This is a genomic window from Bradyrhizobium sp. USDA 376 (genome assembly GCF_054063675.1).
In genome coordinates this window covers 1-115,343 of sequence record NZ_JBSSGN010000001.1, presented here as the reverse complement: position 1 = coordinate 115,343, position 115,343 = coordinate 1, and the positions used below count along the sequence as shown (strand labels likewise).

The window sequence follows — 115,343 nt, the reverse complement described above, 5'->3', positions numbered from 1 at the left end:
CTTGTAACCCGCAACGCCTATGACTTTCGTGGGCCAGAATCCGCACCGGGAACGCGCGGCCAGTATCAGCGAGCTGACATACATGCAGGCCTAATTTGCCTCAACGGCCCAGAGGGAATGGATCTCGATATGCAGCGCGAACTGTTTGACGCCGCGCTCGATGAAATCGACAGAGACGGTGATCTCGTCAGCATGGTTCTAGAACTGACCTTGGAGACGGCTCGCTCCGATGAGATCGTCGTCGACCGCTATGCGCTTCCGACGGATTCGGACGAGTAAGTGCGGCGTCATTCCTTCTTGAAAGCAGCGAGCGAAGTCTGGGGCGCCTCCGGCAAAGCCGGGCCGGCTCTCGTGTTGGGGTGGACGGCCCCCTTCCGCCGGTTTGCGTGGCAAGATGGGTCATCGATGACCTGAAACGAGGGAGCCGCCCGTGGAAACGATTGTTCGCATTGGTTTGGATACGTCAAAGAGCGAGGCGGTTCTCGGCAAGCTCCTGCGGCGGCTCCGGATCTCCTGATGAGCGAGACAGGTCCGAGCATGGCGATGCTGATGGCGATGACTGACCTGTGGCGCCTGCGTCCGCCCGGGCCCGACAATATTCTTGGGCACCCTGCCTTCATGCGGCTGCGCGAGACCTGCCGCGACGACTATCCAAACGCCGGCAAGAAGGGGCCGAACTTCGCGCTCTCGACGGCATTGCGAGCCTTGGGCCTTCCGTGTCACCTGCAGCAAGATACGGCCTATCTTGCCTTGTCTGTGGAGGAAGCGGCGAAGAGACTGGACGCGGCGCTGCGCGCCACCCGGGCCAGGCGCATTCATCTTGCGCCGCTCGATCTTGCCGCCGACCTGCCGCCGCTCGCATTCGGTTCGGCCAGGGTGTGCCGGTTGAGCGCGGACGAGCTGCGCGGCGTGATCGATGCGCCCAGGCTCAGGCGGCTTTATCCGCGTCAGGACTTCGATGCCGAGCGCTTCTCCGAATTCCACTGGCTGATCGTCGAGGAGGTCGTGGTGCTCGAGCAGGAGCCGGAGGAGCGCGCGGTCCCGGTCCTGTTCATGGACCTGAGCCAGGATCTGGGGCGGATCGAACCGCATAAAGGGCGGTTCCCGACCGCCTTGGAGGAAGCGCTGTTCTTCCTCCTGCTGGCTCCCAAGGAGAGCTGGTCGACCATGCAGGAAGTCGATTGGCGCGGCTTTCGTGTGCCATGGGTCTACACGATCGACAGCGACATCTTCGTTCGTCCCAATTCGCCGCCGTCCCCCGACACGCTGAGCTGGGAGGACCGAGTCTACGACGATGGCCATGGCGGGACATACGAAGAAGAGCGCCCGGTCGAGCTGCACCTGGAGGAGGTTGCAAAGACCGAGCTGACGGCGTGGGACCAGAGCCGATGGGCGACCGTCGAGCAGGCGAAGCAATCGGTTTTGTTCGAGACGCCGATCCCTCACTTCCTCGTCCGCGCGTTCCTGTCCGAGGGCGTTGATGAATTCCTTGCGCACATCACGACGATCGAGGCGGCGCTTGGCTTGCGCGCGGACTATCAGAAGAACTTTCGCATCGCGCCTGATCGCCACAAAGGGATGCGCGCCACGAATAGAATGCGGGGACGGGTGGCCGGCCTTCTGGGCGATCGACGCTTCGCCGACCAGTATGAGCAACTCTTCAACGTGCGGAGCGCCTTCCTGCACGGGCGCGCCATGACCGCCATCTCGACGAAAGAGCGGGTGATGGCGCGGTCCTTGGCCCGCCAGGTCGTCGAGGCGCTGATCCTTGCGACGCTCGCGGGGCCGATCGGCTCGCGGGAGGACTTCCTGGACGGTCTGCTCGATAGGGGCGCGCCCTTGATCTAGCCGGAATGGAAGGCTCCCGGGCAGGTCCGCCGGCTTGAAAACTGTCAGAAAGCCGCGTATATTTCTGACAGGAGAACGGTCATGCAACGGTTAACCGAACAGATTCTCGCGCATGCCGAAGGGGTGCCGGAAGGCACGCCTGTGGCGGCTAAGAGCTTGCTCCACCTCGGTAATCGAGCCGCGGTGGATCAGGCCTTGTCGCGTCTGACCGAGCGGGGCCAACTGATCCGGGCCGGTCGCGGCGTCTATCTTCGTCCCGTCACGAGCCGGTTCGGCACGAGGGCTCCCTCCGTCCAACAGGCGGTCGCGGCGCTCGCCAACCAGCGCGGCGAGGTCATCGTTCCGAGCGGCGCTGCGGCCGCCAACACCCTCGGCCTCACGACACAGGTGCCGGTCCGATCGGTCTATCTGACCTCCGGCCGCAGCCGAACGATGAATCTCGGCAAGCAGGTCGTCGAACTTCGTCACGCTCCGCGGTGGCAACTCGCCCTTGCTCACAAGCCGGCGGGCGAGGCGGTGAGAGCGCTGGCTTGGCTTGGGCCGGAGAAGGCGGAAGCCGCCCTGAAAACATTGAAGCGGAAGCTCCCGCCGTCCACTTTCAGCGAACTGGTCGCGGCAGCGCCGCAGCTTCCGACCTGGCTCGCGCGCAGCGTGGGAAAGGCGGCGCATGGCTGACGCCTTTCTCCTCCTTCGGGTCGCCGACCGCCGCGAGGCGCTAAGCGTCGCGGCCGATCAGTCGGGACGACCAGCGCACCTGCTTGAGAAGGATGTATGGGTGGTGTGGGCGCTCGCCACGCTCTACGGATCGGCGCTCGGCGAGCATCTGGTATTCAAGGGCGGCACGTCACTGTCGAAGGCCTATGGGGTCATCCGGCGGTTTTCCGAAGACGTCGACCTGACCTACGACATCCGGGCGATCGCGCCCGATCTGGTGGACGGTAACGGCGAGGCGTTGCCGAAAACACGCAGCGAAGAGAAGCGCTGGTCGAGCGAGGTGCGCAAGCGCTTGCCGGAGTGGGTGGCGGGGGCCGCACAGCCGGTCATCGCGGACGCGCTGGCCGCGCAGGCGTTGGTTGCCACGATCCGCGTCGAGGGCGAGAAGCTGTTCATCGACTATGAGGCGACTGCGGCAGGCTCCGGCTACGTGGCGCCAAGCGTGATGCTGGAGTTTGGCGCGCGATCGACGGGCGAGCCGGCAAGTCTGCGGGATATCGCCTGCGACGCATCGGGCCTGGTCGAAGGCGTGGCGTTCCCGACGGCACGGCCCCGCGTGATGCACGCCGAGCGAACCTTGTGGGAAAAGGCGACGGCGATCCACGTCTTCTGCCGGCAGGAGCGGCTCCGCGGCGATCGCTTCGCGCGACACTGGCACGACGTCGTGCGGCTCGATGAGGCCGGGCTTGCGGAAGCGGCTTTCGCGGATCACCGAGGCGCATCACATCTATCCGCTCGCGCTTCAGTTCGACGCCGGTGAACCAGAGCCGATACAGGAGTCGTGCTGGCTCTGTCCGACGCACCACCGCCTCATGCACGAAATCATTGAAGCGCTCATCGAGATACGGCAGCCGAGGCTCGAGGGTGTTCCGTTCGAGGAGCGGGACAGGCTGGACAAGATCGGCGTGCGGTTCGTTCATCTCTGGCGACGCGCACAGCTTCAAGACCGCTCCCTCCTGAAATCGGCATAGACTTCGCCTCTCGCGGTATTGACTTTGTGTTCATGATTTGTTCTTATGCTGCCTGTCCAGCAGGGAGACAAGCTATGGACAATCGCATCAATGAAATCCGGCGGGTCATCAGGGCTTTGCGCGTCAGCATGAAGGAGGCCGAAGCCATCATGCATGAGCAAATCAACCGGGATGAGGACTGCTCCTTCGTGGCATCCGAGATTTTGAAGATGCGCACGGTGATGAGCGGGCTGGTCAAGGAGCGAAGCATGCTTGGCGACAACGAGCCCATTCTCGTGCACCACCTGTTCATTCCCCGCCGGCCGCCGACGCCGTCGCGCGTTTCTGTCGCGAAGCGCCGCCTCGTGCCGCGGGAGGTGGCTCTGGCATGACCACAAGCCGCGCGGTCTACTTCTCCGACATGCAGGACCCGCCGGAATTTCTGGTGGCGCTCAACCACGCGCGCAAGCTTTCCTGCCATGAGGGATGGTGCCGGATGCATATCGAGGCGATCCAGGTCGCGATCGGTCAGTATGCCGAGGCCGCGCTCGGCAATCGCGAGTTCTTTCTTAACAAGCCGCATAGCATTGGGTGAGGGTGCCGGAGCGGCGATATTCCGTGAGTTCGAGGGCCGTTTGGGCGGTGGATTTCCTGCTCAATCCAGAACAAAGATCCCGCAAATCTCGCTACTCTCGCCTTTATGAGCATCGACCCAACTCAAATACTAGAAGAGCTCATCGCTCTGGGGGCCCCACAGGCAACGGAGACTGGCAGCGCTGCGCTTAAACGAATTGGGATGCTGATCGACCTTGCCGGCGATCTCGGTCGCGATGATACAACCGTGCTTGCGCTCGAATGGTGCGATCTTCTGAATCACAGCAAGCTCACGAAGCAGCAGCGGGTCTTGCTCGACTACTTCCGTGCCAACGCTTGGGCCAACCGCAAACGGCTGAAGCATCGCGACCCGGATGCGGCATGGCAATGGGAGCAGCCGGAACTACAGAATGAGATATTCCATCTCAGAAGCGCCGCGAACGCGCCAGGATTTGAAAAGCTGTCGGCGTTGCGTCGCTGCCAGATACTCACCAATCTGGGTAACCAGCTCAATACGCTCGGCCGTTACGTGGAAGCTGTAGCCGTATGGAAGCGTGCGCTCTCGATTGATCCCAAATTCGGAATGGCTCGAGGAAATCGCGGTTCTGGCCTCACACGATATGCTTCAAGTCTGTATGACGACGAGCATCGCGGCCTGTTTTTTCTTCGGGCCTACGAAGATCTGTCTGGCGCTCTTTCACCGAAGACCAGATATGCAGGTCCTGAAGGTGTCGGCGCCACCAAATTCTTTGCCAGTGTTAAGGAGCGGATCGAGGCCGCCATCCATCTCGACCACGCAAAAAGCGTCAAGTGGGACCGTGAACGGATTGGACGATCGGCGAGCAAACGTCGATACCGCCGTTGGGCACTACATCAAGGGTTATTCCTGAATCCCCTTAATGATCTCGGCCCTCACAGCATTGCCGCGATCGATCTGCTTTCTCTTCCAAGCTTCACAAGCAATCTGGGAGAACGTCCATCGCTCATCGCCTTCTTCGATCAAATGAAGCAAGAGTTCGTCTCGGGTCGGTGGCTGCTCTTCGAGGGCCTTCATTCCGACACGGTACACTTTTCCGACCGCGATGTTGTGCTTTACAACACGCTCGACTATCCCAGCTATTCGCTTGCGGTTGAAAAGGTAAAGGCTGCCTTCCGCATCGCCTATTCGGTTCTCGACAAGATAGCGTTCTTCCTGAACGACTGCGCCAAACTCGGCATTCCGGCCCGGCGCGTTTACTTCAAAACCATCTGGTACGAGAGATGCGATCCAGCCCGACCCGTCCGTCCGGAATTCCTGCAATCCAAGAACTTGCCGTTCCGCGCCCTTTACTGGCTCGCCAAGGATCTATTCGATCCCGTGTTGCAGGACGCCATGGAGCCCGACGCAAAGGAGCTCTACACGATCCGCAATCACCTCGAACATAGCTATCTCCGGGTGCACGAAATCCTGATACGCAAAAAGCCGAGCGCAACGCCCGATCCCTGGACTGACCGGCTGGCCTACTCAGTTGCCCGGAGCGAACTAAACGCCAAGACCATCCAACTCTATCGTCTTGCCCGCGCCGGTCTGATCTATCTGGCACTCGGCATGCACCAGGAAGAGAACAAGCGTGATCGGGCTGGACCGAAGGGCCTGAAAATGCCGATGGCCTCGATCGTTGGTCCGACAGGTGGAAGGTCTGAGAGCAGTCCGAGCGCTGCTTCGGAGCGCCGAGCGGCATCACCCGATCCGTCGGGCTTGTTCATGCAACTTTAACGGGCTACTGTTCGAAAAAAGCGCAAAGCGGGGCGAGGGGGAAAGCAGTGCCCGTTCAGCATATTCATACCTATTTGGTTCATCCAGGGAAAAGTTCGGAAATTCGACAGATAAACGGCGCGTCGGTCCCATTAACGGGCAGTATGTTCGATCTGCTCGACGGGATTTAGACCCGTGCCGACCAGGAATGCGACATCGACATCATCTTCAAATCCACTGGCGGGGCGCAGCAGAATCCCTGCCGCGATCTCATTTGCGCTCATCTCGACAGTCCAACGCTGCCGAGCGGACGTGCCATCGCCGAGCGCTTGCAGGTCCATACCGATCGGCGGGCCGGAATCGGTCTGCTGTTCTTGATCATCGGCAAGGACGGACGTGAGCACAAGATCGTACTCTCCCGACTTCCGACCGATAGCGCGATCCTCGTCGAGGAGGATCCTCGAAGTCTCGAGGTTGCGTTCCTTGAGCGCGTGTTCATGAAGAACAAGACATCCTACAAAGCTGTCCTTTATCGGGATGCTTCTTTGCGCGCCGGCTTTTGGGATGGCAAAGCGATCGATAAGCAAACCAACCCTGCCGGCGAGAGCGCCGACTATTGGATTGCCGACTTCCTCGCCTCCGATTTTCGCGTAACCCCGAAACAGGGCACCTCCCGCCTCGCGACCACTCTACAAGACGCCATCAAAACAGCCGATATCGCGGTGAAACAGGAAATCGTTGCGGCTGCGACGCTCGCGAGGACACTTCCTCGAATATCGATGAGCATCAACGAATTTGCCAATCGCTTTAATCTATCCGCGGCAGCGCGCGAGTCCGTTTCGCAACAACTCAGGAAGCCGAAGTATCAGGAGCCCTTAGCCGAGATTCAGGATCAGGTCGGCGCGCGCATCATCACATATTACCAATCAGATGTTGCTCGGCTTGATCCACTGATCCAGCAATGGTTCAGACCGATAGAGTATCGGGACCATGTGCCTGAGTCCCACTGGGAGTTTGGATATTTCGGACGGCACTACATCCTCGCGATACCGTCCGACGTCATCAGCGCCGGATGGCCCAAAGAAATGATCCCGCGGTTTTTTGAATTGCAGGTGAAAACTTTGTTCGAGCACGCTTGGTCCGAAGCCGAACATGATCTCGGCTACAAACCGGGCGAAGCTCCTCTTACACCGCAGCAAACGCGCAGTCTCGCCTACACGTCTGCCCAAGCGTGGGGCGCGGATAAGATGTTCGACGACCTGTTCCGGGAATGCGCCGGAACTACGGGCGGCGCCACCCACTGACCCGCGCCGGCAATGTCACGGAACGCCTATGACGAGAAAGCTGCCGCTTACTGACTTCCGCGCTGTCAGGCATCAACTTGAACCAGATGATTTTGCCATTAGTGATGGGGACGAAATTGCGCCGACCGACCTGATTGACGAACAAACATGGGACGGCATTACTCATCTTACCGACGACGTGGCCATTCGCACGTCAGACCACAATGGCATCCGGCTGAAGTTGCTCTACAGCCTGTGGAGCGACTGGATTGTTGCCATAGGTGACCCCGATCATCCCGATGAGCTCTACAACTGCATGCTGGACGCCGCCGATGCGTTTCAGTGCGTCAATTTTCTCCTGCTGCACGGCTACTACCGAGCCGCCATGGCAGAACTTCGTGTGGCGCTCGAATTGGTCATGATCGGTTCGTATGGCAACCTAAAGCCTACCGACGCCGATTATGTCACATGGAAAACCAGCGGCTCAGAACTGGGTTTCTCGCGCATCAGAAAGCGACTGCATGGGATGCTAACTCAGGAACAGTGCAGCTGCCTGTTCGCTGACGGCGAGATTCTCAACAACATTTTTCGTCAGTTATGCAATTTCACACATTCGCGTCCCGATTCAAGCGATGGCGCTCTCTGGGAGAGCAACGGTCCAGTGTACGTGCATGAAGTCTTGATGCGCACGTTCTTTACAGCTCTGAGCGTGTACGCGATTTGCTACTTGCTCGTGCGTATCGCCCGCCCGGCCTTTACCCTCCCGGAAGACAGCCGAATACTTTTCGAGGAAGATTGGGTGCCGGGCCGCGAAGCTATCACCAAGGCTTTCGAACAACTTTTCAAAGAACGAGCGAGTCATGGCTGATCTGCCGGGACTGGTAAATCAACTGGGCAGTCTAACGGTGCTTGAAGCGGCGGAGCTTTCGAAGATGCTTCGCGAGCGGCTCGAGAGGCCGCTCAAGAGAAAGCATCTCAGCTTCAATGAGGGTAAGGTCTGTGATGCAGTTGTGCGCCGTCTCGAAGCGCGCGAACAGCAGGTACGTGCAAACCTCCGATGGCCCGAGCAGGAAAATCACCAGCACCCGGTCGAGGTGGTCTTTGATCTGGGCAGCCAGCTTTATGCGCTCGAGCATACCGGCATCGAGCGGTTCGATGGCCACATACGCATGGAGGCGCAGACCGAGAAGCTCTTCGCACCGATCACCACCGCGCCCAAAGATGCGCTCGGAACGGATGCTCTGTTCGAACTATACCTGCCGGTCAATTCGCTTAATGGGCGCAAAGCGGCTCAACTCTCGGCGATTCAGCAGGCGATCATCGACTGGGTCAAGACGACCGCGCCGACGATCCCCAAGCGTCCTTACCCGGACTACAAAGGAAACGGCGTCGGCCTTTCGCGGCGGCCAAATGTGCCATTTGATGTAGCCCTTTGCCGCTTCGAGCCGCCAATCGTTCCTGGCAAGCATTTCCAGATCAGGCATACGGTGGATGATGTCGAAAAGCTGCGCAGGGACCGGATGAAGGCTGCGATCGACAAGAAATTTCCGAAGCTTGCCGCGTGGAAAGCGAACGAGGGGGCCAAATCGATTCTCGTGCTGGAGCAGAACGACATCCAGCTCACCAATCCCTCCATTGTAGCTGACGTCTATCTGCCGTTGGCCAAGGCGCGCGAGGACAGGCCCGATGAAACCTATCTGGTCGCATCATGCATGAGCCCGAATTGGTGGATGTGGCCAATCTTGATCGGCGATCGCTCGTACGACGATTATGCCAAGAGCGATGATCCGAGCTTCTGGGAGTTTGAGCCGTCCAAGCTTGCTTCGCTGACGAAGCGATAGTCAGGGGGAAGGGCCAATTTGATTCCCAGAGGCTTCAAGACAATATCCAGAACCGCTTCGCTGTGTTCCCAGCCACCACAATATTCGGGTGAGAGCGCGATCGTCAGCACGCTGATTTTGCCGCTACTCAAATGAGCGCCGACGGTCTTCATCAAATTCGAGATGTAAGCTTCAGACATCATGCACTGAGGTCGTTCGGCGTCGATTCCATGCCAAAAGAAGTAATCCAGATCGAGGTTGAAGATCCAAGGGGCATGGGATTCGTTCAACCAATGATCGAGGTTAGACGGCACATCCCAGAGATCGCAATTCATATGGGGGCAGTTTGGCGTCGTGCCCTCGCCATGGGTCGCGAAGTAGGCGGCGTCCATCGCGTTTCCGAACACGGCCAAAAAAATCGATAGATAATTGTCCCAACCAAACAGAGGGAGCGGCTGCGGAATATCCTGGTGTTTGACCTTGCGCGCCAGATACTCATCGATGCCGAGGCCCCAGTCGGCCGGCAGATTGTCCAGCCAGGTAGTCATCCGGCTGGCGAGCGTGTCGTAATGCTGATCCACGTGAAAGAGAGAGTACCGCTGTTTGGGATCGATATGTTGCAGCCAGCACCACAGCGCTGCGCGATGGTTGTCCATCACGTAGACGTTCTGGCGCTTCCACAAGAAGTTTTGGCTAAAGGCACCTGAGTAGTTCCTCCCGCGAAACGGGACCAGCCATTCGCCCCCGGATGCTTCCGACATCAACGTGCCTCAAGCTTGAAGGAGCCGCGGAGCAGGGCAATTCAGGCGCGGCGCTCCGATCGCGCGTCTAAACCCGTCTGCCTCGCAAAGCATGATGTGAGGGCCGGAAACGGCGACGAACGGCATGGCGGGCGGGTTAGCTCTTGTCTTCAAATTCCTCGACTGCGGAGACGTATCCCTGGACATAGATCTCCGTCTCGCATGCGCCCGTGCTTGACATGAAATCCATGCATATCTGATCCGGCGTATTGATGGCCAACTGAAACTTCCCGCGGTCGCTATTCCGCTGGAGATCAACCACATTGCCGGAGCCCGGAACAAGCTTTCCCCCGTGTTGCGGAAGCACGCATCCCCGGACCGTTCGCGGCTGGCAGAAGGGACTGTGGCCATCAGACGTGCCTCCCGATGTTATTCGAAAAAGCTGAGAACTTTGCACGCGGGCCTGTATTGTCTTTTTCGGCTTTGGCACCACGATGAGGGTCAGAACGGCATCATCCGGTATCGGGTAAGCGGATTTCGGCTCCTTGAGTATGAAGAATTTCGAGTCGAGACTGACGCCGATAGGCGTCTTTCGAAAGCGGAATGGGATGATCTGAATCTCTCCGACCGCATCGCCGTTGAGCTTGACGGGTTGAGTGAGCGGGCCAAGGTCAATCAACAACGACGAGTTTGCGATCGCATCCTTGCCAAACTTTCCCTCCATAGTCTGTTGGTCATCCGTGCGCAGCTTGATCGTCAATGGGAAATCGGTCTGCTTTCCCTTGAATAGAAAACCGCCCGCAAGAATGACAAACACAAATAGCGCCGCCGGTCCGCCAAATTCGAACGCTGCGCCGAACAGTTGCCCTTGGGCCGATCCTATCGAACGCAACACGCCGAACAGGACGACGGCACAGACGAGCGCCAAGAAGAGCAGCAGCAGGTAGTACGCCTGGTCTCCGAAGGCGTTCGCCACCAGCGCGTCCAGATGAGTGAATAGATAGCTCCCCACGAAGAATGCCAACAGGGCCGCGACCAATGCGACCACCGCGTAAAAGGTCGGAGTGGCCGGTTGCCGTAAAACGGGCGGTTTAGGATGCGCGGACATCATTGCTCCCCCTCGGGATGGGCAGGGGCATTTTGCCTCTTGCTTGGCTCATCGCAAGACATATAAAGGGCCTCAACCCCAAATTGTTTGCGCCGCCGATACCTCGTACCCAGGCAAACCGTGTGGGAAGCCGCGATTTGGAAGCCGCGGACCTGTAGCCCGAACGCGCCCGCTATGCGGACCGGGCTCTATGGGCTGCGCCCACCGAGTCCCCTGAAAAAAGTAGGGGCCTCGGCCTTCGGTAACGATCCCATCGCGCAAGGGCTGATGTGCGCCTTGCCGGGGGCACTCGGAAAAGCGGCTCGCCTGCGGCGAACGCTATCACTGCCGCGTTCCCGGGTGCCCCTTTTAACCGGTCGCGTCGCTGCACTCGGACCCGCGTGCCGGCTTTGCCGTCGCTATGCTCACGCTCTCCGGGTGCCATTTCAGTGGGCGATGCGCGTTGCGCACGCCGGTTAATCGATTGTACCGGTCGATCGTTTAGGGAGTGACCCGCTTTCGTTCCATCTTTGCCATCCTGTCTTCCTTCTTCACGGGCGACTCGCTCTTCTTGGGTTCGAAGGGCACCGCGATGGCGTTCGATCATGCAAGGTTCATCAGGAGGCGGCGGTTGTGGACTTCAATGGCATTTTTTCAATGCGGCGCCAGATCTCATCCGCGATCTCGCGAAGGACTGGATCTGAGATCCGCTCCTTATTGCCAGTGACGAACTGTCGTCGATTATCGAGCGTTGGAAAATGGTTGGCATAGACTAGCGCCTGGAAAACGGCGTCCAACTTGTCAAAATCGCGAGCCAAGCTCGCGCACCGATCGGCCCCTGTCTCAAACCTTTGAAAGTGACTGAACGAGGCGGCTAGGCCAGGTAAATGCTGATAGGTAGCTAGCGCGGCGATGCGATGCATCGTTGGTATCTCCTTTGACTTCGTCTCGCCGTCGGTAGGGCGGTAGTCGCCGATGTAGGCCTCTGCGATATCGTGATACAGAAGTATTCGGATGATCTGAGTTGTTTCTCTTGGATCGAGTTTCGGCGTCAGTCGTTCGCTCAGAAGGTCGACGAGAAGCATCGCGCCATAGGCATGCGAAGCGACACTTTCCACGACCTGCTTTTCGGCCGTCATCTGGCGATCAACCCACCCGATCCGCGGTATTGCTTTCGTGGCAAATAGCTCAACCACCGCATCAAGGCTTGAGTAGAGTTCGCGCGAAAGTGCGTGTTCAACCATGATTAGAAAGGCTGAAAGCTCTGGGCCCAACGTCACGTTGCTGGCCATGAGCCTCTTTATGAGACCCGCCTCTTGTTCGCGTTGTTCTGTTGATAATTTCGCGAGTTCATGACGATACCGAACCAGCGAAAAATACGTCAGAATGCAGATTCGATCGTATTCGCCCGTCGTTCCGCTGCTTATCGCGGCCTCTATCCGTCGTCCAAGCAACTGGCGAGTACGACGCCAATTACCTCCTCTGTCTTCATGGTCGAGCGCCACTGTGACGCCTGTGGCATTGTGATCACGGTAGTATTCGAGATGAAAGCTCCGGTTCAAGCGATCTTCATAGGGATCGCTGATGACGGCGGCGATGTAAGAGTCGGTTGCTTTCTTGTCGCCATTTAGCGAGCGGCTGATAAAGAGCGAGCGTCTTGCGAGCCGCCAGAACTTGGTCTGTTCGCTCGGCGATATTGTGCCTGGATCCAGCAACACTTGAGCGGCTGTGTCGAAAGCTTTTTCGGCCCGAAGCCTGCCCCGTTCGGAGCGCGCACGTCCGAAAAGATACAAAGCATAGGAAAGTGAAGCGGGCTCAAGGGTGTCCGAGATCTTGTGCGCTGCGGAGAGCACTGCGTCCTCGACGCGCTGGTCGGCCATGAGATCCTTGACAGCGCTGTTGACGTCGTTGCCAAACACCAATGATAGAAAAAGCTCCTCGTTAATACCCGTAGACTTGAAGATCGCGCTGCTACTCTTGGGATTGTTGAATTCACCGAGGATATAGACGACAGCCTTGGCGATCAGTGCGGTTTGGACAATGCGTGGAAAAAGCGCGAAGTCGCTCTCGTATCGGTCATGCGCGGTCGCAAGCTCTGGAGATCCGGCACTTTTCACCAGGATCCGGCAGTAAGACCGCAGAGCTGCTACGCAAAGCAGATTGAACTGCCGGCTCGTGAAGCGGCCGTAGAGGTCGCCGTAGAGGTTTTGCATCGATTGGATCACAAAGGCCGAGCTGTTCTTGCCTTCGAACGCCATCTTCCCGGCATTGTGTAGATATATGGATACCACGAAATGATTGAGATAAAGAAACCCGAGCGTTCGAAGCGCAGCAATGATCGCCTCGGGTGACTCGCTCGTGCTCGTTCCGCTCGTTCGGACGATACCGCCAATAACCGCCGTTGCTAAAGCGTCATCGTTTACTGAGATCGCTTTCAAGTCGACCGTACGGTCGTGCTTTCTGTTGTGAAGGTAAGGCGTCGGAGGGTAATCATTTGAGTCCGCTTGGAGTTCATAATGATCAATTCCGAACGCGAGCACCAGCGTTGGCTCGTTGCGCGCGAGCAGCTGGGAAAGCGCCTCGATGATCGGGCGCTCGCTGTCCGTTCCGATCAACCCATCCAGAAAAACGATAACGTTGTCCTTCGTGTCGATCAGGCCGGGAGCATCCCGATCGACACGTCTTCGAAGAACCGAAACGGCATCGGCCGATCCGGCTTCCTTGATTATTTTGCGGGCGTCGAGGAACACTGTTTTGGGTGCTTCGTGCGCATCATTAACTGAAAGCTGGAGGGCTCGCAGGAGTGCCGTCTTTCCGCCGCCGCCGCGCCCCTGGACCAGGAACGACCCGGCTCTGGGCTTTTCCAATATTTCGCTCAAGAGCTTCGAAAACCGAATTGGAAGAACGGTCTCACCATGATCTCTTTTCGAGACGGTAATGCGCATATTCGAAAAACGATCGTCGAAATCTGAAGTGGAGGGGGCGCCTAGTATTCGCTGTCCTGGATACTCTGGACTGTAGTCTTCCGGGACGCCACTAACTCCGCTCAGCTTTCGCTCGTCTCCAAAGAGACTAGGCTCAGCGATGAGTAATTTGACCGTATCCAGTGCATTCGACATCGCCCAGCGGCGGATAAGTCCGTTGCCGATCGCATCGTATTCCGGCTTCTGTGTTGTGGCCGGGTCACTGATAGCTCTGACTGCATAAAATGGCGGCGCCGGTGTCAATGTAAGTAGCCCATCCGCAATAAGCCCGCTTTCCATATCGGCGGCAACATAGTTGCGATCCGCGTTCTTCAATACGTGTTCTTTGAAGCGCGCTGATTTGATCAGCAGATTGCTGACTGCAAAAGGCCCGCTCACCACGGTCGGCGTCTTGGCGAGGTCCTTGACACCCTCCCATTCTTTCAGCTTCCGTCGCTCATTTGGGGTGAGGGTGTAACCCATTCGTTTGGCGAAATTGTCAATGCTGGGAAGCTTGTTCTTCTTCTTGAATGGGACAGAATTTACGACGTATCCGGCACTGATGCTCACGGGAGCCGGTTTGCCGCCGGGAAGTATTTCATACCCATTCTTTTCGTCGTCCTGCGCAGCCGCTCGGTAATCAATGACATTGATGTGAGTGGGGACGACGACGTCACCAACCCGAGCGTCCTTTATTCGGCCCGAAATGCCGACGTTCAACACCAGCTTGGGTGAGAATTTCTCCGAAAAGCGAAGCGCCGCATCCCGGATTCGCAGGCCGATTTCGCCCACGCTCACCAACGCGCCCCGCCGGGAGGTGCCGTTCGCGTCTTCGTATTCAAAGGAGTGATACTGAAAAATGCCCAGTCGAGGCGCCTCCTTCAGCTTATGAAACGGCAAATCGTGAAACGTCTCTGCTTCTTCCGTCAGCGCGATTAGAATCAGTACGTCTAGGGCTTCTGGTGAAGTCATGAAAAGGTCTCGACGGGAAATTGGGCAGGGGATCGCCGATTGAAGGCGCCACCTCGGCTATGAGTATTGAAAACTATTGGCGATGACTATTTGCAGCTTGAGAGCTTACGTGTGTTGATTGGTTCAATCAACTGGAACGACGCAATCGTCTTTCGAAAATTGGCGCAACTCTCTAGGGTTAGGAAGACCGCCGCACAGCCCATCATCCGATCTCACCTGGACAGGAGTGGTCGCCGCGTACCGGATGGCTCCACGTGCCGAAAATGCAGACCAACCCCACTGCCGATGGGTTACATTCTCTGCAATCCAGACATCCCTAATGCGGTGACACAGCTGCACGGCGGCCCATCGGCCACTTTCTTCCCTCTGAGGCCGAGAAGATTATTTCCCAGGTACGCCGAACTTTCGCCGAGCTAGCTGCAGCGGCGTCGCAATGTTCGCCGGATTTCGGCGTGCTGCCAGGGAAGGGTGCGGAAAAAATGCGGCCTCCTCACAAATTCGGGAAAATGGCGCGCCGTGTCCTACTATTTTGCTTATGAGTGATCGCCGCCCATCTTTGGAAGTATCCTCCTGAGGGGCGCCGCCCGCGGCCTATAGGAGTTTGGATGATGAAGTCGCCCGAGCGGCGCTGTTCGATGTGAAGCAAACGACCCCCGCAAAAGCTCTCGGCTGCGCACAAGAGATGCTACGAGCTTTTGTGATCTTCGCCAGCATCCGCGTGATCACCTTCCCCGTTAATGGCTGGGTACCTGCAAATTGCTAATGAGGGGGGCTGATTGGTCGTGCTCGACGTGATCTTTCAACAATCTCTGCTTCTTGGCTTGCACCCGGATCTGAGACGATCTTCAAAGGGAAGCGACCGACCGGCCTTGCGAATTCCATAGTAACATTCCCGCCTGCTTCTGCGACCAACGCCTTTAGGCGATCGAACTCGCCGCACCAGATCGTTTCCATGTCGTGGTCACGACTTGCATCGCGAGCTTCGGCCGAGCTGCCGATACCTACGGCACGCACCTGAAGGAGATCCGATCTGGGTCCGCCCAAGAGCTCGACTCCGTAGCCAGGATTGGCCGCCTTACGAATGACGATCTGGCCGTTCTGGACCCAGGCGGTCGCCATACCCTCGAATACCTCGTATCCCAGGCCGGCAAGACCTTCGAGCACCGCACGCCTGCGCTCCTCGGCCGCCATCGCCTTGAATTCTTCCTCGACGAGCAGGTCTGCGCGCTCGACGAGTTCTTGTCCCTTGCTGGGCAATGGGGAGGCGAGGGCGTCCTCGATTTCGGTCACCAGCGAAGTAGCCTCCGCTGACTTCATCATGGAAAGCTCGGCGCGTCGCGCCCGAAGCTCGTCGGCTATCCGAGGCGCACTGGCGCTCATCAACGGACTGTGCGAGCTTAACGGTATTCTCTCGATTGGACGGGCGAGAAGATCCTGCATGATGGTTTGTGATGTGTCCACGAATTTGAGCAACTGCTCGGCGCCTGATGGTGTGGGATCGCCTTTCAGGGCTGGTGGGCCGGGGTGAGGAGTTGTCACATCGCGATCGACCGGAAAGCATGCCGACGCTGAAGGAAGTGGACAGGGCGCGGGCGTGGAGTGAGAAACCAACCAGACCTTAGGAAGATAACAGTGAAGAAGGAGATGCGGAAGCGGCCATTTCGCACTTGGTTGATAAGTGGGTGGAGCAGGCAAAGGAGCCGTGGCCGCCCGATGGCCTGCATCACTACAGCTTCGGCACGTTCTGGACTTGGCTCCAAGACAACTACCATCAGTATACGAAATTTCGGGTTGTACCGAACGCTCGCTATGTCGCAGAGATGTGGTTCGATAGGCTTACGAAGCAGACATGGCGCAAATAGCCGGTGCCTAAGAGCGAAAAAGGCCGGTGTTCAAGGACGTTGATCCGACCTGCTGCCAATTCTTGGACTCACAGATCTAACCGTTCAGTCCCTGAGCCCAATTGCTCAGGTAGACACGGCTTCGCGCCGCATGCCGGACACAAAGTTAGGGGTAAGGCGGGAAAGATAGCATCAGCATCAGGCTCGCAAATCCCGCCTGCTTTAGGTCAACCCTTCACAGTCAGCGCGAGCCTCGCTCCGAAGCCTCCAGCCAAAGCGTCGAGTGGGGCGCATTCGGCTGAAGCTTCGAACGCTTCCTAGGCTGTCGAGGCGGACATCTCTGTGACGGGCTCGGTCCAGCCTGCGGGGCAGCTCCTGTCGGTCCCCGAAACAGGGCCGACGACTAGTCCGCGTGGGGCAGTCCTCGAAGTTCGCGGCGGAACGGCTGTGCTCGAAGGGCCCGGTGGGATTCCGAATCGCAGCACAGGGCGATGTGGTCCCCGGCATCGGGCGAATCGACTCTATCGTGCGCTGAGGCCAGCCGACTTCGTCCGGCCGCAATCTCGTTTCGCAGGAGAGCTGGATCGACGACTCGGCAGCCTACGACCGGCACGTCAAGAACAGTCTCGAACGTTCAGTCGCGCAGTTGCCGAGACATATCCGACATCTGGCACTGCTGGTGTGCTGATGTCGCCGCCACGAACGAGACGAGCCGAGATCACATGTCGCCAGTGGCTGGATAAGCAGGTTGCAGATCGGCGAGCTCGACCGGCGTGAGTCGCAAAGCGAGCTGCGGGCACGGCTTTATTGCGCTCTAAGCGAATGAGTGAAGAAAAAGTGCGCAAGGTTGCGGATGGAGGTAGGTTACGTTCTCAATTTTCAACGCGGTACCCGATAGGGGATCTCTCGTCAATTTGTTGCGGGCCGCCCGCTATCTCAGGTTTTTGAAAAGGATCTTTGTTGCGGCGATGCGCATCTTGCATGATGGCTCGGTCGCGTGGGCGCGTTGTTGCGCAGAAGGTGCATTCTTTCATCGTCTTCTCTGAAATCCCGCACTTTTGGTGCGTGTGTGATCATGTTCACGCGCCTTAAGGTTATTAGGCAAGGAACAGGGCGATCTCAGGAAGATGGATCCGGGCTCATGATCTTAGATCGGACGCTGCCTTCAGCCTCGTGCTGCCAATAGGAGGCGAAAATAGCCTGCCAGAATTTGCGGCTAGCAATGTGAGGGCGCCAAGTCGCTGCATTGTCTCGGGGTCGCACGGTATTCCTGCGGGGGCCGCGCTCTGTCTCTATTTTGTGCGGTCAACTGCGCTAAAACAGCCGAGCTTCGTAAGGAAAATCTACGCCTCCGGACAGAGCCAAGAACGTAGGTCGCAGCCCTGAAGACCTGCATTCGGCGACGAGCGCAGATTTCGCAAATCGAGGGATTGAGTCCGTTGTTTAGCTGCAATGGGAGTTGCAGCCTTCGAACTTTGCGCGGCTTTCCTGCTCGGCAAGAAGAACAACACAATAAATCAGCCGACGAAAGACGATCCGCATTGGACAACTCCAAGTCGCGAGGAAGTGATTGCAGATCGTGCAGGTAGCTGTAGATACAATGTACAGCTTAAGATAGAGTCAGCTGAAGCGAGGCGTCCTGTCACATCCGCTTCGCGAGCGCAGGCCGCTAACGAGTTCGTTTCTTGTCGTGCGGATGAGGCCACGCCAGTCGCATGCGGTGACGATGCAATCGTTGTTCGAGGATTTTCCAAGAACGAGTTCGCAGACGAGGCGAACGTTACTCGAGATCGAAAAGAAAGCTGGTTTCGTTTCATGGACTGGACATAGACGGGCTCTATAATTTGTACTGTTGATCAGGCTGCAGATCGATCTGTTCGCGTTATACGCGAGTTGATTCGAACCGCTCTGGCTGTGCCCGCACCGCAGAGGGAGTCAGATCTAAGATGATGGTGGTCTGTATGAATCAGTCGGCGAATTGTGCGGTGTGGTCACCGGTCAGACAATTCGGATGCGTGTCATCAAGACGGCCTTGTCGCGTTCGTTGCCACGCGTCACCACAAATCGCGGAGCTTTGTTTAGACATTCACAGAGAGAGGCACCGTCATGAGTGGCACAATGATCATTGATAACGTCATCCCGCGTGCAGACATCGTCGAACATGCGGACCGGCTTGGTGTCGAAATCAAGAACATTACGCTGTCGGACGATTTGTCTGACGAGGTCATCATAGCCATTAACCGGCTGCTGCTAGAGCGTAAGGTCATCCTCTTCCGTGATCAGGGACATCTCGATGATGCCCAGCAACAGCGTTTGGTGCTCCGGCTCGGCTCGCTGATACCGAATCCCACAATGCTGGACACAATGGGAGACCTAACAATCCGGAAGACGCTCCCTGATCGCGCCTGCGGCCATGTCGACCAGATGACCGATGATGACGTCGTCAGTGCCCGCCGCCCAACAATTTCAGTGCTGCGGGAGGCCGCGCTCCCGCGTTTTGGCGCGGACATCGCTTGGTCGAACACGGCGGCCGCTTATCTTGATCTTCCCGATCCCCTGCGCATGCTCGCCGATCACCTCTGGGCTGTGCGCTGCGCCGCATTCGATCACATTGCGACGGAGGGGGCCACGGAAGCCGACAAGAGAGCATTGGACGACGTATCCACTGGAGCGATCTACGAAACGACACATCCGATCGTTCGTGTTCATCCCGAGACTGGCGAACGCATGCTCTGGCTCGGTCGTTCTGTGCAGAACTTTGTCGGCCTGCAGCGCTATCCCAGCCAAAAACTGTTCGGACTACTGCAATCCTATCTCACCGCGCCGCAGAACACCCTGTGCTGGAACTGGAAGTCAGGCGACGTCGCAATCTGGGACAATCGCGCGACCGAGGCGTACCCCATGAACAAAATTGGCAGTCCTCATTTGGCCATGGACCAGCGTGCGATTGACGCCGGCGTACCGCACATGAGGAGGCTGAAATCACGGGCCGCTGAGGCTGCCTAGCAGTGTCGGCACGTCGGGTTTTCGTAAGACGCTGGCGGTTCAAGGCTAAGTTGTGGCTCTGCGATGTCGAGCGGAGCCGGGCCTTCGAGCTTATCCCTCCAGGACCGGCTAACCGGCGCCGGCAACCTGCATCTTTTCTTGTCCATAAGAATTGCTGAGAAGCGCGAGCAGGCGGTGTCATTCTCGGGTGAGAGCCGGGTAGAATGCGAGCCGGCTCTTGGCTATCGGGGCCCGGCATTGAAAAGCTGGAGCGGATCGAGCTCGGCGATGGTCGAGGCGCTATTCAACTTAAAAGCGGCCTCGCGCACTGCGGAAATAACTCATGAATGTGGGCCCGGGCACACCAGGGTCCTGATCATCGATGAAGGCCTTTCAAGAGTGTCCTTCGCAATTGGGGATGGCGCTCACGCTCGCTTATGAGGAGGCGGGGTCGCGTGTTTGTTCGGACAGAAAGGCGTGGGCGCGCTTGTCGCATACCTTGGGCATGCTGGGCGGTTCGCTGGAGCCGGTCGCGATCAAAGCGGTTTCTATCCACAATGACTGACGTAGTTGGCACATTCTTCAGGGGTGAACATGTTCAGTGTGCGTCCCATGAGATCCCAGAGGCGCCGACGGTTCGGGGCTCGCCGCAACAGTTCTTTGGCTTTGGCGAATTCCATCTCGAGCGGCTTGAGATCGGGGCTGTAGGGCTGCAGGAATGGTAGGCGCGCGCCTGCGCCTCCGATGAGGCAGACGGCCTCTTCGTTCTTCTGGCCTGTGAGGATCACCGAAGATGCTCGTCTTTTTTAACGGGCCGCTCTGGGCGTTCGTTAAGCCGAATCGTGCTGGCGCAACATCCGATGGAGCAGGAGATCGGATTCGGCCGCCACAGATTCGAAGGGAGCACGGGCGCCGCTCCGGCTCGTTTCGCTCCCGTGGTTAGCTACAAACATAGCTCTCTCCATAATTACGTCCTGTTCCGACACGGGCGTGCCGGCTTGCGTCCTCTGGACATCGGCTTTGGTGGCACCGCGCCCTTCGCCGGCTCAGCGAACAATTCGGACAAGTGAATACGCAAGGTCGCGGCGATACGATCCAGGAGATCAATGGTCGGGTTCTCTTTCTTCTGCTCAATGCGCCCCATATACGAGCGGTCGATCCCGGCATCATAGGCCAATTGCTCTTGCGGAATGCCGCGCTCTACGCGGATCCGGCGCACATTCCAGGCCACAAGCGCACGAGCGTTCATGCGCAAAGGCAGCCATTCCGACGATTATGAAACCACTGGTTATAGCCAGAGTATTACGATAAGCTCACGCCTAAGCAGTTGGCTGCCCTCGCCCAATTGCTTCAAGGAGGCAGGTCAACGGTGAGACGCAGACGCCGTAACCCTTGTCAATGTCGTCGATCATCACAAGCGTTCTCGCGGTGCGATAGCCCGCTTCTCGCCGGAGAGCAGTAATGGTGGCTCAGAGGTATTGCGGCGTTTTCCGGGCACCGCGACCAGATAGGACAATCGTCGAACTGGAGCTCGAAAAGGGAAACGAATTTTCTCCAGGCGCTGGGTCTGGCCAGGGCATTTCACCAGTGCGCGCGGGCCGGTCACCACGGGCACCCTCCCGGCATGAAAGAGCAAGAACAGCCTAGTTACAAGGCAAATCTCCGATCAGTTCCGGTATGTACTGCGATGAAAGAGGAAATGCGCAGGATGGAGCCACCAGGTCATTGTGAGCCGATATGCGATCGCGGTCTTGGTGCGATATGAGTTTGGCGCTGCGACGATTCGGGCGGTACCACTACGCCCCCAATTTGGTTATCGTTGCACGGAATTCGATAGATTTTTCAGTTCGGTAGGAGTTTCAGTCAGTGCCGGCCGACCCGAAGATCGCAGAATTGGCGCCCAGCGCGCACGAGCTCACGTCATATGACAAGGAGCACGCTGTCACCTACATGCGACTTCTCGATGCCGACGCTGACAAGGCAGATTGGCGCGAAATCGCGCGCGTTGTGCTTGGGCTTGACCCGACAGTTGAACCCGATCGTGCGCGACGCACGTTCGAAAGTCATCTGACGCGGGCCAAGTGGCTAGCGGGCCGCGGCTATCGTGATCTGCTGCGGGGCGGTTGGCCAAAGCAATGAACGCGGCGGATGTCAGGATCCGCGGAATTCCTCGCAATCGCAAAAGACGATTATTCCATCGATTAAGTGCGTGCGAGGCTCGCACGCGTAAGCACATAACCGGAAACGGCCACAATCTTCAGCTGCATTTCGCCTCGTGTGAAAGCCTGCGGGGAAATGGTGCGATGCCGGGTACTGACTGGAGATCTGAGGAAGCATACAGCGACCTCAAGAAGGCAGAAGCTGCCGACGTGGCCTGGGAGTGGCTGCGCCGGGATCCCGATTACCAAGAGGATTATAGGCGGTTGTCTCGCCGCCAACGATCCAGCGCAACAACGAGCCACTTGCGACGGAAGTGGGGGCTTTCGTTTTCCAGCTGATCCGCAAAAGACATTCGACAAGCAAGCAGTCTTCTGGGCACCCGAAGTGCTGTCGACCGTACTGCCTATGCGGGCGGCCAATTGCGTGGCGCCCAAAAGCTACCAGCTCGATTTCACCAATCTGCCTGGCAGCGAGGTTCGTCGCGCGCCGGATGGCTGGCATGCCATCGTGCCGCTCGGAGGCGCGAAGCATCGCCTTTGGCTGAAGAGCCTTCCGGCGAGCGGGTCTGCTGTCGTGCTCGACCTGCCGCTCGACGCGAATTTCGAGCTTCGCTTGCAGGCCGCACGTCGATTTTGGCTCGCCCTTGAGCATCGGCCGCTCGGAACGCCTCCTCTTGCTTTGCCAGCTTTGAAGCGGCGTCGGCTTATCCTCGCGCTGCGCGCACTGGATGGATGGCAGCAAGGAAATAGCTATCGCCAAATCGCGCAAGGTCTGTTTGGAAGCCATCGTATTGGCGAGCGGGGCTGGAAAACAGACGACTTGCGCAGCCGAACCATTCGGCTTGTTAAGCTGGGGCGGCGTCTCATGCGCCTTCGCTGCCGCGCATTGCTCGACAAAGGCAAGGATGACAGTTCATGAGCTCTCGGGCGTTAAATGGCATGGCCTCGATTCCGTGCAACCAATTCATTTGCTGGCGTCGCTCGATCGGCGATAAGATGAGGTCTTTGCGTTCCGATCTCTCGCACCGTCCTTTGTTTTCAGGACTGCTGCAAAAGAAACGAATCTTCGTCGGACGAAGACACCGGCGGTCTTGTTCGGATTGTCTCTGAAGTTGAGTGCCCTGGACGTGAATGGGGCGGTACATCGATCTCCCGCAGAGTCATTGAGGAGACCTCGAGAGGCATTTCAGGTAGCCTGCGCTAGCGTCGCCCTCTTGCAAAGACGAGCGACCCACCGGCAAAAAGAACGAGCGATTTCGGGGTGCTCGCTGCGATCCACCGCAAAGGCGCGATATTGCATGCCACTTGGAGCGCGTGAGCCGGGGATGATTTGCAAGGCGCCCCCTCGCACTAGATCACTGACGATGATTTCCGGTGCGACAAGAAGGCATTTTCCTGTCATGACTGCCGGCAGAGCAAGATAATTATGATCGTACCGAGCGCCCGCTCGTATGTCGTTTGAGGACAGGTTCATGGCCCTCAGCCATGTTGGCAGGATGTCGGGTCGTGATGTGATGTTCAGTATCGGGATTGAGCGAACGATGGAGAGCTCTCTGCCCGCGACCAGGTTTGGCGGCCCGACGCATACCAGCTCCTCATTGTAGATCTCCCAACTGTCAGCGGGTTCGATGACGGAAAGGTCACGTGTAATCAATATGTCGAAGTCATCCGAAGATGAAGGCAGCGATAGCGAGCTGATGACGTCCACGATAACGCCGCCAGCTTCAGCAGAGAACGCTTGCAGATTTGGAATCAGAAGCGAGGAAGCAAAAGTCGATAGTGATGTGCGGACGACGATCCGATTGGTGCCGGCGGCCGTCCGCCGCCGCATTCTCTTGGCGGTGAAGCCCACTGTCTCGAGCGGTTCAGAGACTGCGTTAGCAAATAGTCTTCCGAACTCAGTCAAATCACTGCGCCGGCCGCGCCGCGCGATGAGGTCCGCACCGAGATAGTCCCGCAGGACGGATAAATAGCGGCTGACCGAGCTCTGCGTCGTTCCCAAGCTGCTGGCGGCGCGCGTGACGCTGCCTTCGCGTGCGACGGTCACAAAAGCGCGGATGGCATTTAAAGGAACTTCGTCGTCTTGAGCCGCCATTTGCCCGCTCCGGCGCCAGATTGAACGTTTCATCACATTATTCGATGTCCATCGCGGGATTGCCGCGAATCAGGGGGCGGCCGCGCACAAAATCCGCCTCGGAGCGCATTGATGCTTGGTCACCGCACAAGATCGGCGTCAATGGCTCGGTGCTGTCAGGGGGCTAGGTCCTTTTGCGGCGTGCCGGCTTCGGCTTGCGACCTTTACGTAAGGTAGCAGGTGGCGGCGCCCCCTTGGATGGCCGAACAAACAGCTCGGAGACAGCAACGCCGAGCGTCCCGGCAAGGCGATCGAGAAGATCAATTGTCGGGTTTGCCTGTTGGCGCTCAAGTCCGCTCATATAGGAGCGATCAATACCTGCATCGTAGGCCAATTGCTCTTGCGGAATACCGCGCTCGACGCGGATCCGGCGCACATTGTATGCCACAAGCGCACGAGCTCTCATGCGCGAAGGCAGCCATTTCGATGGTCATCAAACCACTGGCTATAACCGACATAAAAACATCACAAAACTGCGCGGGTTTTGCCGGCGCTGACCCGAGCGCCGTCGTTCCGCCGGCTCGGCAGCCGTTCGATTCCGCTGCCCATTTGCGCTAACAGCCTCGAGCCAAACGCAAAAGATGCTGACTGACAGGGCCCGATAGTCTTCCATTCAACGAAATGGAGTCGTAGCCCGACGAACGTGCCGCCCCAACCCGTCGAGATTGCAGCGACAGCCGTTCAGGCGAGATTAGAGTCGGCCTGCAGCACTGCATCAGCGCAGGAAGCGCGTTTCAGCTGCCTCAATCTCGTCCATTCTCTGCAGTCTGAAGAGTTCCTCTATCGTACAATATCCTTGTGGACGTTCTGGACGCCGCCATCAGCGATGACACGGCGGAAGGTGTCCCTCAAGGCTGTGCTTGAGGCCCGGATCCGAAATTGCCATAAATCATCATCCGGACGTTCCGCAGCAAGGCTCGTAACCTTGGGAAATGTCTTGTCCTCGATGACAACGGAGCTGGCGCCGGTCCTTTCATACTCGCCAATGGCATGGATGACATTGATCGCATTGCCATAGCCTGTGTCGATGTCGGCCACATCGCATATTGCAGGGTTTTCCGTCTACTTATCTCGATACCTGTCATCCAGCTGTGAAACGATGGGTCTTGCAGGCCCGCAGCTTCCCAAAGAGTTTCAAGCCGGCAAGGAAGTGATGCGTGCCGCCAGCCGGTGGTGCCAGCCGGCCTCCCGGTCAGCAACCTGGAGGTGAACGCCTGTGCTCCATCGAGGCGATCGGCGGCGTCTGTTTCGATACGAGGGAAACGGTTTTCGAAGTGGATGGGGCATCATGGACGCCTGGTACACGCGCCTGGACAGCAAATCGAAGTACCAGTCATTAGTGCAGGAACCGCTTGGAGCGATGGCGAGCACTCACAGTTTCAGAGCCTCCCTGATCCGCGGCACCGTCCGCAGGTTCAGGCGAATGGTTCCATCGTCATCGACCAGAACACGTGTCCCCGGTCAACGGGCTTTGGCTCGTTCGAGTCCAATCTAAATCGTCGCTCGCCTCTAATCCTGTTTGCTAGGGGACAGGGATCACCAAGTTTCCGTTCGGCGGCTCACAACATCAAATCAGTTATCTGGCGGCGCGAAGTGCGCAATTCTTGTCCAAATTCCGACACCGGCACAAAGCCCGTCGGGTTCAAAACACTGGTCGCCGTGAACTGCGGTTGAGCTATTCATGCGCAATTAGGCACTTAATGCGCGCAGACGATGCTGGCACGGACGTTGCTACTAAGATGCAGCAGTACTGAAAGTGCTGAGCACACCCAGATGCGAGTCGAGCAATGCTCTCCTTCCTTGAACCGGTGTGGCCTGCTTGTGAGAGGACGAGCTCGTTCTTTGTAACTTTGTGTGTCGGCGTGCTTAGCGCTGTGACACCGACATTCGCTACGGCTCTCGTTCGGCAGCCCGTCCACACCACGGCACCCCACTTCTCGGTCGCGGTCGCGATCGGAGATCAGCGAGCACAAAACGTCGCGCAGTCTCTGACAATAACTTTGGAGCGTAACATGGCGCTGGGCTTAGAATCCCCAGCTCCCCCGATCAAGGTGGAGAACTGGCTGCGTGGTCAGCCCCTCACGAGCTTCCAGCTCGGGAAAGTGTACATCGTCGAATTTTGGGCAACTTGGTGCGCACCGTGTGTGGCGGCGCTGTCCGATCTGGTACAGCTGCAAGAGAAATACAGAGATAGCGGAGTTGAGGTCCTCGGAATAGCAGCTGGTGAGCGCGCTCAAACAGCGGAAAAGGCCCGAAGCAAGTTGGACGCATGGTTGACCGAAAAGTTGCCGAATCTCAACTATCGGGTCGGGCTCGACTACACACGCGAAATGGACGAGCTTTGGATGGATTCCAGCTTTTCTATCGGGATTCCCACCTCGTTCGTCGTCGACCGTGATGGCCACATCGCCTTTATCGGTTCCCCGACGCAACTCGAAGAGGTTTTGCCGAAGATTCTGACTGGCAGCTGGCGCATCAGCGATGAAGCGAAAGCCGCCGATGCTGAGCGGATCGCCAAGGGCGAACGCACAATGCCGATCTTCGCGAAACTGACGCCGGCGATGAAGGCGCAGGATTGGGCGAAGGCGCTTTCGGTGGTCGAAGAAGCCGTCGCTGTTCTGCCGGATGACGTGAACTTCCGCGTGCTCCAGGCGGATCTGTTGCTTCACAAAATGCGCGACTTGCAGGCCGGCCTGCCGGTGATGCGCCAATTGGTTCGTGACGCGATCAACAAAAAATCCGCGATGTGGATGGCCGGGGCGCTACGCCAAATCTTTGATCCGGCGATTGACAACTCTCATTTGCCGCAGGCCCAGCGCTTTGCGATGGGCAATGAGTTATCCGGACACATTCTGGCAATAAATCCTGCGCAACGCGGCGAGGCCCCTAAGTTCGTGTCCTATCCGGCGGTCGCTCAGTACTATTACGAGAGCGGCAACAAGGATCGCGCGAGCGAGTTGATCGAGGCGGCGCTGAAGTCGCTGGACGGCCCCGCACCTATCCCGGACAACCTGAAACAGGAGGTTATGTCGGAATCGGTCCAAACGCTCGCCAACTACAAGGGTCAGAAGGCTTGCTATGGGTCTGTTTGTGCGACTCCGCAACCCGGAGTCTCGCAAAGTACCAAAGCGCAAGCGCCCGAGGAGAGAAGATGAAAAAGGGTAACGATCTGAGCTGCTCACTGGTTAATTCGTCCATTTGTCCAGTGGGCCATCGGCAATTAACGATCAGCGAGCACGGCGGTGGATCGTTTGTGGCACGTTGGAAGTTCGGATTGCTATGACCTCCCACCCGGATCGACGCCGAGGTGATCTTCCAGGTGAAGTCGCGCCGCGATCCGATAACGCAAAGTCTCTGGCGGCCATATGCTGAACACTTCCTTCATCGAAATGCACCTTTGCGTACAGCCATGGCCGAGGCCGGACTAGCTGGACACCTCCATGCTTCTGCAGGCGGGCAAAGATGAGTGACGCCGATCCCGCCTACCTGGCTCACACAAGCTCGGATCGCGCAAGCCTGGCTGTTGTCTCAAATCGATGCTCTCAGCTACGAGGAGCTCGCAAAGCGTGAGGCGCTTCGGCTAAGCGCTTACGCGACGAGTGGGTGAAATGGGTAGAAGATTTCGGCCGCAACCCCCAGACTCCGGGCATTTATCGCATCCCTCGTACGGCGCGCCAAGCATTGGGCACATCGGGTCTGGATCGACCGTTTTTTACACCGCGTGCGCCACAAACCCCTAGCGCCATGACCAGTCAAGATGACAAACGACCCGCCGCAATCGGCTTGGTTCTCCCGTTTGCGTTGGAGCACTGGCTGAAGCAGCCAGTCCGTGCCGCGATCATCCTCGTTGGCTTCTTAGGGGCGACGGTCGCCGACCTGTTCATGCCGGTCTATTCCGGCCGTCTGGTGGATGCATTGACGTCGGGCCCCTCCGACCAAGCGGCGCGACATGCGGCACTGATTGCGTTCGCTGGTATCCTCGCCCTTGGTCTGCTCTCGATTATGTTGCGGTTTACGGGCTTGCAGGCGATCGTGCCGTTCACGCTGAAGACCATGTCGGATGTGGCCCGTGGGGCCTTCATGCGCGTGCAGCGCTTCTCAACCGACTGGCACGCTAACTCGTTCGCCGGCTCGACCGTGCGCAAGGTCACCCGCGGCATGTGGGCGCTTGACCTGCTTAACCATACGATCCTGATGGCGTTGTTGCCGTCGCTCGCGGTGCTCGTGGGCTCGACAATCCTGCTCGGCCTGCATTGGCCCGAGCTCGGCGCCGTGATCGGCCTCGGCGCAGTGATCTATGTTGCCATCACGACGGCATTGACGATCGGCTACATCGCGCCGGCGGCGCGGGTCTCCAACGCCTGGGACAGCAAAGTCAGCGGCACGCTAGCGGACGCGCTCACTTGCAATACTGTGGCGAAATCTTTCGGTGCTGAGGCGCGTGAGGATGCGCGGCTTGACGGTGTCGTCAGACGCTGGCGGGCGAGGGTGCAGCGCACCTGGCTGCGGTCCAACGGCACGAGTACGGTGCAGTTCGTGATGCTCTTGTGCTTTCGTGCTTCGGTGATCGGCGGCGCCATCCTGCTGTGGATAGCGGGGCGCGCCTCTCCGGGCGACGTTACCTATGTGTTGACAAGCTATTACGTCATCCACGCCTATTTGCGTGAAGTAGGGATGCACATCAACAATCTGCAGCGCTCGGTCAACGACATGGAGGAACTGGTTGCCATCTATGGCGAGCCGATCGGAATTGTCGATGCCCCCGACGCCAAGCCGATCGACATTCACGGTGGGATGATCACGTTCGAGGACGTCACCTTCCGTTATGACAGCGATCGCGTGCCGCTCTACGACGGATTGTCGATCAACATCCGCGCCGGCGAGCGGATCGGTCTGGTCGGCCGCTCCGGCTCCGGCAAGACCACGTTCGTCAAGCTGCTTCAGCGGCTCTACGACGTCTCCGGCGGCCGGATCCTGATCGACGGGCAGGACATCGCGCTGGCCACGCAACGATCGTTGCGCAGCCAGATCGCGACCGTGGAGCAGGAGCCGATCCTGTTTCACCGCTCGCTGGCTGAAAACATCGCCTATGGCCGACCCGGCGCCAGCATAGCGGCGATCAAACAGGCGGCGAGGCTCGCCAATGCGCATGACTTCATCATACGATCGCCGAAGGGCTACGGCACACTGGTGGGTGAGCGCGGCGTAAATCTGTCGGGCGGCGAGCGGCAGCGCGTTGCGCTGGCGCGCGCGTTCCTTGCCGATGCGCCAGTGTTGATCCTGGACGAGGCGACGTCGAGCCTGGATTCGGAATCGGAAGCGCTGATCCAAGAGGCGATGGAACGGCTGATGAAGGACCGCACCTCGATCGTAATCGCGCACCGCCTGTCGACGGTGCGCGGCCTCGACCGCATCCTGGTGTTCGATCGCGGCGAGATCGTCGAGCAGGGCACGCATCCGGCACTCATCGTGCAACCCGGTGGCATCTATCGCAGTTTGTTCGAGCGGCAGGCCATCGAGTTCGGTCCGCTCCCGGCGGAAAGGGAGCCTAAAACACCGCTGGCCGCATCTCCGTAGGCCTAGTGCTATTTGGCCGTGCTGGAGGGACATGAGCATAGCCTGATAATCCCACATCCCTTTTGCAATGTGGTGACAGAGGCGCGCGTGAGCGTTGATGCAAAGGCGCATGAGGAGTTCTTCCGGACGTGGCTCGCAGATATGGTTGAGCCGGGCCGGCCGTTCGGCTTAAGCGAGGTCCGACGGCGACGGCAGCGGGATCACGGAGGGACGGCGGACGCTGCCGCAGGATGCGCGGGGTGCGCGGCCGGGCGCGGCGGCTTGATGTGACCCTGGCTAGCCTCTGCCACCTGGTGTGGGGGAGGTGGTGGCGCGCAGCAGCGGCCGTGAGCAGGTGGTGTTCGCACGGTGCTGTTCGGCCGCATGCATGGCGGCGCCGGTGCCGCCGCACGATGGGCCTGTTCATCAACATTATGCCGCTGCGGCTCGATCTTGACCGCACCGCCGTCGAGGCAAGCCTGCACATCAGACATGCTCGCCTGCCCGAGCTGGTCGCGCATGAGCATGCCTCACTGGCACTAGGAGTTCTTCAGTCAAGTTCGCATCTGATTTCTGCCGAGGCGCAGAGGACCCTAACGACTTCCCCCAACGTGGTCAGAACAGGTAAGGGGGGCGCTAGAAGTCGAATGTCGGCGGGTTTTGCCTATGGCAGAGAACCGCCGCGGCCGGAGGAAAGCCTTACGCGCTTTGCTCATTCGAGTGAGTTTTCAAATCCATGTCGAACATCTGGTGGGGACAGCTGCATCCTCTTCGGCAGGCGGACTAAGAACGATCGCACACCAAGAATCTCGAAGCGCCGGCGCCAATCGATTGTCTCAGCGGGATTAAATCCAGAATTACGCGAGAGCATGGGCACCTGACCGACCGCATTCACAAATGCCGCCGCTTTTAACAGAAAAAGAAACATCGCGACGATTTTCGACACGTGAATGCTTGATGTCGCGCGCGGTGGAAAACTGTCCCCTCGACGTCACGAGGAATTGCCATCGCATGTTTAGTCTAGCGCATAAAACTCGCGCGCTTGTGGCACTGCACGGGGACCTTGCACAAGCTCTCGGACTGGCGCTGATCGCGGCGACCCATGCACTCGATCATGCCATTCCAGAGTCTCCTGCTACACATGGTGGTCGGCACCAGTAACGCCAAGCGGGTCCGCAAAAGAGGGGTCCCTAGATAGCCACACCGTGTCTGATGTACGACGATGTGTAAAGATACGGACAGAGTGCTTCGGGTGACCACGCTGTAATTTAAACAGTTTCTTCTTTGGTACGACTGATGCTTTTGGGTAGCCACCGACACGCCGGCCGATGGTATTCCCCTGGAGCAAGCGCGATCTGTCGATTGATAGCCAAAAGCATGGAGCATCCTGTAGATGACTTCGATGATGACCTCATTCCTCATCCAGACCGAAATGCAATGTAGCTTGCAAAAAGCCGTCCCGATCCCGCAGCTGACGAACGATATTGATAATGATGCCGCGTCCAATCGGCCGCACGATCGGTCTTTCCTTTCGAAAATTCGACAGCGACTGCTGTCAATGCTGCCGACGTCCTCACCTCGAACGGTCGTTTGCGTTCTAGCACTGGTGCTGATGCGCGCCTTCTTAATAGATGGCGCCTCAGCCGAGACTCTTGCGAAGTCCATGCCCCTCACCAGCTTTACGCTTGGCAACGGCCTGCAGGTGGTCGTAATCCCTGACCATCGGACACCGGTGGTGACGCAGATGATCTGGTACAAAGTGGGCTCCGCAGATGAGGAGCCGGGCAAATCCGGGCTCGCCCATTTTCTCGAACACCTGATGTTTAAGGGCACGGAGAAGCACCCGCTCGGCGAATTCTCCCAGACCGTGCTTCGCGTCGGCGGCAACGAGAACGCCTTCACCTCAGCTGATTTCACCTCCTACTTTCAGCGCGTCCCGCGCGAACAACTGCCGACCATGATGAGCCTCGAGGCCGATCGGATGACTGGCCTGGTTCTGAAAGACGAGAACGTGCTACCGGAACGCGACGTCGTGCTCGAAGAGTACAACATGCGGGTCGCCAACAGCCCCGGAGCGCGGTTGAACGAACAGATCGAGAGAGCGCTCTATCTCAATCACCCCTATGGACGGCCGATCATCGGTTGGCGGCAAGAGATCGAGAAGCTCGATCGCGAGGACGCGCTGGCCTTCTACCGCCGCTTCTACGCGCCGAACAACGCGATCCTGGTGATCGCCGGCGACGTGGAAGCCGCCGACATCCGTCCGCTGGTCGAGCGCAATTTCGGCGCCATTCCGGCCCAGCCCGCGATACCGGCGCGCCGCGTGCGCCCGCAGGAGCCCGAGCCCGCCGCCCCGCGCACCGTCACGCTGGCCGACCCGCTCGTGGAGCAGCCGAGCCTGCGCCGCTACTATCTGGCACCTTCCGCAACGACGGCCGCAGCCGGCGAGAGCGCAGCCCTCGACGTGCTGGCGCAGCTGATGGGCAGCGGCAGCAATTCCTATCTCTACCGCGCCCTCGTGGTCGACAAGCCGCTCGCGGTCTCCGCCAGCGCCAGCTATTCGAGCATCTCGCTCGACCCGACCCAGTTCGCAATCTCGGCCTCGCCGAAGCCCGGCGTCAGCTTTGCCGAGGTCGAGCAGGTGATCGACGGCGTCATCGCAGACATCGCGCAGAACCCGATCCGCGCCGAGGACCTGGAGCGGGTGAAGACCCAGCTCATTGCGGAAGCGATCTACGCCCAGGACGATCAGGCCGTGCTGGCGAGCTGGTATGGCGGCGCCCTGACCACAGGCCTGTCGATCGAGGACATCAGGAGCTGGCCCGACCGCATTCGCGCGGTCACCGCCGAGCAGGTTCGCACCGTCGCGCAGAAATGGCTCGAGAAGAAGCGCTCGGTGACGGGTTATCTGATCAAGGACACCAGTGCCGCCAAGCGCGAGGAGAAGCGTTCGTGACCTATCCCTTCCTTCGACGCGTTGCATTCTCGCTTGCCACCGGCGCCGCACTCGCGCTGGCTACGGTCTCGCCGTCACAGGCGGCCGCAAAGATCCAGCACCTGACTTCGCCGGGCGGCATCGAAGCCTGGTTCGTACAGGATGCGACCGTGCCGCTGATCGCCATGGAATATTCCTTTGCCGGCGGCTCGGCGCAGGATCCCAAGGACAAATCCGGCGTCGCCAATCTGGTCGGCGACCTCCTCGACGAGGGCTCCGGCGATCTCGACTCCAAGACCTTCCATGAGCGGCTCGACCGCCGCGCCATCGAGCTCTCCTTCAGCGCCACCCGCGATACGTTCCGCGGCAGCCTGCGGATGCTGCGCGACAACAAGGACGAGGCCTTCGACCTGCTCAGGAGCGCGCTGACCTCGCCGCATTTCGACACCGCCGACGTCGAGCGCATCCGCTCACAGGTGATCTCGGGCCTGCGCCGCGAGACCACCAATCCGTCGTCGCTGGCGAGCCGCAAATTCCTGGAGGTCGCGTTCGGCGACCATCCCTATGGCCGGCAGACCAATGGCACGCTGGACAGCGTGCCGACCCTCACGGTCGCCGACATGAAGGATTATGTCGGCCGCGTGCTCGCCAAGGATGGGCTGAAGATCGCGGTGGTCGGCGACGTCGATCCCGAGACCCTCGGCAAGCTGCTCGACCACACTTTTGGCAGCCTGCCCGCAAAAGCCAAACTCACGCCGGTTCCCGACATCGAGGCGGCCAAGCCGCCACAGCGCGCCTTCGTTCCACTGGACGTGCCGCAGACCGTCATCACCTTCGGTGGCCCCGGCGTGAAGCGCAGCGATCCCAACTTCATGGCGGCCGATGTCGTCAACCACATCCTCGGCGGCGGCGGACTGTCGTCGCGGCTCTATCGCGAGGTGCGCGAGAAGCGTGGCCTCGCCTATTCGGTGTTCGAATCGCTGCTCTGGATGGAGCATTCGGCGGTCTTCATCGGCAACACCGGCACCCGCGCCGACCGTGCCGGCGACACCATCGATGCCATCGAGAAGGAGGTGCGCCGCATCGCCGAGGAGGGCCCGACGCAGAAGGAGCTCGACGAGGCCAAGTCCTACCTCAAGGGCTCGCAGATGCTGGCGCTCGACACCTCCTCCAAGCTCGCCCAGGCGATGCAGCAATACCAGCAGGACAAGTTGCCGATCGACTATATCGAGAAGCGCAACGCCATCGTCGACGCGGTAACGCTGGACGACGCCAAGGCCGCCGCCAAGCGCCTCTGGGGCCAGGGCCTGCTGACCGTCGTGGTCGGCCGCACCCCGCAGGCCGCCGCGCAACCGGCGGGAGCGACGCCGAAATCGAACTGAACTGCCGTAGTAGCGATGCGCTCCTCGCTAACACACGGCACGTTGCGCTCTGGGCTACTCGATTCACACATCGCTTCGGTCTTTCAGTGATGCATCATGAGGTTGGTGCCGCGCATGGCTTCGAACTCGATCCATCCCTGAAGCATGGATCGGACCCGGCTTGCCGTAATAGCCGGTCCATCCACCGAGACGCGCGCAGACCCAGGCTGCATGAGCGAGCGACCCGTTCGGATGAGGGTTCTTTTGCCGCCCCGTCTTGCCTTCGAGCTGAGCACAGCAGGCTTCGAGCAGCCGAATGTCCTCAGTTTCGAACGCATCGCTCGGAGGCCGCAGAGGTCCCGGACCACCATCACGGCGTGCACCGGCTGCTGGATACACAAAGCCGCGATCAACGTCGCATTATCAGTCGGTTACGGGGCGCTTTATCCTCGATTTGCACGGCTTCGATGTCGAAGCCTTAATCCAGAGCCAATACGGTATGCAGATACTCACCCCTGCCGCGTTCCGAGCGCAGCGCAGTCGTGTCCTGGATCGCCAGCACATGTCGGCCCACGCAACGTTCTGCTGTCCGTCCGGCGCGGCGCAGCGGCTTGAGCGAGACGGCGATTAACATGGCGCTGGCTTTCATTGTCCGCGGCATACTTTCTGGGGAGCCATTGCTGGGCTTCTCTATTTGCTGTGGAAGTTGCCATTCTGAAGCCCCGACGATCAGGGCGTCGGGCCGGCCCCCGGTAATCCCCGATTATCGTGGGCCACCGGCCGCGCTAAAAGGCCTTCTCGCTGCCCTTCCGAGTGGCCATTTGCCGTCCGGCATACTAGTTCGCGTATAATGACCGGCCTAAAGCGCAAACAGGAACAGTTCTGCGATCTCTATCCCGGGCAGACGCCGCCCGATAGCGAAGCCGCACTCGATATCGCGGTCGCCGAGGCGATGCGCGAACGCTACGATCGGCGGCCCGGGGAACAGCAACCCGAGGACCCGGGAGGCTTGCCAGGATTCAAGCGCTAGGACCGCCGAGAGCAGCCCGTGCCACGGTGAGCGGCTGAGCTGTCAGGGGCTGCGCGTCATGACGGACCGTTTCCGAAACTCGCTGGTGTCCTTTTGTTCGCGATGCTCTTGGTAACCCGGCCGTTGGATATCTAGGCGATACAGCCGGTCCCCGCAGAGCTCCGCGCGTGCGGGGCCCCCATGATGTAAGCGGACGCGTCTCCATGGGAACGAACTGGCACCCTTTGAAGCTGGCGAGGCATCCAGCCCAGCGAGCAATCCAAGAAGTCGCGCACAAGAGAAGCATCACCAAACCGTCTGCCGCGGCATAGGCTGGGGCTTCATGCCGTAGCCGCCACAGAAAAGAGCGGCCGGGACGTGTTCGCCCTGCAACCCCAATCGTCTGGGTGGGTAAATGTGTGGGTAGGATCGATGATCGCGGAAAAATCTTCGAGAAAATTACCGCATTGTGCGGACGCCGTCGAATCGAAAGCTCTATCCGACTTGGTATCTTCTTGGAGGGGCCGACATCGAATCGCGCGAGAGAGAAAGGGCAGCACGGTCCTCCAGATTTGCCTTCGACTGCGACCTGCTCTTGGGAATTAAGGCGTGCAGCAGAGTCCAGCGGACTTCGTCCGGCCGCGATCTCCTTCCGCAGGAGTGCTGGACCGACGACTTGGCAGCCTACGACGGGCAGGTCAAGAACAGTCTCGAACGTCAGTCGGGCAGTGGCCGAGACATATCCGACATCTGGCACTGCTGTGTGTGCTGATGGCGCCGGCACGAACGCAGACGAGCCGAGATCACATGTCCCCAGTGGCTGGATAAGCAGGCTGCAGATCGGCGAGCTCGACCGGCGTGAGGTCGCAAAGCTTCAATAAAGTAGTCGTCCGTTCTTTAATCGCGGGCACGGTGTCAACCCAATAGACAAAAATGATCCACTGCCGGGTTCATGGTTCTTTCCGCGGTCGTCTCTATCAGGAGCGCCGCATGATGGCGTTCAAGAGGTGCGGCATCTCGATTTGAAGAGCGCGGTGCGTAACGCCCGCAGGGACGACTTCGAGATTGCCAACACCTTCGTCCCGGCAGGGACGCTTGTTCCGCCGAGGCGGATCTGTGTTCGTTTAAGACTGGTTCATGCAGTGCGCGCCTCTGCCTGGAACTCGGTGCCATCGGTCCAGATGGCATGGAGGATGACAGCCATTTTGCGAGCGACCGCAACCTTAGCCTTCTTTGCGCCGATGCGTTTGGCCAGCTTGCTGCCCCAGCGCTTGAGCGCAGAACCTCGCCTGACAACGGTCAGCAGGACGTTCGCGGCTTCGAACAAATAAGTTCGAACCTGGTGGTTGCCGCGCTTGGAGATGCGGCCAGTGCGATCGATCTCACCGGATTGATAACGTCTTGGTGTTAGGCCGAGATAGGCGCCAACGTCGGCGGAATGTCTAAAGCGAGTGGGGTCATCGACGGTAACGACGAAGGACAGGGCAGTCAGGGGACCGATACCGGGAACGGTCATCATTCGCCGAACAGTTTGGTCGCCTTTTGCCACTGCCAGGAGCTGTCGATCAAATTTTTCAATTTGCTCGGTCAAGCAGGACTGGGCAAGGAGCAGCGGCGCGAAAATATCTTGTAAGTCCGGTGCTTCAACGAGCACGGCGTCGACTTTGCGAGCCAGGTTGGTCGAACCGGCCTTTGCCGAGCACTATTCCCAACCCCTTACACAGACCGCGCATTTGGTTGTCGATATCTCGCCGCAGATTCACCAGCTTGGTTCGAGCCGCCAGCATCGAACGCGTTTTCCAGCTCTCCGCCCCCTTCACGACAGCTTCCCGGTACCATCCCATGCGCGCCATTTCGGCTAGCCCTTTGGCATCGTTTGGGTCCGACTTGTTGATGCGCATCGATAACGCTGCGTTGGCATGACGCGCATCAAGGCAAATCACCGGAAAGCCCAGGGCCCTGAGTTGATGCCAAAGCCAATTGGATAGCGAGCCCGTTTCAAAAACGATCCGCTCAGCACTGCCGGCATGCCGCCGCAAGAGTTTAGCGATAGCCTCCGGATTGGTGGGCACGCAACCTTCGAATGTCACGCTGCCGGTCTGGTCCAAAACGCAAATGCTGGTTTCTTCCATAGAGATGTCCAAACCAACGTACTGCTTCTTCATAGAGCTGCTCCCTTTTGATAACCCGCTGAGGAAGATCCTACCGAACCTCATGTCTTCGAGAAGCCGTCAGCCGCGATTACGCCATGTTGAGAAGCCGAATTGAGCGGGGCTGGACAGGCGAGCATGCACCATAGCTGGAACAGGAGAGGCACAAGAGTTCTCTGAGCCAGGCAAGCATGCGGCGGAACTTGTGGCCCACGGCCGAGAGGATGACGTTGGCGGCATCTCCTGCGCGGCCATTTGCGGATTTCACGGATCGTGAGCATCGATTTCGCGCGATCGTGAGCACTGAATTCAGACGATCGTGAGCAGCCCGCTACGGCCGATGGGAGATAGAGTCAGTGTTCTGGTTGGCCGTCAAGGGTGATGGTTTTGGCGCTGCGTTTTCGCATGCTTTCTCCGGTGAGCTGGAGGCGGTGGGCGTTGTGGACGAGGCGATCGAGAATGGCGTCGGCGACCGTGGGGTCCCCAATGGCTCCATGCCAGGTGTCCACGGGGAGCTGACTTGTGACGATGGTGGATGCGCGGCCATGGCGGTCCTCGAGGATTTCGAGCAGATCGCGGCGTTCCGCGGCGGTGAGCACCGATAGTCCCCAATCATCCAAAATCAGAAGCTGAGCGCGGCCGAGGCTTTTGAGGAGCCGAGCGTAACGTCCGTCTCCGCGCGCGAGCGCGAGCGCCTCGAACAGCCTTGGAACGCGATGATAGAGGACTGATCGGTTGTCGCGGCAGGCCTTGTGGCCGAGCGCGCAGGCTAACCAACTTTTGCCCAGGCCGGTTGCCCCGGTGACGAGCAAATTCTCGTGGCGATCGATCCAGCGACCTTCGACGAGTTTGGCGAAAACGGCGCGGTCGATGCCCCGCGGGGTGCGCAGATCGACGTCCTCGACGCAAGCAGTCTGGCGCAGTGCGGCGATCTTGAGGCGCGTGGTGAGCCGCCTGGTGTCGCGTTCGGCGGCTTCGCGGTCGACCAACAGGCCGATGCGATCTTCGAACGGCAGGGCTTCGAGATCGGGCGATCGGCGCTGCTCCTCGAAGGCCTTGGCCATTCCGGTCAGGCCAAGCTCGATCAGCCGTTCGTGGGTTGGGTGGTTAAGCATGCCGGGTCTCTCCTTGCTTCAGTGGAAGTAGTCGCGTCCGCGGATGTTGCCGTGGCGCAGGGGCTGGTGCTCGAAAGATTCGTCGAAGAACGTGCGATCGAGGCCGTTCTGGAGGATCGATCTAATCGAGGCGACGGAGCGCGCCTTGATGAGGATGCCCCTCCGGCAGGCTGCGTCGAGGCGTTCGGCGCCGTAGCTTTTGACGAGCGCCAGAATGCCAAGGCAGGTTCGAAAGCCTTGTTCTGGATGGGGCCGGGCGTCGATCACGGCCTGGAAAAACGCTGCTGTCGAAGGACCGATCCGCTCGCCGGCGGCGATCACCGCGGCGGGGGTCCATTTGCCGTAGCGGCGATGGGCGCTGGGCATGTGGTCGGCGATGGTGGTGTGTCCGCGTCGGTTGGGCGCGCGGGCATGGCTGGCGATCCGCTGGCCCTTGTGGAAGATCTCGACCGTCCGATCGTCGATACGGGCATCGACCAGCTCGCCAATCAGACGATACGGCGCGGAGTACCAATGGCCGTCGACCTCGACATGATAATCGGGAGCGAGGCGGCAGCGCTTCCAGCGTGCGAAGGCATAAGGCTGATCTGGCAGCGGGGTTAGCTTGGGTTTGTCGAGTTCGGCAAACAGTTCGGCGCGGCTTGAGCCGAAGCCACGCATTTGACGAGCATTGAGTTCGTCGACGAGTGTCTTGATGGCGGCGTTGAGCTCGGCCCGGGAAAAGAAGCGCTGATTGCGCAGCCGGGCCAGAATCCAGCGCTGGGCGATTTGCACCGCGACCTCGACCTTCGCCTTGTCTTTTGGGCGCCGCGGCCGTGCGGCGAGAATGGCCGTGCCGTAATGGCTCGCCATCTCGGCATAAGTGCGATTGAGGCCGGGATCGTAGCGGTCGGGGTTGCTGACGGCGGCTTTGAGGTTGTCGCAGACCACGAACGTCGGCGTTCCGCTCAAAAACGTGAACAAGTTGACGTGGGCCCGGATCCAGTCGGCCAAGCTCTCGCTGGGGCAGGCCTCGGCGTAGGTGTAGTTCGAAGCGCCCATCGCCGCGACGAACAGCTTCATCGGCTGCACTTCCCCGGTCAGGGGATCGACGATGTCGATGGTGTCGCCGGCGAAATCCACGAACACCTTCTCGCCGCCCAGATGAATCTGCCGCATCGAAGGTCGGACCCGCCCCTTCCAGGCCTCGTAGGTAGTGCAGAACCACGTGTACCCGAAACCGTCGGGATTAACGGCGCGATACTCCTCCCAGAGCAGGCGACGGGTTACGTTGCGCCGGCGGAGCTCTTTATCGATGTAGCTCCAGTCGGGCACCGGCCGCTGCGGGCTCTGAGACGCTGGTCGTGGGGCCGGGAAAAGCAAAAGCTCCAGGTCTTCATCGGTCATTCCCTCCGGAAGCGGCCAGCTCAACCCAGCAGAGCGGGCGCGGCTCAGGTAGCTGTGCACAACGCCGTTGCTGACGCCCACGCTCCGCGCGATGGCCCGCTCTGGCAGGCCTTGAAAATGTTTTAACCGAAGGACTTCCTTGATCCGGCGCATCGACAATCTCTGGGTAGGCATTGGACTTCCTCGTTAACCACGAGGTCATCCCTAAGCCGGTTGAGTTGTCGGCCGAAGCGCTGCAAGGCTCCGAAAGCCTTGCTCACGATCCCGCGAAATCGTTGCTCACGATCGTCTGAAATCTCTGCTCACGATCCCCTGAAATCCGCGCTCACGATCCCGCGAAACGCGCAGCCATTGAGGTAACAGCGTCCGAGGTGACCTTCGCTCTTCAGGTGTCCGATGATGGGCTCGATGGCGGAGGGGCGGCGCAGCTCGCGCTTGATGACACCGAAGACGTCGCGCTTCTGGCCGGAGATCAAGACGCGACGGGGATTTTGTGCGTCGTGGCCGCAGTATCCCTTGTCGACATGGGCCCGCTCGATCGAACAGCCGGTGAGCGTCTCCGTGCGGTCAAGAGGACATCCCGCAAGGTGTGACCATCGTACGGGTTATCGGGCATCGCCCTGGCTTGCAGCACGAACAGGCCACCAGGAGCCCGGCGGCTGTTGGTGACGATGGAGGCCTTCACGCCGAATTCGTAAGGTGCGCTGGCCTTGCCCTTGCCGATGCACTCGACCTCCGGAGCATGGAAGGAATACAGCTTGCAGCCACGCTGGCGCTGCTGCTGCGAGCGGATCTGGGTGGCTCGGCTCAGTGGGAGGGCGAACGCTCACGAGCGCGCGCAGGTTCATCATGTTGTCGGTCATCGGTTGATCCTCGAATCAGGCTGGTGTCGCAACCCAAACCTTACCGACCAATCATCGGTGACCACCCGCAAAGCCGCTCGCTCGGTACGGCGCTATGTGGGGGCGCGCGTCGCGAGCGGCTTCGCTCCAGCTACACCACCAGCTGGGACACGACCCTCAAACATGCACCGCGTTGGCAGCTTGCCATGGCGAACCCGCGTGCAGGTGAGATAGTGCGTGCGCTTGCCTGGGCGGGCCCACAGACGGCAGAACGAGCATTGAGGTCCGTCAGTCAGAAATTGACCCCGACCGAAGTGAAGGAGCTGAAGTCCGCGGCTTCTTCCTTTCCGACTTGGCTTGCCAAGCCGGTAAGCGACCTCCGTGTCAGATAGATTTCTAAATCTGGCTGACGCCGAGCGCCAAGAGACGCTCGGCGTTGCCGCGTCCAACTCAGGTCGTCCGGCACATCTTCTCGAAAAGGATGTCTGGGTCGTCTGGTGCCAGAACGCACTCTTTTCCTCGCCTTTGGGCGAACATCTTGTCTTCATTTTCGTAAGGTACGATCCATTGGAGACCGGCAGTGGCTATGTAAGTTCCGCTGTTATGCTCAAGTTCGGAGCACGATCGACGGGGGAGCCGAGCGAGCTTGATGTGGTTTGCGACGCAACCGAATATCTTTAGACCCTCGAGTTTCCCACCGCCAAGCCAAAAACCATGAAGGCGGAGCGCAGTTTTTGGAAAAAAGGCCACGGCGATCCACGTCTTTTGCGTCCAAGGCAAACTGAAAGGCGAGCGCTTCGCCCGCCATTGGTACGACATGAAAAGGATCCCCAAGGGGGCGGTCATCGACTATCATGCAGCCGTCCAAGGATCTTTGAAGCTTGCCCCCGAGGAACAATCGCGAACGGTCTGGAGCAAGACTACAAGCGCATGATCGAAGACGGACTTATGCTCGATGAGCCAGAAACATTCGATAAGTCGATGACCGGTGCCTGCAGTCGAGAATAGAGCGGACAAGCCGACCTAATACGTTCGCGGTCTTCGGGTAAACGAGCTAGATCGACAGCCATGCGGAGCCGACCTGCTTGCTCGGATAGCTGTCGAGCGGAAGTGATCGACGAAAACCGGATTCGGCCCGGACGAGTTAGTATCTGCAGAGCGAAATCCGTGACGCCAGGGGAGCTTTCCAACAGCCTCATATCGAGCCTTGGGATATCTGGCTTGCCCTTGAGACCATGCCAACGGTGGTCTTGATCACGGGCTGGATGTCTCCCGTTTGGCCCACTGGCCATGAACTTGCGTTCCTCGTCGAGGTCCTCGCGCATGTCAGGATTGGCCGCCTTACGAATGACGATCTGGCCGTTCTGGACCCAGGCGGTCGCCATTCCCTTCGATACCTCGTATCCCAGGCCCGCAAGACCTTCGAGCACCGCACGCCTGCGCTCCTCGGCCGCCATCGCCTTGAATTCTTCCTCGATGAGCAGGTCTGCGCGCTTGACGAGTTCTTGCCCCTTGCTGGGCAATGGGAGGCGAGGGCTTCCTCGATTTCGGACACCAGCGAGATAGCCTCCGCTGAGTTCATAACGAAAAGCTCAGCGCGTCGCGCCCGAAGCTCGTCCGCTAGCCGCGCGCTGGCGCGGCCATCCTTCACGGCCGCGGACAGGTCCAACAGAAGGCTATCAGCGATAAGTGATCTTCGAGCCGTCGGCTCTGCATCCAAGAGCGCGACACGGTCCGAGAATGGGGAGGGATCGATGCCAATCCGGCAAGACACCCGGCCACCAGAGATCATGCCTGCACCAACGAGGTCAAAAGTTTCAGCTCCGCTCTGCAACCCTACTTGGTCCGTCCCTGTATCGTAGCGCGTTGTGTGCGCGCAATGGCACGTTGCGAATTTTGCTATTGGATGCTTTACAACAAGCGTAGTCGATTAGGGTCTGTACCTAAATAGCGCCACGTGATTCTCTTGCCTACGTGTTGATTCGGGGGCGAGAGAATGCGCGCTGGTTTGTTTTGGCTGAACGACAGGCAATGGGCGCGTATCGAACCGCATCTGCCGAGGGGACTGACGGGGCCGGATCGGGACGACGACCGACGCATCGTCAGCGGCATCATTCACATGCTGCAATCGGGTGCACGATGGCGTGATTGTCCACGTGAATACGGCCCTTACACGACGATCTACAATCGCTTCAATCGCTGGGCCAAGCGAGGACGATGGTGCGCAATCTTCGAAGCGCTGGCCAAGCCTGGCGAAGACGGCGTCGTACTGTCGCTCGACTCGACCTCGATTAAAGCTCACCGGTGTGCCTCCGGCGGAAAAGGGGGGAGCACAATCAAGCAATCGGCCGCTCGCGCGGAGGCCGCACGACAAAAATCCATGCGCTGAGCGATCCGCTCTGCCGGCCGGTCGTCCTGCATCTGACTCCAGGCCAGGATGCCGATATCGCTGCGGCTCCCGATGTCCTGGCGCTCGCGCCACCCATGAGCGTGCTCCTCGCCGACAAAGGGTATGATGGCGACAAGCTTCGCGGCGAAATCATTCGTCGTGGCGCCAAGCCCGTAATCCCCAATAAATCTAACCGTGTCGTCATCCATCGCTTCAACAAACGCGCCTACAAAGGACGAAATGTCATCGAACGCTGCTTTTGCAGGCTCAAGGACTTCCGGCGCATCGCCACGCGATATGACAAGCTCGCCCGTAATTTTTTGGCCGCTGTTCATCTCGTCGCATATTGGCTCAATTGAGTCTGGACCCTAGTCTGGCTTGAAGCAGATCGATTTTGCCACGGCCGTACATTTGGCGTCTGACGAGCTTGAGGCGCGTGATCTGCCCCTCAGTCTGTCCGTTGGACCAGGGCGAGGTGATCGCCGCCCGAACCGCCGCTTCATCGTTCGTTACGCCGCGGGCGAACGATGCAACAAGACTGGCGCGAGCGCGCTCGATCCATGGGACGAGGCCCGCCTCGGTCTTGCGTCGGATCATCAGGTGGAATTCGGCGATGATCTCGCGTGCCTCGACCAGGGGTGGCACGCCAGCTTCTACCGCAGCGACGGTCACCGTCTCTGCCTTCGATAGCGTATCCCGTCCGACGGTCATGAGACGAGCGATCGTTCTGGCCGATGGAATCCGATGAAGGGTTTCGACATCAGTCTTTTCGGCCCGCCGTCTACGAGTCGTCCACTCGCCGACAACACGAAGGGAGCCTCGGAAACCGCGCGCCCGTAAGCGGCGCCAAAGTTCAGCGCCGTTTCGGCAACCGGCTGCCCATTGGTCGTCGAGCCATGGCAGGTGCTGATCGAGAGAGCTCTCCCGGGTCCGGAAGACATCATGGCGTTCGCCGCGGATCACCTGTCGCACCAGCCCCCTGCTGTGGCCCGTCTGGCGCACTATCTGCTTGATCGGCGTCCCACCTTTCGACAGGCTCAAGATGGTCGCGTTAGCCTCCTCGCGCCGGAGATAGCCCTCATATTGGAGACGCTCCGCAGCTGTTAGCAGCTCGGGATTGATCGTAGTTGCTCCGATTGCGCTGCGGATCTGGCGCATCGATTTTCGGACGGCATCGAGGTAGGCCCGGCTGGCGTTCTCCATCAAATGCCAACGATCTGCGACCTGTACCGCGTGCGGCAGGGCCTTTGCTGCGGCTTCGCCATATCCTCCGCCGCGGTCGCGGGCGACGATCGCGATCGTGGGATGGGCGGCGAGCCAGGCTTGGGCGGTCGAGGGCTCACGGTCCGGCAGCAGGGTGACCACCCGGCGCCTTTCCAGGTTGCAGATGATGCTGGCGTATCGGTGATTGCGCCGCCAGGCCCAATCATCAATGCCGATAATCCTGAGCGGGTCAGCCGGCGGACGGCTACGGCGTCGAACCACGCGAAGGAGCGTATCCTTGCTCACCGGCAGCATCAGCCGTTTTGCGAAGCCTGCCGCCGGTCGTCCGCCAAGAGCCAGACCGAGGTGATGGACAATGGAGTCCAGCCTCGCCGTGCGTCGCGCTGATGGAGCCGGCACCCCTTCGTCGAAGCGCTCAGTAAAGATTTGGCGCCCGCACAGGACGGCGTCGCAGCGGAAGCGGCGGGCGACCACCAGGAGCTGTACGATCCGCCCCGAAAGCGGGAGGTCAGTCACGCGTCGCCGATACCGGCTATGGACACGCCGAGAAACTGTTCCGCACAAGGGACACAGACCGACGCTTCCGGACGCCCGGATCTCAATCACGGCCTTATCACCTTCGTAGTACGCACTCTCTACAACAAACCCACGCGGCACCAGACTGGAGCGGTGGAGTGCTTGCTGCATGGCGTTGATTCTCCTCCAATCAAAGCGCCACGCATCCCCCAAACTGCATCAAAAGTGAGTCAGAGCCAAATTTACAGGCCGATTGACACTTTGCTGTCCCGACGAATGGCCGAGCGCTCAATGCGTTTCGGTTCTATCTGACCGATCTCTGGAGGCGGACGCTTCGGCGGCGCAGTCAGCGGACCTGTCTGACCTGGGATCGCATAACGCAGATCACCGATGACTGGCTCCCCAAGGCTCGCATCCTTCATCCATGGCCGAAGCTGCGCTTCGCCGTCAAACACCCGAGGTAGGAGCCCGGTGCCTTAATTGGGCTCGCCGGGATCTGCGCGGGGGGCGCCCAGTGATGGGTGTCCCTACCGCGAACAGAATGCGTTTGCGCCACTGTTTTTCAAGGATTTGCTTTCGGCAATATGGGCACTGCTGAGACGGCGGCCGAAGGATGAGATCGACGATGGCGAAACGTACGGCGGGCATGGTTGGTTGAGGCGGAGGCCCGTTGATTCTCTTTTTTTTGCCCCGCGTATGCGAGGCGATGATGTTGCAGGAAGGCGTAGGCAATCATTGTCATCAGGGCGTGGCGATGAAGACCTTGCCATGATCGCCCTTCGAAGTGATCAAGTCCAAGCTCCTCCTTCAACTGCTGATGCGCCTGCTCACAAATCCACCGTGCCTTAATGGTCTCATCGACGCTGAGGACAATGGCTCGGTTCGGGTAAAGCCAGACAATATCGCGCACCTTATCGACGAATAGCGGATCGCTCGACAGTTTAAATGTCTGGCTGCGTTGCGGCTGCAGGCCGAACGCCGTCCACTTTCGGCCGATCGTGGTGTGAGAAAAGCCAGTTTCCGCAGCCATCGAGCGGATCGACCAGTGCGTCCGTCGCGCGGCGTCGTACGCAATGTCCGCTCGATTACCACAGCAACCTGATCGTCGTCGATGGTTCGAGGGCGCCCAGGACGGGCTTCGTCAAGCAGGCCATCACAGCAATCCTTCAAGAATCGGCGGCGCCACTTGCCAACGGTGTGTTCATGGATGCCAAGTTTGGCAGCCACCGACTTGCTTGGCAGACTATCTGCACACCGCAGGATCGCGCGGCAGCGCTCAGATAGCGATTCGGCAACGCGATGACGACGAGCCTCTCCAAGTACGCCCGCTCCTGCGGACTAAGCACCAGCGGCGCGATCGGCCGGCCTCGCACACCCGCATTCGCCACGAGCACTCTCCTCTGTAGAGATTCGAGCTATCAACTAATGTGACGAACTTGCGTTCCAGAGGACTAGTCTAGGGTCCAGACTCAATTGAGCCAATATGCGACGAGAGCGGCGAGATGAACAGCGGCCAAAAAATTACGGGCGAGCTTGTCATATCGCGTGGCGATGCGCCGGAAGTCCTTGAGCCTGCCAAAGCAGCGTTCGATGACATTTCGTCCTTTGTAGGCGCGTTTGTTGAAGCGATGGATGACGACACGGTTAGATTTATTGGGGATTACGGGCTTGGCGCCACGACGAATGATTTCGCCGCGAAGCTTGTCGCCATCATACCCTTTGTCGGCGAGGAGCACGCTCATGGGTGGCGCGAGCGCCAGGACATCGGGAGCCGCAGCGATATCGGCATCCTGGCCTGGAGTCAGATGCAGGACGACCGGCCGGCAGAGCGGACCGCTCAGCGCATGGATTTTTGTCGTGCGGCCTCCGCGCGAGCGGCCGATTGCTTGATTGTGCTCCCCCCTTTTCCGCCGGAGGCACACCGGTGAGCTTTAATCGAGGTCGAGTCGAGCGACAGTACGACGCCGTCTTCGCCAGGCTTGGCCAGCGCTTCGAAGATTGCGCACCATCGTCCTCGCTTGGCCCAGCGATTGAAGCGATTGTAGATCGTCGTGTAAGGGCCGTATTCACGTGGACAATCACGCCATCGTGCACCCGATTGCAGCATGTGAATGATGCCGCTGACGGTGCGTCGGTCGTCGTCCCGATCCGGCCCCGTCAGTCCCCTCGGCAGATGCGGTTCGATACGCGCCCATTGCCTGTCGTTCAGCCAAAACAAACCAGCGCGCATTCTCTCGCCCCCGAATCAACACGTAGGCAAGAGAATCACGTGGCGCTATTTAGGTACAGACCCTAGTCCCATCAGTAGGACTCGGTGAAATTAAAATCAACGGCGACACAGCGCCGTAGTCGGGGAAGCGCAGAGGGCTTCCTGTTGACATCACACGGGCCGGGTCTGCACGCGCCACCGCGCGTACACATTCAGCGCGCGAGCGGGCCACTCTCGGGTAACGTGGCCCTTGTCGGTATCGAGACCAATGTGAGCAACTTGGCGCCACACGCCGCGACGAAGTGCCTGCATAGCCTGCGAATTCACTTCGGCACGCGACTTGCTCTCTTTGCGGCATCACCACCAATCGCTTGCGATGATCCTCGGGGGCGGACTCGGCGCGCGTCGCTGTTAGCGTCTGGTCCGCCCCGACGGTTTGCTGCGGCGATAACTTAAGGGCGCTCGGTCGTGGGCCGAGACAATACAGGGAAGTGTTGGATGCGATCCGGAGTTCTTCTTTTAGGAGCCACGACAATTGCGCTCGTCGCAAACGGTGCAGCGAACGCGGCAGACCTTGAGCCAGAAGTGAAACTGCCGCCCGCGGTGTGGAACTGGTCGGGAGGCTATATTGGCGGGCACCTCGGCGGCGGCTACGGCCGAACCTCCTTCAGCAATCCTACGGTCCGTCAATCTATGGCGATGTCGTCGATACCCCAGTGCTTCTCGCGGGTGGCCAGATCGGCTACAATTGGCAGAAGAATGGCTGGGTGTTCGGCGTCGAACTCGATGCCAGCGGTGCTGTCTCCGACGGCACGAATACTTGCCCTCGCCGCCTCCGGCTTTGTCGTGAGTGCAAACTGCAAGGCAGGTCCCAACGTCTTTGCCACCGGGACTGGGCGCGTCGGTTACGCGTTTGGCGCGCTGGGCCGCACGTTGGCCTATCTTAAGGGAGGAGTGGCTTGGCAAAACAATCGAGGCGACGTCGTCAACAACTTTGAAGGCGGCGCGCCACAGGAGAAAACCCATTTCGACTATGGTCGCCTCGGTGGCGTCATCGGGCTAGGCGTCGAGCAAGCACTTACGTCTGCATGGTCGGTCAACGTCGAGTATGACTATCTCCATTTCGGCGGGCCGAGTGTCGCAACGCCTCCGACGGTGCAGAATCCGCCGTTCGCCATTCTTCCGGCGAACATAACCAGCCTCTCCAGCAGCTATCACATCGGAAAGATCGGGTTGAACTACCATTTTGGCGCCGACCCGTGGGTGGTGCGTTGGCCCGATGCGCCGCTCTACGCAAAAGCGCCCGCCGGCGCGGCGCCGATTGCTTACACGGCCGGTTGGTCGTTCGAAGGCGGATCGCGACTCTGGCTCAGCCGGGGTCGATTCCAATGGGACCGCAGCGCAGTGGCCTCCGGCGGCCTTGAAGACCCCAGCATGCTAATATCGAGGCTCACCTATCACGGACTTGACGGACTTTCCGGGGAGCTATTTGGCCGTCTCGACAGCCCGTGGGGGGTGTTCCTGAAGGGCAACATTGGCCTTGGGCGCTTCGACAAAGGACACATGAACGACGAAGATTGGGGCCTCCCCCCGAACCTCTCCTATGTCAACACGATATCAGGCCAGGCCAACGGGAGGTACACCTACTACACGGCCGACGTAGGCTATGATTTCCTCCGCGCCGCCAACTACAATGTCGGCGGCTTTATCGGCTGGACGTATTACGAACAGAGCTCCGATTCGAGGGGGTGTGTACAGATAGCTGCCCCACCTCCATGCTTGGCGCCGGACGACGACCAGGTCGTTGGCAGCCAGAATACTCAGTGGAATGCAGCTCGTGTCGGCCTAAGCGCCGAAACCATGCTCACCGAGCGTTGGCGTTTGAACGCTGACGTCGCTTACCTGCCCTGGACCGATTTCAAGGGGCGTGACCATCATCTCTTGCGCCCGACGACCATGTTTGATGAACAACGGAGCAATGGGGGCCGAGGCGTCCAGGTTGAAGGCGTTTTGTCCTACTTCGTCACCAGGAACTTCAGCGTCGGCGTCGGTGGCCGCTACTGGGCGATGTGGACCAACAGCCGAAGCGACTCATTGTGCAGCAGCAGCGGCTGCGTTGAGCCGACCATGCTTGCGAAGTACAGCATGGAACGCTGGGGTACGTTCTTTCAGGCCTCCTATAAGCTCGATTGAAAAGATCGCACCAAAAGCCAAGAGCCAGGCTTTCGACGCCCCCTCAAGCTTTGGTAGTGACCATCCACCTCCGCGCCACCTGGACCGGCATGCGGATTATCCGAGCCGTTGTTGCAGGCGAGCGCAATCCCGACGTGTTGGCAACCTATCGGGACGTGCGTTGTCATTCTTCGACCGAGACAATCCGCGCGGCACTGGTGGGCAACGACCGGGAAGAACATGTCTTCGCCCTCCGTCAATCGCTGGAACTATACGACGTTTACCAGGCGAAGATGCTGGACTGCGACCGCAAGCTCGAAGCCTTGATCGCCGTATTGAGCAACAAAGGGGCAAAAGCGGGCGCAAAGTTATCAAAGCCACGCGTTAAGACCAAGCAGGTCAACACACCTACCTTCGATGTCAGGGCCGCGCTGTACGGAATGCTCGGCGTCGATTTGACTGAGATCCATGGGTTAGGTCCGTCCCTCTCGCTGAAGCTCATCGGCGAGTGCGGCACGGATCTGAGGGCATGGCCGAGCGCCAAGCACTTCACCTCGTGGCGCTGCCTTGCACCGGGCAACAAAATCTCCGGCGGCAAGGTGCTGTCTTCACGCACACGAAGATCGTCCAGTCGGGCAGCCGCACTGTTGCGATTGGCGGCCACTACTGTCGGACGGAGCGATACGGCGCTCGGCGCATTCTATCGCCGGCTATCCTCACGTGCAGGCAAATCAAAGGCGGTGACGGCGACCGCCCGCAAGATCGCAGTTTTATGCTACAACACCCTGCGGCACGGCATGCCCTACAGAGATCCGGGTGCAGACCAATATGAGCGACAATATCGCAGCCGTGTGCTCGCCAACCTTCAGCGCCGAGCCAAATCACTGGGCTTCGTGTTACAGGCTCTTCCGGGGGACGCCAATCCGGCTGTTTCTTAGGAAGGCCGCAGCCTACTTCGCGAAGGAAGCGACATGAAGTTCGCCTTCGTCGCGAAGCACCGGACGATCTGGCCGGCGGCATGGCTATGCGATGCGCTGGGAGTGTCGCGGTCGGGCTTCCATGCCTGGCTCAACCGCTCTCCCAGCGCCAGATCCCGCAGCGACCAGGAGCTCGGCGGCAAGGTCAAGGCCAGCTTCGTCGCCAGCGACCGCACCTATGGCGCACGCCGGGTGTGGCGTGACCTGCTCGCCGACGGGGCGGATTGCGGCCTGCACCGGATTGAGCGGCTGATGCGCCTGCAAGGCTTGCGGGCGCGGCCGCGACGTCGGCGCTTGCCGAAGGATGACGGCGATCGACAGCTCGAGACCGTACCGGCGAACCTCCTTGACCGGCAGTTCGCCGCCGAGCGTCCCAGTACACCAGCGAGCAGTTCCAGCGCCTGATGGCCGACCACGGCATCGTTGCAGCATGAGCCGCTCCGGCAACGTCTGGGACAACGCGGCGATGGAGAGCCTCTTCTCCTCGCTCAAGACCGAGCGTACGGCCAACAAGATCTATCGAACCAGAGACGAGGCACGCGCCGATGTGTTCGACTACATCGAACGATTTTACAACACGACCCGCAGGCACTCGACCATCGGCTATCTCAGCCCGGTTGCGTTCGAGCGCAAGGTGGGATTAGCTTAACCGGGTGTCCATCAAACCGGCAGCAGCTCAAGTGAAAAGAACTAGCTGCAGTTGCCTTTTTGATTGGCCGCGATCCGACATCGCGCTAACCCAGTAGGCCGTAAGCGTGGCGCAAGCTTGCGAAAGATGCGCAGTTCGGTCGATCGTCGGAAAGCTGGACGCTGATCAACTACAGCCTGTTTTGGAGGGCATCGAAGAGGCCGTCGCGGCTCTCGAAGCAGCCGAGGATCACGCCAATCCAAGAACCTGCGAGAAGCGAACTGCCGAGCGCAGAGCCAACCGCGGTCAGCTGCCGGAGTATTTGCCGCGCATCGTCGAGACCCTGATGCCCACTGCAACCTGCCGCCCGTGCTGCGCAGGCGTCCTTTTTGAAATTGGGAGCGATGAGAGCCAGAGGCTCGACGTCGTACCGGCGCAGTATCGCGTAATCGTCACTCGCCGGCCCAAACTGGCCTGCCGCGCTTGTCATGGCGTCGTCCTCCAGCATGCCGGGCCCGAACACTGCCCACGGAGCGGCTGGTCAGCGCATGTGATCGATGCCAAGTATCATTGGCATTTGCCGCTTTATCGCCAGGCGCAGATGTTGGCGACGCACGGCATCGCCATCGACCGTCGGCCAAGCCGGTAGTCTGATCACGTCCGCAAGCGTGGTCGGCTTGGAGTGAGCACGTCTGCATAGTCCTCGAGAGCCAACCTTCTTTCCTCGCTGATCGCGTCGGCGGCATGAAACTCGAGACCTGCGACAAGTTTCGCGGATACCGATACCGCGGCGGCGTGCTGCACCGAAAGCTCGCGGTGACGCTCAATCACATCAAAAATCGTATCAAATTCAGTCGCCATGGCGCATTTGCCCCAGGCCACATTAGATCGGCACCAACCAATCCTGGTAGGTGCTTCCAGTCCTTCTCAGCGATACTGCTTGGTAGCACCCTTGGGAATTGAGCCTCTCGGGGGGCCGCGGTGGTCGGTCTCGCTTATCCAAGGGCGAAGGCTGGCCACCGAAGTTTGCAGCGCGTGGTAGGGATAAGCGCTTCCGGAGGCGTGAGCGCCGAGTCACCGCCGCCAACTTCACTGGCCGCGCGGGCGCGGTAGGGACAGCGTCGGGTTCTCACTCCCGACGGCGCCGAGTCATGTCCGCGTGCCTCCAAGTCCGCGTGTGCGCCGCGGAGTGGAGCAACCATGATGCCAAATTTATTGCCTCGTACGATCTAAAAGAGGCAAGGTCGGACCCGCACGAGCGCTTTCTTACAAATGCGATCGAGTGCGGCTGGTCTCCCGGGAGTTTGGACCCTGACGACATTCTATTTGGAGGGTTCATTTGTCGATCAAACGCAAACGGTCGCAGCACTCAACCATCAATCCAGCCTTCGACTCCAACGAGAAAGAGAGACTTGCTAGCAGCTGGGCCACATCTACGACGATTGAAGCTGCTACGTTCCGGTTCTCGTGAATAAGGGAAACTAAGGCGCGGCAGTTGGTCTCCGCGGGTACAGCAAACAGGCCAGCCTACAAGGCGCTGCTCCTTGGAGCCCACCAAATCCGGTAGTTGAGGCGACCGCGGCAGATTTGCAGAGTACGACCCCGTTTATCGATCCCAGGGGCGATGCCGGAGCAAGCTTATGGCAAGCGTTCAGTACTTCGTCACGCGCCATAAAGGCCAGTGGATGGTTGCGCTCAATTGCGAGTACTCCGGCCCCTACGCCACTGAGGAAGAGGCGATCCGCGTCGCGGTCGACGCTGCCCACAAGGAGGGAAAGGTAGGACGCGACGCTCAGGTTCTAGTTCAGGGCCATGACCACAGGTTCAGACACGAGTGGACATATGGCCAGGACCCATACCCACCGTCCGGCTAAATCGGGCTGGCGCTGGCCTTCTGGGCCGATCTCGGACACGGCCCTCAGGTGGTCACCCCGTAGTTTTGCAGCAGCGCCTTCTCGATCGCGGGCAAACAACTTGGCTTTGGCGCGCTGTCGACCAGAAAATGGCTTCGTTCTCGACGTCTTGATCCAGCGCCGAACGCGCTGCGCAGCGGCTCATGAAGAAGCTGTTGAAATACGCCGGCACGCCGCCGCGCGTGATGATCACGGACAAGCTCGTACGGCCCTGTGAGGGCGAAGATGGGCTTTCACGTCGAACATCGCCAGCACAAAGCTCTTAACAATCGGGCCGAGATTTCTCATCAGCCGACGCGGCGACGCAAGCCGATCATGAAGGGTTTCAAATCGTCCGATCAGGCTCAACGGTTTCTGTCAGTTCACGATCAATCAGGTCGCGAACCTTTTCCACATCCCCTATCCCGGAGCCGTCACCGCCGACTTCCGTCGTGCTTCGCGCGAGCGAGCCTTTGCGACTTGGCGCGAAATCTCCGCGACAAGCCGAATCTCGAACTGAGAAGCGCCTCCTTCGGCTCGGCGGTCGATTAAGTTGACGATGCCCGACGGTCTCCTGTAATCCAAGAGGCCACAGATGCTCGGACCTCTCGTTTTTCCCCCGACCCAAGCTGTTCTTTCTCTCGGCGATCGTTTGGACCGCACTGACGATGCTGGTCTGGTATGGCTTCGCGAGCAATCTGTTCGAAGCGCCGCAAAAGGCAGGTCGGGTTGGCGACGTTCTCGTCGGCGCCGGCTCTCTGGTTCGACCTCTATTTCGCCGCGTGCGCCGCGATATTTGCGGCTGGCTGGATGTTGGTTGCGCCGCACCCCTGGGCGACGTGGTCGATTCTTGGCTCCGCGCTAATACTGTTCACCTCCTACTTTCAGGTCCAGGTCAGCGTCGCCATCAACAGCTGGTATGGGCCATTCTATGACCTTGTCCAGGCCGCGCTTTCGAAATCGGCGCAAGTGATGGTCCAGCAGTTCTACAGCGAGTTGTCGACTTTTGCCGGCATTGCTCTTGTTGCGGTCGTGTCGGTGTGATGACGCGTTTCTTCGTCAGTCACTACATCTTCCGCTGGCGGACGGCGATGAACGATATCTATGTTGCAAGCTGGCCGCGGCTGCGCGCCATCGAAGGCGCCTCGCAGCGCGTTCAGCAGGACCCCATGCGCTTTGCGAGCGGTCGGATATTCCTTCCAGGCTGCGTTCCGCCACCGCTTCCGCGGCGCGACCAGAGCCTTCGGATGATCCAGCCATCCAGCTGATGGAAGGTATCCCTCCATTGAGGCCGCCTTGTTTGACGGACGCGAGCGCTGCAGGTCCTAGGGGTAATCCTAGCATTACAGTTGCCTTTTTAGGAGATGTCTGAATCTATGGACACCATGATTCGGAGGTCGTGGACGCCAGCAGCGTCGATCGAGGAGACGCTTGCGTTGTGGGCGGCGTCGCTTCCAGAGATCAAGAAATGGATACGTCCGTTGTTCACGCAAGAGAGATGGCGTCACCTTGGCTGGCTGCTGGTCACACAGCCGGCGCAAGTTCTATGAGCTGCATGTTGCAGGAAGCTTGAAAGTGGCAACGGCGACGGTCGAGCGGATGGCGAAGCTCTGGCAGGTCGAGAAGACCATACGCGGTCAAAGCCCCGACGTAGGCGTTGCCGCGCGCCAGCAAGCCTCCACAGCGGTCGTCGCAGATCTCTTCGATCTCTGGCAGCAGACATTGCGGCGGATTTCCGGAAAATCAAAACTGGCTGAGGCAATCCGCTATGCCGTCTCGCGCCGTGCCATCTTCGAACGCTTCCAGACTGATGGTTCGCATCGAGCTCGACTCCAACATCGTTGAACGCGCCATCTGACCACAAACAATTACGAGAAAGAATAGCCTCTTTGCCGGTAGCGACGGCGGCGGACGAACCTGGGCGAACCATCGCAACACTGCTGCAGACAGCAAAGATGAATAACGTCGATCCGTGCGCCTGGCTCAGCCTAACGCCTCAGCGTATCGCCAACGGCTGGCCGAGCGGCGAAATCGACGCGCTTATGCCATGGAACCACGCCGCCTGACGGCCGCAGCTTGCCGCTTACCCTTCGACCGAGTACGTGGCAACGAAGAGTGGCAGACGCTCCGAACGCGTAAGCGCTGGCGGTGCCCATGCCAAGGCAATGGGGGCCAAGCTGGTCTTTGCGAAGCTTGACCGGTTCAACCTCAAACCGGGCTTGCTTCGGTCACCGCTGGCAACCGGCGACCCGGGGTTCTGCAGCGACATTCGTCAGCTTATCGACAGGTAGGCCTGCTAAGGGCAGAACGCTGCCACGTTGACGGCCCTCCGGGACTTATCTGGTCAACGAAATGGCAGGAAGCCTCGCAGCAGTATCGATCCATTTGCGCGTTTGGGCTCGTGTGAACAATGATCATGACACCCGGCCTGCTTCGCGACCTTGAGGAGCGGGGGTATTCTTGTTTTGGCGATGGAGATATTGATGAACACAGGACAGGCTCAGTGGAGTGCAGGTTCTTCCTCGGCCGCTTCTGAAGAGGGGGAGCAGGAAAGTTACCTCAGCGGCTTCAGCCGAGCCGTGGCGGATTTGCTCGAAGCCATGACAGGATATCGGACCCCGGCCTCCGCGCGCGCGCAGTTGCTGGACAACTGGGCGGCCGAAGAGGGGCAGGGCGAAGCCGAGAATCGGCGACAGGGACGCGCACGAATTAGGGGGGCGGACAACACTGGCTCGCACTCGCTGGATTTGTCCTCCCTCTCCCTGACCGCTTTGCCCGCCGCCCTGCCGCCAAGATTGCTGGAACTGCGCGCCAGGCACAACGAGCTAAGCAGCCTGCCCGCTAGCTTCCCACCCGGTCTTCAGCATCTTCTCATTAGCCATAACCGGTTGATCAGTTTGCCGGACGCTCTTCCGGCGACCCTCTCTCGGCTGGAGGTGGCCGATAACAGCTTGACCAGTCTGCCGGCCAACCTTCCGGCTGGGCTCGAGATCCTGAACGCAAGCGACAACCGACTAACTAGCCTGCCGGACGCTCTCCCGAGCAGGCTCACCTCGCTCGCGGTTAGTGGCAATCAGCTGACCGACCTCCCCGACTACCTCCCATCGGGGCTCATTGAACTCGATGTCAGCAGCAATCAATTGGCCGACCTCCCCGCCCCCCTTCCGAGCACCCTCCAATCGCTCAATCTCAGCGGTAACCGGCTGACCAGCCTGCCTGAGGATCTTCTTGAGGGGCGTGTACCGAATCTTAGTCTCAGCTACCCGCATTTGGAGAACCTCGAGTTCGGGGATAACCCGCTGCCGGACGACGTCCTCGCTAATCTGGCGACGGCTGAAGCGCCACCGCAGCTTGCGCAGCAATCTCTATATGAGGCTGCCGCGCAATGGCTCGCAGACGACCCGGCGACGCTGGCCAAATGGCAGCACTTTGCGGATGAGCCAGGCGCCCAGGACTACGCGCAGTTCCTGGAGAGGCTACGAGAGACCGTGAACTACGGCAATGACGAGTTTCGGCAGGCAGTGGCTGATGATCTGCAGCAGGCGGCCGCCAATCCGACATTGCGCGAGCAGTTCTTTGCGCAGGCGTCCGAGGCCAACGCGAGCTGCGAGGATCGTGTCACCTTGCACTGGAATGGTATGCAGACCGCGCGCCTCAACGCTGACGTCGAGGACGGGGTATATGACGATCGGCTTGGCGATCTGATCCAGCGCGGCCGTGTCGCGTTCCGCTTGGAGGCGTTGGACGAGATCGCGCGCGACAGGATCAACTCGCTCGCCAGCGGCAACCCGAACGTAGACGACATCGAAGTCTACCTGGCCTATCAACATCGGCTGCGCGAGCCGCTGGAGCTCAGTCACGTCGCCCCTGACATGCGCTTCCTGGCGGTCTCTCACGTAAGCGAGGATGATGCGACGGAGGCGCTCGACCTGGTCCGGGAGCGGGAAGCAAGCCAGTTCACCGACTTCATGGCAAGCCGCTGGCAACCCTGGGAGACGGTGCTGAGGCGCATCGCTCCAGACGAACATGCAGCGATGCAAGACCGGCTCGTCGAAGCCATGGGCGAAGAGTTCCAAAGCCGTCTGGATCAGCGACTGGCCGAACATGGTCTGGTGGGCGACGTCGATGCCGAGCGGGTGCTCGGAGCCCAAGTCCGAAACCAAATCGCAGGCGAGATCAAAGGCGAGGTCATGCACCGGCTGCTCGCAGAGCGCGGCCTAGAACAATAAGACTTCCCAACAGTCCCGCGGGGATATTCTTCGTTGCTCTGTGGCGCTGCCTCAAGATGGATCCTGCAATCGACATCATCTTTGAGCTGACGATTGCCGATTGGCGCTCGAGCGAGGAGGCTTAGGCGCGGCCCGTTGAGGCAGCACGCATCTACCGCCGTGAAGATCGCACGGTGTGCGGCAGCATGAAATGGTCGGCGCGCAGCCTCATTGCCGATTCCTTGTAAGACGGGATGCCCGGGCCTTCTACCGGGCTGCGGAATGCTCCGCCGGAATTCTGTCGTGACCGCGCGCCGCCTTTGCTTCGTACTCGTCCTCGGGCGAGCGAAATCGACGCGTCAACAACCGGCTTTGATCATCGCGATTGTCGCGGTCGGTCAAGTGCATGCTCTCAGTCGTTTGAACGAGCGGGAGCGCGCGAGCGGATCCATCGGAGAACGCATTGCCGAAGTTTTCGTTCTTACTGGCGCACGATTTCATAGGTCACGCCAATGCCACGCGCCGCCAGCACTTCAGCACGTCCTCGACCATGCGCAAGCTTGAGAGGAAGCCGGAAATACAACCAAGCGGCATAGCTGATTACTTCCGGTGGGAAGCGATGGCGGCGATAAAGAGGGGTCCGGGCGGTCGGCGTGCTGGTCGTCACCACCCCCTCGGCGGCTCCAATTCGTTAACTTAACGCCATCCAGAGTCTTCCGAAGCCGTCGACCAGATGTGTCTCGATCAGTCTGCTGTCTTCCTCATTTAGACGGCCCGGCTTGTCGAACAGCGTCAGCGGAATGGTAGCTTCCCGACATCATGGAGCATCGCCGCGAGCCCGAGTCGCCCCAATACTTGCTGGCGAAATAATCAGCGCCGCCGCAGACAATACGTAAGCAGTGCTGAAAGGTGGCCCTCGTGAGCCAATGCGAACACAGGCTTTGAATTTCGCTTTATTTGGCTGCTCGCAACATTGGCGTGAGCGGCGGCGAAGAACCATGTTGTATTTTGCCAATGACCTCGAAGCCGTGGCTTTGATAAAAGGGGATGTGATCGGGATTCGAGCTTTCCAGATAGGCGGTAATGCCCTGCTCATCGCATCGTTGAAGAGCGTATTTCATCAACAATGTGCCAAGTCCTTGTCCGACCCAGTTCGGATCGGCCGCGATGAGAGGCAGGTACCAATGCGGCTCGGACGGATGATGTTCGGCCATTTCCTGCCGCAGGAGCGCCATATCTTCGGTGATCGCCGGGTTCAGGGACAGCGCCATTATTTCGTCTAACGCGGACTCGTCTTGCTGCACGCCAGGCGGCAGCCACAGGGCTGCGGCGCGGATCCCTTCCGTGACGTATGCTGTGCCGTGCTCGAATGCTGGTCCACCAGAGGCGTTAACGAACCGAGGCATGCTCCGAAGATATTGGCTTGCGTCAGGCCAACTCCACCGCATCAATGGATCGGCGGCAAAGCCGAGCACAATTGTCCAGACGGTGCTTGTTCGAATGTTTGCATTCGCACATTTGATATCCGACTCCGCCGGCATAATGTGGGTTCCAAATTTTCTGTCTACCTGTCAGAGTTACGTGGCACGACATAAAGAAGACGTGGCCGATCACCAGATTCCTGATATCGACCGGCTGCACCTGGGTTCTGCCCGCTGATGGTCATGTTCCGTAACGACTCAGAATAGATCCATCGCCCGGCACCGGCTCGCCGTGCTCAGCTTCCGGAGCGCTTTTTCATCACTGCAATCCCTGTGCCATACTGAATGTCGAGCGACGGCATCGTCAACTTAACCGACCGCTGAGCTGAAGGAGGCGCTTCTCAAAGGTTCGAGATTCGGCGATAGCGCTTGTCATGGAGATCTCGCGCCAAGTCGCAAAGGCTCGCTCGTGCCAAGCACGACGGAAGTCGGCAGTCAGGGCTCCGGGATAGGGGATGTGGAAAAGGTTCGAGACCTGATCGTGAACTGACAGAAATCGGTGGGCCTGGAGGAGTTGAAACGCATCATGATCCGCTCGCGTCGTCGCGTCGGCTGATGAGAATTCTCGGCCCGATTGTTGAGAACTTTGTGCTGGCGATGTTCGACCCAAAGGCCCGTCTTTGCCCTCGCAGCGCCGTACGAACGAAGCTTGTCCGTGATCATCACGCGCGGCGGCGTGCCGGCGGATTTCAAGAGCTTCTTCCTGAGCCGCTGCGCAGCGCGCGAGTCTCTTCCGCGCTGGATCAAGACGTCGAGAACGAAGCCATTCTGGTCGACAGCGCGCCAGAGCTAATGTTGTTCGCCCGCGATCGAGATAACGATCTCGTCCAGATGCCATTTGTCACCGCGAGCGGGAGCGCGCTCGCGGACCGATCGGAGAACGCCTTGCCGAATTTCGGTCCCCACTGGCGCACGGCTTCATAGGTCAACAGTGCCACGCGCCTCCAGCATTTCCTCGACTATGCGCAAGCTTAAGGGAAACGGGAACTACAACCAAACGGCATATTGACGCCGCCCCGGTGGGCTGCGCCGACAGACTTTCAGCGGTTGCGCAAAAGTACGGTGCACTGCGTGAGCGGGCTGGTGAGCTCGAAATGACGCTGCAACGGAGCCGGACGGCGCGGTCGCGGCCATCTCGTTTGAGCATTCACGGTCGCAAATCGACGCAGAGCGCGGCCCAACCCAAACAACGTCGACTGGTAGAGAAGCGTTCGCCTGAGCTGAACTTCTTGACGGTGGGGCGACCGCGAGTCACCGGACCCGGATTAACGAAGGTCGTCGAACGGCCCACGAAACCCTCGCCAAGGCGTGGGAGGCGAAATCCGCTGCTGCTGGCGCGTTCCAGTCGGCGAGCGCTCGCTGCGAGGAAGCTGCCGCGGGAATGGAGGCCGCGAAGAATCGCCGCGCTTCAGCCGAAGGGGCCTTCAATATGGCCTGTCAGGATATCGCCCGGTCGCAGGGTCAGGTGTTCCCGCTGATTGCCACCGACCCGGCTGTGTCCAGAGCGCTACGAACACAGAGCTGGCCCCGGTTGTTTGGACAGCGCCCCGCTGGATTTAAGTGGATTCCTGCCGGGTTATGCTGAACGCGGGGCTTTACGGTTTTGTCGTTGCGTCGGGAGGGCGTAGCCCGACCAGAGCGACGACAAAACCGTCGGCGACGGTCATGCGGCCATCACCATAGCTTGCGTGCCGAAGTAAGCCTCGTCGGGCGTGCGCCCGTCAAGGCTCGAGTGAGGGCGTCCCTGATTGTAGAAGGCCAGATACTTGGCAATTGACGCTCGCGCCTCGGACACGCTGTCGTAGGCGCGGAGATAAACTTCTTCGTATTTGACCGTGCGCCAGAGCCGCTCGACAAACACGTTGTCGCGCCAGGCGCCCTTGCCGTCCATGCTGATGGCGATCTTCGCGTCCAGCAGCACATCGGTGAACTCGAGGCTGGTGAACTGGCTGCCCTGATCCGTGTTGAAAATCTCGGGCCTGCCGTGCTTCGCCAACGCCTCCTGGACCGCTTCGACGCAGAAGGCCGCCTCCATTGTGATCGAGACGCGATGGGCCAGGACCCGTCGGCTGAACACATCGACGACCGCCGCGAGATAGACGAAGCCACGCCGCATCGGAATGTAGGTGATGTCCATTGCCCACGCATGGTCGGGCCGCTCGATCTTCAATCCGCGCAACAGGTACGGGTAGATCTTGTGACCCGGAGCCGGCTTGCTCGTTTTCGGGCGACGATAGACCGCCTCGATCCGCATGCGCTTCATCAGCGTCGCGATGTGGCGGCGACCGGCGTATACGCCCTCCCGCCGCAGCAACGATCGCAGCATACGCGCTCCCGCGAAGGGATAATCGAGATGCAGCTCATCGAGCCGACGCATCAAGGCAAGGTCCTCGGCCGAAACTGGCCGAGGTTCATAGTAGACCGTGCTGCGAGCCAGCTTCAGGACCTTCGCCTGGCGCACGATAGAAAGATCATGATCGCGGTCGATCATCGCTTTGCGCTCAGCAGGCCCGCCTTGGTGAGCGCGCCGGACAAAAAATCGTTTTCCAACGCCAGCTCGCCGATCTTGGCATGTAACGCCTTCAAATCGACCGGCGTCTCGGCCGATGTCTTGTCATGCCCAAACACGCCGGCGGCGCCTTCCAGGAGCTGGTTTTTCCAGATCGTGATCTGGTTCGGATGAACATCAAACAGTTGCGCCAGCTCCGCCAGTGTCTTGTCGCCTTTGACCGCAGCCAAAGCAACCTTCGCCTTGAATGCCGGAGAATGCGTCCGGCGGCTCTTCTTCGTCATCTTCGCTCCTGATTCGCAGCAAGAATCCTCGCCGCTGTCAGGCAGAAAATCCACTCAAGCTACTGTCCGAATTTGCGGGGCCAGCTCTCACGAACTCAAGAGCTCGACCGAACCGTAAATGATACGGACGCCGCCGTCCTGATGCGTCGGGACGACCTGGAGAGATCGCTGGAAGGGCTGACGCGGAGGCATCGACTGACGCCGTTGCAACCCTGACAACGGAAATCGATGCTCAACGAGCTGCCGATTGGCGTGATGCATGTCCCGGGCGCGGGAATTCAGGACAATCTGGGCGACAAGGCGAAGAAGCTCGGCATCCCGGTCTGAAAATTCGGCGGCGCGTGAGCGCCGCAAATTTCTACTACCCGACTTGAGCGACGAAATCGCGCAACTTTCGCTCCGCTTCCTCCGCCGCCTTCTCTACGGCAGGAAAGATCGTGGCCCACACCTCAGCCAACTCCGGAAACTCCATTCGCGCCTCGGCCGGGTTTCAGCGGTAGGGAAATTTGTCGTACCACGTCACTCTTTCGACGCTTGAGGGTCAGAAGCGCTACGCTTCCGCTTTTCAGTTCAACAGCAGCAGCTGTGAGCGCCAGAACCTCTGAGACACGGCCGCCACTTTGCAATAGCACCGTATAGGAAAGTCGGCGTGCAGGATCGAGCCCTTGTGCCGCGCGACGGAAGCGACGGCGCTCCGGTAGTGTCAGGTATTGTCGAATACCCGATGTCGAAAAATAGAGCGAGCTCTCCGCACAAGGGAGCCGGGGGGCTCGCGGTCGAGCGGACGATTGATTTCACAGATGGTAGATGGACTGCCGCTGTCCTTAAATGAGGAGGGGAAATGTCGCGTCCCGTATTCGTCGTAGGATTGATTGCAGTCTGCTCCTTCTTTCTTTGCCACCATAGACCGCAGCACAGGGACAGCTGTGCGATCCGTGCCTACGCTCAGGTGAGAAATGCTGCGGTCTGCAGCCGTCTGGTTCGGCGCGCGTTCAATGTAGCGTCGGTTATGGATACGAGCGCACCGGCGCCGAACGTCGCTGTCGCCAGAACCAGCGGAAGTGTTCTCGCCACTGACAGAGCGACAATACACTCCTGACGTGGTGCCTTGGAAAAAGATGCCCCATGAAAATGGGAGCGCAGTCCCCTGCGCTCCGGTCGTTCTTACCATATACGGAAACGGTCACGCTGCCCGTTGCATCACAGCTGTAGCTCTGATCATCGCTAAAGTTCTGATGACAATATTTGGACTATGGACCGGGATGCCACCCCTTCTTGCGCAGCGTGTTGTCAGAACTTTAACAGAGTCGATTGTCAGCTCTGAAACAATGTCTGACTTCCGACGCTACAAACATTCGTAGAAGACGCAGAGCAGCTGCGATTTTCATCGACACGTCCCTTGCTTGGTTCGCGGACGAACATCTCGGATCGCTTTTCCAGGGGGGGTGCTGAAGGTTGCCTTCTCGCGTGTCGCCACGAGCGCCGTGGTCGTCAGCTTACTCTGAGGCAACATGAAACTAGGCTTCAAGCAATAAGGTCGCGTTGGCTTGGCGTCTCCGCCCTCAGCGGTCGGACTTATCAGACGTGATGCCGACGGCCATTTGTTCTTAGGACATCGAGATTGTCGATCTGCTCAGCAAGGGGTTTATACCCGGACGTCGTTTGGCGAACGCAAGTGACAAGCGTCCGCAAACAACAGGGGCCTTTGGCATGAATGTGGCATCAGGGCTCAGTGCAGGGCGGACATCGGTTAGCACGTGATGCCCCATAACATCGGGGTGAAGGAACTTCTGATGAGGGCCGTATCGATTGAGTTCACTAGTACCCACTTTTCTTGGAACGTGAGTCGTGATTCAAGGTCGGGATGATACCCGAAGCAAGAGAAGTCCACCTTTCGAGGAAAGATCGCAAGGTGCTTGAGGCGTGCTGTCGCTCACCGGTGACGTTGCAGCGCGATTTGAAGCGGGCGCGGATAGTTCTGTTGGCGGCGGATGGGCGCAGCACCCGGTCGATCGCCAAGGAAGTTGGGGTCCAGCCGCGGATTGTCAGCCTTTGGCGGCATCGCTATGCCGACCATGGCCTTGAAGGGCTGCAAGACAAGCCGCGGCCTGGCAAGCAGCCGATCTATACGAAGACGACCGACAAGCGGATTCTGAAGCTGCTGGATAAGCCGCCACCGCAAGGGTTTGCGCGCTGGACCGGCCCCCTGCTGGCCGAGGCGCTGGGCGATGTCGATGTCCAATATGTCTGGCGGTTCCTGCGCAGCCACAAGATTGACCTGGTGGCTCGCAAGTCCTGGTGCGAGAGCAACGACCCGAACTTTACGGCCAAAGCCGCCGATGTTGTCGGCCTCTATGTCGCGCCGCCGGCGAAGGCCATTGTGCTGTGCGTGGACGAGAAGCCCTCGATCCAGGCTTTGGAGCGAGCGCAGGGTTATCTGAAGTTGCCCAATGGCCGCGCCTTAACCGGCCAAAGCCACGATTACAAGCGGCATGGCACCACAACATTGTTTGCGGCGCTCGAAGTCGCCACCGGAAAGATCATCGCGACCCATTCAAAACGCCGGCGCCGCGTCGAGTTTCTCGATTTCATGAACAGCGTCACCGCGACTTTTCCGAACCGCAAGCTTCACGTCATCCTCGACAACCTCAACACCCATAAAAAGAACGAGGACTGGCTCAAGGCCCACCCCAACGTGCAATTTCATTTCACGCCGACAAGTGCGTCATGGCTCAATCAGGTCGAAGTATGGTTTTCCATCTTGCAGGGGCAGTCGCTCAGCGGCACCTCCTTCACGAGCCTCAAGCAGCTTCAGGAACACATCGATGCCTACGTCAACGCATACAACGACAGAGCCGAGCCCTTCGTCTGGACCAAGAAAAAGGTCCGTCAACGCCGTTTCAAAGGCCGCCGTATCACTCAGCTCTGATTCCGGGTACTAGGCTGGTGTTTTTGTACTTCGTGAGCGTGCTTGCGGCCTTGCTTTTGCTGGTGGTGAGCAACCGCGGAGCCATGGCAAAACGCTCCGGCTATCGGAGTGATTGTGCCGGGATGCTGATTGTTTCTTCCATCCTACTTGTTGATAATTTTCAGTCGGAATGCCAAGCCCTCCATCTTTTCAGTGACAACCAGCCCATACGAGGGGAGCTCTTTGAGCGGGGTGCGGATCTGTTCAGCTTCAATGGGGCTAATGCGGGTGCACCGTGCAACGCTGTATTGGCTCCTGTGATTCTTCCAGCGCCCTCGCGTCTGCGCTATCGATCGATGACGCTGAGCGGTGACGAGCCGTCAAATTATCCCGACGAAGACGTTCTAAAGAGGAGAGCAGACAAAGGGCCTCGAGTGGCGTCGTTCGCTCCTGCAAGATCGTTCCGGCAGAATGGTCCGGCTCTCCGTGCGGAGGCGCCTGTCAGTTCGATGCTGATGCAGAGGCTAGTTTCTTTGGCATCTCATAGTTTTACGACCTCGGCCGGGGTCAAAATTAGCTTCACGTTGATTATGGCGTCAAACCCGAGCGGTACTGCTTTTGGTCCACAGGTCTTAATGGATGCCGACAGTAAAGCTTTGGTCTGCGAGATCTCGCCCATGGATGCGGAAAGCATCTCTGCGTTTCGGCACTCGCTGGCGCAAGCCTTTGTTCAACAAGCGGCGAATCCCGGTGGGGGGCTCCCGAGCAAGGATGTCGATGATTTGTTTGCGAACAACTGGGCTGCTAATGCAACAAATGGCATTATGGGCGGTTGCCTGCTCGGGAATAATAATGAAAGCGGAAGGATAGTGTAGCGCAGCACATGGGTTGTCACGAACTCCACGAACGAGTCCGGGCCGCCAGATCCGGAATGTCCCTCTTCAACTCCTGTAACAGGAGGGCGTAATTCGCCCGATATGCTCGTCGCCCAGCCATTCCATGTCGTCGAGCACCGCCCGCTGGCCGTGGAGCGAGCCGAATTGAAAAGTGCAGTGCCTGCCGTCGCTTGATAATCGTGTGGACGCGTCGGGTTGCGGGCCATTAGCGGACAACTGGCAGGCAGCTCTTCATAGCTTAGGCGTCGGCGATCGACCATCTGGTCCGTCCCATCGAACACAGGCGGCGCGCCCTCATCAATTGCCATCTGGGCTGACGAGCGCTTGCGCGCACTAGGGTCTGTACCTAAATAGCGCCACGTGATTCTCTTGCCTACGTGTTGATTCGGGGGCGAGAGAATGCGCGCTGGTTTGTTTTGGCTGAACGACAGGCAATGGGCGCGTATCGAACCGCATCTGCCGAGGGGACTGACGGGGCCGGATCGGGACGACGACCGAAGCATCGTCAGCGGCATCATTCACATGCTGCAATCGGGTGCACGATGGCGTGATTGTCCACGTGAATACGGCCCTTACACGACGATCTACAATCGCTTCAATCGCTGGGCCAAGCGAGGACGATGGTGCGCAATCTTCGAAGCGCTGGCCAAGCCTGGCGAAGACGGCGTCGTACTGTCGCTCGACTCGACCTCGATTAAAGCTCACCGGTGTGCCTCCGGCGGAAAAGGGGGGAGCACAATCAAGCAATCGGCCGCTCGCGCGGAGGCCGCACGACAAAAATCCATGCGCTGAGCGATCCGCTCTGCCGGCCGGTCGTCCTGCATCTGACTCCAGGCCAGGATGCCGATATCGCTGCGGCTCCCGATGTCCTGGCGCTCGCGCCACCCATGAGCGTGCTCCTCGCCGACAAAGGGTATGATGGCGACAAGCTTCGCGGCGCAATCATTCGTCGTGGCGCCAAGCCCGTAATCCCCAATAAATCTAACCGTGTCGTCATCCATCGCTTCAACAAACGCGCCTACAAAGGACGAAATGTCATCGAACGCTGCTTTTGCAGGCTCAAGGACTTCCGGCGCATCGCCACGCGATATGACAAGCTCGCCCGTAATTTTTTGGCCGCTGTTCATCTCGCCGCTCTCGTCGCATATTGGCTCAATTGAGTCTGGACCCTAGTGCAATCGTGCGTTCCACCAACTACCGATATCACTGCCAAGGACTCGATTGTCTGGTTCGGACCAATGTCCACAACCGGACGCATGTACCATGAACAAACCCGCTTGAGGATCTCCATCTTCGAGCGGCACGCAGCTTGCTTCGTTTGCGCAGGCGCTCGTTATTGGACAGGAAGGGGCAGCGGAGTGCATGATGCGATCTGGAGTTCGTCTTTGGGAAGCCACAACCATTGCGCTTCTAGCCCGCGGCAGGCCGGCCCGGCCGACTTTGGGCCAGCAGTGAAGCTGTGTCTGATCCTCTGGCACCAATCCGCAAACGGCGGAGCAGAACACAACATTGGCCTCTGGCCCCGACGGTTGCGTTATTCGCGGCTTCGCCCTGAGCCTTCCCATTCTGCACATCAACGGTTTCACCCGCTCGCGCTTCACCGCATGGCTCCCGGCCCGCATAATGGCCGTCATGCGCCGGGGGGCGTGAAACGGCCGATTAGCAAGCAGCTGGCATATTCGCCGCAACAACAACAGATCAGCATCCTTCGGAGTAGGTCGCAGCTGACAGATATCGGAACGACCCACGCGAACCAAGTGGCATGGTCGGCGGACCGACAGTTCGTCAAAGCTTTGGCCAATGAGCGCGGACTGCTCGTGTTCCTGATCCCTTTGCTGAAAAAGCTGCCGCCCAAGATCGCCTATCGGAGACGCGGAGTTTCTCCGCGATCGGCATTTCGCGCTCCGCCCATAGCGCTGCTGCTGCTCCTGGGCTCTCGCAGCTTGCTCCAGTAGCTGTGCTTCCAGGCATAGTTCGGTTCGGATGAACCTGATAACCCGTCAGATCAGCCATCACATGCTTCCGCAAACCTTCCAGCGCGACGCCTTCAGCACGAATTCCCTGGGCCGAAGCGAGGCCGACTTGAAGAGATTTCAGCGTAGCGGTTCGCGTCGATTGCCGAGGGTTTCTGCGCAACCGCAAGAGGGCTGGAGCCAGTGCTACGGCTCGATGCCGAGAATTTAAGGTAACGTGTTCACCATTTTCCTGCTCGCTGTTGTGGCTAGTTGTATCAGGACGTCAAGTAAGTGTGAGTTCATGCAACTGGAGACTTCGGTCTGGCCGCCAGTCTGCGTTGGCCGCTTCATCAGATTGTTGGCCTTGCTGACCCGACGGAAAGGTTAGTGGCTGTGGCTGCGCATCGTCACAAACTGACTGCGGTTGCGCCAGGGCACGATCCGTGGCTCTTCACGTCGCTAGTCTGCGACTGCTTGCTTGCCATAGCCGTTGTCATCGCGACTGGTTTCGGCCCCGTCGTAAAGGCATCGGCGCAGAACGTCTCCTACAATACGCAGCCGCCGCGTCCGAAGCCGCCGAAGGCCGCCAACGACAACCAGATGCTGGTTCAGGCGACCGAGGTCGTCTACGACTACAATAATTCGCGGATCTCGGCGGTCGGTAACGTCCAGCTGTTCTACAACGGCACCAGCGTCGAGGCTAACAAGGTCGCCTACGACCAGAAGACCAAGCGGCTCCATGCCGAAGGCAACATCCGCATGACGGATGCCGAGGGCAAGATCACCTATGCCGAGACGATCGATCTGTCCGACGACTATCGCGACGGATTCGTCGGTTCGCTCCGGGTCGATACCGCCGACCGGACACGGATGGCCGCAACGCGCGCCGACCGTTCCAGCGGCAACTACACCGTGTTCGAGAACGGCGTCTACACGGCCTGCGCTCCGTGCAAGGACGATCCGAAGAAGCCACCGCTCTGGCAGGTCAAGGGTGCCCGCATCATCCACGACCAGCAGGAGAAGATGCTGTACTTCGAGACGGCGCAGCTCGAGTTCTTCGGCGTGCCGCTCGCTTACATGCCCTACTTCTCGACGCCCGACCCGACCGTGAAGCGCAAGTCCGGCTTCCTGATGCCGGGCTTCACCTCGAACACGGGCTACGGCTACGGCGTGGAGGTCCCGTTCTACTGGGCGATCGCGCCCGATATGGACGTGACCTTCAACCCGCGCATCACCTCCAGGCAGGGCGTGCTGTTCCAGGCGGAGTTCCGCCAGCGCCTGATGGGCGGCGCCTACCAGATCCGTGCTTACGGCATCGACCAGCTCGATCGCGGCGCCTTCGCCGGGCAGCCCGGCGACCGCCAGTGGCGCGGCGCCGTCGAGACCAAGGGTCAGTTCGCGCTGAACGACAAATGGGTCTGGGGTTGGGACGGCGTCGTGATGTCCGACTACTATTTCTTCTCGGACTACCGCCTGTCGCAGTACCGTGACCCGCTCGGTTCGTTCCTGAACCTGCCGACCGACGCGGTCTCGCAGCTCTATCTGACCGGCGCCGGCAATCGCAGCTTCTTCGACGCACGCACGATGTACTGGCGGAGCTTCTCGGGCAACCAGGACAAGGTCCCGATCGTCTACCCCGTGATCGACTACTCGAACGTGCTCAACTATCCGGTGTTCGGCGGCGAGTTCAGCTACAAGACCAACTCCGTCAACCTGTCGCGTGACAGCGCCGTGTTCGATCCGATCACCACGCTCGCCAACACCAACAGCCTGTGCACGACGGCGTCGGCCGATCCGCTCGCGCGCACGCCATCGCAGTGCCTGCTGCGCGGCTTCCCCGGCACCTATACCCGCCTGTCGGCGGAAGCGCAGTGGCGCAAATCCTTCACCGACCCGCTCGGCCAGATCTGGACGCCGTTCGCCGGCCTGCGCGCCGATGCAATCAACTCCTCGGTCTCGAACCAGCCGGGCGTGTCGAACTACCTACCGGTCGGCGACACCCAGGCATTCCGCCTGATGCCGACGGTCGGCCTCGAATACCGCTATCCCTTCATCAACGTTCAGCCCTGGGGCTCGACCACCGTCGAGCCGATCGCGCAGATCATCATCCGCCCGAACGAGACTTATGCCGGCAAGTTTCCCAACGAGGATGCGCAGAGTTTTGTATTCGAAACGTCGAACCTGTTCAGCGTCGACAAGTTCTCCGGTTACGACCGCGTCGAGGGCGGCGGCCGCGCCAATGTCGGCGTGCAGGCCACCACGCAGTTCGACAAGGGCGGCGCGGCCAAGGTGCTGTTCGGCCAGTCCTACCAGCTGTTCGGCATGAACTCCTACGCGGTCCGGGACTCCATCAACACGGGCCTCGATTCCGGTCTCGACAAGCCCCGCTCCGACTACGTGGCGAGTATCGACTACTCGCCCAACCGCACCTACACCTTCAGCGTCCGCTCCCGCATGGACGAGCAGACCTGGAACGTCCAGCGTTTCGAGGCCGAAGGCCGCGCCAACTTCGATCGCTGGTCGATCAGCGTGATGTACGGCAACTACGCGGCACAGCCGGAGCTCGGCTATCTGACCCGCCGCGAAGGCATCCTCACCACCGGCTCGCTGAAGGTCGCGACCAACTGGGTGGTCACGGGCTCGGCGCGCTGGGACCTCGAGGCCAACGAGATCAACCAGTATGTGGTCGGTGCCGGCTATGTCGACGATTGCTTGGTGCTGGGATTGAACTATCTGAAATCCTACAATTATACGGTAGGCGGCGTGCCCCCCGTCTTGAATGAGACCTACATGCTAAGTATAGGTCTACGAACATTCGGGACGATCGCAATCGGCTTCTGAGGCACGGATAGCGGCGCATGCGGGTCACGTCGGGGGACGTCACCACCACGACCGAGGCGCGCAATAGCGGGCAGGCGGTCACGGCTGTGCTGGGAAAGCTCGAGTTCGACGAACGCGCAGAACTGTTCCACTTCAGCCATGTCGGTTTTGGGCGCGCGAGATCGCGGCTTTGGGTCATGACGTCAAACTGCTGCTACCTCAATATGTGAAGCCATTCGGTGCGCCCCGACGGCGCGTATTACCAGTGGAGGAAGGATCCACCCAGAGAGTTGTCGATTGATCTGGTAGCTGACGAGCGGTTTGGACGAGCAATCGGACGGATCGAAGCCTCGTGACAAAGGTCGCTTTAGGCGGCCGAGCAATCCAGCGGGCCGTAACGTGAGTGAAGCCTGAGCACGCCTCGAAAGTTACGATGTGAATGCCGACCCGATCGTATGGCGGGGAAGGCCGTGCGGACAGGGAAGCAATCGACGCACGCACCTGTCTGGTTCACCGGGGTAATGGGCACGGCACGTTGGAAAGGTAGTACGGGTAATACGGGGGAGACCCGTCTTGGTCGAAGGTCGCGCCTTCAGCATTGAGTAGTCGATGGACCGGACGGGAGTCGGACAGGGTCAAAGGTACCGATGAAACCGGGTAATTCCGGCGGAGGAAAGGACCCTGACTTCAGGTGCGCTTTTGAAGATGGCGAGGGAAAGGGTAGATTGGCGATGAGCCTTGAAACGCCCGATAAGATCAGGAGCCTTCAGAGAAAGCTTTATTGTAAGGCGAAGGCGGAGCCTGCCTTCCGCTTCTACGTGCTGTACGACAAGATCTGCCGCGAGGACATTCTGAGCCATGCCTACAAGCTGGCCCGCGCCAACGCGGGTGCGCCGGGAGTGGACGGAATAACTTTCGAACAGATCGACGCGTCGGGACTCGAAGCATGGTTGGCTGGCCTGCGCGATGAACTCGTCACGAAGACCTATCGGCCCGATCCGGTGCGGCGGGTGATGATCCCGAAGCCCGGCGGCGGCGAACGTCCGCTCGGTATCCCAACAATCCGGGACCGGGTCGTCCAAGCTGCTGCAAAGATCGTGCTGGAACCGATCTTCGAGGCGGATTTTGAGGACGGAGCTTATGGATATCGCCCGCGCCGCAACGCGGTCGATGCCGTCAAGGAAGTGCACCGGCTTATGTGCCGGGGCTACACAGATGTTGTTGACGCCGATTTGTCGAAATACTTCGACACGATACCGCACTCGGACCTCCTCAAATCGGTGGCCCGACGCATCGTCGACCGGAATGTGCTGCGGCTGATTAAGTTATGGCTGCGAGTACCGGTCGAGGAGCGGGATAGCAACGGGAAACGGCGCATGAGCGGCGGTAAGAGCAACAAGTGTGGCACGCCACAGGGCGGTGTCATCAGTCCGCTGCTCTCCGTCATCTACATGAACCGGTTCCTGAAGCATTGGCGTCTCAGCGGTCGGTGTGAAGCATTCCATGGCCAGATTATCTCCTATGCCGACGACTTCGTCATTCTCAGCCGCGGCCACGCGGAAGACGCATTGACGTGGACGAAAGCGGTGATGACCAAGCTTGGGCTGACACTCAACGAGACTAAAACCTCGGTGAAGAATGCCCGATTGGAAAGCTTTGACTTCCTTGGGTACACGCTCGGACCCCGCCACTTCCGCAATGGGGGGCGGTGGTATCTTGGCGCGGCTCCGTCGAAGAAAAGCGTGCTGCGGATCAAGAGGAAGGTCAGCGAACTGCTGACGCCGGGCAACAAGGGCGCTTGGCCCGAAGTACAAGCACGACTGAACCGCCTTCTGCGCGGCTGGTCCGCTTACTTCAGCTATGGCTCGCTTGCTACGGCTCATCAGGCCGTTGATCGACACGTCTTTGACCGCGTGCTCGCCTTTCTGCGCAGACGACATAAGACGCCAGGACGTGGCGTCAGACGGTTCTCTGATCAGATCTATGGGAACCCTGGCGTACTTGTGCTGAACCGCGTGCGCAAAGTGTCGCCGACGTGCGCCTTGTGACGAAACCTGTCGGAAAGCCGGATGCGGGAAAACCGCACGTCCGGTTTGATGAGCGGGGAGAGGAAACGGAACGCGCAACAAGCGCATCACCGCGCCTCTCCTCGACTCTACTCAAGCGCGGGAAGACTGATGCTGCCGACGCAGAGGCGATCAGCGAAGCTGTCGCGCGCAATACCATGCGCTTCGTCCCGGTTCGTCGAACACTGCAATCACGTCCGCAATCATGAGAGCATCGACAACCTCACTCCTGTCGATGTCTACTTCGGCAGGGCTGAGGCGATCCTTGCAAGCCCGCAGCAATTGGCTCTTCCATTCGGTCGTCCCCCATCGCGGGTGTCAAGCCGCGCACGCGGGACCGCGATTTTAATCGACCCGAAGCTACCGGTCAGCGACCGCGGCTGGCTGCCGTGTCGATGCCCGTAACGGGGCGTTCCCTCATGGCCGGCCTTCATGCCGCGTCCGTAGCGCGGCCGCGCAAGGGCCGCATCGAGCTCGCTGCGGAGCAATTCCTCTAATGAGTTCCCGCGTTGGTTTCCGCACCGCCGTTTCAACCGGATCGAACCAATTTCGAAAAGCTGCGGAGCCGTCTCTCTTTCACACGGCGGGGAAATGCATCTTTGTGACATTGCTGGTCATGGCATGGTCTCCGATCCGGCGCTCCAAACGGCGGATGATTCGAGGTTGATCACCTCAGAGACTACGCCGCTTTCAATTCCAACCAATCCTGCGGCGGGACCCTGTCTGAAATCCGCCAGCCTGTCGGGAACGCAACCCGGAGCGCGAGAAAAATAGCACGTCTGGCTCTGCGCATAATGGCCCAACTCTTGCGAGGGGCGAGCGGGCAAAGGTCAGGTTGGAGATTGAGAATGGCGAGCGTGTCAAAGCTAAAGGTGTTTGCGGCCCTGAGTGCGGCCAGTGTTGCGCTTGTGCCAATATCGGCAAAAGCTCCGATATGGAGTTCGAGCGCTCAATACGGGAGCTTTTCAATCGATGGCTACAGTTGGAACAACGACGTATGGGGCAGGGGCGCAGGACCCCAGACTATCTCGGTGAGTGCTGTCAACCAGTGGGGGGTGTGGTCGAACCAGCCTGATACTGGTGGCATCAAGAGCTATCCCCACGAGGGTTTCAATGTCGGCAAACCGCTCAGTTCGATCAACACTCTGATCTCGAACTTCAATCAGGAAGTTCCGACTAGCGGCGCCTGGGACGTCGCCTACGATATCTGGGATAGCTCAAATCAGTATGAGATAATGCTCTGGACGAATTACACCGGCAATCCCGATGGTGGCGGCAACGTCAAGCCCATTTCTTACAAGTACGCTTCTTCCGGGGCGGCGATACCGATCTACACAAATGTCGATGTAGGCGGAGCGACTTGGAACGTGTTTCAAGGAGAAAATCACCATAAGGTCATCTCATTCCTGCGCACTTCGAAGACCAACAGTGGGACGGTGGATATCAAGAGTGTCCTGCAGTGGATCAAGTCTAAAGGGTACTTTGGGGAGATAAACGTCGGCAACGTCCAATACGGCGTTGAGATCACCTCCTCTCCAGGTGGGATGAACTTCAACTTCAATAATTGGACCCTGACATCGAGGTGAGTACCCACGGTCGGTGAGGTGAAGTGGCCTCGGATTTTGGACCGGCGGCTCAGATGGTGCGGATGCCGTTTTGTTTTGATAAACGGAGACCATGAAGAAGAACGAGACGGAAAATCGAAGCAGCGCTGAAGGCAAAGATCGCCTTGGAGCCGCTGCGAGAACAATCAAAGGTGACGGATCTGGCGCTACCAGCGGTGGAGAGAAAATTACGTGAGGCAACAACTCAGTTCAGGAACATTTTCGGCCAGGCAATGCGACAGCTCCCTAGCAAACATGTGGAGCTGATCGCACCGGACGAAAATCGATTCGCACAATGCTCACGCTGCGTGGGCAGCCCGTCGGGGGCTGGGTGGTTTGTTGCGGGGGCGACGTCGAGAAGTGGACTCTTCGCCTAGTCGCCCTCGATCTTCGTTCGCAATCCCCCGAGGAGAGAAACATGTCGTGGGACGACCAGCAATTCTAACGGACGAAAGCTGTGCCGCTGCTCCTACCTTGCAGTGCGCCCGTTTTTCACAAGCTCAAAGAAATAGCGAGCGAAATACGCAATTTTGGATTTTCGCATCACCACCGAACTTTCGGCACTGTTCTTGAAACGGGCCATTCCGCACCTCGCCGAGTTGGGTGAGAACGATCAATGCCCGCTGCGCGACCTTTCGTGAGCGAAGGTAGCGGGAGATGTCCCGATCGCTGTTGAGCGCCGCGCTCGTGACGTGGGCAACGGGCTTGATCGTCATGCGATCGTGGTGAGCTTGAAGGGCCGCACGCAGAACCGACGATTTCTTATGCGCCTTCAATCATCGGAAACCCTTGTTGGCCTCGATCATGCCGGCCGCGACCCATCGCAAGGTCATACCGGCATCCCGCCGGCGTTTGACGTTGCGCGTGACCCGGCGAATGGTGCCCTGAAATGGACCCCGGTTTTGGGACGAGAGGCCAGGTTGGAAAAGGGCCGCTCCGTTTGATCGACGGAGGGCATGATGACGAAGAAGACGCGACGGAAGATCGACGCGGTGTTGAAGGCAAAGATCGCACTGGAAGCGGTGCGGGAGCAGGCGACGGCTGCCGATCTGGCCCAGCGCTATGAGGTTCACCGAACCAGATCTATGCTTGGAAGAAGCAGCTGCTGGACCAGGCGGCCCGGCTTTTGACGTGGGTGTCGGGCGCGAGAGCGAAGGAAACGCGCGAACGCGAGATCGAGAAGCTGCACGCCAAGATCGGACAAACTGACGGTCGAGCGCGAGTTTTTAGCGCGGAGGTCCGGAAGATGAGCACGCCGGACCGTCGAGGAATGCTCGAGCGCGTCGACCAGGCGCTGTCGATCCGTCGGCAATGCATGTTGCTCGGCATCGCCCGTTCTAGCGTCTACCGGCCGCTACAGCCGGCCAATTCAACGACCTTGCCTGCGGATTTCACGGATCGTGAGCATCGATTTCGCGCGATCGTGAGCACTGAATTCAGACGATCGTGAGCAGCCCGCTACGGCCGATGGGAGATAGAGTCAGTGTTCTGGTTGGCCGTCAAGGGTGATGGTTTTGGCGCTGCGTTTTCGCATGCTTTCTCCGGTGAGCTGGAGGCGGTGGGCGTTGTGGACGAGGCGATCGAGAATGGCGTCGGCGACCGTGGGGTCCCCAATGGCTCCATGCCAGGTGTCCACGGGGAGCTGACTTGTGACGATGGTGGATGCGCGGCCATGGCGGTCCTCGAGGATTTCGAGCAGATCGCGGCGTTCCGCGGCGGTGAGCACCGATAGTCCCCAATCATCCAAAATCAGAAGCTGAGCGCGGCCGAGGCTTTTGAGGAGCCGAGCGTAACGTCCGTCTCCGCGCGCGAGCGCGAGCGCCTCGAACAGCCTTGGAACGCGATGATAGAGGACTGATCGGTTGTCGCGGCAGGCCTTGTGGCCGAGCGCGCAGGCTAACCAACTTTTGCCCAGGCCGGTTGCCCCGGTGACGAGCAAATTCTCGTGGCGATCGATCCAGCGACCTTCGACGAGTTTGGCGAAAACGGCGCGGTCGATGCCCCGCGGGGTGCGCAGATCGACGTCCTCGACGCAAGCAGTCTGGCGCAGTGCGGCGATCTTGAGGCGCGTGGTGAGCCGCCTGGTGTCGCGTTCGGCGGCTTCGCGGTCGACCAACAGGCCGATGCGATCTTCGAACGGCAGGGCTTCGAGATCGGGCGATCGGCGCTGCTCCTCGAAGGCCTTGGCCATTCCGGTCAGGCCAAGCTCGATCAGCCGTTCGTGGGTTGGGTGGTTAAGCATGCCGGGTCTCTCCTTGCTTCAGTGGAAGTAGTCGCGTCCGCGGATGTTGCCGTGGCGCAGGGGCTGGTGCTCGAAAGATTCGTCGAAGAACGTGCGATCGAGGCCGTTCTGGAGGATCGATCTAATCGAGGCGACGGAGCGCGCCTTGATGAGGATGCCCCTCCGGCAGGCTGCGTCGAGGCGTTCGGCGCCGTAGCTTTTGACGAGCGCCAGAATGCCAAGGCAGGTTCGAAAGCCTTGTTCTGGATGGGGCCGGGCGTCGATCACGGCCTGGAAAAACGCTGCTGTCGAAGGACCGATCCGCTCGCCGGCGGCGATCACCGCGGCGGGGGTCCATTTGCCGTAGCGGCGATGGGCGCTGGGCATGTGGTCGGCGATGGTGGTGTGTCCGCGTCGGTTGGGCGCGCGGGCATGGCTGGCGATCCGCTGGCCCTTGTGGAAGATCTCGACCGTCCGATCGTCGATACGGGCATCGACCAGCTCGCCAATCAGACGATACGGCGCGGAGTACCAATGGCCGTCGACCTCGACATGATAATCGGGAGCGAGGCGGCAGCGCTTCCAGCGTGCGAAGGCATAAGGCTGATCTGGCAGCGGGGTTAGCTTGGGTTTGTCGAGTTCGGCAAACAGTTCGGCGCGGCTTGAGCCGAAGCCACGCATTTGACGAGCATTGAGTTCGTCGACGAGTGTCTTGATGGCGGCGTTGAGCTCGGCCCGGGAAAAGAAGCGCTGATTGCGCAGCCGGGCCAGAATCCAGCGCTGGGCGATTTGCACCGCGACCTCGACCTTCGCCTTGTCTTTTGGGCGCCGCGGCCGTGCGGCGAGAATGGCCGTGCCGTAATGGCTCGCCATCTCGGCATAAGTGCGATTGAGGCCGGGATCGTAGCGGTCGGGGTTGCTGACGGCGGCTTTGAGGTTGTCGCAGACCACGAACGTCGGCGTTCCGCTCAAAAACGTGAACAAGTTGACGTGGGCCCGGATCCAGTCGGCCAAGCTCTCGCTGGGGCAGGCCTCGGCGTAGGTGTAGTTCGAAGCGCCCATCGCCGCGACGAACAGCTTCATCGGCTGCACTTCCCCGGTCAGGGGATCGACGATGTCGATGGTGTCGCCGGCGAAATCCACGAACACCTTCTCGCCGCCCAGATGAATCTGCCGCATCGAAGGTCGGACCCGCCCCTTCCAGGCCTCGTAGGTAGTGCAGAACCACGTGTACCCGAAACCGTCGGGATTAACGGCGCGATACTCCTCCCAGAGCAGGCGACGGGTTACGTTGCGCCGGCGGAGCTCTTTATCGATGTAGCTCCAGTCGGGCACCGGCCGCTGCGGGCTCTGAGACGCTGGTCGTGGGGCCGGGAAAAGCAAAAGCTCCAGGTCTTCATCGGTCATTCCCTCCGGAAGCGGCCAGCTCAACCCAGCAGAGCGGGCGCGGCTCAGGTAGCTGTGCACAACGCCGTTGCTGACGCCCACGCTCCGCGCGATGGCCCGCTCTGGCAGGCCTTGAAAATGTTTTAACCGAAGGACTTCCTTGATCCGGCGCATCGACAATCTCTGGGTAGGCATTGGACTTCCTCGTTAACCACGAGGTCATCCCTAAGCCGGTTGAGTTGTCGGCCGAAGCGCTGCAAGGCTCCGAAAGCCTTGCTCACGATCCCGCGAAATCGTTGCTCACGATCGTCTGAAATCTCTGCTCACGATCCCCTGAAATCCGCGCTCACGATCCCGCGAAACGCGCAACCTTGCCCTGATGCAGCGGATCGACGAGCTGATCACCGCCTGGCCATTCCTGGGCTCGCGGCGAATGACCGCGATGCTGAGGCTGAGGGGCTTGCGGTCAATCGCAAGCGCGTGCAACAGTTGATGCGCAAGATGGGCATCGCCGCGCTGGGACCGAAGCCGAACACGACAAAGCCGGCGCCGGGCCACAAGATCTCTGTCCCGATCTGCTGCGCAACATGAACGATCGACCGGCCGAACCAGGTGTGGGCGGCCGACATCACGTATCTGCCCATCGGCCGCGGCTTTCTCTATCTCGTCGCCATCATCGACTGAGCGAGCCGTGCGGTTCTGGCGTGGCGGCTGTCGAATACGATGGACGTCTCGTTCTGCGTGGCGGCTCTGGACGAGGCGCGGCGACGTACGGCACGCCGGAGATTTACAACACCGACCATGGCAAAGGCGTTCTCCGATCGCATCCGCCAGCGCGCTTCCGCTCGCGGTTACAAATGGCATCTGGACGAGGTCGTTATTTCGATCGCGGGCGAACAACATTGGCTCTGGCGCGCTGTCGACCAGAATGGCTTCGTTCTCGACGTCTTGATCCAGCCCCGAAGAGACTCGCGCGCTGCGCAGCGGCTCATGAAGAAGCGCTTGAATCCGCCGGCACGCCGCTGCGCGTGATGATCACGGACAAGCTCCGTTCGTACGGCGCTGCGAGGGCGAGCATGGGCTTTCACGTCGGACATCGCCCGCACAAAACTCTCAACAATCGCGCCGAGAATTCTCATCGGCAGACGCGGCGACGCGAGCGGATCATGAAGCGTTTCAAAGCGCCCCATCAGGCTCAACGGTTTTAGTCAGTTCACGATCAGGTCGCGAACGTTTCCGCATCCCCTATCTCGGAGCTGTCGCCGCCGACCTCCGTCGTGCTTCGCGCGAACGAGCCTTTGCGACTTGGCGCGAAATCTCCGCGACAAGCGCTATCGCCGAATCTCGGACCTTTGAAAATCGCCTCCTTCGTCTCGGCGGTCGATTAAGTTGACGATGCCATCCATGCGTCGCCCACACGTTCTTCCTTGGCCTTCTTGCATCATGGCCGACGAAGACCGAGATGCAGCCCGCAAAGCTGATCGGCCGCTACGGCAGGACGTTCTGGTGTGTTCGAGGTCAGACATACGGCTTGCCTCAACAATCGCTAGCCTTGTCGCGTAAGCGACATAGCTATCGGAAGCCGTCGGGAATGCGCATCGCTTCGCTGGCATGGAGTCTGCTCACCACCAGGGGCGTAGAAGCGACGCCACGACATCGAACGTCGTTGCGGATGGCGCGCACATGTGTTGTTCGTGAGGTGATATGCGACCTGGAGTTCTTATACGGGGCGCGGCAGCAGTTACGCTTGCCGCTTGCGGTGGCGCGAATTCGGCGGATCTCGATCCAGCGGTGAAGGTTTCATCCGACACTGTGGAGCTGGACCGGGAATTATATTGGCGTGCACAGCGGTGGCGGCTATGCCGGACATCTTCAGTGACCCCTAGGCCCATCTATCTATGGCGACGTCGTCCATACCCCTGCATCCCTGGCCGGGGGCCAGAGCGGTGATCACAGCTTTAGACCGTGCCGCCCAGTCGCCCACTCAGGTGTCTGGGAGATCGGAGCCTGATTCTGGCCCAAGACTTGCGTGCAACGTTTAGGACGCTTTGTGCGCAAGGGTCAGTGCTGGGCTTTGGAGGAGACACTGAACGCAGCTGCGCCAATTTCGTGAGGTCAACCCCAGCCTCCGTTATCCCCACACAACGAGGACGAGTGAACGATCATGTACAAGCTCGGCGCTTTCATGCTTGCGCTGCTGGGTCAGCAGGGATTGGCAGCCGCGCAGGCTCCGGCCGACAACATTGCAAAGCCGCTGCTGGTGCCGTCCGATTACGAGCGAGCGCTAACGATCGGCGCTCAATATAACCAGCTCACTGTCAATATGCCCGACGTTCCGTTCTGGCTCGCAGAGGGCGAAGCGTTCGTCTACCGACGGACGACTCAAGGCAAGCACCAGTTCATGCAGGTCGATGCTGCCACTGGCGGAAAGCAGCCGGCTTTTGATCATACCCGCCTCGCGGCGGCGCTGGCCAGGGCAAGCCTCGAGAACTATAAGGCCGACAATCTGCCGTTCGACCGTTTCGAGCTGGCCGACGATGCTCGCATGATCACCTTCAACATCGACAACACCCGGTGGACATGCGACCTCGTAAGCTATGGCTGCACAGCCAATGCCATGCACCCGGAGGTCCATCAACAGATGCGCTATGACCCCACTCCGCCCGCGGAGAACGATCCGGAGAACACAAGCATATCCCCTGACGGCAAATGGTTGGCCTATACTACAAAATACAATATCTTCCTGCGCAGCGAGGACGGCTTGCAGGACATCCCTTTGACCTGGGACGGATCGGAAGGCAACTACTATGCTTTCTCGACGCTAAGATGGTCTCCAGATTCGCGTCACCTCGCGGCTTACCGCATCCGTCCAGGCCACAAACGTCAGATCCACTACATCGAATCGTCCCCGACGGACGAGCTTCAACCTAGATATTCGACGATGACGTATCCGAAGCCGGGTGATGCCTTGCCGCTGCTCCAGCCGGTGCTGTTTGACATCATCATGCAGAGCAAGATTGAAATCGACAATGCTTCCTTTCCAAATCCCTACCACCTTTCGCCGATCAAGTGGTGGAAGGATGGTCGCGGGTTCACCTTCGAGTATAATCAGCGCGGGCACCAACTCTATCGACTTGTCGAGGTGGAAGCTGCTGCGGGTAAGGTGCGCTCTCTGATTGATGAGCGCAGCATTACCTTCATCGATTACCAGCCTCTGGTGATGGACCAGCAGAAAACTGGAAAGTTCTTCCGCTACGACGTTGAGGACGGAAAGGAGATCATCTGGGCGTCCGAGCGCGATGGATACGAGCATCTGTACCTCTTCGATGGCCGAACCGGCGAGCTCAAAAACCAGATCACTAGAGGAGATTGGGTGGTTCGCGCGGTCTACTACGTCGATCCGGTCAAGCGCCAGATTTGGTTTGGTGCGAGCGGGAGGGACAAAGGGGAAGATCCCTATTTTGTCCATGCTTACCGTGTCGACTTCGATGGGAACGGACTGACCGCGCTCACTCCTGAACCGGCCAACCATCACATTGAGTTTTCGCCTAACGGCCGCTACTATGTCGACCTGTGGTCACGCATCGATGTCCCGCCGCGCTTGGCGCTGTATCGCGCCAGTGATAATGCCGAGCTGATGCAGGTTGAGAGCGCCGATATCTCGGAACTCATCGCCTCCGGCTGGCAGCCGCCCCTCAGCTTCCATGCCAAGGGCCGGGACGGCGAGACCGATATATGGGGGGTTATTCACAAGCCCCTCAACTTCGATCGAAACAAGAGATACCCGGTGGTGGAAAACATCTATGCCGGCCCTACGGGTTCTTTCGTTCCGAAGTCGTTCTCGGCCTTGGTTGAGCCGCTCACCCAAATGGGGTTTATCGTCGTTCAGATCGATGGAATGGGTACGAACAATCGCTCGCGCGCGTTCCACGACATTGCCTGGAAGAATTTAAAGGACGCCGGCTTTCCCGATCGGATTCTATGGCATAAGGCGGCGAGCGCGAAGTATTCATGGTACGATATTTCGAACGTCGGCATTTTTGGCGGGTCCGCCGGCGGGCAGAACGCGGTGAGCGCGCTGCTCTTCCATTCTGATTTTTACAAGGTGGCGGTGGCTAACAGCGGCTGTTACGACAACCGGATGGACAAGATATGGTGGAATGAACAGTGGATGGGTTGGCCGGTTGGTATCGAATATTCGCTGTCCTCCGCCATCGACAACGCCCACAGACTACAGGGTAAGTTGATGCTCGTTGTCGGCGAAATGGACCGCAATGTCGATCCGTCCTCTACCTTCCAGATGGCTGATCGGCTCATCAAGGCAGGAAAATACTTCGACATGCTTGTGGTACCCAGTGCAGATCACGGAGCGCCCGGCAATTATAGCGAGCTCGAGCTTCTGGACTTCTTCGTTCGCAATATTCTTGGGCAGATACCACCTAACTGGAACGCCCTACCGATTGAGCTGCTGAAACCCAATTAAGGGCCATGATTGCGCGAAGAGCTATCATCATTTAGGTCCAACGCCGTGGCGACTCGAACGAGCGCCCTCCGATTTCGCTTGTCTCTCAGCATTAGTAAGCAAAAGCACAGTCATCTATGACTCTTTGGGAGTTTTGGGACAGGCGCTGAACCTCCTCCGAATGAGTGGACACCTGTAGTAGGCTCATTGAGCCCGGAGGTGTCGAATGGAACGTCAACGTCGGTCATTTACCGAGGAGTACAAGCGCCAGGCCGTCGAGTTGGTGGTGTCCAGCCGTCGCACGGTCACGTCGGTGGCCAAGGAGCTCGGTCTGCGCGACTCGGTGCTGCGGCGCTGGGTCGACAAGCTCCGGCAGGAGCCGGCATCGGCGAGGTGGCGCCCCACCACGCAGGTGACGCCGATGTCGGCGGACCAGGCTTCGGAGATCGCCCGGCTGCGCCAGGAGACCGAACGAGCGCGACATTTTAAAAAACTGTCCAGAGCCGTTGCACGCTGCGCGGGTTAGAAACAGCCTTGTGCTATTCTCTGCGGCCGGGAGGGCAGCGGCCGTCAGCTTATTGGAGGCGCAATAGCTTCTTCCATACCTTGAAGACCGAACTCGTTCATCATCGCAACTACAAGACCCGCGCCGACGCCCAGCGTGATATCTTCGCCTTCATCGAGGGCTTCTATAACCGAACAAGGCTCCATTCCGCCGTGGGATATATCGCCCCGATCGAGATGGAGCTAAACGTCGCCTAAACCCGTCTAATTTTTTGGGGGAAGATCATACGGGACATTCACCGTTCAGCTGTTGCTGCCGCTAGCACCCCTGCCGGTTAAAACTCGACGGCGTTCTCAACATCGAACCAAGCATTGGGCCGAGGCTCGTCAGCTTCTCGGAAGCTAGCGCCCCATTCTGAGATCTCTGGACACTTGACCAACGCAATGCCTTCGAAGCGGCTCTTGGCTCGGCCGGTAAATTGCAAAGGTGAGTGTCGATTTCGCCGGGCTGTTGTTTTCGAGCGCGTCAATCAGCTTCTCGAACTGAACCCTCCGTAGCTCGCGCGGAGGATCCGAGCTTAGCTCGGAGGTTGAGAAACCTCTACGTTCTCCAATGAGCGTGGTGAGTCGATCGTTAATAAGCCGAATTGGGCTGAACTGGACAGTTGAGCGTTGGCCAGAGTGAGAGCAGGAAGAGGGACAAAAGGTCTCTGAGCCAAGCCAGGACACGGCGGAGGTTGTGGCCAACGGCCGAGAGGAGAACGTTAGCGGCATCTCCGGCGCGGCCTTTGAGATAGCAGCGGCCAAGGTGACCTTCGTTCTTCATGTGTCCGATGATGGGCCCGATGGCGGAACGGCGGCGTAGCTCGCGCTTGATGACGCCGAAGACGCCGCGCTTCTGGCCCGAGATGAAGACGCGGCGGGGATTTTGTGTGTCGTGGCCGCGATATCCCTTGTCGACATAGGCCCGTTCGATCGGGCAGCCGGTGAGGCTCTCGGTGCGCTCGATGACGTTGCGAAGGGTGTGACCGTCGTAGGGGTTGTCCGGCAGCGAGCAGGCGTGGAGCACGAACAAGCCGCCCGGAGCTCTTTGGTTGTTGGTGACGATGGAGGCCTTCACGCCGAACTCATAGGGCGCGGCGGCCTTGCCCTTGCCGATGCACTCGACCTCCGGAGCATGGAAGGAATACAACTTCCAGCCGCGCTGGCGCTGCTGCTGCGAGCCGATCTGGGTGGCTCGGCTCAGCGGCAGGGCGAATGCCTCCTCCAGTGCGGCCTGGCCCTCGGTCTTGCGGCGAATGTCGCGGATGATCCGGCCCAGCCGGCTGCGCAGGGTGCGCAGCTGTCGCTGATGCCGGTTGAATTGTTTGGCATGAGCGTAGCGGCCCGCCATCATCGCCGCGCTTTTGGCCACGCGAACATAGGATTGCCGGAGCCTGACCCCGTGCTTCCTCGCCAGGCGGTTCAACCCGCGGATCGCTGCATGCAGCAGCTTGGCGTCGGTCGGGAAGCTGATGGCCTTCGGTTGGACGGTCGTGTCGACCGTGACCCGCTTGAGGTCCTGGCTGCGCAACGCACCGCTCGCGTGCGCCACGCGAAGGCTCTCGGCCAACAACCGCTCCAGCTTGTCGCCGAGCCGCTTGCGCCAGTGGCTCAGGTCTGAGCGCTCATGCGGGAAAACGTGCTGGAAAAACTCTTCGCCGGTGAAGAACTGGAAGTACGGATCGTGGACCCAGCGCTCGCACACCCCCTCGTAGATGTGCTTGAGCAGCAGCAATCCGATCATGAAGCGGGTCGCGATACCCGGCCTGCCGTTGTCGCTGTAGAGCGGCGCGATCTCGCCGTCGATCCAGTCCCAATCGACCCTGCCGGCGAGCAGAACCAGCTCGTGTCGCATGTTGATGATCTGGTCCAGCCGGGACCGGAACAGATCGTTCGAGCCTGTCGTCCTGTGCTTCTTTGGTCGCATCGGTCCCTCCGATGCAGCACAGAATCACGGTTCGCAGCGGCAGGGAAATCCAAAATCGAAATTGCAGGTTTTTGCTGTGAAGCCCCAATCCCCTGCAATCTCAAATGCCGCCGCAACCGGAAAACAGACTCTCAATCAAGTGCTTGGAGGCTTGTTCACGGACAACTGGTGAGGATCAGAACAATCGAGCCATGGAACCTGACAGGCACTCCAAATCCAGCGTTGACCAGCCCGACGAGAAGCTTCGCGGCCGAGCGAGGCCCTGACCCTACGCGTCGGCATAGCAATCGTGGACCGGTTCATCATATCGTTTTACAGCTTAAGGGAGATGCAGTGAATCGTGAGGGGCTCTATTCTTCGATGTCCGCCGGATAAATTTGGAAATGCGGCAAATGATGATCGAGGACGATAAGGGGATTCGCCCCGGCATCGAAACGATGCGCGGGTTGCCTGCATTTTATGATGGTGCAGTCGTGACGACATCGTCGCTCACGAATGTAAGTCTATGTGTCGATCTGGACGCGGCGAAGCAGTTGGATCGATTACAGCCGATGATCGAACCGATAAACTACACGACGCTTTGGCAGCTGCAACCTGTGTCAAACAGTTGAAGTTCGATGCGGTTTCTCCTTTTCGCCCGATGAAGTAGTCTACGAAAATCGAGCGATGCAGTTCGTAGCGCATATTTAAGCTATCTAATGCGGAACGAACGCCGCATAAACTTCATCGGCTCCACTAGGGTTGGCGCGATTATCGCCGCCGCTTCGGCCAAATATCTCAAACCATATATGTTGGAGCTTTGGGCTCGACGCCGTTGATTGTGCTCAACGACGCGGGCGAAAAAAATGACAAGGCTGGCGCGAGCGCCAAGCAAAGGAGACAGGCGAGGGGTGTGGCCCTGCGAAGTGCACACCGCAGTTTTCCTTATTCGCGCGGGAGGGCCACTGGCGTGGAGCGTCGGTCGAGATAGCCACCAGGGAACGCAGTCAGGGGAAGGATTGGCGTATATGGATGCCATAACGCGAGCCCAACCAGCCGCGCGTCAAGCCGTACGATCAGTTTGCGGGCGATCATGTTAGCTATCGCCTCATCAATCTCGCCCTGCATTACATTCGCCGCGCCCGGCCGATCGCACAGGCGAGTTTCAGGCGAGCCTTCGTCCGCGGCCAGAAGAATTTCTCGCTCGAGGCCTCTGACGCGGTGTTCGCGCTCGATTGCTATGGCTCGCGTGTCCTCGACTATGATTTCGTCGCCGTTGTCCTGCATCGACAGCATAGAGAAAGTCGGCCCCCTCCAGGCTTTCAGCCAGGCATCGATGCCCTTGGCGACGGCATTTAGCCCCGGGCGGTTTTCGTCGCGCGGTGTGAAATGGCCGCCGACATCGTGGTCTTCGCTGTCTTCGAAGTAGTATACCTGTTCCGAGAGATCGCGCTCCGACAGCGGATACACGTAGCGATAGGGGGCGGCCGGGAGCAGCTTCAGTCCATGTTTCTCAGCTGTGTAATGATAGGGGCTGTAGCGCTGGTATCGCAAGCGTACCGCAGGTCCCGGCTGCAGATGATGCAGCAACGGGAACCAAGAGGCCATTTCCGCATACCATGCATCACACTCGCCGGGAAAGCCCCACAATAAACTCCAACTGACCCGCACGCCGTACTGACGGCACCACTTCAACAGCTGAACATTGTGCGCTGAGGTCGTTCCTTTGCGCATCAGCTTCAAAACACGAGTATCCAGGCTCTCAATACCCGGTTGAATCCAGCGGACGCCGGCGGCAGCCAGCTTTTCCACTTCGTGGCGCTTCAGGTTGGCTTTGACCTCAAAGAAGATCGCGAGCTTCTCGGGTAGCGCGGTGAGGTGAGGGAGCGCCTTTTCAAGGTAGTCAATGGCCATAATATTGTCTACAGCTTCGATGCGCGACGAGCCGTAGCGCGCCGACATCTCAATCATCTCCGCTGCGGCCTGCCCCGCGGGCTTCTGGCGGTAGGTCATCGATCCGCCGTTCAGCCCGCAAAACAGGCAATGACTGCGCTCGCCCCACCAGCAGCCGCGAGAGAACTCCATCGGCAGCCCAGCATGGATGCGGTCGGCGTAGAGCGACGCCTCAACCTCCGCAAAATAGTCCGAGAAATCCGGCAGCGGCAGGTCACGCATGTTCTCGATCACGGCGCGGGGCACTAAGTCGCGCGTCGACGCCGCGGGATAGCCGGCCTCGCGATGCGTCGGGCCGAAAACGCCAAATGGCAGGTCAGCAGGCGGGATGTCTCTGCCGCGATTTAGGATGTCCCAACACAGCGGGCCGATCAGTGCGTCGGCCTCGCCCGACACGACATAGTCGACCCATGGGAAACGCGCGTGAGTGCTGCGCCCCATTACCGACTCGCAGTTCGCTCCACCCATGAGGGTGACAAGATCAAGTGAGCGCTCGCTCAGCCGGCGCAGCAACGCGAGCGAGGGGACATGCTGGGTGAAGGTCGAGCTGCACCCGACCATAGCCGGCCGCTTCGCCAATATCTTGTCAGCCGTCCAGTCGATAAACCCGCCGATGAGCGAGCGCAGCCTAAGGAAATTCGCGCGACGCTCGGCCATACCTTTGCCTGCGTGTATCGGGTTGCGCTCGAAATAGAGGTCGAGGAAGGCGTTTTGTTCGGGTTCGAAGCCGGGAAAAGCAATGCCCGCGAACAGCCAATCAACCAGTGCCTCCTCTGGCGGGCAATTCTCAAGAGGTCCATAGTCGGCGATGCCTATGTATTCTAGAAACCAGATGTTGGCATATGCTATGGTGGATTGCAGTCCAGCCTGGGTCAGCGCTGATTTCAGCAGACCAAGCGCCAGTGACGGCCTTTCGACTGCCGACACAGGCATGTTGACTAGGACGATTGGCACAGCGATACTCATAATCATTCCACGTTATTCATGATGTGCGCACAGGTGCGTTCGCCATGCCATAGTCTCATGCGCCGGACGGCAAAGTGAATTCTGCGCGACTCCTGACCGGAGCCGTGAACATGAAGTCGCTAATTCGGCTAGTGGGCAGCCCGCTTCGAGCCACGATTTCCGCGTCACGTTCGTTGCCCGGCGACTGGACGGCATGAGCAAGCAGAGAGTGCTGGAGCCGAACGGGGAATAATTGCCTGCACGCGGCTCCGCTCTGGTATTTAGCGGCGCCACCCTCGAGTGAGACTCGCTGTTTTTCATCATTGATGAACGGACTGACGTCGTCATTCACATGGACCTATCAAAGTTTCAGGCGCGTCGTCGTCCGCTAGCAGGGATCACCGCCAGTGCAAGTTGCAGTGGCGCGCCACGAAAAGCCACGACCTCTCCGGAACCAGCGGCACCGTCGTCTGGCAGAACCATTTGATTGACCACTGGGCGGGGCAAGCCATTCTCGACTTAACCGCGTGCGTCCCAGTCGTGCACCGCTGATGCCCGAAATGAGGGCTTGGCTCGAAGCCGCAAGCGCGGAACCCCGCTGGTCTTCTTTTGTCACGCCGGTTGTGCACGCCACGAAGCCAGGGACCGTGGATGCGGAGCGGCATGTCATCGCGCTCAGCACTGCTGGATGGTGGGATGCTGCTGTCGCTTGAGGCTAAGTAGTGCCTCAATGCGAATCGGCACAATCTGCACCCGTATGGGAGGACGCGTGTTTGACTCCTTCGATGCGCCTCGTCGTCCAGTCACCGGTCTGCCAGATGAAGCAGTCGTCGAGGTCTTCTTCGATCAGCCCGGTCATGTACAACTGATCGAGCAAGTCGGCGACCCCAAGGAGGGTTGTTCCGTCAGCTGCGACCCGAATAACCAGCTCCGACATTGTGCAGTTGCCGTCCGCGATCAAAGGGCCAACGGAAATCGGGGCGATGTCGTCGAGCACGCGGTGTTCCATGTTGCGTGAGCGAAGATGAAAGCACCGGTTCCCTGCCTTATATTGCAGGTCCCTGCGGAAGCGGATCGGCAGGTCATGGGCTGGGCTCTCGAGCATATACTGTTCGATCATGCTCTGCAGCCCGCCCCGGAAACCGTCAGGCGTGCTGAAGAAGCGTTCACCCAGAATGCGGGTACCCGAGAGGCCAGCGATCGCTACCCGGCACCGGCGTCACCAGTCGTAAACGCCCCTGCCGCATATTTACGAGGAAGCCGGAAACGCAGGCGATCGTCGTGTGATTGCGTTCCAGAAAGGCGATTGCACCGTCCTTGTTAGCGCCCCTGCGCTTCTCCTTCCGCTCGCGCGCGCGCCCGACCATGGCCTTTGCTGTCTGCGCCTCCTTGCCCTGCAGGATGAGTTCGACTCCTAGCAACTCCTCAGGCGAAAAGGCCGTGTGAATCTGATTAAGATGGGCCCTGCTCAGCACGGAGAAACGATTCGTCGTCGTGCGATATAGATTGAAGAGCCCGAGCACGTGCCTGGTGAGTGCCGGATCCTTGAGTGGGGCTGCGGTTGTTGTTTGCGGTAACGCGCCCGTAATCTGATAGTAGTCGAACAGAAAGCGATCGTAGTGTGGGTTGTCCATAGGATCTGTGGCCCAGTAGCAGAAGCCCGTGCGGACTGCAGAACCAAACATTTCGCTCGCGACACCAACCACGCCCCGCCAAAGCGCTGCATGCTCTTTGCTATGTCGTAATAGCCTGTAAAGCGATCGGCCGAGAGGCCACAGAACCAACAACCGACGCTGCAGCCTTCGCTTAGCTCGAAAGCGATTATGGGGTGCGTGAGCGACGCCGCCGACACGCCCAATTGGTCATTGCAGCGCCGGATTTGCCGCTCGCGCCAAGCATGAAAGCGAGGATTGATCGTCGACATCTCGCCTTCGTCGCGCAAGAGGTCGCGATGACGCATCATCTCGCGGAGATACTCATCCCACATCACAGCCAGCGGCCACGGCGCAGACTCCGGCTTGAAGCGGTATTGTTGGTAGCCACCGCGCCAGAGCGGCAGCACCTCCATTGGATCTATTGATGCCGTACCGCTCTGTTACCGCTCGAGGGGTGGCGATTGCCTCCGCAAGCGCCCTGCGGAACTCCTCGTCACCGACTAACCGCTCCATGAAGCGTTTGAGATGCGATAGCGTGCGCAGTTGCTCCGGGGTACGCCGGTCAAAAATCTGTCGGTAGTGCTCGGCGGCAGCGTGTGTCATTGACGAAGCTTACTTCATGTTTTCATCGCACTTCATCGCCTCCTCGAGCAACCACCCGATGCGGTCAGAGCGAAGGCATGTCAGACCTCGGCCACGACCGCTACAATAACAACCACAACAACTGCAACGGGCTCAACTGCTGTGGCGTGGTCAGAGGCCGCTTCCGCGGCTTGCGCGCCGCTCGTGGCCACCTCTGCAAGGGCCTGAACAGCGCCGGTCGAGATCGTATCACTCGAATTAAAAGTGCCACCGGCGAGCGGTTTAGTCGTCAACTTCTGTCGAGCTCGAATGCAACTTTTAGCTTCATCAGGTGTGAAGCTGTAGCCGAGGCTCTTTCCGATCGCGACAATCGATGCAAGGCCGGTAGCAATTGGTTTTACGCGTTCAAGCAGACCACCGTCGTTCCCCAGATCGTTGACGAATCGCTCTACGTCAGTTCGCGACACAGCCAGTCTCCGTGCCTTTGCTCAAAGTCGCCAAATCATCCATCTCGGGCTCACAAGCGATTGGTGCCGACGCCGTTAACAGGGCAAGAGGCGTGCCGAATTGAAGATTGCTGATTTTTCGTTTTTCTGACCCTGCGGATCGTCCACTTGGTGACACTTTGTTGCCGAACTGACAATCGGCCCGCTACGCGGGACGAGGTTTTCGTTGACAGTATCCAAACGGAGCAGGTTCTTCACGGCTGCGCCACAACGACGGAGGCAATCCGTCGAACAATACAAAATAGTCAAGAGAGCCTGGGGGCGCTGTCCAAGCGTTATGGATCAATCCGAAGACCGTCGCAAAATGGAAGAAGCGCGGTTCGGTGGCCGATCTTCCGACCGGCCCGAGAGAGCCAAAATCCACCAGTTTGTCGCTTGAGAAGGAGGCCATCATCGTCGCCTTTTGCAAGCATGCGCTGCTGCCGCTGGATGACTATGACTGCCTTTATGCTCTCCAGGCGACAATCCCGCATCTGACACGCTCATCGCTTTATCGCTGTCTTCAGCGCCATGGCATCTCACGGCTTCCGACGTGGAGGATGGCAAGGGCGTAAGGCGCAAGTTCAAAAGCTATCTCGGATACTTCCACATCGACATCGCCGAGGTTCGCACCGCGATGGGAGGGCTTTATCTCTTCGTCGCAATCGATCGAACCTCGAAGTGCGCCTTCACCGAGTTGCACGAAAAGCCACGAGTGTCACAGCCGACTTCTTGCGGAACTTGATCAAGGCAGTCCCTTACAAGATCCACACCGTTCTGACGGACAACGGCACCCACTCACCGACCCAAGCGGTGGGAGTTGGACTGTGGCCGATATCAAAGCCATGATCGAACGAAAGCAACCATTTTGGGCTCATGCCTTCGAGGTGGCCTGCGCCCGCAATGATATCGATCGTTGCCTGACCAAGCCTAAGCATCCCTGGACCAACGGCCAGGTCGAGCGGATGAACCGCACCATCAAGGAGGCCACAGTCAAGCGCTTCCACTACGACACGCATGACGAGTTGCGCAGCCACCTCGCCGACTTCGTCCGCGCCTACAACTTCGCTCGCCGGCTGAAGACCCTGAAGGGCCTCACGCCCTACGAATACATCTGCAAATGCTGGACTTCCCAGCCAGAACGATTCAAACTTAATCCGCTCCAGCAAATGCCGGGACTAAACACCTAGTTTGGAAACGCAGTCGCTGTTGGAGCTTGCATACGGACGGCGCGGGCCGCTCGCCGTCGAAGGAGAGCGGCAATCGCCGTTCTTGAACCGGGCCCGTTTCTTGAGCCGCTGGTTGGCTGCTTTCGGGCAACGCTCCCTGTTGCTGATCGCGCTGCTGCTCCTCTGGTAGGCAGCTTCCAGGTTTGGTTTGGTAGATCCGGTCTTCCTGCCACCGTTCACGGAGGTCATCGTACGCTTGCGCAAACCGGCGATCATTCACTACTCTTGAGCACAGCCAGCGAATTCACACGGCGCTTTGCGCCATCAGCAATCGATATGGCCATCTTCTCCGGAAATCCTTTTGGAAGCGCATTCAGCACCTGATCTATGGCCTTTGCGGCTGTATCGCCGAGCTGCTGGATGACAACCTTGACTGTTTTGTCGGGTAGACCGCAGCTTTTCGCAGTCTGCACGAAATGTCGGCCGAGAACCGTGTGGACGATGTAATGCCGGTTGCTGCCGATCGCCATGGCCAGCTTCATTTGGTTTTGGCTGATCTGTCCAGCGTCCAAGCTCGGTTGGGTCGAAATGATGTCGTAAAGCGGTGCAAGATGAAAACGACCGCCCGGCGCCAAATGAATGCTAAAATTCTTCGCGTGGCCATCGGTGGCGGCAAGCAGCCAGAACACGATCTGCGCCTTGAAGAAAATGGCCTGGTCGTCCTCAGGCGTATCGCTGCCCTTGAGGAAATCCGAGATTTTGCGGATGCCGGGTCCGCCATCGGATTCATACTTTCGCGCGGGTGGAACGGACAGCGCCTGGCAGCAGTCTTCCTGCGGCAGCCGCAACAGGCGGCCGTCGCGCGTCCAGATGCGATCGAACCGCTCAACTGCGAGCACGCGGCGCCCGGCGAAATCGATGATGCTTGATTTGGCGACAGGCAAGCCGAGTGCCGCAACCAGCTCAAGGCACAGATGCTCGTTTTCAACGCTGCCGGTCAGGTCGATTCCGTTCGGCAACTTCCCGATCTGCGGCTTGATAATGTGCGTAGTTGCGGTCGTGCCATGAGGCACGTGCCACTTGTCTTTCCAGTAAAGCAGCGCTGTCTTTTCCTGCGCGCCCGCGAGAGAAATGCGGAAGTCCTGGTCGGGGCCGATGCCGAGCGGATTGCTGGCAAGGTTGCCGAGAATGGCGGCGATCTCCTGATCGCTAGCGGCGCGGCCATCAATGGCGCCGGCGCCCCCGGGTGCGGCACTGTCGGGAAGGAATTGCAGCGCCCCGATGCAATCGCGGCCGATGGCGGAGAGCAGGCTGTAAGCATCGGCGCCATCAGCATGCGCGCGTTCGGCGACGCGTCGGCGGATGTCGTCATTATCGGGCAGAAGATTGTCAAAAACAGCGACGACGGGATCGCCGATATAACGATCCTCCCGCAATGGCAGCGACACGGAAACGGGGATGGCATTTTCCCACGCGAGCCACTGCTTGTCATACTGGAAATCGATTGCGCCACTGCTCTCGCGCCGCAGCCGCCCGACCAGCCGTGCGTTGAGGTAGACGTTGAGCGGCGCACGGGCAGGGCGACGCGCCATCAGAACAGATCCTCAATCGCTTCAGCCGTCAATTTGGTGCGCGGCCGGATGACCAGCTCGAGGTCGAGCGCGGCCAGCGCATCCATCAAGATGCGCAGCTGCGTTGCAGGTTCACCGGCCTCCAGCTTCGAGACCGTCGCTTGACGCGCATGCATCTTCTCACCGAGGTCCCCCTGGGTGAGCTTCTTCTGCCGCCGGTAGCGCCTGATCCCGGCGCCGATTTGCTGGGGGGTGCGGGCAATCGTATCCATAAAGGCATGATACGCAAACGCGTATAATTTGTCAATATACGCGACCGCGAATATCTACAGATCATACGCTTTCGCGTATACTAGGCATATTGAAATTACTAAAAAGCTAAAGCTGATGATCGATGTAGAGCTGGGCTCGAATCTGCCGGTGGGCGAGAGAGCCTCCTCGACATGTCGAACGTTCGTATCACTATCGTGCCAAGCAACTCCTTGTATCCATTTTGCCGCAATAGTAACAACAACAAATTCAATGACTTGAGGCCGGATTGTTCCCGATCTGAGACCGGGCACTAGCTCCGATCGGACCTTTGGAGTCTCGACAGCGATTGAGCTGGAAAGCTATATTAGAACATACTAAGAACTGATCTTCCGGTTGTGTTTTCAAGACCCACTCTCACTAACATTTTGCCCGGCAGGCCGTGCATTTAGTGCCGCCAACTCAGGATGAGGTCGGGCCCAGGAGCCGCGTCATTGACCTTGTTCCGCCATTTGCATGACGACGCCTTTTTAGCTTTTTCGCGCGATCACAAGCACCTGTACGCAGCGTGTCTGCTGGATCTGCACGAACGCTTCTTTTCAGGCGCGCCGTCGTTCCCGACGCCGCAGCAGGTGGTCCACGCCATCTACGACGTCATGCGCGCCAACCCCGTCCTCTGGAACGAGGGCGATGATTTCGGCAGCCTGCCGGAAATGATCTCCGCGAGACGCCGCCGGATCCGGAAGGCCGACGTCGCGCTCGCTTCCGAGAAGGGCGACAAGGCGCTCGGTCTTGCCCGACAACTATACGCCCGGCTGCTCGTCTGGGGATGGCTTGAAGAGGAGGAATACGGGCTTCGCGTCACTGTGGACATGGCTATGGGACCGCTGCTCGTGCTGCAACGGCTCGCGAGCCTCAACAAGGATCTCTCGCAGCGATTCGGCGGCTTGATCGTGCAAATCCGCCTCAACCTGGAGGCCGTCGAAAAACTGAGGCCTGAGATCACCGACCGCAAGCAGCGCGAAGCCGCGCTCGCCGTCCGCGAGGCGCGCAATCAGGCCGACCAGTTCACTAAGAGTCTGCGGGCCATTCTGGCCGACCTGAAGCGCGTCCGACGGACCGTCATGGAGTCGAAAACAGTCGCTACCCGGCTCGAAGCCTTTTTCGAGGAGTTCATCGAACAGCTCCTGCTGAAGGATTTCGAGTCCATCCTCACCGTCAACCATCCATACCGCTTCCGCGACGCCATCGTCGATCTCGCGCGGAGGATCTCCTACAGCCCGGAAACCATGCAGGTCCTCGCCGAGGAGTACATAGCTTCCAGCATGGCAGCCGACATCGAGGACGGTCGAATGGCCGCGGCCGACGACCTGCTGGCTATCGAAAGCATCTTCGATCAGATCGGGGAGATGTTCGACAGGATCGAGGCCTTCCGCAGGCAGCTCGAAGCCCGGGTCCGCAACACCATTAAGTACGCCGAGCGGGGCGGGCAGGGACTCGTCGGCCGGGCCGGCGACCTGGTGCGGCGCCTGGATGCCTTACTGCGCGACGGCAGGCACCACAAGGCGACAATCGAATGGAGCATCGAGCCGCTGCGGTCGCCCTGGTCGGAGCACCATCAGGCGCCGGCCAGGCAGCCGCGCCGTCCCGTCGAAGCAAGGGAGCTCGCCGAGCCGCCGTCGGATCCGTTGTATGAACTGCGCAAGAAGCTCCGCCTCGAGTACATCGCTCGCATCGCGCCCCGCCCCGAGGATGTCAGACGATTCCTCGAGGGCCAGGTGCCGCCATTCGCGACCAGGGAAGCCCGCTTCATGGAAATCGATACCGTGGACGACTTTCTCGCCTTCGATTGCGCCCGCCGATATGCGCTGACAGGCGAGGTTCCGGCGCAGGTCGCGGCCGGGTTCGAACTCGAACCGTGCCCCGACACGCCCCCACACGACAGCGAATGGCTCCGTTGCGCCAACTTCCTGGTCAAGCGATCGGGCGCACTCCGGAAGGCGAGGGCGGCTCATGCTCAGTGAGTTCGAAAACGTCGAGCGCTCCTTCGGCGCGGAAAAGGCAGCCGACCTCCGCAAAGCGCAGCACTTCCTGCTACGGCGGCAGTTCGTGTTCGCGGGAGACCCCCGGACCGGGACAGTCTACAACACGATCATGGACGGCCGCTTCCGCGACGTGGTCGACGGCTTCTTCGATAGTTGCGGATACCGCGTCCACCGCGATCCGGAGGCGCAGTGGGCCGGCATCGTCGCCATGGACGAGGACGTGCCGCTGCCCCGGATGAAGCTCGACGAAACCATCGTCATGCTGGTGCTGGCGGCATACTGGCAGCAGGAGGTGAACGTCGGAGCAGTCGAGGACCGGGCCGTCGTAGTGGCCACTTTGAACGACCTGTTCGATCGCTACCGCGAGATGGCGCAACACGGCGGCGGTGGCGCGATCTCGGCCGCCCGGTTCCGGGACATCCTGCGCGAGGTCGCCCAACGCAGTTTGGTCGAGATCGGTGATTTTGACGACGAGCAGCAGGACTGCGAGATCAGGATCCGTCCGATGATTAAGCTGATCAGTGGCGGCGATGCCCTCCAACGGCTCGAGCGCTACGTCCGTAGCGAGGAGGCGCGGTTTCCGCAGCCCGCAGGAGACGAGGCATGATGGAGCTACGCCACCTGACGATGGTGAACTGGCACCTATTCGACGTCGCCGACATCGACGTGAGGGGACACGTCGGGGTCCTGGGCGAGAACCGGTCCGGCAAATCCACAATCCTCGACATGGCACAGGTCGTTCTCACCGGCGGGGAGCCGGCGGTTCTTGCGCCTGAACGCGGTCGCCGGCGATAGCGGAAAATCGCGCAGCGGCTCGAAGCGCAGCGTCGTCGATTACTGCCTTGGGACGCTCGGCGAAGATCAGCGCCGGCGCGACGAGGCGCGCACCTACATCGCGCTCGGTTTCGAAGACACGGAAGGCGCCCGGTCACCGGTCACGATCGGCATGGCGCTCGAGGCGCGCAAGTCCGACAGCAGGGAGACCGTGCTGGCACTCTTCGTAGCCGTCGGGACCGTTCTGAGCTCCAAGGACTTCATCGAGCAGCGAGGAAAGTCGCAATTCCCGGCGCAGTGGGAGGACGTGCGCGCCCGGATCGTCGCAGCGGTCGGCGAAGGCAACTTCGTCAATCATCGCGACCGGGCGAGCGACTATGTCCGCGAGTACATGCGCCATCTTCTGCCGCATTCGTCCTTTGGCGAACAGAACGCCAGCGCCCTGCAGAAATCAATCGTCAACGCGATGACGCTCGATCACAACCAGACGGCGACGCAGTTCGTGCGGAACTACATCCTCGAGGACAGTCCGATCGGCATCAAGGAGCTGCGCGAGTCGATCCAGACATACCGCAACATCAGCGAGACCATCCGGAAAATGCGCCTCAGGCTCGAAGCCCTAAGGGCGCTTCGGGGCGTCCTCGCCGCGCTTGAAGAGGCGCTCGAGACCAAGTTCAGGGAGGAATGGGTCGCAAAACGCGCGACTTGGCTCGCGGCGCGCGCGACAAACCTGGACTTCAAGACCAAGCGGCGTACCGAGATGGCGCGCCGGGACGCCGCAGCAAAAGAACTCGAATTCATCGACGACGACGTCAAGGCCATCGATAAGGAGATCGAACGCCTCACGGCCGCGATCGCCGAGCACGATGCCAAGACCGGCAGAAAGTCCCTGCAGCAGACCGCCGATGTGGCCGGGCAGGCGGCGCACCGCGCCTCGGCGGACTTCAAGGCTCGCATGGAGAACATCCGTCGCCTGGAGCCGCTACGCGCGATGTGCGCGGACGGTTTCGAGGACTTCGTTCCTGCGCTTGAGCGTCTTCTGACCGCCACCGCCGGGGCCGACATCGGGGGCGTCTCCGACGAGGTCACCGCGGCCGAGAAGTCCTTCGCGGCAAGCGGCGCCAAATGGCTGCCGAAGATCGACGAAGCGCGTCAAAGGATCATCGCGGAGCTTTCCGGCCTCCGCGGCAGGCGCGACGAGGTGCTCGAACGGATCCGACAGCACGCCGCCGGAGGGGCGCGCGCCTATCTCGGCGACGACACTGAACTCCTCTGCCGCAGGCTGCGGCAGGGTGGAATGGTCCCGCGCGTACTCTGCGACATCATCGAAGTCGCCGAACCCGAGTGGGTAGGAGCCGCCGAGGCGCTCCTCGGTCGCGACCGGGAAGCCGTGTTCGTGGACAGAGCGGATATCAGCGCCGCCACGTCAATCTTCAAGGAAGGTCGCCGCGAGTTTCGCCATGCATCGCTCGTGAGCCTAAACAAGCTCGAGCAGTTCAGGGCCAAGCCGGAGCGCGGCACTTTCCCCTCGATCTTCCGGAGCCAGGATCCGGACGCGATGGCCTTCATCATGCGCCGCTACGGCAACGTCCGTCTCGCCGACACGCTCGACCAGTTCAACAGGCCCGGCCGGGCGATAATGAAGGACGGCCTCTACGACGACGGACTCGTCCGGAGCCATCGCTGGATCGAATCCTCGCAGTATAAGATCGGAAAGGCAGCCCAGGCGAACGCCCTGCGATCCCTGCAGGATCAGGCCGAGGAGCTGGGTCGGATCCTGATCGACAAGGGGAAGGAGGCCCATGCCGCGGAGCAGGCTTTTGCCGCTCTGAAGAACATCTGCGAGGGACGTAATGATCTGGGGGCTTGCGCGGCCGCCTTCGCGGCCGCGCAGACTGAGGTCGCTGAAGCTCAGGCCAGGCTCGATGCCCTCGACGGCGCGGGGGACGGCGGGCTTCGCGACAAAAAGAGGGCGCAGCAAAAGCTGAAGGAGAAGAGGCTGGAGGAGAGAAAGACACAGCAGAAGGCGTTCGGCGAGCACGACGGCGAGGTCAGGTCGGCGGAGAGGAGGCTCGGAGAGGGCGAGAACGTGCCCGGCTCCGAACTCAACCTCAGGGTCGCCCGGTCGATATACCGCAAGTTCTTCCCACTCTACTCCACCGCGAAAGGCAGGGCCGTCTACCGCGACCGCCTCGATGCCGCAGCCCAAAAGGGCTTCGCTGAGAAACACCGGGCCATCGCCGAGAAGGCCTTGAAGGATGCGAATGTGTCCGACAACGAGCGCGCCCGGATCGAGCGACGGGTCCGCGAGCTTCTTTACGATTACTTCGACCAGTTCGGGATGAGTTCGCAGGTCGGTGCGGAAAGCGAGCCGCTGCGGGAGGTGAAGCCATGGATGGAGCAGCTGATCTCGGATATCGAATCCAATGAGCTGCGCCAGTACGAAAGGCAGGCGCGGGATGCGGCGGAAAAGGCCTCTACCCTGCTGCGCGGCGAGTTCATCAACGCGCTCACGGCCCGGATCGGAAAGATGGAGCGGGAGCTGCAATCGTTGAACCGTAGCCTCTACGCACATCCGTTCCATAACGAGCGATATTCATTCCATCGCACCCAGATGGTGGAATTCCAGCCCATCCTGAAGATCATCGAGATCGCCAAAACCTCTCCGGAGGCGCTCGATATGCTGTTCCGGGGCGACGTGCCCGATGACTTCCCGCACAAGGATACGATCGTCGCACTCGAGGCGCTGCTCGAGGACCCCGACAAGGATTTCACCCAGTTCGAGGACTACCGCAACTTCTACACCTTCGAGATCCACATGGAGGATGTTGCCACCGGCCGCTCGACCCGCTGGGAGCAGCGGCGCGGCACCGGGTCTGGCGCCGAACAACAGGTGCCTATCTACGTTGCCATCGGCGCTTCGCTGGCCGCCGTCTACGGCAGCGCGGAGCGTCGTGCCGGCAAGCCCGCCGGTTTCGCGCTCGCCATGTTCGATGAGGCCTTCTCCAAGATGGACGGCAAGAACCAGCGGCAGATGATGAGCTTTTACAAAAACCTCGGCCTGCAGTTCGTGATCGCGGCGCCGTTCGAGAAGCGCGTCGCCGTGCTCGAGCACATGGACACCATCGTGGAGGTGGACCGCATCGGCGAGCAGTCCAGGGCCACTGTGGTGGAACTGAAAGAGAAGGCCAAGCGCGAGCTGATGGCCATCGATCCGGACCTGATGTCCGAAGATGAGCTCGCCACCCGTCTGGCCGCCGAGTAGCCATGGCTCGGCGTTTCACGGATGCGATCGGCCTGCTGAACGACCTGCTCAACCGCTTCGAGGCGGGGGCCGCAAGCCCGATCGCCCACCCGGACTACCCCGCTTTCCCATCAGTAGTCGCGGCGGACGCCTTCCTGAAACAGATCAGGGAAGCCGAAAGCGCCGGCGCGGTCTCCCTTGGTTGGGGGCAGGGCCCCATGCGCGACCAAGTGGCACATGTGCGGCTGGCCTCGGCGGAGATCCTCTACCGATATCTCCGCCGTACCCCCGCGTCGCGCATCGCGGAGGATGCCGCTGTGCGGCTTGTCGCCGGGGCGGCGATGCACGACTCTCTGAAGAACAGCGCTTCCCAAGTCGCCGAGGTATGGGGGCGGGGGAAAACGTGGCACGGGGTTGCTTCGTCCGATGTCGAGACACTGCGCGACGCGTTCGTTCTCGCCCAGGCCATCCTGGCTAACAAACATCTTGGCGTCGACTACAAGACCTTCTCGAGACGAACGGTGGGGCACAGCAAAACGCTCGAACGGATCGAAGGCGCGGTCGTGCGGCTCCTGAGCGGCATCCTGGAGTTTCCCCCCGGCGCGCGGCCACGCGAGGCGCTCCGGGCAATCGGCCTTGAGCGCTTCGCGCCACCGCTGCTGATCGCGGGCAAGATCGACCTCGATGGAGCCGACCTCTCCGGAATCTCTCCGCTGTATCTCGGAATCACTCTCCAAGGAAGCAGATCGCGTCCGCTTCCGGGAGCCGCCGGCCTACGTGCTAACGATCGAAAATTTCGCAAGCTTCAACCGGCACATCGCCGAGGCGGACCCCGGCCGATTAGGAACGACCATGTATGTCGGAGGGTACCCCTCGCTTGCCACCCAGCAGGCGCTGCGGACGATCGCAGGATTGGTATCCGAACAGACGCCGATCTTTCATTGGTCGGACATCGATCCGGACGGCACCTGGATCTTCCACACCATCGAGCGCGCCGTCGACCGGCCGATCCGTGCCCACCTCATGAGTGTCGAAGTTGCCGAGCGTTTGGGACAAGTGCCGTTCAAAAAATCCGCACCCGCTCGATGTCCACCGGACTCCGGTATCGCAGCTCTGGCAGCGTACCTGGCGAAAGATGGAGCCAAGACGCTCGAGCAGGAAGAACTCGATCCAGTCCTGCCAGAGTTTCATTAGAAAATGCGCGCGGACGCTCGTGGTTGCTGCTTTGGCTGTCTCGCTCAGGACGTCATTTGTTTCAAGCGCGACAACAGCACCGCCCGCAACTACGTGCTGCGGGCAAACCGACATCGTTTCTTCATAAAAACGCTCAACCAGCATTGGCATGCCAGTTGCTTGAAGATGGGACGAAACCACCTGTGACTATGATGCTCGTTCAGCATCCGGTTGAAGTATTGAGATGAAATATGCCCGCTTGATCGATGGCAGAGGTCCCCCGATGCGCTTTCCAAACCGGGCGCCTGCCTCGCGAACTCTGCCATCTTGGGATCGCGCTCCGGTTTGCCGGGCAGAAGCCGATTGTCTTGGGGGCTCGCAACGAATGGTGGTTCTCAGCAAGAACGCCAGCGTAAAGGCGTCCTCAGGACGATCGTTTGGCATCGGATTAGCCCATGGTTCGGGGTGGGGCATCTGCGACATGCAGAGCCTGCGCTCTTGAAGCTAGGTGTCGGCCTTGCATCGGGGCTTGCAGATGGTCAATGAGCTAATGCAGAACGATTGGGATCTTGAGAACATACTCAGGCAACAGGACGAGCTCAAGGTCAAGCTGCTTCGCGCCCAATCGGTTGTCGCCGAATGTAAGGCAGGATTGGCGGATCTGGAGCGGAGGCTTGAGTGTCGAGCGGTCTCGATCGATGAACGCCAGCGCAACTCTGCGGCAAACAATTCAATACGCAACGCACGGCCGCCTAAATCGCGAAGCCTCGCTAATCCTGTTAACCCGGATGCTGCCGTGGCGTTTTCGCCTCGATGGGACCGCTGAAAGCTGCCGCCGCGCACGTTAACGGCGACAGGTTTTGGGACGGACCTGGCGAAGATCTCGAGACGCATGGTGTTGCGAACCCGGCGGGCGAACTGGACAATTAGGTGCGGCCTTGCCGATAGGCTCGGCTTTTTGGCTGATCGCGGTGCGTCCGCCAGGGATGCGCGCAGAGCAGCACCAGATAGGGGACGTATCGCCGCGTCTTTGGCTAGAGCCTCCTGTTTCGGGGCTGCTCACGTAGATGTCCTGAATCGAGTGTCAAGAGCTCTCCACTTCCAGCCAGTTCGGTCGTCTTGTCCGTCTTTAAGTCGTTGAAATTTCCGATTAGGCGTCCATGGAGGGGGCGCGAGCGGGCGCGTTCAATGACCACGATGGTCCGCTATGGCCGTTGGGCAGGCGACGTGCCGAGCGGTGCTGACCGCGGAAGCCGACCATGCCTCCGGCATCGCATGGATGATGACGGAACTCACTGACTATGTCCCGCAAGCGATCACTCCGGAACAGGGCGGGTAACGGCAGTCATCTAAAAATTCGTGAGACACCAGGAAGAGGGGATCCGGTGCGAATGCGATCCGGTGCCGGCCGTAGCCTCGTCAGCTTCTCGAAAGCTTTCCCGAATACTCACTGCCCACCGATCCTGGACGAGAGGCTGCGTGGACTCACGCGCAATTGGAGTTGCACAAATGAAATCGGGGACCGGTTGGGAGCTCAATCAGTGTGAGCAGGCTGACGTTACGAAGTTGTTGGATTTTCGTACTATCGCAAAACGCTTCATCTTTTTCGCGCATAGGCAAGGTGCTGCTGCGCGATCTCAAGTCCAGGCGTCTACTGCGTCGGATAAATGTCATCTTGTGCGCGCCAGTGACGCACGCGGCGACTCGATCAAGCCAGCGCTCAATACCAGAAAAGGCACGCGACAATGATGCGCGTGACAAAAGCACGAGCAGGTCAATGACAAAGCGTTTTCGCAACTGGGCCCTATTGTCCATACTCGCCTCCATGGTTGTCGGCCCCGCCGCAAAAGCGCAAGACCGCCGGACTATCGTCGAACCTGTTGCACCTGATACGGTCTGTGATCGCCCTGTGCCTTCCGGCAAGAACGATACAGTTAGCCTACAGGAGGCCATTGAACATTGCCCCGATGGCGCTGCAGTTTATCTCGGGCGCGGCGAGTTTCACTCAGGTCCACTCGAGATGAAATCGGGCGTGACCTTATGGGTCGGACGCGGTGCGACACTGATCGCCATCCCCGAACCTGCCGCTTACGACAAGGGCCTCGGACAATGTGGTCGCATTGCGGAAAAGGGCGACGGTTGCCGGCCATTCATCAGCTTTTCTAAAACGCGCGGCGGCGGTATCTACGGAGAGGGCATCATCGATGGTCAGGGCGGCGCGCTGATCGGCGGCGGCGCGGAAACCTGGTGGCAGCTAGCCCGCCGCGCCCAAGCCCAGGGCGGCAATCAGAACGCCCCACGCTTGATCCAGGTCGATCATGCGCAGGATATCACGTTCTCTGGTGTCACCTTGCGCAACGCTGCCAATTTTCATGTCGCGATGAACCGGGTTGAAGGTGCCACGTTTTGGGCCCTCACGATCGATTCGCCGGCGGATGCACGCAACACCGATGGCATCGATCTTGGCGCCAGTCAGGATGTGACCATCACCCACAGCTGGATCCGTACGGGTGACGACAACGTCGCAATCAAGGCCGGCGACAATGGTTCAAGCAGCCATATCTCGATCATTGATAATTATTTCGGCTGGGGGCATGGCATGTCGATCGGCAGCGAGGTGAATTCCGGGGCCAGAGACATATTGGTGCGTAATCTGACACTGGATGGTACGACGTCGGGCCTGCGCATCAAGAGCGATGTTGGTCGAGGCGGTCTGGTCGAGAACGTGACTTATGAGTACGTGTGCCTGAGGGGCAACCGGTGGCCGCTGGCTTTCGATGCAAAATATGATCCGCGCGCTCAAGGCACGAGGATTCCGGTCTATCGGCAAATCGTTCTCCGTCATGTGCATGGCGACACTGGTGTGCTGCTGATGCGCGGCATAGACGAGCGGCATGCCCTGGACGTGACACTCGAAGATGTTCGATTTGCCAATTCCGCGACTTGGCAACTTGAACATGCGAACGTCAGCGCAAATCACTCTGACGTATGGCCCCCGCTGCCCGGACGAGCTACACAACCGCCGCTGCGCGGATCGGAGGTATGTTCCAAGGCATTCCGCGACGGCAATCGGTAAGCACTACACGCGGCGCCGAACTCAGGTGGTGAGTTCCGCATCTGGGGCCAAGATTACTGGTGTTGACGAAGGTCGGGCTCATGTCCCGAGTTGGTTGCTATTGGCCGACAGTTTTGCAGGGCCGGAAATGTCAAGGTGACGCAGGTTCTGATTTGGCGATGAAAATCTTGTGTCGATGCGCGACGGCTATCCCGCTGAGAAACGAAGTGTAAGATCACATGCGAATTTTCGTTTCCTCCGCTGCACTTCTGGCGGGATGTTTCTGCATCGCCGCGGCGTACGCTCATCCACTGTTGGTGTCGCATGCCGGAAATGCAGACTATCACTCCGTGCAGCAAGCCATCGACGCATTGCCGGCGGAAGGCGGAAACGTCCGGATCGCGCCAGGCATCTATCGCGAGAAGGTTAAAATCACGAAATCCGGTGTTCATCTCGCAGGGACTGGCAACAAGCCGGAGGATACGGTCATTGTGTATGGCGACGGCGCGGTCAATGTAGGAGGAACGGCCCGTTCGGCGACGCTGGATGCCCCTAGCGATGACTTCCGGCTCGAGAATCTGACCATTCAGAACGACTATGCCCTCAATCCGGCCAATCCACCTTCGCAGGCGGTAGCGCTGTCCGTTACCGGAGATAGGGACGTCATTACGCGCGTCCGCCTGCTCGGCGCCCAGGACACGCTGTTTGCCGGCAAGGGACCAAACGGTAGAATGTCACGACAATACTTCTCGAACTGCTACATCGAAGGGCATGTCGATTTCATATTTGGCAACGCCAAGGTCTGGTTCCGGCAATGTGAATTGCACGGCATCGCCAATCAAGCGGTCATCTATACCGCTCAGAGCAAGGCAACGCCGGATGAGGACAGTGGCTATGTTTTTGATCATTGCAGGCTAAGTGCCGACCCTGCTGCGCGCTATATCGCGCTTGGCCGCCCCTGGCGCTCCTACGCCACAGTGGTCTTCCTGTCGACAAAGATAGATGCACGAGTGATTGCGGAAGGCTGGCGCGAATGGGCTCCCGGCGAGACCAACAAGTTGAGCACGAGCTATTATGCCGAATATAGATCCTTCGGCATCGGTGCTAACCCATCAGGCCGCGAGCCTCATTCCCATCAACTGAAAGATGGCGAAGCTGCGAGATGGTCGCTGAGAGTGTTCTTCGCGGGTGTCACAGATTGGCTGCCCACGAACCATCAGGTTCGAACAAAGAGCAATGTTCACGGTGAAGGGGTTCCACGGCGATCCTCGGATGAATGAGGGGAGCGAGCCTGATTGTGATGGAGAGTCTTGTACAGCAACCCAACCGCCGCCGGAGCCAAACCGACGGAAAGGGGGGCCGGCGCGACGATCTCATCTGTTCGCCGTCCACCCACATGCGCCCGCTTCAGCTCGCAGATCATCTTGTCCGTTTTGGCGGATCAGTGTCGGCAAGCTCTACGGACCGTCACGTCAGCACGTCGTCATCGCTCGGGAACGGCTGATTTGCCTGTTCAGCGCCTTGCGCAGATCTCCGGAGAGCGAAGTGGGCTGATGCTTCGCGGCTATATTCGTTCGGTCGGTGAGCGACGAAAATTCCCGTGCGCGAGGCGAGGGCGCCTATCTGCGCCCCGTCGAAAGTTGCTTCGGAACGAGAGCTCAGTCGGTCGAAAAGTTGTTGAGGAGACCAAGGCGCGCCGCGGCGAAATCATCGGTTACGGAGGCGCTGCCTCAGCCAACCAACTCGGTTGACGAGGCCGCAGACTGTTCGGCAGGTTTATTTGACTTCGGGGGCGTTCCGCGAGCTCCATCTTGGCAAGCAAGTTGTGGAGTTCAAGCATGCACCGCGTTGGCAGCTTACGATGGCCAAGCCGTCGTGCAGGTGAGGTCGTGCGCGCTCGAGCGGGGCGGTCCCGAGACTGCAAGAGAAGCCTTGCGGTCCCTCAGTCAAAGACTGAGCCCGATTGAAGTGAGCGAATCGAAGTCTGCCGGATCTTCATTGCCAACTTGGCTTGCCAGGCACCGTTACTGCTGCGAACTCAGGACGCCCTGCACATCTTCTCGAAAAAGAATGTTTGGGGTCGTTTTGATGCCTGAACGCGCTCGTCGCCACTGGGCGAGAATCTCGTCTCCGAGCGGAACGTCCCTTTCGAAGGCTTACGGCGCAATTCGCCGTTTCTCGTACGACGTGGATCTCACATACGGCATTCGAGCAACAGCTCCGGACCCGGTGGACAATTTGGTCCCTCAGAACCGCAGTCAAAGCAAAAGTGCCAACGCGCGAGAACGCCTCCGGTCTGCGTCAAGGAAAAGACGTTGTGCGTCATCAATGAACGCCTGCAATAGGACAAGCTCACTACCAAAATTGATGCCAAGGACGACAAGATGCACGTCACGTATGATCCATTGGAGACGGTAGCGGCTATGTAAGTCCCGCCGTGATGCTTGAATTCGGCGCACGATCGACCGGCGATCCATTGTTAGATCGGTCGACCAATTTCGTCAGCTCGAACACGAAACCGGCGAAGAGGTGCGATAAAATTGGAGCAACTCCGTCCGTCGTCAGGCGGGTGCCGATGCGACGCCGGTCTCGCGCGCAGCAATATCCTGATCTCGTCAGCTTCTTGAAAGGTTGCGGCTACAACAATCGAGAATCTGAAGAGCTGCAATCTCGCCGTAATCCAGGCCGTACGGATTGCTGCAGGGTCTCTACAAACATGAGGAGAGCAGGTCCGGTTGACCCATTCTTCGATTCAGGAGCCTGGATGCGGGAGTACGCCGCGCTGCCGGGGCGGGCGGGTCAGCGACGGGGCGACTCAAGCGAGCAAGGCGACTTTGAGAAGCGTATGGAGGATTTGCATCTCGATCCGTCTGATCAAAGCAAGTCAACTTCACCTGATCGGCCTCCCGCAGGAGGTGGTCGAGCAGTCCGGCGGGACGATTTCGGCGGTTCGATGCGGGCGCCGCCGCACTCCACTTTTAGGGAGAGTGCGCTAGGCGACACGCGCCGGAGCGTAGACATTCCCAGCTTTCAGCTTACCGCTGCGACGCAAGTGCCGCAGTCTAGTTTGCGAGATGATCTGTTCAGCAGCGCGCGCTAAAGCTTTCCGGACGCAGAGTCTGCCGCGTCGGCGAAAAGCGGAAAAAGCCGCAGATTATGGTCACGCTTCAAGTCGGGAATCGGCAAGGCGCTTGGCCGGAGCAGCAGTGAAAATTCGTCGCGCGACGCTGGGCAATCTGACGTCTTTTCGACGAATTTACGAATTGATTATGCGAGGCAGCCGGGCCGGACGCGCGGGGTCCCTGCGGCCGATGAGGAGCTCATTAAAGATTTCCGAAACAAGGCGGCGGGTAACCTCACCGACGGCACGATCAAGAATGCGGCAACCGATTTGCGCCATTTGAGCGTGCTCCTGAGCGAGCACGGCAGGCCCTCAATTGCGGATCGAATAGCCGGGAATTGGAAAACGCGCAGCAGGACAATCCGGAGGTGGAAAACCACCAGCTGGAAGCTGAGCTCGATGAGGAGGTCGACAGGTACGCAGGCCGCCGCGGCACGCGCATCAAGGCGGCCTTGAAGAAGCTCCGTGAGGTCGGTGCCGGAAACGCCCTGGCGCCTGATCTCCGCCGACTGGCTCCTCACGGCGCGGACGCAACCCTCATCCACATGTGGGCGGCGGCGGAAAAGGCAACACACAGGATCGAGCCGAAGACGATCGACAGGCAAGCTCGCCGCATGTCTAAGCTGAGTGAGTGGCTGCGGACCCATGATAGGCCACCGATGGCCGGCCGACTTTCCACCCCCGCGTTTGTCCGGGATCTCGAGGAGTACAGGCGCGAAACCAACGACAAGAAGATCAATGCTGATCTGGTCAAACTTGGCGGATACGAGCAAATCCTGGAGGCGAACAGGGCGCTTGGATTGAGGCCTCCTGAGGATCCGGGCCAGCCTTCTTGGGAAGCTGCTCGACAGCCGCATGCACTGCAGGGTCCTCCCGCAACGCCAGCTAGCCCGAGCGCGGGCGCCTGGGATTGGCTTGGCGAGCAGATCCACGGGCCCAACATATCGATGCCAGCGCCGCCCAGCCATTGGCAGGCCGGTTCGTCGCAGCAGCTTCCCGCAACCCCGGCGACGCCGAGCGCCGGAGCCTGGAACTGGCTTGGCGAGCAGATCCAAGGACCCGCCTCACCAGAGCCAGCGCCGCACTGGGGCGCGCAAGCTCATCCGCCGCTCGAGCTTCCTGCTACACCGGCCACCCCCAGCCAGGGAGCCTGGGCCTGGCTCGGGCAACAGATGCAAGACTCCGCATCGCCGTCGTGCGTGAGGCCTCGATCGTCAAACATCTACGGCGGTCTCGACTCCTTCGTTGATCTGGATCCACCCCACACCCCACGACTTGCGTGACGATGCGCGCTCTGCGCCAGCATCTGAATTTGCAGCCGCCTCGTCGTTCGCAGGACCGCCGGGGGCGGCTCCGGAGCTGCAGAATATAGGAGCGATCGTTGGCGCCGGCTGGCGCCACGGCTCCCAGGCGGCTTCAGTCGTGTTGATCGATGTATTGGGAAATATGCATCTGCTGCCAAACCAGTTCGGGCCAAGTCAGTTTGTGATCAATGGGGAGCGCTATTTTCGGCTACGGTGGACCAGGAGGCCGCAGGGATGTTCGCCTGATCCATCATCCCCGCGTGAGCCAGCCGGATGAACCAGGCCCGTCTCAGTCGCTCTATCGTCCCCGGCCGATCGTGCCAGCCGTGCAATCCGGTGAGGGGCCCGTTGATCTTGGGTATCTGATCCGCGGGGATGGGAGCACCGAGATCGATTCCTTCCGCCCTACCTCGTCCGCGCCCTGGAAGGCCAAGGCATCTTGCCGCGGGCGGGCCAACCAACCTATTTCGAGATCCGCGGAGTGCCTTACAGGGGTGATTTGGTGGAGAGCGAAGGCCGCCAGCGCGTACGCATTTATCCTGAACGTGGCTGAAGAGGCAGCAGGGCCTGCAATCGAGCTTTCGGCGGGGCAGCTCGCGTAAGGCGTTCTATAGCGAGGCTGTTGGCAGGCGATGGATCCGTTGCAGGGGCACGGCCTGAACCGTCCAGCCTCCTCTTTGTAGAATCTGCCAAGCGATTCTACCAATTTGGTGCGTGCCCGGACATGCTTTCTGCATCCCTGATCCTTTCACATAGTCCGCCAATTCTTGTCTTGAAAACCGCAGCTACCACAGATCGAACGCATTCCTGATCGAGGGAGCACCGGCGCCGAGCGCAGGCGATGGCCAAGCGCCAAGAACTTGGCCACCAAACGAAAGTTTGCTGACAAAGGCTTTTCCTGATGGCCGCCCAAATTCCTCGGCGGGCGCGGTATTTCGCAACCTGCATAGCTTAAGGCCTCATGCCCAGTTCAGTTATTGCGCTATGCAAAGGCCCCTCGCGCTGCGTTGCAAACACCTGGTCCGCTCGGGAGCAGAGTGCAAGTGCCCACTGGACCTGGGAAGCCGATGAAAGCGAGCTTGGTGCGATAAAAATCGCTAAGGTCAGCTTCCTCCCAGCGCTTTTCCCAAATAATCTCGAAAAGGATCAATGAGGACAGAGTGTGCGGGCGGCCGCCGGCGCTCAGGCTCACCGCCCGCAGCAAGCCAGCGTTCGATAGTCCTCACGCTCATGGCGATCTGCGGCGCGATCCCGCGCGGCGACAGACCGGTGGCGCGCAAGTCGAGGATTTCGGCATGAAGTTGCGCGACGATTGAGAGCCGCGGGCGACGGCTCGTCAGATTCTCGAAAGTTTGTTCATAGTAGGACTAGCTCAATTGATTTCATGACGAGAGGCTAATGTGGAACCGCACAATTTTGACGTAACTGCCGGGCCGCGGTACAGGTCTCGCAAGAGCATCAACCCGACCGATCCGGGCAAGACGACTTTGAGCAGCAATTAAACGAGGTGCGCGAAGCCGATAACGCGATCCCTGACGGTGGGCCACGCGGTAGGCCCTCTACCAATGTGTCTAGCTACACCAGCAGTCCCCGGCCGAGCCGATGAGTGCACTTGCCAGGAGCAACCTCTTGCCAAGCGAGGTCCTCATCAACGATGAGCGTAACACAGCTGAGTTGAGAGCAGCGAAGAGGCCAAGGGCCCTAAAAAGTCCGCAAGGCGTTGCCATTGAGCAGCAGCTGAGCGAGTTCGCCAATTCAGGCGGTGGTGGAGCAATGTCAGCAGCCTCCGCGATGCAGCCGGCTCAATCAACTGGGATTGTGGTACGGGGGCATCAGTTGGACAAGCGGCCTGTTTATCCGAGGATGCTCCCGAAATCTTGAGGCTTGAGGAGGCTCTCATCAAAGGCGGGATGGTCGCCGGTGGGGCGAAGCAACATGCAGGCGCTCTTCTTAGCTTTAGCCGTTGGCTCTTCGCAAAACGCAGACCGAGCATTGTTGCTCGGCAGGACAATAAGTCGCTGAGCAATGGCGGTGACGTATACGAGTTCGTCGGAAAGGGAAATCCCAAAATCCTCCTTGTAGCATTAGACCATCTCCGCACCTTTCGGTCGACGGGCGAAGTCATCGTACGCCAACGGAGCGGTCGCGCCCGCCCCCCGAACGTGGCCCCCATCCATCCCGAAAGCGCGGCACTGATGGAACCGACGCTCATCGGCGACGCCGCTGCACAGCACAGGGCCTCGTACGAAGCTAGCAGTCGGCGAGAGGAGCTTCGGGACGGGCAGGAGGATCAACCCGCCCCGTCGGCTTTCGTCCAAGGGCACGTCGCGATCAATCCCGAGCAGCTTCATCAGTGGGAGCTTTTGCAAGTGCTGGATCATCTTGATCATCAACCCATTCCGTCACCAGCCTCCGTCCCTTCGGACAAGCTTCAGCGACTGGAAAAGGACTTACAGGGCGAGTTGCACCGACACCCTGCCGCGTCGTTCTCCGCCGATCCAGAAGAGTTTAGTTTCGATCTAAAGCAATTCTCTCCAGGGGAGCTTCGGCGATTGCTTGATAATCAATCCATGCCGTCCCCCGTCTCCGTCCCCTCAGAGGAGCTTCAGCGACTAGAAAAGGACTTGCAGGATGACTTGCGCCAACACCCTGCCCCGTCGTTCTCCGCCGGTCCAGAAGGGCTTAGTTTCGATCTAGAGCAATTCTCTCCAGGGGAGCTTTGGCGATTGCTCGATGATCAATCCATACCGTCGCCAGTATCCGTCGATCCAGATGACTCGGCTCTAAATTTAGGGCAGTCTGATCTTCCCCGAAAGAGTGGAGGGGTTTAAGCGGCTTTTAGCTCCATCTCGATCGGGCGATATATCGATTGCGGAATGGAGCCGGGTTCGGCTCGTAGAAGCCCTCGATGAAAGCAAAGATAATGCGCTGGGCGTCGGCGCGGTTATGGTTGCGATGACGAACCAGTGTATGGAGGAAGCTCTCCATCGGGGCATTGTCGTAGCAAACGGCCTCGCGGCTCATCAACGCGGTGATGCCGGCGCCCGCGAGACCGCCTCGTCTCATCCAATTGGGTTCTTTGGTGAAGGTTGCGGAATTCACGGGCGCGAATAAGGTCATAAGATCAGAATCGCAATCGATGCCCGCGATTCGCCCTTGCTCCATGCCTTCCGCTCGCTGGTTTCCCCCGAGCTTACGATCGTCCAGGTCCTTCCCCATGCCGATAAAGTGGTGCTCGTTGCTCGGTCGAAGGTCGCGCTCTCGTTTCTGTCACGCTTAGCCGACTTGCCGTGGTAGGGTTCGGTCCCATGCGTCACGATAACGTCGGAGCAGAACGGCGCTTGCGATGATCAGAAGAATATCAACGTAGATATCAACAGATTGAGCGCGTGTTCCGTTTGGGGCGTGTGTGTGATGATTGTCGGGTAATGAATGTATGACAGTCCGACGCTTGCATATATCCCCGGAGCGAGATGCGCGATGTATGTTCCCGTGACTGCTGTGCTATCGCGGTGCGCAAGCTGGCCTTTTGCCAGAGCAGCATCCACTGCAAGCTTACTCCAGGCCGTGTTGGTCGCCACGAGAGCAATCAGATCACTGGGCCGGCTATCAAAAGGTCCCTTTGCATAAAGACGAAGCTCGTAATACCGGCTGATCCTGTTGCGCTCAGGTGGAGCTCCCATGACGGAGAAGCCGCCGTAGATGCCGCGAGACGGCGACCCAAGGGCGTCACTCTGCCAGAGCTGCCTGTCCGCAGCGATGTAGTGAAAATTATTTCCGCTCTCCCTTTGTTGCTTGGGATCCGCCAAATTCGTGTAGCGGCTCCTGTTCAAACCAACGCCCGCCCGCAGCCACGTGTCGGGTACGCCGGGAGCAGCCTTGCTCTTGTAGCCGGCTTCTTCGACAAGAAGGATGCCTGCATTGGCCGTGCTCCATTTCAAGCCGGTGGGATTCTCGGTTATATGGGCATAGGCACCATCTGGACTGATTGAGCGCTGGACGGAGACCTTGTTGTACAAGCGAGCGTCAAAATTGTACTTCAAGTTGGCCGCTGGCGTGGGCGCGGCATTGGTGCTCATCCCAGCCTGGAACAAGGCAGACATGTTCGATCCTGTGATTCCTCCGAACAATGTGCCGGTGAATTCATTCTGGTTTCTGAGGTAGCCAAGTTTGAGTTCTAGTGTCCTGTTGAAGAAAGTCTGGTAGTAGGCGAGCGTATTGAGTCCCACCCGATCTGGCCCTGGGCGATCCCACGTCCAGTATTGCTGCTCGGCCCCTACGACAATCTGTCCGTCGGCAATGCCAAACCGGCTCAGATCGTAGGTGACGATCATGAAGTTCGCCGACGCGAAAGTCGGATTCTGGCCCATATAGAGCTGGTTTGCGATAGTGCTTCTGGCTGCATGCGGTAGCTGGTTGCTTGCAAAGGAGTTATGTGTCCACCCGATATAGCCGATGCCGACGTCCGCCAGCGCAGATCTAACGCCCCCCTTGTCCTGATCAATCGTATCTGCAGGACCAGGGATGGGGAACCACAACCCTTTTTCACGCAGATTGTCGTACCTTTGGAAGGGATCGATCGTTTTTTGCGGTCTCGTCTGAGCAGCCCTGTCCGCATTGCCGCGCTTCTCCAAAGGCACTCCGGGACCTGCTGCTCGCGCCGGGGCAGGAGGGCGGATTGCCTGACAGATCAGGTCGATCGGGAGCTTTGCGGCCCGGTCGGAAGTCTTTCCTCTTTTGCTGGCCTGATCCACAGGGTGGTTACTAGGATCAAGTCCGCTCGCGGTTTGTGCCAGTACGGGATTGCCGACCAGACAAGCCGCTAGCGAAAGTGCGATAGCAAGCCCAGATTGCTTGCCCCTTGGTCTTAAATTGAAAGAAAGTGCTGCCGTAGCCGAGTATGTCCGGGGCGAGGTCGTCGCAAGAAGGCAATCACGCATGGCGTAGTTCGGGTCCATGTCTGCCGGCCATGAATATGCGGCCTGATTGGCCCGAAGTGAGCTCGCGGCGGCGTGTGGCACGCGCCTGCTTCCACATCGTCATTGCAAGCGCAGCCAAGCAATCCAGACCCCCCCGCAATGGCAGTCTGGATCGCTTCGTCGCCAGCGCTCCTCGCAATGACGAGCAAGCGGCATCGCGGCTGTCGTTTCGCGTCCGTGGGGGAGGGGGACGAGCCAGAACTCGATCTATCCGAACAGAGCCACTCAGGCTTCCTGAACCTCTCAGCTCGCGGCGCGAGGATGATCTGGTCCGAAACTTTGGTTGTGCGTGACGCCGGTGCGCCCAGAGCCAGCGGAGAGCGCTGGCTCGGCAAATGCTCACGAGCGCGCGGAGCGTTCTGTCCTGGCCGCCAAAGCGTTGCGAATGTCCACCTTGCTCACTGTGCGTCAGGCGAGTCTGGCGGTGGTGCGCATCTGCATCGAAGGCGGCTTTCTGGACCAAACGGCAGCCACCCGAAAGCAAGGCTAGCCGTGCAAGAGGCTTGGCTTCACGAAGCGTTTCATTGGTATCGTTGTCACCGAAACACGAGACGATCGGCGGGCTTGAAGGCCGAAGAGCTTTTGGATTTGCGCGCGCGGCAACCACACCACAACATCCAACGTGATAGCCCAGGGGACCGGAGGAATCAGCCATCGAGCAGCTTTGGCGGATATCGGCGAGCAGTTGCTTTCTGCCGTCGGCGCGGCAAAACCTGTCTTGCATCCAAAACCTTGATGTGCGCGGCGTTCGTTGGTTACGCTTGCCACGTGCCCGTCATCTCGAACAACCTGCCGGAACTGGTAGTTGATCAGGTGCAATGTTTGCCGGTCCAATCGCGCCATTGCGGCTCGGCCGATCAGCCGTGGCGCTTACGTGGCGCGTCCCAGACGAGGTTGCTGGTCTGGGCAATGCGTGAGGCGGGGCTCCATCGAACACTTGCAGGAATCAGTGGACGGTTTGCATTCGTGCCGGGGCACGGTAAAAAATCTGCAAGGTTCTTCTGAATGATGAGAGAATGCTGCGCCATCGCCGACTACGACGAGAACCATTGCTCGCTGGTGGCGCTATCATTGAGAACGCGCGCAAATTGTCGCGTTGCTCAAGAAGGAGCGTTTCATAGGAGTAGGCGCAGCCGATCGGGAAGCTCACCAAGATTGATTATTGTCGACGCTGGCAGCTCCTGGAACGCGGGAGCATCGCGAGCTATCGCGTCGACAAAATAAGCCTGCTGGAACGAGATCTTGAGCGAGGGACAATGGACTTGATTGATCAAGCGGCCGCTTCAGACTTGCGGCCGCTCTTGCACGGGCCGTCAAGACGGATTCTCCCGGTTTTGGTGCTCCCGCTTATCCTCGTCGGCTCGTGTGCTGCTAGCGCCTGGCTTTGGGCTAACCTTGAAGAGCCTGTCGAGACGCCGGAAAGCAGCGAAGTCGCTTCAACGATGAGCCTGCCTGCGCGTTTCGCGGGATCGTGAGCGCGGATTTCAGGGGATCGTGAGCAGAGATTTCAGACGATCGTGAGCAACGATTTCGCGGGATCGTGAGCAAGGCTTTCGGAGCCTTGCAGCGCTTCGGCCGACAACTCAACCGGCTTAGGGATGACCTCGTGGTTAACGAGGAAGTCCAATGCCTACCCAGAGATTGTCGATGCGCCGGATCAAGGAAGTCCTTCGGTTAAAACATTTTCAAGGCCTGCCAGAGCGGGCCATCGCGCGGAGCGTGGGCGTCAGCAACGGCGTTGTGCACAGCTACCTGAGCCGCGCCCGCTCTGCTGGGTTGAGCTGGCCGCTTCCGGAGGGAATGACCGATGAAGACCTGGAGCTTTTGCTTTTCCCGGCCCCACGACCAGCGTCTCAGAGCCCGCAGCGGCCGGTGCCCGACTGGAGCTACATCGATAAAGAGCTCCGCCGGCGCAACGTAACCCGTCGCCTGCTCTGGGAGGAGTATCGCGCCGTTAATCCCGACGGTTTCGGGTACACGTGGTTCTGCACTACCTACGAGGCCTGGAAGGGGCGGGTCCGACCTTCGATGCGGCAGATTCATCTGGGCGGCGAGAAGGTGTTCGTGGATTTCGCCGGCGACACCATCGACATCGTCGATCCCCTGACCGGGGAAGTGCAGCCGATGAAGCTGTTCGTCGCGGCGATGGGCGCTTCGAACTACACCTACGCCGAGGCCTGCCCCAGCGAGAGCTTGGCCGACTGGATCCGGGCCCACGTCAACTTGTTCACGTTTTTGAGCGGAACGCCGACGTTCGTGGTCTGCGACAACCTCAAAGCCGCCGTCAGCAACCCCGACCGCTACGATCCCGGCCTCAATCGCACTTATGCCGAGATGGCGAGCCATTACGGCACGGCCATTCTCGCCGCACGGCCGCGGCGCCCAAAAGACAAGGCGAAGGTCGAGGTCGCGGTGCAAATCGCCCAGCGCTGGATTCTGGCCCGGCTGCGCAATCAGCGCTTCTTTTCCCGGGCCGAGCTCAACGCCGCCATCAAGACACTCGTCGACGAACTCAATGCTCGTCAAATGCGTGGCTTCGGCTCAAGCCGCGCCGAACTGTTTGCCGAACTCGACAAACCCAAGCTAACCCCGCTGCCAGATCAGCCTTATGCCTTCGCACGCTGGAAGCGCTGCCGCCTCGCTCCCGATTATCATGTCGAGGTCGACGGCCATTGGTACTCCGCGCCGTATCGTCTGATTGGCGAGCTGGTCGATGCCCGTATCGACGATCGGACGGTCGAGATCTTCCACAAGGGCCAGCGGATCGCCAGCCATGCCCGCGCGCCCAACCGACGCGGACACACCACCATCGCCGACCACATGCCCAGCGCCCATCGCCGCTACGGCAAATGGACCCCCGCCGCGGTGATCGCCGCCGGCGAGCGGATCGGTCCTTCGACAGCAGCGTTTTTCCAGGCCGTGATCGACGCCCGGCCCCATCCAGAACAAGGCTTTCGAACCTGCCTTGGCATTCTGGCGCTCGTCAAAAGCTACGGCGCCGAACGCCTCGACGCAGCCTGCCGGAGGGGCATCCTCATCAAGGCGCGCTCCGTCGCCTCGATTAGATCGATCCTCCAGAACGGCCTCGATCGCACGTTCTTCGACGAATCTTTCGAGCACCAGCCCCTGCGCCACGGCAACATCCGCGGACGCGACTACTTCCACTGAAGCAAGGAGAGACCCGGCATGCTTAACCACCCAACCCACGAACGGCTGATCGAGCTTGGCCTGACCGGAATGGCCAAGGCCTTCGAGGAGCAGCGCCGATCGCCCGATCTCGAAGCCCTGCCGTTCGAAGATCGCATCGGCCTGTTGGTCGACCGCGAAGCCGCCGAACGCGACACCAGGCGGCTCACCACGCGCCTCAAGATCGCCGCACTGCGCCAGACTGCTTGCGTCGAGGACGTCGATCTGCGCACCCCGCGGGGCATCGACCGCGCCGTTTTCGCCAAACTCGTCGAAGGTCGCTGGATCGATCGCCACGAGAATTTGCTCGTCACCGGGGCAACCGGCCTGGGCAAAAGTTGGTTAGCCTGCGCGCTCGGCCACAAGGCCTGCCGCGACAACCGATCAGTCCTCTATCATCGCGTTCCAAGGCTGT

General features: G+C 59.6%; 79 protein-coding genes and 22 pseudogenes (1 of these 101 running past the window's edge). 58 read left to right on the top strand and 43 right to left on the bottom strand.

Annotation, left to right across the window (positions count from 1 at the left end; all coding sequences use genetic code 11):
* The 7 genes and pseudogenes from ACVJ19_RS00505 to ACVJ19_RS00475 all read left to right on the top strand — a co-directional run.
* A protein-coding gene (locus tag ACVJ19_RS00505; protein ID WP_264621868.1) for a hypothetical protein crosses the window boundary here: on the top strand, positions 1-279 show its 3' portion. 108 nt of this gene lie to the left of the window's left edge; 279 of the gene's 387 nt are visible here — the last part of the coding sequence; its start codon lies off the left edge, out of view; the stop codon is at positions 277-279.
* 258 nt (positions 280-537) lie between these two features.
* Entirely contained in the window at positions 538-1,848 is a 1,311-nt protein-coding gene (locus tag ACVJ19_RS00500; RefSeq protein WP_354268746.1) for a hypothetical protein, read from the top strand.
* An 81-nt stretch (positions 1,849-1,929) separates the two neighbouring features.
* A complete protein-coding gene (locus ACVJ19_RS00495) occupies positions 1,930-2,523 on the top strand; it encodes a DUF6088 family protein (protein WP_453947791.1) in 594 nt (197 codons plus the stop codon).
* Positions 2,516-3,310: pseudogene (locus tag ACVJ19_RS00490) on the top strand (nucleotidyl transferase AbiEii/AbiGii toxin family protein); the annotation flags it as partial. The gene ACVJ19_RS00495 and the pseudogene ACVJ19_RS00490, both read left to right, overlap by 8 nt.
* Before the next feature lie 297 nt (positions 3,311-3,607).
* Positions 3,608-3,904 carry a hypothetical protein gene (locus ACVJ19_RS00485; protein ID WP_038958529.1) on the top strand — a complete coding sequence of 99 codons (297 nt, stop codon included), beginning with the start codon at positions 3,608-3,610 and terminating at the stop codon, positions 3,902-3,904.
* Positions 3,901-4,107, top strand: coding sequence for a hypothetical protein (locus ACVJ19_RS00480; protein WP_038936640.1), 207 nt, complete (start codon positions 3,901-3,903; stop codon positions 4,105-4,107). The genes ACVJ19_RS00485 and ACVJ19_RS00480 overlap by 4 nt, the downstream gene beginning before the upstream one ends.
* Positions 4,108-4,308: 201 nt before the next feature.
* Positions 4,309-5,862, top strand: a complete 1,554-nt coding sequence (locus tag ACVJ19_RS00475) for an LA2681 family HEPN domain-containing protein (protein ID WP_453947790.1) — start codon at positions 4,309-4,311, stop codon at positions 5,860-5,862.
* Positions 5,863-5,993: 131 nt separating this feature from the next.
* On the opposite strand, the gene ACVJ19_RS00470 is transcribed toward ACVJ19_RS00475, so the two are convergent.
* A complete protein-coding gene (locus ACVJ19_RS00470; protein ID WP_157789189.1) occupies positions 5,994-6,245 on the bottom strand; it encodes a hypothetical protein in 252 nt (83 codons plus the stop codon).
* Between the two features lie 93 nt (positions 6,246-6,338).
* On the opposite strand from ACVJ19_RS00470, the gene ACVJ19_RS00465 reads away from it, so the two are divergent.
* The 3 genes and pseudogenes from ACVJ19_RS00465 to ACVJ19_RS00455 form a co-directional block, all read left to right on the top strand.
* Entirely contained in the window at positions 6,339-7,145 is an 807-nt protein-coding gene (locus tag ACVJ19_RS00465; protein ID WP_370151478.1) for a GTP pyrophosphokinase, read from the top strand.
* 28 nt (positions 7,146-7,173) lie between these two features.
* Entirely contained in the window at positions 7,174-7,992 is an 819-nt protein-coding gene (locus ACVJ19_RS00460) for a hypothetical protein (protein ID WP_038958534.1), read from the top strand.
* Positions 7,985-8,071 (top strand): annotated as a pseudogene (locus tag ACVJ19_RS00455) (50S ribosomal protein L7/L12); the annotation flags it as partial. The gene ACVJ19_RS00460 and the pseudogene ACVJ19_RS00455, both read left to right, overlap by 8 nt.
* Before the next feature lie 821 nt (positions 8,072-8,892).
* Here ACVJ19_RS00455 and ACVJ19_RS00450 read toward each other — a convergent pair.
* The 4 genes from ACVJ19_RS00450 to ACVJ19_RS00435 form a co-directional block, all read right to left on the bottom strand.
* Positions 8,893-9,705 carry a peptide arginase family protein gene (locus tag ACVJ19_RS00450; protein WP_152621609.1) on the bottom strand — a complete coding sequence of 271 codons (813 nt, stop codon included), beginning with the start codon at positions 9,703-9,705 and terminating at the stop codon, positions 8,893-8,895.
* Between the two features lie 136 nt (positions 9,706-9,841).
* Complete coding sequence (locus tag ACVJ19_RS00445) at positions 9,842-10,792, bottom strand: hypothetical protein (RefSeq protein WP_155795446.1); 951 nt, start codon at positions 10,790-10,792, stop codon at positions 9,842-9,844.
* A 596-nt stretch (positions 10,793-11,388) separates the two neighbouring features.
* Positions 11,389-14,706, bottom strand: a complete 3,318-nt coding sequence (locus ACVJ19_RS00440; protein ID WP_453947788.1) for an HD domain-containing protein — start codon at positions 14,704-14,706, stop codon at positions 11,389-11,391.
* A gap of 759 nt (positions 14,707-15,465) precedes the next feature.
* On the bottom strand, positions 15,466-16,179 hold the full coding sequence (locus ACVJ19_RS00435) for a hypothetical protein (RefSeq protein WP_028143517.1): 714 nt from the start codon (positions 16,177-16,179) through the stop codon (positions 15,466-15,468).
* Between the two features lie 2,486 nt (positions 16,180-18,665).
* On the opposite strand from ACVJ19_RS00435, the gene ACVJ19_RS00430 reads away from it, so the two are divergent.
* Positions 18,666-19,553 (top strand): TauD/TfdA dioxygenase family protein, encoded by an 888-nt coding sequence (locus ACVJ19_RS00430; protein WP_232208679.1) that lies wholly within the window; start codon positions 18,666-18,668, stop codon positions 19,551-19,553.
* A 527-nt stretch (positions 19,554-20,080) separates the two neighbouring features.
* On the opposite strand, the gene ACVJ19_RS00425 is transcribed toward ACVJ19_RS00430, so the two are convergent.
* Both ACVJ19_RS00425 and ACVJ19_RS00420 read right to left on the bottom strand, forming a co-directional pair.
* On the bottom strand, positions 20,081-20,320 hold the full coding sequence (locus tag ACVJ19_RS00425) for a hypothetical protein (RefSeq protein WP_071916575.1): 240 nt from the start codon (positions 20,318-20,320) through the stop codon (positions 20,081-20,083).
* Between the two features lie 179 nt (positions 20,321-20,499).
* Entirely contained in the window at positions 20,500-20,781 is a 282-nt protein-coding gene (locus ACVJ19_RS00420; RefSeq protein ID WP_028143513.1) for a helix-turn-helix domain-containing protein, read from the bottom strand.
* A gap of 617 nt (positions 20,782-21,398) precedes the next feature.
* Here ACVJ19_RS00420 and ACVJ19_RS00415 point away from each other — a divergent pair.
* Genes ACVJ19_RS00415 through ACVJ19_RS00405 form a run of 3 tightly spaced genes read left to right on the top strand, consistent with a single transcriptional unit; the run spans position 21,399 to position 22,610 of the window.
* Positions 21,399-21,671, top strand: a complete 273-nt coding sequence (locus ACVJ19_RS00415; RefSeq protein ID WP_028143512.1) for a DNA -binding domain-containing protein — start codon at positions 21,399-21,401, stop codon at positions 21,669-21,671.
* Positions 21,668-22,030, top strand: a complete 363-nt coding sequence (locus tag ACVJ19_RS00410) for a transcriptional regulator domain-containing protein (protein WP_310473376.1) — start codon at positions 21,668-21,670, stop codon at positions 22,028-22,030. Before ACVJ19_RS00415 ends, ACVJ19_RS00410 begins: the two co-directional genes overlap by 4 nt.
* A gap of 46 nt (positions 22,031-22,076) precedes the next feature.
* Positions 22,077-22,610, top strand: a complete 534-nt coding sequence (locus tag ACVJ19_RS00405) for a DUF2285 domain-containing protein (protein WP_028143511.1) — start codon at positions 22,077-22,079, stop codon at positions 22,608-22,610.
* A 267-nt stretch (positions 22,611-22,877) separates the two neighbouring features.
* Here the strand turns inward: ACVJ19_RS00405 and ACVJ19_RS00400 are convergent, their stop codons facing one another.
* The 3 genes from ACVJ19_RS00400 to ACVJ19_RS00390 all read right to left on the bottom strand — a co-directional run bounded on the left by ACVJ19_RS00400 (position 22,878) and on the right by ACVJ19_RS00390 (position 24,863).
* A complete protein-coding gene (locus ACVJ19_RS00400; protein ID WP_028143510.1) occupies positions 22,878-23,786 on the bottom strand; it encodes a LysR family transcriptional regulator in 909 nt (302 codons plus the stop codon).
* Between the two features lie 163 nt (positions 23,787-23,949).
* Entirely contained in the window at positions 23,950-24,231 is a 282-nt protein-coding gene (locus tag ACVJ19_RS00395; RefSeq protein ID WP_071916573.1) for a helix-turn-helix domain-containing protein, read from the bottom strand.
* A 374-nt stretch (positions 24,232-24,605) separates the two neighbouring features.
* Entirely contained in the window at positions 24,606-24,863 is a 258-nt protein-coding gene (locus ACVJ19_RS00390) for a hypothetical protein (RefSeq protein WP_028143509.1), read from the bottom strand.
* Positions 24,864-25,837: 974 nt separating this feature from the next.
* Here ACVJ19_RS00390 and ACVJ19_RS00385 point away from each other — a divergent pair.
* Both ACVJ19_RS00385 and ACVJ19_RS00380 read left to right on the top strand, forming a co-directional pair.
* Positions 25,838-26,980, top strand: coding sequence for a TlpA disulfide reductase family protein (locus tag ACVJ19_RS00385; RefSeq protein ID WP_028160550.1), 1,143 nt, complete (start codon positions 25,838-25,840; stop codon positions 26,978-26,980).
* 589 nt (positions 26,981-27,569) lie between these two features.
* Positions 27,570-29,402 (top strand): ABC transporter ATP-binding protein, encoded by a 1,833-nt coding sequence (locus ACVJ19_RS00380; protein ID WP_340672650.1) that lies wholly within the window; start codon positions 27,570-27,572, stop codon positions 29,400-29,402.
* Between the two features lie 691 nt (positions 29,403-30,093).
* On the opposite strand, the gene ACVJ19_RS00375 is transcribed toward ACVJ19_RS00380, so the two are convergent.
* Positions 30,094-30,327 carry a hypothetical protein gene (locus tag ACVJ19_RS00375; protein WP_131233131.1) on the bottom strand — a complete coding sequence of 78 codons (234 nt, stop codon included), beginning with the start codon at positions 30,325-30,327 and terminating at the stop codon, positions 30,094-30,096.
* Between the two features lie 666 nt (positions 30,328-30,993).
* Between ACVJ19_RS00375 and ACVJ19_RS00370 the strand changes: the two genes are divergently transcribed.
* Both ACVJ19_RS00370 and ACVJ19_RS00365 read left to right on the top strand, forming a co-directional pair.
* The gene (locus ACVJ19_RS00370) at positions 30,994-32,337 is read left to right on the top strand and encodes a M16 family metallopeptidase (RefSeq protein WP_223153731.1); all 1,344 of its coding nucleotides are present in this window, start codon (positions 30,994-30,996) and stop codon (positions 32,335-32,337) included.
* On the top strand, positions 32,334-33,698 hold the full coding sequence (locus ACVJ19_RS00365) for a M16 family metallopeptidase (RefSeq protein ID WP_453947785.1): 1,365 nt from the start codon (positions 32,334-32,336) through the stop codon (positions 33,696-33,698). The genes ACVJ19_RS00370 and ACVJ19_RS00365 overlap by 4 nt, the downstream gene beginning before the upstream one ends.
* 457 nt (positions 33,699-34,155) lie before the next feature.
* Here ACVJ19_RS00365 and ACVJ19_RS00360 read toward each other — a convergent pair whose 3' ends face one another.
* Positions 34,156-34,311 carry a hypothetical protein gene (locus ACVJ19_RS00360; protein WP_259259019.1) on the bottom strand — a complete coding sequence of 52 codons (156 nt, stop codon included), beginning with the start codon at positions 34,309-34,311 and terminating at the stop codon, positions 34,156-34,158.
* A 216-nt stretch (positions 34,312-34,527) separates the two neighbouring features.
* Here ACVJ19_RS00360 and ACVJ19_RS00355 point away from each other — a divergent pair, with 216 nt between their 5' ends.
* Entirely contained in the window at positions 34,528-34,707 is a 180-nt protein-coding gene (locus tag ACVJ19_RS00355; protein ID WP_259259017.1) for a hypothetical protein, read from the top strand.
* A gap of 1,114 nt (positions 34,708-35,821) precedes the next feature.
* Here ACVJ19_RS00355 and ACVJ19_RS00350 read toward each other — a convergent pair.
* The 7 genes and pseudogenes from ACVJ19_RS00350 to ACVJ19_RS00320 form a co-directional block, all read right to left on the bottom strand.
* Entirely contained in the window at positions 35,822-36,340 is a 519-nt protein-coding gene (locus tag ACVJ19_RS00350) for an IS110 family RNA-guided transposase (protein ID WP_310473375.1), read from the bottom strand.
* Positions 36,330-36,851, bottom strand: coding sequence for an IS110 family transposase (locus tag ACVJ19_RS00345; RefSeq protein WP_310473374.1), 522 nt, complete (start codon positions 36,849-36,851; stop codon positions 36,330-36,332). Before ACVJ19_RS00345 ends, ACVJ19_RS00350 begins: the two co-directional genes overlap by 11 nt.
* Before the next feature lie 47 nt (positions 36,852-36,898).
* Positions 36,899-37,089, bottom strand: a pseudogene (locus ACVJ19_RS00340) (hypothetical protein); the annotation flags it as partial.
* Between the two features lie 100 nt (positions 37,090-37,189).
* Positions 37,190-37,951 carry an IS21-like element ISFK1 family helper ATPase IstB gene (gene istB, locus ACVJ19_RS00335; protein ID WP_011090937.1) on the bottom strand — a complete coding sequence of 254 codons (762 nt, stop codon included), beginning with the start codon at positions 37,949-37,951 and terminating at the stop codon, positions 37,190-37,192.
* An 18-nt stretch (positions 37,952-37,969) separates the two neighbouring features.
* Positions 37,970-39,511 carry an IS21-like element ISFK1 family transposase gene (gene istA / locus ACVJ19_RS00330; protein WP_060907903.1) on the bottom strand — a complete coding sequence of 514 codons (1,542 nt, stop codon included), beginning with the start codon at positions 39,509-39,511 and terminating at the stop codon, positions 37,970-37,972.
* Positions 39,512-39,678: 167 nt separating this feature from the next.
* Positions 39,679-40,163, bottom strand: a pseudogene (locus ACVJ19_RS00325) (IS5/IS1182 family transposase); the annotation flags it as partial.
* A gap of 936 nt (positions 40,164-41,099) precedes the next feature.
* Positions 41,100-41,702: a hypothetical protein gene (locus ACVJ19_RS00320; protein ID WP_453947784.1), complete on the bottom strand. Its 603-nt coding sequence runs from the start codon at positions 41,700-41,702 to the stop codon at positions 41,100-41,102.
* A 451-nt stretch (positions 41,703-42,153) separates the two neighbouring features.
* Here ACVJ19_RS00320 and ACVJ19_RS00315 point away from each other — a divergent pair.
* A pseudogene (locus ACVJ19_RS00315) lies at positions 42,154-42,927 on the top strand (IS5 family transposase).
* Here the strand turns inward: ACVJ19_RS00315 and ACVJ19_RS00310 are convergent.
* From ACVJ19_RS00310 to ACVJ19_RS00295, 4 genes and pseudogenes are all read right to left on the bottom strand, one after another.
* Positions 42,920-44,479, bottom strand: coding sequence for an ISL3 family transposase (locus tag ACVJ19_RS00310; protein WP_453947783.1), 1,560 nt, complete (start codon positions 44,477-44,479; stop codon positions 42,920-42,922). The pseudogene ACVJ19_RS00315 and the gene ACVJ19_RS00310 sit on opposite strands and share 8 nt — an antisense overlap.
* 391 nt (positions 44,480-44,870) lie before the next feature.
* Positions 44,871-45,161 (bottom strand): annotated as a pseudogene (locus ACVJ19_RS00305) (IS701 family transposase); the annotation flags it as partial.
* Complete coding sequence (locus tag ACVJ19_RS00300; RefSeq protein WP_453947782.1) at positions 45,116-45,535, bottom strand: helix-turn-helix domain-containing protein; 420 nt, start codon at positions 45,533-45,535, stop codon at positions 45,116-45,118. The pseudogene ACVJ19_RS00305 and the gene ACVJ19_RS00300, both read right to left, overlap by 46 nt.
* A 242-nt stretch (positions 45,536-45,777) precedes the next feature.
* A pseudogene (locus ACVJ19_RS00295) lies at positions 45,778-46,560 on the bottom strand (IS5 family transposase).
* Positions 46,561-47,015: 455 nt separating this feature from the next.
* Here ACVJ19_RS00295 and ACVJ19_RS00290 point away from each other — a divergent pair.
* The 4 genes and pseudogenes from ACVJ19_RS00290 to ACVJ19_RS00275 form a co-directional block, all read left to right on the top strand.
* Positions 47,016-48,710, top strand: coding sequence for an outer membrane beta-barrel protein (locus ACVJ19_RS00290; protein WP_456739343.1), 1,695 nt, complete (start codon positions 47,016-47,018; stop codon positions 48,708-48,710).
* 83 nt (positions 48,711-48,793) lie between these two features.
* A pseudogene (locus ACVJ19_RS00285) lies at positions 48,794-49,627 on the top strand (transposase); the annotation flags it as partial.
* A pseudogene (locus tag ACVJ19_RS00280) lies at positions 49,628-50,315 on the top strand (IS3 family transposase); the annotation flags it as partial.
* A gap of 113 nt (positions 50,316-50,428) precedes the next feature.
* Positions 50,429-50,928 (top strand): annotated as a pseudogene (locus ACVJ19_RS00275) (IS66 family transposase zinc-finger binding domain-containing protein); the annotation flags it as partial.
* Between the two features lie 20 nt (positions 50,929-50,948).
* Here the strand turns inward: ACVJ19_RS00275 and ACVJ19_RS00270 are convergent.
* Positions 50,949-51,155 carry a hypothetical protein gene (locus ACVJ19_RS00270; protein WP_223153709.1) on the bottom strand — a complete coding sequence of 69 codons (207 nt, stop codon included), beginning with the start codon at positions 51,153-51,155 and terminating at the stop codon, positions 50,949-50,951.
* A 779-nt stretch (positions 51,156-51,934) separates the two neighbouring features.
* On the opposite strand from ACVJ19_RS00270, the gene ACVJ19_RS00265 reads away from it, so the two are divergent.
* The 5 genes and pseudogenes from ACVJ19_RS00265 to nopM all read left to right on the top strand — a co-directional run bounded on the left by ACVJ19_RS00265 (position 51,935) and on the right by nopM (position 56,415).
* Positions 51,935-52,168, top strand: coding sequence for a DUF2188 domain-containing protein (locus ACVJ19_RS00265; protein WP_018648284.1), 234 nt, complete (start codon positions 51,935-51,937; stop codon positions 52,166-52,168).
* A gap of 26 nt (positions 52,169-52,194) precedes the next feature.
* Positions 52,195-52,738: pseudogene (locus ACVJ19_RS00260) on the top strand (DDE-type integrase/transposase/recombinase); the annotation flags it as partial.
* A 129-nt stretch (positions 52,739-52,867) separates the two neighbouring features.
* A pseudogene (locus ACVJ19_RS00255) lies at positions 52,868-53,454 on the top strand (SbmA/BacA-like family transporter).
* A gap of 226 nt (positions 53,455-53,680) precedes the next feature.
* Positions 53,681-54,252 (top strand): annotated as a pseudogene (locus tag ACVJ19_RS00250) (IS66 family transposase); the annotation flags it as partial.
* 417 nt (positions 54,253-54,669) lie between these two features.
* Positions 54,670-56,415 carry a T3SS effector NEL-type E3 ubiquitin ligase NopM gene (gene nopM, locus ACVJ19_RS00245; RefSeq protein WP_026312873.1) on the top strand — a complete coding sequence of 582 codons (1,746 nt, stop codon included), beginning with the start codon at positions 54,670-54,672 and terminating at the stop codon, positions 56,413-56,415.
* Between the two features lie 397 nt (positions 56,416-56,812).
* On the opposite strand, the pseudogene ACVJ19_RS00240 reads toward nopM, so the two are convergent.
* From ACVJ19_RS00240 to ACVJ19_RS00225, 4 genes and pseudogenes are all read right to left on the bottom strand, one after another.
* Positions 56,813-57,061, bottom strand: a pseudogene (locus ACVJ19_RS00240) (IS6 family transposase); the annotation flags it as partial.
* A gap of 286 nt (positions 57,062-57,347) precedes the next feature.
* Positions 57,348-57,935, bottom strand: a complete 588-nt coding sequence (locus ACVJ19_RS00235; protein WP_063629895.1) for a GNAT family N-acetyltransferase — start codon at positions 57,933-57,935, stop codon at positions 57,348-57,350.
* Between the two features lie 249 nt (positions 57,936-58,184).
* Positions 58,185-59,009, bottom strand: a pseudogene (locus tag ACVJ19_RS00230) (IS6 family transposase).
* 529 nt (positions 59,010-59,538) lie between these two features.
* Positions 59,539-60,668 (bottom strand): IS3-like element ISRj2 family transposase gene (locus tag ACVJ19_RS00225; RefSeq protein WP_453947781.1). Its coding sequence is split into 2 segments (ribosomal slippage): positions 59,539-60,416 and positions 60,416-60,668, totalling 1,131 coding nucleotides; the frame shifts between segments, so codons are not numbered across the junction.
* A 1,864-nt stretch (positions 60,669-62,532) separates the two neighbouring features.
* Here ACVJ19_RS00225 and ACVJ19_RS00220 point away from each other — a divergent pair.
* From ACVJ19_RS00220 to ltrA, 6 genes and pseudogenes are all read left to right on the top strand, one after another.
* Positions 62,533-63,597, top strand: coding sequence for an IS630-like element ISRj1 family transposase (locus tag ACVJ19_RS00220; RefSeq protein ID WP_011084514.1), 1,065 nt, complete (start codon positions 62,533-62,535; stop codon positions 63,595-63,597).
* 17 nt (positions 63,598-63,614) lie between these two features.
* A complete protein-coding gene (locus ACVJ19_RS00215) occupies positions 63,615-64,451 on the top strand; it encodes a hypothetical protein (protein WP_453947780.1) in 837 nt (278 codons plus the stop codon).
* A gap of 398 nt (positions 64,452-64,849) precedes the next feature.
* Positions 64,850-65,632: pseudogene (locus tag ACVJ19_RS00210) on the top strand (IS5-like element ISBj2 family transposase).
* A gap of 1,269 nt (positions 65,633-66,901) precedes the next feature.
* On the top strand, positions 66,902-69,268 hold the full coding sequence (locus ACVJ19_RS00205) for an LPS-assembly protein LptD (RefSeq protein WP_223153708.1): 2,367 nt from the start codon (positions 66,902-66,904) through the stop codon (positions 69,266-69,268).
* A 17-nt stretch (positions 69,269-69,285) separates the two neighbouring features.
* On the top strand, positions 69,286-69,477 hold the full coding sequence (locus tag ACVJ19_RS00200; RefSeq protein WP_014497849.1) for a hypothetical protein: 192 nt from the start codon (positions 69,286-69,288) through the stop codon (positions 69,475-69,477).
* Positions 69,478-69,978: 501 nt separating this feature from the next.
* Positions 69,979-71,295, top strand: a complete 1,317-nt coding sequence (gene ltrA, locus ACVJ19_RS00195) for a group II intron reverse transcriptase/maturase (protein ID WP_259261160.1) — start codon at positions 69,979-69,981, stop codon at positions 71,293-71,295.
* A 243-nt stretch (positions 71,296-71,538) separates the two neighbouring features.
* Here ltrA and ACVJ19_RS00190 read toward each other — a convergent pair.
* Positions 71,539-71,868 (bottom strand): annotated as a pseudogene (locus ACVJ19_RS00190) (IS256 family transposase); the annotation flags it as partial.
* Positions 71,869-72,161: 293 nt separating this feature from the next.
* Here ACVJ19_RS00190 and ACVJ19_RS00185 point away from each other — a divergent pair.
* Both ACVJ19_RS00185 and ACVJ19_RS00180 read left to right on the top strand, forming a co-directional pair.
* Positions 72,162-72,899 carry a glycoside hydrolase family 12 protein gene (locus ACVJ19_RS00185; protein WP_014497847.1) on the top strand — a complete coding sequence of 246 codons (738 nt, stop codon included), beginning with the start codon at positions 72,162-72,164 and terminating at the stop codon, positions 72,897-72,899.
* A 91-nt stretch (positions 72,900-72,990) separates the two neighbouring features.
* Positions 72,991-73,113: a hypothetical protein gene (locus ACVJ19_RS00180; RefSeq protein WP_256461606.1), complete on the top strand. Its 123-nt coding sequence runs from the start codon at positions 72,991-72,993 to the stop codon at positions 73,111-73,113.
* A 481-nt stretch (positions 73,114-73,594) separates the two neighbouring features.
* Here the strand turns inward: ACVJ19_RS00180 and ACVJ19_RS00175 are convergent.
* A pseudogene (locus tag ACVJ19_RS00175) lies at positions 73,595-73,801 on the bottom strand (IS256 family transposase); the annotation flags it as partial.
* Between the two features lie 75 nt (positions 73,802-73,876).
* On the opposite strand from ACVJ19_RS00175, the gene ACVJ19_RS00170 reads away from it, so the two are divergent.
* Together ACVJ19_RS00170 and ACVJ19_RS00165 are read left to right on the top strand one after the other, a co-directional pair.
* Complete coding sequence (locus tag ACVJ19_RS00170) at positions 73,877-74,047, top strand: hypothetical protein (RefSeq protein WP_162130978.1); 171 nt, start codon at positions 73,877-73,879, stop codon at positions 74,045-74,047.
* 116 nt (positions 74,048-74,163) lie between these two features.
* Complete coding sequence (locus tag ACVJ19_RS00165) at positions 74,164-74,367, top strand: hypothetical protein (protein WP_453947779.1); 204 nt, start codon at positions 74,164-74,166, stop codon at positions 74,365-74,367.
* Between the two features lie 30 nt (positions 74,368-74,397).
* Here ACVJ19_RS00165 and istB (ACVJ19_RS00160) read toward each other — a convergent pair whose 3' ends face one another.
* The gene (istB, locus tag ACVJ19_RS00160; RefSeq protein ID WP_011090937.1) at positions 74,398-75,159 is read right to left on the bottom strand and encodes an IS21-like element ISFK1 family helper ATPase IstB; all 762 of its coding nucleotides are present in this window, start codon (positions 75,157-75,159) and stop codon (positions 74,398-74,400) included.
* Between the two features lie 18 nt (positions 75,160-75,177).
* The gene (gene istA / locus ACVJ19_RS00155) at positions 75,178-76,719 is read right to left on the bottom strand and encodes an IS21-like element ISFK1 family transposase (RefSeq protein ID WP_060907903.1); all 1,542 of its coding nucleotides are present in this window, start codon (positions 76,717-76,719) and stop codon (positions 75,178-75,180) included.
* A gap of 78 nt (positions 76,720-76,797) precedes the next feature.
* Here istA (ACVJ19_RS00155) and ACVJ19_RS00150 point away from each other — a divergent pair, with 78 nt between their 5' ends.
* The 5 genes and pseudogenes from ACVJ19_RS00150 (at position 76,798) to ACVJ19_RS00130 (ending at position 81,748) form a co-directional block, all read left to right on the top strand.
* Entirely contained in the window at positions 76,798-77,115 is a 318-nt protein-coding gene (locus ACVJ19_RS00150; RefSeq protein WP_453947778.1) for a hypothetical protein, read from the top strand.
* 216 nt (positions 77,116-77,331) lie between these two features.
* Positions 77,332-77,912: pseudogene (locus ACVJ19_RS00145) on the top strand (IS6 family transposase); the annotation flags it as partial.
* A gap of 776 nt (positions 77,913-78,688) precedes the next feature.
* The gene (locus ACVJ19_RS00140; RefSeq protein ID WP_453947777.1) at positions 78,689-81,007 is read left to right on the top strand and encodes a DPP IV N-terminal domain-containing protein; all 2,319 of its coding nucleotides are present in this window, start codon (positions 78,689-78,691) and stop codon (positions 81,005-81,007) included.
* A 205-nt stretch (positions 81,008-81,212) separates the two neighbouring features.
* Positions 81,213-81,512, top strand: coding sequence for a transposase (locus ACVJ19_RS00135; RefSeq protein WP_011084772.1), 300 nt, complete (start codon positions 81,213-81,215; stop codon positions 81,510-81,512).
* 8 nt (positions 81,513-81,520) lie between these two features.
* On the top strand, positions 81,521-81,748 hold the full coding sequence (locus ACVJ19_RS00130; RefSeq protein WP_370091571.1) for an IS3 family transposase: 228 nt from the start codon (positions 81,521-81,523) through the stop codon (positions 81,746-81,748).
* Positions 81,749-82,124: 376 nt separating this feature from the next.
* On the opposite strand, the gene ACVJ19_RS00125 is transcribed toward ACVJ19_RS00130, so the two are convergent.
* Positions 82,125-83,459: an IS5-like element ISBj2_B family transposase gene (locus ACVJ19_RS00125; protein WP_259259056.1), complete on the bottom strand. Its 1,335-nt coding sequence runs from the start codon at positions 83,457-83,459 to the stop codon at positions 82,125-82,127.
* A gap of 392 nt (positions 83,460-83,851) precedes the next feature.
* Between ACVJ19_RS00125 and ACVJ19_RS00120 the strand changes: the two genes are divergently transcribed.
* Together ACVJ19_RS00120 and ACVJ19_RS00115 are read left to right on the top strand one after the other, a co-directional pair.
* Complete coding sequence (locus ACVJ19_RS00120; protein ID WP_223153707.1) at positions 83,852-84,070, top strand: hypothetical protein; 219 nt, start codon at positions 83,852-83,854, stop codon at positions 84,068-84,070.
* 99 nt (positions 84,071-84,169) lie between these two features.
* Positions 84,170-84,294, top strand: a pseudogene (locus tag ACVJ19_RS00115) (aldehyde dehydrogenase family protein); the annotation flags it as partial.
* 89 nt (positions 84,295-84,383) lie between these two features.
* Here the strand turns inward: ACVJ19_RS00115 and ACVJ19_RS00110 are convergent.
* The 4 genes from ACVJ19_RS00110 to ACVJ19_RS00095 all read right to left on the bottom strand — a co-directional run bounded on the left by ACVJ19_RS00110 (position 84,384) and on the right by ACVJ19_RS00095 (position 89,040).
* A complete protein-coding gene (locus ACVJ19_RS00110; RefSeq protein WP_404525738.1) occupies positions 84,384-86,363 on the bottom strand; it encodes a RiPP maturation radical SAM C-methyltransferase in 1,980 nt (659 codons plus the stop codon).
* Between the two features lie 700 nt (positions 86,364-87,063).
* A complete protein-coding gene (locus tag ACVJ19_RS00105; protein WP_011084778.1) occupies positions 87,064-87,456 on the bottom strand; it encodes a hypothetical protein in 393 nt (130 codons plus the stop codon).
* A gap of 46 nt (positions 87,457-87,502) precedes the next feature.
* Positions 87,503-87,970: a hypothetical protein gene (locus ACVJ19_RS00100; protein WP_028143999.1), complete on the bottom strand. Its 468-nt coding sequence runs from the start codon at positions 87,968-87,970 to the stop codon at positions 87,503-87,505.
* Between the two features lie 704 nt (positions 87,971-88,674).
* Positions 88,675-89,040 carry a Nif11-like leader peptide family natural product precursor gene (locus tag ACVJ19_RS00095; RefSeq protein ID WP_011084781.1) on the bottom strand — a complete coding sequence of 122 codons (366 nt, stop codon included), beginning with the start codon at positions 89,038-89,040 and terminating at the stop codon, positions 88,675-88,677.
* Positions 89,041-89,253: 213 nt separating this feature from the next.
* Here ACVJ19_RS00095 and ACVJ19_RS00090 point away from each other — a divergent pair.
* Positions 89,254-90,248: pseudogene (locus ACVJ19_RS00090) on the top strand (IS481 family transposase).
* A gap of 251 nt (positions 90,249-90,499) precedes the next feature.
* On the opposite strand, the gene ACVJ19_RS00085 reads toward ACVJ19_RS00090, so the two are convergent.
* Positions 90,500-91,819: a type II toxin-antitoxin system HipA family toxin gene (locus tag ACVJ19_RS00085; protein WP_011084785.1), complete on the bottom strand. Its 1,320-nt coding sequence runs from the start codon at positions 91,817-91,819 to the stop codon at positions 90,500-90,502.
* Positions 91,819-92,070 carry a helix-turn-helix domain-containing protein gene (locus ACVJ19_RS00080; protein WP_011084786.1) on the bottom strand — a complete coding sequence of 84 codons (252 nt, stop codon included), beginning with the start codon at positions 92,068-92,070 and terminating at the stop codon, positions 91,819-91,821. The genes ACVJ19_RS00085 and ACVJ19_RS00080 overlap by 1 nt, the downstream gene beginning before the upstream one ends.
* Positions 92,071-92,541: 471 nt before the next feature.
* Between ACVJ19_RS00080 and ACVJ19_RS00075 the strand changes: the two genes are divergently transcribed.
* From ACVJ19_RS00075 to ACVJ19_RS00060, 4 genes are all read left to right on the top strand, one after another.
* Positions 92,542-94,071, top strand: coding sequence for a Wadjet anti-phage system protein JetA family protein (locus ACVJ19_RS00075; protein ID WP_014497837.1), 1,530 nt, complete (start codon positions 92,542-92,544; stop codon positions 94,069-94,071).
* Entirely contained in the window at positions 94,061-94,699 is a 639-nt protein-coding gene (locus tag ACVJ19_RS00070; RefSeq protein WP_011084789.1) for a DUF4194 domain-containing protein, read from the top strand. Before ACVJ19_RS00075 ends, ACVJ19_RS00070 begins: the two co-directional genes overlap by 11 nt.
* A complete protein-coding gene (locus ACVJ19_RS00065; RefSeq protein ID WP_456739342.1) occupies positions 94,696-94,887 on the top strand; it encodes an ATP-binding protein in 192 nt (63 codons plus the stop codon). Before ACVJ19_RS00070 ends, ACVJ19_RS00065 begins: the two co-directional genes overlap by 4 nt.
* 151 nt (positions 94,888-95,038) lie before the next feature.
* On the top strand, positions 95,039-98,131 hold the full coding sequence (locus ACVJ19_RS00060; RefSeq protein ID WP_354268373.1) for an SbcC/MukB-like Walker B domain-containing protein: 3,093 nt from the start codon (positions 95,039-95,041) through the stop codon (positions 98,129-98,131).
* A 110-nt stretch (positions 98,132-98,241) separates the two neighbouring features.
* Here the strand turns inward: ACVJ19_RS00060 and ACVJ19_RS00055 are convergent, their stop codons facing one another.
* Positions 98,242-98,847: a hypothetical protein gene (locus ACVJ19_RS00055; RefSeq protein WP_456739341.1), complete on the bottom strand. Its 606-nt coding sequence runs from the start codon at positions 98,845-98,847 to the stop codon at positions 98,242-98,244.
* A gap of 40 nt (positions 98,848-98,887) precedes the next feature.
* Here ACVJ19_RS00055 and ACVJ19_RS00050 point away from each other — a divergent pair, with 40 nt between their 5' ends.
* The 5 genes from ACVJ19_RS00050 (at position 98,888) to ACVJ19_RS00030 (ending at position 109,594) form a co-directional block, all read left to right on the top strand.
* Positions 98,888-99,304 (top strand): Wadjet anti-phage system protein JetD domain-containing protein, encoded by a 417-nt coding sequence (locus ACVJ19_RS00050; RefSeq protein ID WP_304567182.1) that lies wholly within the window; start codon positions 98,888-98,890, stop codon positions 99,302-99,304.
* Between the two features lie 1,756 nt (positions 99,305-101,060).
* The gene (locus ACVJ19_RS00045) at positions 101,061-102,359 is read left to right on the top strand and encodes a glycoside hydrolase family 28 protein (protein ID WP_223153704.1); all 1,299 of its coding nucleotides are present in this window, start codon (positions 101,061-101,063) and stop codon (positions 102,357-102,359) included.
* Between the two features lie 218 nt (positions 102,360-102,577).
* A complete protein-coding gene (locus tag ACVJ19_RS00040) occupies positions 102,578-103,618 on the top strand; it encodes a pectinesterase family protein (RefSeq protein WP_011084794.1) in 1,041 nt (346 codons plus the stop codon).
* Between the two features lie 2,179 nt (positions 103,619-105,797).
* Complete coding sequence (locus tag ACVJ19_RS00035) at positions 105,798-106,742, top strand: hypothetical protein (RefSeq protein WP_018647405.1); 945 nt, start codon at positions 105,798-105,800, stop codon at positions 106,740-106,742.
* Between the two features lie 2,216 nt (positions 106,743-108,958).
* Positions 108,959-109,594 (top strand): hypothetical protein, encoded by a 636-nt coding sequence (locus ACVJ19_RS00030; RefSeq protein WP_014497829.1) that lies wholly within the window; start codon positions 108,959-108,961, stop codon positions 109,592-109,594.
* Between the two features lie 7 nt (positions 109,595-109,601).
* On the opposite strand, the gene ACVJ19_RS00025 is transcribed toward ACVJ19_RS00030, so the two are convergent.
* The 3 genes from ACVJ19_RS00025 to ACVJ19_RS00015 all read right to left on the bottom strand — a co-directional run bounded on the left by ACVJ19_RS00025 (position 109,602) and on the right by ACVJ19_RS00015 (position 112,585).
* On the bottom strand, positions 109,602-109,982 hold the full coding sequence (locus ACVJ19_RS00025) for a hypothetical protein (RefSeq protein ID WP_453947775.1): 381 nt from the start codon (positions 109,980-109,982) through the stop codon (positions 109,602-109,604).
* 131 nt (positions 109,983-110,113) lie between these two features.
* A complete protein-coding gene (locus ACVJ19_RS00020; RefSeq protein ID WP_223153702.1) occupies positions 110,114-111,721 on the bottom strand; it encodes a carbohydrate porin in 1,608 nt (535 codons plus the stop codon).
* 507 nt (positions 111,722-112,228) lie between these two features.
* Positions 112,229-112,585 (bottom strand): hypothetical protein, encoded by a 357-nt coding sequence (locus tag ACVJ19_RS00015; RefSeq protein ID WP_161966254.1) that lies wholly within the window; start codon positions 112,583-112,585, stop codon positions 112,229-112,231.
* A gap of 783 nt (positions 112,586-113,368) precedes the next feature.
* On the opposite strand from ACVJ19_RS00015, the gene istA (ACVJ19_RS00010) reads away from it, so the two are divergent.
* Positions 113,369-114,910, top strand: coding sequence for an IS21-like element ISFK1 family transposase (gene istA, locus ACVJ19_RS00010; protein WP_060907903.1), 1,542 nt, complete (start codon positions 113,369-113,371; stop codon positions 114,908-114,910).
* Between the two features lie 18 nt (positions 114,911-114,928).
* Positions 114,929-115,343, top strand: a pseudogene (gene istB, locus ACVJ19_RS00005) (IS21-like element ISFK1 family helper ATPase IstB); the annotation flags it as partial.

Excerpts from the sequence above, each read along its gene's own strand:
- ACVJ19_RS00140 (WP_453947777.1), top strand. The coding sequence starts at position 78,689 with ATGTACAAGCTCGGCGCTTTCATGCTTGCGCTGCTGGGTCAGCAGGGA.
- istA (WP_060907903.1), bottom strand. The coding sequence starts at position 39,511 with ATGCCTACCCAGAGATTGTCGATGCGCCGGATCAAGGAAGTCCTTCGG.
- ACVJ19_RS00480 (WP_038936640.1), top strand. The coding sequence starts at position 3,901 with ATGACCACAAGCCGCGCGGTCTACTTCTCCGACATGCAGGACCCGCCG.
- ACVJ19_RS00120 (WP_223153707.1), top strand. The coding sequence starts at position 83,852 with ATGATGATCGAGGACGATAAGGGGATTCGCCCCGGCATCGAAACGATG.
- ACVJ19_RS00440 (WP_453947788.1), bottom strand. The coding sequence starts at position 14,706 with ATGACTTCACCAGAAGCCCTAGACGTACTGATTCTAATCGCGCTGACG.
- ACVJ19_RS00360 (WP_259259019.1), bottom strand. The coding sequence starts at position 34,311 with ATGTTAATCGCCGTCTCGCTCAAGCCGCTGCGCCGCGCCGGACGGACA.
- ACVJ19_RS00080 (WP_011084786.1), bottom strand. The coding sequence starts at position 92,070 with ATGGATACGATTGCCCGCACCCCCCAGCAAATCGGCGCCGGGATCAGG.
- ACVJ19_RS00395 (WP_071916573.1), bottom strand. The coding sequence starts at position 24,231 with ATGAGAGCTCGTGCGCTTGTGGCATACAATGTGCGCCGGATCCGCGTC.
- nopM (WP_026312873.1), top strand. The coding sequence starts at position 54,670 with ATGAACACAGGACAGGCTCAGTGGAGTGCAGGTTCTTCCTCGGCCGCT.
- ACVJ19_RS00410 (WP_310473376.1), top strand. The coding sequence starts at position 21,668 with ATGAACGCGGCGGATGTCAGGATCCGCGGAATTCCTCGCAATCGCAAA.
- ACVJ19_RS00310 (WP_453947783.1), bottom strand. The coding sequence starts at position 44,479 with ATGCAGCAAGCACTCCACCGCTCCAGTCTGGTGCCGCGTGGGTTTGTT.
- ACVJ19_RS00025 (WP_453947775.1), bottom strand. The coding sequence starts at position 109,982 with ATGGGGAAGGACCTGGACGATCGTAAGCTCGGGGGAAACCAGCGAGCG.
- ACVJ19_RS00180 (WP_256461606.1), top strand. The coding sequence starts at position 72,991 with ATGAAGAAGAACGAGACGGAAAATCGAAGCAGCGCTGAAGGCAAAGAT.
- ACVJ19_RS00475 (WP_453947790.1), top strand. The coding sequence starts at position 4,309 with ATGCTGATCGACCTTGCCGGCGATCTCGGTCGCGATGATACAACCGTG.
- ACVJ19_RS00040 (WP_011084794.1), top strand. The coding sequence starts at position 102,578 with ATGCGAATTTTCGTTTCCTCCGCTGCACTTCTGGCGGGATGTTTCTGC.
- ACVJ19_RS00135 (WP_011084772.1), top strand. The coding sequence starts at position 81,213 with ATGGAACGTCAACGTCGGTCATTTACCGAGGAGTACAAGCGCCAGGCC.
- ACVJ19_RS00445 (WP_155795446.1), bottom strand. The coding sequence starts at position 10,792 with ATGTCCGCGCATCCTAAACCGCCCGTTTTACGGCAACCGGCCACTCCG.
- istB (WP_011090937.1), bottom strand. The coding sequence starts at position 37,951 with ATGCTTAACCACCCAACCCACGAACGGCTGATCGAGCTTGGCCTGACC.
- istA (WP_060907903.1), bottom strand. The coding sequence starts at position 76,719 with ATGCCTACCCAGAGATTGTCGATGCGCCGGATCAAGGAAGTCCTTCGG.
- ACVJ19_RS00220 (WP_011084514.1), top strand. The coding sequence starts at position 62,533 with ATGATACCCGAAGCAAGAGAAGTCCACCTTTCGAGGAAAGATCGCAAG.
- ACVJ19_RS00200 (WP_014497849.1), top strand. The coding sequence starts at position 69,286 with ATGCGGGTCACGTCGGGGGACGTCACCACCACGACCGAGGCGCGCAAT.
- ACVJ19_RS00235 (WP_063629895.1), bottom strand. The coding sequence starts at position 57,935 with ATGCCGGCGGAGTCGGATATCAAATGTGCGAATGCAAACATTCGAACA.
- ACVJ19_RS00030 (WP_014497829.1), top strand. The coding sequence starts at position 108,959 with ATGGAACCGACGCTCATCGGCGACGCCGCTGCACAGCACAGGGCCTCG.
- ACVJ19_RS00385 (WP_028160550.1), top strand. The coding sequence starts at position 25,838 with ATGGCGCTGGGCTTAGAATCCCCAGCTCCCCCGATCAAGGTGGAGAAC.
- ACVJ19_RS00355 (WP_259259017.1), top strand. The coding sequence starts at position 34,528 with ATGACCGGCCTAAAGCGCAAACAGGAACAGTTCTGCGATCTCTATCCC.
- ACVJ19_RS00045 (WP_223153704.1), top strand. The coding sequence starts at position 101,061 with ATGACAAAGCGTTTTCGCAACTGGGCCCTATTGTCCATACTCGCCTCC.
- istB (WP_011090937.1), bottom strand. The coding sequence starts at position 75,159 with ATGCTTAACCACCCAACCCACGAACGGCTGATCGAGCTTGGCCTGACC.
- ACVJ19_RS00495 (WP_453947791.1), top strand. The coding sequence starts at position 1,930 with ATGCAACGGTTAACCGAACAGATTCTCGCGCATGCCGAAGGGGTGCCG.
- ACVJ19_RS00290 (WP_456739343.1), top strand. The coding sequence starts at position 47,016 with ATGCGATCCGGAGTTCTTCTTTTAGGAGCCACGACAATTGCGCTCGTC.
- ACVJ19_RS00345 (WP_310473374.1), bottom strand. The coding sequence starts at position 36,851 with ATGAAGAAGCAGTACGTTGGTTTGGACATCTCTATGGAAGAAACCAGC.
- ACVJ19_RS00465 (WP_370151478.1), top strand. The coding sequence starts at position 6,339 with ATGAAGAACAAGACATCCTACAAAGCTGTCCTTTATCGGGATGCTTCT.
- ACVJ19_RS00430 (WP_232208679.1), top strand. The coding sequence starts at position 18,666 with ATGATCATTGATAACGTCATCCCGCGTGCAGACATCGTCGAACATGCG.
- ACVJ19_RS00450 (WP_152621609.1), bottom strand. The coding sequence starts at position 9,705 with ATGTCGGAAGCATCCGGGGGCGAATGGCTGGTCCCGTTTCGCGGGAGG.
- ACVJ19_RS00500 (WP_354268746.1), top strand. The coding sequence starts at position 538 with ATGGCGATGCTGATGGCGATGACTGACCTGTGGCGCCTGCGTCCGCCC.
- ACVJ19_RS00460 (WP_038958534.1), top strand. The coding sequence starts at position 7,174 with ATGACGAGAAAGCTGCCGCTTACTGACTTCCGCGCTGTCAGGCATCAA.
- ACVJ19_RS00125 (WP_259259056.1), bottom strand. The coding sequence starts at position 83,459 with ATGCGACCAAAGAAGCACAGGACGACAGGCTCGAACGATCTGTTCCGG.
- ACVJ19_RS00400 (WP_028143510.1), bottom strand. The coding sequence starts at position 23,786 with ATGGCGGCTCAAGACGACGAAGTTCCTTTAAATGCCATCCGCGCTTTT.
- ACVJ19_RS00420 (WP_028143513.1), bottom strand. The coding sequence starts at position 20,781 with ATGAACGCTCGTGCGCTTGTGGCCTGGAATGTGCGCCGGATCCGCGTA.
- ACVJ19_RS00185 (WP_014497847.1), top strand. The coding sequence starts at position 72,162 with ATGGCGAGCGTGTCAAAGCTAAAGGTGTTTGCGGCCCTGAGTGCGGCC.
- ACVJ19_RS00380 (WP_340672650.1), top strand. The coding sequence starts at position 27,570 with ATGACCAGTCAAGATGACAAACGACCCGCCGCAATCGGCTTGGTTCTC.
- ACVJ19_RS00060 (WP_354268373.1), top strand. The coding sequence starts at position 95,039 with ATGGCGCTCGAGGCGCGCAAGTCCGACAGCAGGGAGACCGTGCTGGCA.
- ACVJ19_RS00015 (WP_161966254.1), bottom strand. The coding sequence starts at position 112,585 with ATGGCGCGATTGGACCGGCAAACATTGCACCTGATCAACTACCAGTTC.
- ACVJ19_RS00265 (WP_018648284.1), top strand. The coding sequence starts at position 51,935 with ATGGCAAGCGTTCAGTACTTCGTCACGCGCCATAAAGGCCAGTGGATG.
- ACVJ19_RS00270 (WP_223153709.1), bottom strand. The coding sequence starts at position 51,155 with ATGGCGACTGAATTTGATACGATTTTTGATGTGATTGAGCGTCACCGC.
- ACVJ19_RS00065 (WP_456739342.1), top strand. The coding sequence starts at position 94,696 with ATGATGGAGCTACGCCACCTGACGATGGTGAACTGGCACCTATTCGAC.
- ACVJ19_RS00105 (WP_011084778.1), bottom strand. The coding sequence starts at position 87,456 with ATGATCGAACAGTATATGCTCGAGAGCCCAGCCCATGACCTGCCGATC.
- ACVJ19_RS00070 (WP_011084789.1), top strand. The coding sequence starts at position 94,061 with ATGCTCAGTGAGTTCGAAAACGTCGAGCGCTCCTTCGGCGCGGAAAAG.
- ACVJ19_RS00020 (WP_223153702.1), bottom strand. The coding sequence starts at position 111,721 with ATGGACCCGAACTACGCCATGCGTGATTGCCTTCTTGCGACGACCTCG.
- ACVJ19_RS00085 (WP_011084785.1), bottom strand. The coding sequence starts at position 91,819 with ATGGCGCGTCGCCCTGCCCGTGCGCCGCTCAACGTCTACCTCAACGCA.
- ACVJ19_RS00165 (WP_453947779.1), top strand. The coding sequence starts at position 74,164 with ATGAGCACGCCGGACCGTCGAGGAATGCTCGAGCGCGTCGACCAGGCG.
- ltrA (WP_259261160.1), top strand. The coding sequence starts at position 69,979 with ATGAGCCTTGAAACGCCCGATAAGATCAGGAGCCTTCAGAGAAAGCTT.
- ACVJ19_RS00100 (WP_028143999.1), bottom strand. The coding sequence starts at position 87,970 with ATGGACAACCCACACTACGATCGCTTTCTGTTCGACTACTATCAGATT.
- istA (WP_060907903.1), top strand. The coding sequence starts at position 113,369 with ATGCCTACCCAGAGATTGTCGATGCGCCGGATCAAGGAAGTCCTTCGG.
- ACVJ19_RS00370 (WP_223153731.1), top strand. The coding sequence starts at position 30,994 with ATGCGCGCCTTCTTAATAGATGGCGCCTCAGCCGAGACTCTTGCGAAG.
- ACVJ19_RS00485 (WP_038958529.1), top strand. The coding sequence starts at position 3,608 with ATGGACAATCGCATCAATGAAATCCGGCGGGTCATCAGGGCTTTGCGC.
- ACVJ19_RS00110 (WP_404525738.1), bottom strand. The coding sequence starts at position 86,363 with ATGATTATGAGTATCGCTGTGCCAATCGTCCTAGTCAACATGCCTGTG.
- ACVJ19_RS00170 (WP_162130978.1), top strand. The coding sequence starts at position 73,877 with ATGACGAAGAAGACGCGACGGAAGATCGACGCGGTGTTGAAGGCAAAG.